At 43.3% G+C, this 110,452-nt stretch carries 93 protein-coding genes, 10 tRNA genes, 1 other RNA gene and 1 pseudogene (1 of these 105 running past the window's edge); 38 read left to right on the top strand and 67 right to left on the bottom strand.

Annotated features, from left to right (window positions below):
* The 3 genes from xseA to JMA39_RS21310 all read left to right on the top strand — a co-directional run.
* Positions 1–344, top strand: the end of a protein-coding gene (gene xseA, locus JMA39_RS13175; RefSeq protein ID WP_202722332.1) for an exodeoxyribonuclease VII large subunit. 994 nt of this gene lie to the left of the window's left edge; 344 of the gene's 1,338 nt are visible here — the last part of the coding sequence; its start codon lies beyond the left edge, outside the window; its stop codon occupies positions 342–344.
* A gap of 469 nt (positions 345–813) precedes the next feature.
* A complete protein-coding gene (locus JMA39_RS13180) occupies positions 814–2,439 on the top strand; it encodes a methyl-accepting chemotaxis protein (protein WP_202722333.1) in 1,626 nt (541 codons plus the stop codon).
* A 1,653-nt stretch (positions 2,440–4,092) separates the two neighbouring features.
* Positions 4,093–4,707, top strand: coding sequence for an acyltransferase (locus JMA39_RS21310; RefSeq protein WP_269154445.1), 615 nt, complete (start codon positions 4,093–4,095; stop codon positions 4,705–4,707).
* Positions 4,708–4,963: 256 nt separating this feature from the next.
* On the opposite strand, the gene der is transcribed toward JMA39_RS21310, so the two are convergent.
* The 8 genes from der to JMA39_RS13225 all read right to left on the bottom strand — a co-directional run bounded on the left by der (position 4,964) and on the right by JMA39_RS13225 (position 13,779).
* Positions 4,964–6,436 (bottom strand): ribosome biogenesis GTPase Der, encoded by a 1,473-nt coding sequence (gene der, locus JMA39_RS13190; protein WP_202722334.1) that lies wholly within the window; start codon positions 6,434–6,436, stop codon positions 4,964–4,966.
* Between the two features lie 86 nt (positions 6,437–6,522).
* A complete protein-coding gene (gene bamB / locus JMA39_RS13195) occupies positions 6,523–7,710 on the bottom strand; it encodes an outer membrane protein assembly factor BamB (protein WP_202722335.1) in 1,188 nt (395 codons plus the stop codon).
* Positions 7,711–7,721: 11 nt separating this feature from the next.
* Entirely contained in the window at positions 7,722–8,342 is a 621-nt protein-coding gene (locus JMA39_RS13200) for a YfgM family protein (RefSeq protein ID WP_202722336.1), read from the bottom strand.
* 14 nt (positions 8,343–8,356) lie between these two features.
* Positions 8,357–9,631, bottom strand: a complete 1,275-nt coding sequence (gene hisS, locus JMA39_RS13205; RefSeq protein WP_202722337.1) for a histidine--tRNA ligase — start codon at positions 9,629–9,631, stop codon at positions 8,357–8,359.
* A gap of 138 nt (positions 9,632–9,769) precedes the next feature.
* Entirely contained in the window at positions 9,770–10,885 is a 1,116-nt protein-coding gene (gene ispG, locus JMA39_RS13210; RefSeq protein WP_202722338.1) for a flavodoxin-dependent (E)-4-hydroxy-3-methylbut-2-enyl-diphosphate synthase, read from the bottom strand.
* Between the two features lie 22 nt (positions 10,886–10,907).
* Entirely contained in the window at positions 10,908–11,837 is a 930-nt protein-coding gene (locus JMA39_RS13215; protein WP_202722339.1) for a RodZ domain-containing protein, read from the bottom strand.
* On the bottom strand, positions 11,837–12,625 hold the full coding sequence (pilW, locus tag JMA39_RS13220; RefSeq protein ID WP_237732825.1) for a type IV pilus biogenesis/stability protein PilW: 789 nt from the start codon (positions 12,623–12,625) through the stop codon (positions 11,837–11,839). Before pilW ends, JMA39_RS13215 begins: the two co-directional genes overlap by 1 nt.
* A 32-nt stretch (positions 12,626–12,657) precedes the next feature.
* Entirely contained in the window at positions 12,658–13,779 is a 1,122-nt protein-coding gene (locus JMA39_RS13225) for a bifunctional tRNA (adenosine(37)-C2)-methyltransferase TrmG/ribosomal RNA large subunit methyltransferase RlmN (protein ID WP_202722341.1), read from the bottom strand.
* 159 nt (positions 13,780–13,938) lie between these two features.
* On the opposite strand from JMA39_RS13225, the gene JMA39_RS13230 reads away from it, so the two are divergent.
* Positions 13,939–15,009 (top strand): CNNM domain-containing protein, encoded by a 1,071-nt coding sequence (locus JMA39_RS13230; RefSeq protein ID WP_202722342.1) that lies wholly within the window; start codon positions 13,939–13,941, stop codon positions 15,007–15,009.
* A 214-nt stretch (positions 15,010–15,223) separates the two neighbouring features.
* On the top strand, positions 15,224–16,984 hold the full coding sequence (locus JMA39_RS13235) for a bifunctional metallophosphatase/5'-nucleotidase (protein WP_202722343.1): 1,761 nt from the start codon (positions 15,224–15,226) through the stop codon (positions 16,982–16,984).
* Between the two features lie 57 nt (positions 16,985–17,041).
* Here JMA39_RS13235 and JMA39_RS13240 read toward each other — a convergent pair whose 3' ends face one another.
* From JMA39_RS13240 to JMA39_RS13255, 4 genes are all read right to left on the bottom strand, one after another.
* Positions 17,042–17,578: a GNAT family N-acetyltransferase gene (locus tag JMA39_RS13240; protein WP_202722344.1), complete on the bottom strand. Its 537-nt coding sequence runs from the start codon at positions 17,576–17,578 to the stop codon at positions 17,042–17,044.
* A 12-nt stretch (positions 17,579–17,590) separates the two neighbouring features.
* Positions 17,591–18,097 carry a GNAT family N-acetyltransferase gene (locus JMA39_RS13245; RefSeq protein WP_202722345.1) on the bottom strand — a complete coding sequence of 169 codons (507 nt, stop codon included), beginning with the start codon at positions 18,095–18,097 and terminating at the stop codon, positions 17,591–17,593.
* A 130-nt stretch (positions 18,098–18,227) separates the two neighbouring features.
* Positions 18,228–18,530 carry an NrfJ gene (locus tag JMA39_RS13250; RefSeq protein ID WP_202722346.1) on the bottom strand — a complete coding sequence of 101 codons (303 nt, stop codon included), beginning with the start codon at positions 18,528–18,530 and terminating at the stop codon, positions 18,228–18,230.
* 195 nt (positions 18,531–18,725) lie between these two features.
* Positions 18,726–18,950 carry a DUF3820 family protein gene (locus JMA39_RS13255; protein ID WP_108944029.1) on the bottom strand — a complete coding sequence of 75 codons (225 nt, stop codon included), beginning with the start codon at positions 18,948–18,950 and terminating at the stop codon, positions 18,726–18,728.
* A 575-nt stretch (positions 18,951–19,525) separates the two neighbouring features.
* Between JMA39_RS13255 and JMA39_RS13260 the strand changes: the two genes are divergently transcribed.
* The 5 genes and pseudogenes from JMA39_RS13260 to JMA39_RS13280 all read left to right on the top strand — a co-directional run.
* Complete coding sequence (locus JMA39_RS13260; protein ID WP_202722347.1) at positions 19,526–20,269, top strand: AAA family ATPase; 744 nt, start codon at positions 19,526–19,528, stop codon at positions 20,267–20,269.
* On the top strand, positions 20,229–20,678 hold the full coding sequence (locus tag JMA39_RS13265; protein WP_202722348.1) for a CopG family transcriptional regulator: 450 nt from the start codon (positions 20,229–20,231) through the stop codon (positions 20,676–20,678). Before JMA39_RS13260 ends, JMA39_RS13265 begins: the two co-directional genes overlap by 41 nt.
* Before the next feature lie 223 nt (positions 20,679–20,901).
* Positions 20,902–21,726, top strand: coding sequence for a M90 family metallopeptidase (locus JMA39_RS13270; protein WP_202722349.1), 825 nt, complete (start codon positions 20,902–20,904; stop codon positions 21,724–21,726).
* 84 nt (positions 21,727–21,810) lie between these two features.
* The gene (locus JMA39_RS13275) at positions 21,811–21,948 is read left to right on the top strand and encodes a hypothetical protein (RefSeq protein WP_202722350.1); all 138 of its coding nucleotides are present in this window, start codon (positions 21,811–21,813) and stop codon (positions 21,946–21,948) included.
* Positions 21,949–22,194: 246 nt separating this feature from the next.
* A pseudogene (locus tag JMA39_RS13280) lies at positions 22,195–22,566 on the top strand (nuclear transport factor 2 family protein); the annotation flags it as partial.
* 99 nt (positions 22,567–22,665) lie between these two features.
* Here JMA39_RS13280 and JMA39_RS13285 read toward each other — a convergent pair.
* The 5 genes from JMA39_RS13285 to JMA39_RS13305 form a co-directional block, all read right to left on the bottom strand.
* On the bottom strand, positions 22,666–24,141 hold the full coding sequence (locus JMA39_RS13285) for an HDOD domain-containing protein (protein WP_202722352.1): 1,476 nt from the start codon (positions 24,139–24,141) through the stop codon (positions 22,666–22,668).
* A gap of 384 nt (positions 24,142–24,525) precedes the next feature.
* Positions 24,526–26,160, bottom strand: a complete 1,635-nt coding sequence (aceB, locus tag JMA39_RS13290; RefSeq protein WP_202722353.1) for a malate synthase A — start codon at positions 26,158–26,160, stop codon at positions 24,526–24,528.
* A 1,035-nt stretch (positions 26,161–27,195) separates the two neighbouring features.
* A complete protein-coding gene (locus JMA39_RS13295; protein WP_237732826.1) occupies positions 27,196–28,845 on the bottom strand; it encodes a tetratricopeptide repeat-containing diguanylate cyclase in 1,650 nt (549 codons plus the stop codon).
* A 145-nt stretch (positions 28,846–28,990) separates the two neighbouring features.
* On the bottom strand, positions 28,991–29,203 hold the full coding sequence (locus JMA39_RS13300; protein WP_202722355.1) for a hypothetical protein: 213 nt from the start codon (positions 29,201–29,203) through the stop codon (positions 28,991–28,993).
* Positions 29,204–29,271: 68 nt separating this feature from the next.
* A complete protein-coding gene (locus JMA39_RS13305; protein ID WP_202722356.1) occupies positions 29,272–30,075 on the bottom strand; it encodes an SAM-dependent methyltransferase in 804 nt (267 codons plus the stop codon).
* Positions 30,076–30,519: 444 nt separating this feature from the next.
* On the opposite strand from JMA39_RS13305, the gene JMA39_RS13310 reads away from it, so the two are divergent.
* Positions 30,520–31,014 (top strand): outer membrane protein assembly factor BamE, encoded by a 495-nt coding sequence (locus tag JMA39_RS13310; protein WP_202722357.1) that lies wholly within the window; start codon positions 30,520–30,522, stop codon positions 31,012–31,014.
* A 100-nt stretch (positions 31,015–31,114) separates the two neighbouring features.
* Here JMA39_RS13310 and JMA39_RS13315 read toward each other — a convergent pair whose 3' ends face one another.
* Both JMA39_RS13315 and JMA39_RS13320 read right to left on the bottom strand, forming a co-directional pair.
* A complete protein-coding gene (locus tag JMA39_RS13315) occupies positions 31,115–31,447 on the bottom strand; it encodes an RnfH family protein (RefSeq protein ID WP_202722358.1) in 333 nt (110 codons plus the stop codon).
* Positions 31,444–31,875 carry an SRPBCC family protein gene (locus JMA39_RS13320; RefSeq protein ID WP_202722359.1) on the bottom strand — a complete coding sequence of 144 codons (432 nt, stop codon included), beginning with the start codon at positions 31,873–31,875 and terminating at the stop codon, positions 31,444–31,446. Before JMA39_RS13320 ends, JMA39_RS13315 begins: the two co-directional genes overlap by 4 nt.
* A gap of 193 nt (positions 31,876–32,068) precedes the next feature.
* Between JMA39_RS13320 and smpB the strand changes: the two genes are divergently transcribed.
* The 5 genes from smpB to JMA39_RS13345 all read left to right on the top strand — a co-directional run bounded on the left by smpB (position 32,069) and on the right by JMA39_RS13345 (position 37,326).
* Positions 32,069–32,563 carry an SsrA-binding protein SmpB gene (smpB, locus tag JMA39_RS13325; protein WP_202722360.1) on the top strand — a complete coding sequence of 165 codons (495 nt, stop codon included), beginning with the start codon at positions 32,069–32,071 and terminating at the stop codon, positions 32,561–32,563.
* 101 nt (positions 32,564–32,664) lie between these two features.
* Positions 32,665–33,020, top strand: a transfer-messenger RNA (tmRNA) gene (ssrA, locus tag JMA39_RS13330).
* Positions 33,021–33,115: 95 nt separating this feature from the next.
* Positions 33,116–34,420 (top strand): site-specific integrase, encoded by a 1,305-nt coding sequence (locus JMA39_RS13335; RefSeq protein ID WP_202722361.1) that lies wholly within the window; start codon positions 33,116–33,118, stop codon positions 34,418–34,420.
* Positions 34,421–34,743: 323 nt separating this feature from the next.
* Positions 34,744–35,871, top strand: a complete 1,128-nt coding sequence (locus tag JMA39_RS13340) for a site-specific integrase (RefSeq protein ID WP_202722362.1) — start codon at positions 34,744–34,746, stop codon at positions 35,869–35,871.
* A 66-nt stretch (positions 35,872–35,937) separates the two neighbouring features.
* A complete protein-coding gene (locus tag JMA39_RS13345; protein WP_202722363.1) occupies positions 35,938–37,326 on the top strand; it encodes a YfjI family protein in 1,389 nt (462 codons plus the stop codon).
* A 75-nt stretch (positions 37,327–37,401) separates the two neighbouring features.
* Here the strand turns inward: JMA39_RS13345 and JMA39_RS13350 are convergent, their stop codons facing one another.
* Positions 37,402–37,749 carry a hypothetical protein gene (locus JMA39_RS13350; RefSeq protein ID WP_202722364.1) on the bottom strand — a complete coding sequence of 116 codons (348 nt, stop codon included), beginning with the start codon at positions 37,747–37,749 and terminating at the stop codon, positions 37,402–37,404.
* 218 nt (positions 37,750–37,967) lie between these two features.
* Between JMA39_RS13350 and JMA39_RS13355 the strand changes: the two genes are divergently transcribed.
* Positions 37,968–38,837, top strand: a complete 870-nt coding sequence (locus JMA39_RS13355; protein WP_237732827.1) for a hypothetical protein — start codon at positions 37,968–37,970, stop codon at positions 38,835–38,837.
* Between the two features lie 106 nt (positions 38,838–38,943).
* Here the strand turns inward: JMA39_RS13355 and JMA39_RS13360 are convergent, their stop codons facing one another.
* Positions 38,944–41,385: a S8 family peptidase gene (locus tag JMA39_RS13360; RefSeq protein ID WP_202722365.1), complete on the bottom strand. Its 2,442-nt coding sequence runs from the start codon at positions 41,383–41,385 to the stop codon at positions 38,944–38,946.
* Between the two features lie 21 nt (positions 41,386–41,406).
* Positions 41,407–42,399, bottom strand: a complete 993-nt coding sequence (locus tag JMA39_RS13365) for an AAA family ATPase (RefSeq protein WP_202722366.1) — start codon at positions 42,397–42,399, stop codon at positions 41,407–41,409.
* A gap of 1,105 nt (positions 42,400–43,504) precedes the next feature.
* Here JMA39_RS13365 and JMA39_RS13370 point away from each other — a divergent pair.
* On the top strand, positions 43,505–44,695 hold the full coding sequence (locus JMA39_RS13370) for a BRCT domain-containing protein (RefSeq protein ID WP_202722367.1): 1,191 nt from the start codon (positions 43,505–43,507) through the stop codon (positions 44,693–44,695).
* 250 nt (positions 44,696–44,945) lie between these two features.
* Here the strand turns inward: JMA39_RS13370 and JMA39_RS13375 are convergent, their stop codons facing one another.
* A complete protein-coding gene (locus JMA39_RS13375) occupies positions 44,946–46,724 on the bottom strand; it encodes a flavocytochrome c (RefSeq protein WP_202722368.1) in 1,779 nt (592 codons plus the stop codon).
* Positions 46,725–47,111: 387 nt separating this feature from the next.
* Between JMA39_RS13375 and JMA39_RS13380 the strand changes: the two genes are divergently transcribed.
* Complete coding sequence (locus JMA39_RS13380; protein WP_202722369.1) at positions 47,112–48,011, top strand: LysR substrate-binding domain-containing protein; 900 nt, start codon at positions 47,112–47,114, stop codon at positions 48,009–48,011.
* 93 nt (positions 48,012–48,104) lie between these two features.
* On the opposite strand, the gene JMA39_RS13385 is transcribed toward JMA39_RS13380, so the two are convergent.
* Both JMA39_RS13385 and JMA39_RS13390 read right to left on the bottom strand, forming a co-directional pair.
* Positions 48,105–48,539 carry a DUF417 family protein gene (locus tag JMA39_RS13385; protein WP_202722370.1) on the bottom strand — a complete coding sequence of 145 codons (435 nt, stop codon included), beginning with the start codon at positions 48,537–48,539 and terminating at the stop codon, positions 48,105–48,107.
* Positions 48,540–48,557: 18 nt separating this feature from the next.
* Positions 48,558–49,091 (bottom strand): carboxymuconolactone decarboxylase family protein, encoded by a 534-nt coding sequence (locus tag JMA39_RS13390; RefSeq protein WP_202722371.1) that lies wholly within the window; start codon positions 49,089–49,091, stop codon positions 48,558–48,560.
* A gap of 101 nt (positions 49,092–49,192) precedes the next feature.
* Here JMA39_RS13390 and JMA39_RS13395 point away from each other — a divergent pair, with 101 nt between their 5' ends.
* A complete protein-coding gene (locus JMA39_RS13395; protein WP_202722372.1) occupies positions 49,193–50,005 on the top strand; it encodes a cupin domain-containing protein in 813 nt (270 codons plus the stop codon).
* Positions 50,006–50,083: 78 nt separating this feature from the next.
* Here JMA39_RS13395 and JMA39_RS13400 read toward each other — a convergent pair whose 3' ends face one another.
* The 4 genes from JMA39_RS13400 to nfsA all read right to left on the bottom strand — a co-directional run bounded on the left by JMA39_RS13400 (position 50,084) and on the right by nfsA (position 53,645).
* Positions 50,084–50,425, bottom strand: a complete 342-nt coding sequence (locus JMA39_RS13400; RefSeq protein WP_202722373.1) for a zinc ribbon domain-containing protein YjdM — start codon at positions 50,423–50,425, stop codon at positions 50,084–50,086.
* 874 nt (positions 50,426–51,299) lie between these two features.
* Complete coding sequence (locus JMA39_RS13405) at positions 51,300–52,109, bottom strand: helix-turn-helix domain-containing protein (RefSeq protein ID WP_202722374.1); 810 nt, start codon at positions 52,107–52,109, stop codon at positions 51,300–51,302.
* Positions 52,110–52,194: 85 nt separating this feature from the next.
* Entirely contained in the window at positions 52,195–52,722 is a 528-nt protein-coding gene (locus tag JMA39_RS13410) for a YbhB/YbcL family Raf kinase inhibitor-like protein (RefSeq protein WP_202722375.1), read from the bottom strand.
* A gap of 263 nt (positions 52,723–52,985) precedes the next feature.
* On the bottom strand, positions 52,986–53,645 hold the full coding sequence (gene nfsA, locus JMA39_RS13415) for an oxygen-insensitive NADPH nitroreductase (protein WP_269154446.1): 660 nt from the start codon (positions 53,643–53,645) through the stop codon (positions 52,986–52,988).
* A gap of 304 nt (positions 53,646–53,949) precedes the next feature.
* Here nfsA and JMA39_RS13420 point away from each other — a divergent pair, with 304 nt between their 5' ends.
* Positions 53,950–54,510, top strand: a complete 561-nt coding sequence (locus JMA39_RS13420) for a CBS domain-containing protein (RefSeq protein WP_202722376.1) — start codon at positions 53,950–53,952, stop codon at positions 54,508–54,510.
* Between the two features lie 121 nt (positions 54,511–54,631).
* On the opposite strand, the gene JMA39_RS13425 is transcribed toward JMA39_RS13420, so the two are convergent.
* Both JMA39_RS13425 and JMA39_RS13430 read right to left on the bottom strand, forming a co-directional pair.
* A complete protein-coding gene (locus tag JMA39_RS13425) occupies positions 54,632–56,137 on the bottom strand; it encodes an EAL domain-containing protein (RefSeq protein WP_331253379.1) in 1,506 nt (501 codons plus the stop codon).
* A 15-nt stretch (positions 56,138–56,152) separates the two neighbouring features.
* Complete coding sequence (locus JMA39_RS13430) at positions 56,153–56,881, bottom strand: hypothetical protein (protein ID WP_202722378.1); 729 nt, start codon at positions 56,879–56,881, stop codon at positions 56,153–56,155.
* A 450-nt stretch (positions 56,882–57,331) separates the two neighbouring features.
* Here JMA39_RS13430 and JMA39_RS13435 point away from each other — a divergent pair, with 450 nt between their 5' ends.
* Positions 57,332–58,330 carry a lipid A deacylase LpxR family protein gene (locus JMA39_RS13435; RefSeq protein WP_202722379.1) on the top strand — a complete coding sequence of 333 codons (999 nt, stop codon included), beginning with the start codon at positions 57,332–57,334 and terminating at the stop codon, positions 58,328–58,330.
* Positions 58,331–58,359: 29 nt separating this feature from the next.
* On the opposite strand, the gene JMA39_RS13440 is transcribed toward JMA39_RS13435, so the two are convergent.
* Complete coding sequence (locus tag JMA39_RS13440) at positions 58,360–59,181, bottom strand: hypothetical protein (RefSeq protein WP_202722380.1); 822 nt, start codon at positions 59,179–59,181, stop codon at positions 58,360–58,362.
* A 339-nt stretch (positions 59,182–59,520) separates the two neighbouring features.
* On the opposite strand from JMA39_RS13440, the gene JMA39_RS13445 reads away from it, so the two are divergent.
* Positions 59,521–61,680, top strand: a complete 2,160-nt coding sequence (locus tag JMA39_RS13445) for an LruC domain-containing protein (protein ID WP_202722381.1) — start codon at positions 59,521–59,523, stop codon at positions 61,678–61,680.
* Between the two features lie 11 nt (positions 61,681–61,691).
* Positions 61,692–62,201 carry a hypothetical protein gene (locus JMA39_RS13450; RefSeq protein WP_202722382.1) on the top strand — a complete coding sequence of 170 codons (510 nt, stop codon included), beginning with the start codon at positions 61,692–61,694 and terminating at the stop codon, positions 62,199–62,201.
* A gap of 150 nt (positions 62,202–62,351) precedes the next feature.
* Here JMA39_RS13450 and JMA39_RS13455 read toward each other — a convergent pair whose 3' ends face one another.
* The 4 genes from JMA39_RS13455 to JMA39_RS13470 form a co-directional block, all read right to left on the bottom strand.
* Positions 62,352–62,588, bottom strand: a complete 237-nt coding sequence (locus tag JMA39_RS13455; RefSeq protein WP_202722383.1) for a putative hemolysin — start codon at positions 62,586–62,588, stop codon at positions 62,352–62,354.
* A gap of 67 nt (positions 62,589–62,655) precedes the next feature.
* Positions 62,656–63,354 carry an outer membrane beta-barrel protein gene (locus tag JMA39_RS13460; protein ID WP_202722384.1) on the bottom strand — a complete coding sequence of 233 codons (699 nt, stop codon included), beginning with the start codon at positions 63,352–63,354 and terminating at the stop codon, positions 62,656–62,658.
* A gap of 843 nt (positions 63,355–64,197) precedes the next feature.
* Positions 64,198–65,505, bottom strand: coding sequence for a serine hydrolase domain-containing protein (locus JMA39_RS13465; protein WP_202722385.1), 1,308 nt, complete (start codon positions 65,503–65,505; stop codon positions 64,198–64,200).
* 162 nt (positions 65,506–65,667) lie between these two features.
* Entirely contained in the window at positions 65,668–66,027 is a 360-nt protein-coding gene (locus JMA39_RS13470; protein ID WP_202722386.1) for a hypothetical protein, read from the bottom strand.
* Between the two features lie 149 nt (positions 66,028–66,176).
* Between JMA39_RS13470 and JMA39_RS13475 the strand changes: the two genes are divergently transcribed.
* From JMA39_RS13475 to JMA39_RS13485, 3 genes are all read left to right on the top strand, one after another.
* Positions 66,177–66,818: a hypothetical protein gene (locus JMA39_RS13475; RefSeq protein WP_202722387.1), complete on the top strand. Its 642-nt coding sequence runs from the start codon at positions 66,177–66,179 to the stop codon at positions 66,816–66,818.
* 491 nt (positions 66,819–67,309) lie between these two features.
* Positions 67,310–69,547 carry an acyl-CoA dehydrogenase gene (locus JMA39_RS13480; protein WP_202722388.1) on the top strand — a complete coding sequence of 746 codons (2,238 nt, stop codon included), beginning with the start codon at positions 67,310–67,312 and terminating at the stop codon, positions 69,545–69,547.
* Between the two features lie 918 nt (positions 69,548–70,465).
* Complete coding sequence (locus tag JMA39_RS13485; RefSeq protein ID WP_202722389.1) at positions 70,466–70,720, top strand: hypothetical protein; 255 nt, start codon at positions 70,466–70,468, stop codon at positions 70,718–70,720.
* 217 nt (positions 70,721–70,937) lie between these two features.
* Here JMA39_RS13485 and JMA39_RS21315 read toward each other — a convergent pair whose 3' ends face one another.
* The 6 genes from JMA39_RS21315 to JMA39_RS13510 all read right to left on the bottom strand — a co-directional run bounded on the left by JMA39_RS21315 (position 70,938) and on the right by JMA39_RS13510 (position 77,899).
* On the bottom strand, positions 70,938–71,066 hold the full coding sequence (locus JMA39_RS21315; protein ID WP_269154447.1) for a hypothetical protein: 129 nt from the start codon (positions 71,064–71,066) through the stop codon (positions 70,938–70,940).
* 171 nt (positions 71,067–71,237) lie between these two features.
* Positions 71,238–73,250 carry an alkyl/aryl-sulfatase gene (locus tag JMA39_RS13490; protein ID WP_202722390.1) on the bottom strand — a complete coding sequence of 671 codons (2,013 nt, stop codon included), beginning with the start codon at positions 73,248–73,250 and terminating at the stop codon, positions 71,238–71,240.
* Between the two features lie 127 nt (positions 73,251–73,377).
* Positions 73,378–74,433: an AraC family transcriptional regulator gene (locus JMA39_RS13495; protein WP_202722391.1), complete on the bottom strand. Its 1,056-nt coding sequence runs from the start codon at positions 74,431–74,433 to the stop codon at positions 73,378–73,380.
* Positions 74,434–74,475: 42 nt separating this feature from the next.
* On the bottom strand, positions 74,476–74,964 hold the full coding sequence (locus JMA39_RS13500) for a hypothetical protein (protein WP_202722392.1): 489 nt from the start codon (positions 74,962–74,964) through the stop codon (positions 74,476–74,478).
* 222 nt (positions 74,965–75,186) lie between these two features.
* A complete protein-coding gene (locus JMA39_RS13505; protein ID WP_202722393.1) occupies positions 75,187–76,596 on the bottom strand; it encodes an ammonia-forming cytochrome c nitrite reductase subunit c552 in 1,410 nt (469 codons plus the stop codon).
* A 91-nt stretch (positions 76,597–76,687) separates the two neighbouring features.
* Entirely contained in the window at positions 76,688–77,899 is a 1,212-nt protein-coding gene (locus tag JMA39_RS13510) for an NnrS family protein (protein WP_202722394.1), read from the bottom strand.
* A 408-nt stretch (positions 77,900–78,307) separates the two neighbouring features.
* Between JMA39_RS13510 and JMA39_RS13515 the strand changes: the two genes are divergently transcribed.
* Together JMA39_RS13515 and JMA39_RS13520 are read left to right on the top strand one after the other, a co-directional pair.
* The gene (locus tag JMA39_RS13515) at positions 78,308–78,928 is read left to right on the top strand and encodes an NAD(P)H-dependent oxidoreductase (protein WP_202722395.1); all 621 of its coding nucleotides are present in this window, start codon (positions 78,308–78,310) and stop codon (positions 78,926–78,928) included.
* Between the two features lie 2 nt (positions 78,929–78,930).
* Complete coding sequence (locus tag JMA39_RS13520; RefSeq protein ID WP_202722396.1) at positions 78,931–80,859, top strand: monovalent cation:proton antiporter-2 (CPA2) family protein; 1,929 nt, start codon at positions 78,931–78,933, stop codon at positions 80,857–80,859.
* A 188-nt stretch (positions 80,860–81,047) separates the two neighbouring features.
* On the opposite strand, the gene hpf is transcribed toward JMA39_RS13520, so the two are convergent.
* Positions 81,048–81,404, bottom strand: coding sequence for a ribosome hibernation-promoting factor, HPF/YfiA family (gene hpf / locus JMA39_RS13525; protein WP_202722397.1), 357 nt, complete (start codon positions 81,402–81,404; stop codon positions 81,048–81,050).
* A gap of 598 nt (positions 81,405–82,002) precedes the next feature.
* Here hpf and JMA39_RS13530 point away from each other — a divergent pair.
* From JMA39_RS13530 to JMA39_RS13550, 5 genes are all read left to right on the top strand, one after another.
* Positions 82,003–82,302: a hypothetical protein gene (locus JMA39_RS13530; protein ID WP_202722398.1), complete on the top strand. Its 300-nt coding sequence runs from the start codon at positions 82,003–82,005 to the stop codon at positions 82,300–82,302.
* Positions 82,303–82,305: 3 nt separating this feature from the next.
* A complete protein-coding gene (locus tag JMA39_RS13535) occupies positions 82,306–83,949 on the top strand; it encodes a PepSY-associated TM helix domain-containing protein (protein WP_202722399.1) in 1,644 nt (547 codons plus the stop codon).
* A gap of 3 nt (positions 83,950–83,952) precedes the next feature.
* The gene (locus JMA39_RS13540; protein ID WP_202722400.1) at positions 83,953–84,279 is read left to right on the top strand and encodes a DUF3325 domain-containing protein; all 327 of its coding nucleotides are present in this window, start codon (positions 83,953–83,955) and stop codon (positions 84,277–84,279) included.
* Positions 84,280–84,541: 262 nt separating this feature from the next.
* Positions 84,542–85,018, top strand: coding sequence for a hypothetical protein (locus JMA39_RS13545; protein WP_202722401.1), 477 nt, complete (start codon positions 84,542–84,544; stop codon positions 85,016–85,018).
* 271 nt (positions 85,019–85,289) lie between these two features.
* The gene (locus JMA39_RS13550; protein WP_202722402.1) at positions 85,290–85,736 is read left to right on the top strand and encodes an OsmC family protein; all 447 of its coding nucleotides are present in this window, start codon (positions 85,290–85,292) and stop codon (positions 85,734–85,736) included.
* Positions 85,737–85,876: 140 nt separating this feature from the next.
* On the opposite strand, the gene JMA39_RS13555 is transcribed toward JMA39_RS13550, so the two are convergent.
* From JMA39_RS13555 to JMA39_RS13570, 4 genes are all read right to left on the bottom strand, one after another.
* On the bottom strand, positions 85,877–86,461 hold the full coding sequence (locus JMA39_RS13555; protein WP_202722403.1) for a lipid-binding SYLF domain-containing protein: 585 nt from the start codon (positions 86,459–86,461) through the stop codon (positions 85,877–85,879).
* Positions 86,462–86,800: 339 nt separating this feature from the next.
* Complete coding sequence (locus JMA39_RS13560; RefSeq protein WP_202722404.1) at positions 86,801–87,874, bottom strand: DUF2955 domain-containing protein; 1,074 nt, start codon at positions 87,872–87,874, stop codon at positions 86,801–86,803.
* The gene (locus JMA39_RS13565) at positions 87,864–89,006 is read right to left on the bottom strand and encodes an HlyD family secretion protein (RefSeq protein ID WP_237732828.1); all 1,143 of its coding nucleotides are present in this window, start codon (positions 89,004–89,006) and stop codon (positions 87,864–87,866) included. The genes JMA39_RS13560 and JMA39_RS13565 overlap by 11 nt, the downstream gene beginning before the upstream one ends.
* A 320-nt stretch (positions 89,007–89,326) precedes the next feature.
* Positions 89,327–92,608, bottom strand: coding sequence for a S41 family peptidase (locus JMA39_RS13570; RefSeq protein ID WP_202722406.1), 3,282 nt, complete (start codon positions 92,606–92,608; stop codon positions 89,327–89,329).
* A gap of 203 nt (positions 92,609–92,811) precedes the next feature.
* Here JMA39_RS13570 and JMA39_RS13575 point away from each other — a divergent pair, with 203 nt between their 5' ends.
* The gene (locus tag JMA39_RS13575; RefSeq protein WP_202722407.1) at positions 92,812–93,228 is read left to right on the top strand and encodes a hypothetical protein; all 417 of its coding nucleotides are present in this window, start codon (positions 92,812–92,814) and stop codon (positions 93,226–93,228) included.
* Positions 93,229–93,344: 116 nt separating this feature from the next.
* Here the strand turns inward: JMA39_RS13575 and JMA39_RS13580 are convergent, their stop codons facing one another.
* The 3 genes from JMA39_RS13580 to purE all read right to left on the bottom strand — a co-directional run bounded on the left by JMA39_RS13580 (position 93,345) and on the right by purE (position 95,232).
* Positions 93,345–93,893 (bottom strand): hypothetical protein, encoded by a 549-nt coding sequence (locus JMA39_RS13580; RefSeq protein WP_202722408.1) that lies wholly within the window; start codon positions 93,891–93,893, stop codon positions 93,345–93,347.
* On the bottom strand, positions 93,883–94,440 hold the full coding sequence (locus tag JMA39_RS13585) for a sigma-70 family RNA polymerase sigma factor (protein WP_202722499.1): 558 nt from the start codon (positions 94,438–94,440) through the stop codon (positions 93,883–93,885). Before JMA39_RS13585 ends, JMA39_RS13580 begins: the two co-directional genes overlap by 11 nt.
* A gap of 288 nt (positions 94,441–94,728) precedes the next feature.
* On the bottom strand, positions 94,729–95,232 hold the full coding sequence (purE, locus tag JMA39_RS13590; protein WP_202722409.1) for a 5-(carboxyamino)imidazole ribonucleotide mutase: 504 nt from the start codon (positions 95,230–95,232) through the stop codon (positions 94,729–94,731).
* 474 nt (positions 95,233–95,706) lie between these two features.
* Between purE and JMA39_RS13595 the strand changes: the two genes are divergently transcribed.
* A complete protein-coding gene (locus tag JMA39_RS13595; protein WP_237732829.1) occupies positions 95,707–96,927 on the top strand; it encodes a sensor domain-containing diguanylate cyclase in 1,221 nt (406 codons plus the stop codon).
* A 57-nt stretch (positions 96,928–96,984) separates the two neighbouring features.
* Here the strand turns inward: JMA39_RS13595 and JMA39_RS13600 are convergent, their stop codons facing one another.
* From JMA39_RS13600 to JMA39_RS13615, 4 genes are all read right to left on the bottom strand, one after another.
* Positions 96,985–97,602 (bottom strand): transglycosylase SLT domain-containing protein, encoded by a 618-nt coding sequence (locus JMA39_RS13600; RefSeq protein WP_202722411.1) that lies wholly within the window; start codon positions 97,600–97,602, stop codon positions 96,985–96,987.
* Between the two features lie 122 nt (positions 97,603–97,724).
* Positions 97,725–98,162 carry a hypothetical protein gene (locus JMA39_RS13605; protein WP_202722412.1) on the bottom strand — a complete coding sequence of 146 codons (438 nt, stop codon included), beginning with the start codon at positions 98,160–98,162 and terminating at the stop codon, positions 97,725–97,727.
* A gap of 5 nt (positions 98,163–98,167) precedes the next feature.
* Entirely contained in the window at positions 98,168–99,736 is a 1,569-nt protein-coding gene (gshA, locus tag JMA39_RS13610) for a glutamate--cysteine ligase (protein ID WP_202722413.1), read from the bottom strand.
* A 170-nt stretch (positions 99,737–99,906) separates the two neighbouring features.
* A complete protein-coding gene (locus JMA39_RS13615; RefSeq protein ID WP_202722414.1) occupies positions 99,907–102,744 on the bottom strand; it encodes a M16 family metallopeptidase in 2,838 nt (945 codons plus the stop codon).
* A 472-nt stretch (positions 102,745–103,216) separates the two neighbouring features.
* On the opposite strand from JMA39_RS13615, the gene JMA39_RS13620 reads away from it, so the two are divergent.
* Together JMA39_RS13620 and JMA39_RS13625 are read left to right on the top strand one after the other, a co-directional pair.
* On the top strand, positions 103,217–104,470 hold the full coding sequence (locus JMA39_RS13620; RefSeq protein ID WP_202722500.1) for a dicarboxylate/amino acid:cation symporter: 1,254 nt from the start codon (positions 103,217–103,219) through the stop codon (positions 104,468–104,470).
* A gap of 102 nt (positions 104,471–104,572) precedes the next feature.
* Positions 104,573–104,758: a hypothetical protein gene (locus JMA39_RS13625; RefSeq protein WP_202722415.1), complete on the top strand. Its 186-nt coding sequence runs from the start codon at positions 104,573–104,575 to the stop codon at positions 104,756–104,758.
* A 123-nt stretch (positions 104,759–104,881) separates the two neighbouring features.
* Here the strand turns inward: JMA39_RS13625 and JMA39_RS13630 are convergent, their stop codons facing one another.
* The 13 genes from JMA39_RS13630 to JMA39_RS13690 form a co-directional block, all read right to left on the bottom strand.
* On the bottom strand, positions 104,882–106,012 hold the full coding sequence (locus tag JMA39_RS13630) for a sodium ion-translocating decarboxylase subunit beta (protein WP_202722416.1): 1,131 nt from the start codon (positions 106,010–106,012) through the stop codon (positions 104,882–104,884).
* 8 nt (positions 106,013–106,020) lie between these two features.
* A complete protein-coding gene (gene oadA / locus JMA39_RS13635) occupies positions 106,021–107,832 on the bottom strand; it encodes a sodium-extruding oxaloacetate decarboxylase subunit alpha (RefSeq protein ID WP_202722417.1) in 1,812 nt (603 codons plus the stop codon).
* A gap of 20 nt (positions 107,833–107,852) precedes the next feature.
* Positions 107,853–108,098 carry an OadG family protein gene (locus JMA39_RS13640; protein ID WP_202722418.1) on the bottom strand — a complete coding sequence of 82 codons (246 nt, stop codon included), beginning with the start codon at positions 108,096–108,098 and terminating at the stop codon, positions 107,853–107,855.
* A 621-nt stretch (positions 108,099–108,719) separates the two neighbouring features.
* A tRNA-Ser gene (locus tag JMA39_RS13645) sits at positions 108,720–108,811 on the bottom strand.
* A gap of 8 nt (positions 108,812–108,819) precedes the next feature.
* Positions 108,820–108,896, bottom strand: a tRNA-Arg gene (locus tag JMA39_RS13650).
* A gap of 35 nt (positions 108,897–108,931) precedes the next feature.
* Positions 108,932–109,008: transfer RNA gene (locus JMA39_RS13655), tRNA-Arg, on the bottom strand.
* Between the two features lie 71 nt (positions 109,009–109,079).
* A tRNA-Ser gene (locus JMA39_RS13660) sits at positions 109,080–109,171 on the bottom strand.
* Positions 109,172–109,180: 9 nt separating this feature from the next.
* Positions 109,181–109,257: transfer RNA gene (locus JMA39_RS13665), tRNA-Arg, on the bottom strand.
* A 21-nt stretch (positions 109,258–109,278) separates the two neighbouring features.
* Positions 109,279–109,355, bottom strand: a tRNA-Arg gene (locus JMA39_RS13670).
* 32 nt (positions 109,356–109,387) lie between these two features.
* Positions 109,388–109,464: transfer RNA gene (locus JMA39_RS13675), tRNA-Arg, on the bottom strand.
* A gap of 34 nt (positions 109,465–109,498) precedes the next feature.
* Positions 109,499–109,575, bottom strand: a tRNA-Arg gene (locus tag JMA39_RS13680).
* Between the two features lie 31 nt (positions 109,576–109,606).
* A tRNA-Arg gene (locus JMA39_RS13685) sits at positions 109,607–109,683 on the bottom strand.
* A gap of 21 nt (positions 109,684–109,704) precedes the next feature.
* A tRNA-Ser gene (locus JMA39_RS13690) sits at positions 109,705–109,796 on the bottom strand.
* Positions 109,797–110,452 lie beyond the last annotated feature (656 nt).

Genomic DNA, 110,452 nt, shown 5'->3' on the forward strand with positions numbered 1-110,452 from the left:
AGTTACATGCTTATACCTTAATGCAGCAAAACCTCAGTAACCGTTTGGCCAACCAATCACCGCAGCACCGCCTGACGCTTGAAGCGCAGCGTTTAAGTTATCTCAGTGCCAAACTCAATGATGCCATGGATGATAAATTAAAGATGAGTGAGCAGCGCCTTGCCCACCGTGCGCAGCAGCTAGAAACCGTGAGCCCATTAGCAACACTAAGCCGCGGTTACAGCATTACCTTAACAGGTGAAGGTAAAGTGGTGCAGTCACCAAGTGATACCTGTGTTGGTGATACGCTGACCACGCGTCTGCGTGATGGCAGTGTGACTTCCACTGTGGTTGAAGTGGGTTAACTTTACTTTGAAGTTAGATTCAAACTTCATTCGAAGATTTTTGTTCAAACTTCGTTTGGTAAAAGTTTGATAAAAAGTCATGGCGCTTCACCCCTTTATTTTGTTAAGAGTTGAGCTAAGGGGGAAAGCGCTTGCTCCCCGCTCATTATTTGATAAGGATAAATCCTCAGCGTACTAGACGACTTATTTCCCTCGGCTATTTTAAATATCGCTAGCGCCTCATATTCGAGAGTTAACATTGCGGATAAGAACTCCCCCTCCTCTATGGGCTCTCTCCTCACAACCTATCACTCAGATCATTCTAGCAGTGATTGATCTGCATCAATTAAATCACTCGACTCACTTGAGTTATCGCCATTGTGTACGACTCTTATAAGGCACCTGTGTAAAACAGCTATATACAGATATTTTAACCATTTACATTTAACTGCCTCTTAGCCTTTCCCAAGAGACATGCAAAAGGATTTGTATGAAAACTCAGCTCACTATTAGAAAGAAGATCATCTTCATGGTCTCAGCGATCCTGATGCTAATTACCGTATGCGGCAGTTACTCCTATTACTCAGTCTCCCCCCTCACTAAAAGCTGGAGCAACTTCCAAGAGCAAGCCGCCATGCGCCAACAGTTATTAATGAATATAAAGGCCGACTTTGGCTATGGCGGGATGATCCACAATTTCAAGAACTATGTTTTACGAGGACAAGATAAGCACCTGCAAAAGGTAGAGAACGACTTCAAGAATTTATTGGATAATATTGCAAAATATCAGCTACTCGAAGGTGTAACGCCGCAAGAGAGTAAGGCGCTAGACTCAATCACCGAGGTTGCCAGTAACTATTATTCAAACAGCAAGCGTATTAGCCACTTTTTCGCTGATGGAGAGTCCCCCCAATACGTTGACTCCGTGGTGAAGATTAGCGACAAGGCCGCATTAGAAGGTTTTGATGTGCTCGATAAACAGTATCAAACACTGACTCAGGAGTATGGCTCACACATTAACGGCGCGATTGCCTCTGCCACAACGGCCACCATATCAGGTCTGTTACTTGTAGCCATCGTTATTACTCTCGCATTTATCGGGCTATACCGTTCACTAATCCCACCTCTATTAACACTCAATCAAACAATGACAGAGATCTCTGAAGGAGAAGGCGATCTCAGCGTTAGACTTAAAGTCGACAACAATGATGAGCTAGGCGGCGTTGCGACGGCATTTAATCTATTCATTTCCAAACTAGAGGTGATTATTGTCGAACAGAAGCAGCTTATTGAGCAGATAAACTCCAGCGCCGAAGATCTACAAGTTGTAACCCAAAGCAGTAACAGTGCTATCGAATCTCAACTTAGCAATACCGAGATGCTCGCTACCGCAATCAATCAGATGACCGCAACTGTTCAAGACGTAGCCGAAAATGCGGTCATGGCGTCAGACGCCGCGGTAAACGTTAATACCAGTGCCCATGATGGACATAAAGCCGTCAACAATACCGTGGAGCAGATCCTTAATGTACACCAACATATCGACCAAGCATCTAGTGTTATTCATGAGGTCAACCGAGCTTCAGAGAATATCGATCAGGTTCTCAATGTCATTTCCGGTATTGCCCAGCAAACGAACCTGCTGGCATTGAACGCCGCTATCGAAGCCGCCCGCGCAGGTGAGTCAGGCCGAGGCTTCGCTGTTGTGGCGGATGAGGTAAGAGGATTAGCACAGCGAACCTCAACTTCACTTGAGGATATCAAACAGATAATCGAGCAGTTGCAAATCGGTGCCAATAGCGCTGTTGCGTCAATTGAGCTTGGTGTCAATGAGGCCTCCAACGCCTCTGAAATCGCTAAGGTTGCAGGCACCAGCATCGATGGTATCGTCGAGTCAATACAGGCCGTCGAAAGTATGAACTTACAAATTGCTACCGCAACAGAGGAGCAAAATACCGTTGCTGAAGATATGAATAAGAGTGTGCATGATATCTCCACCATGTCCTCATCGATTTATGATGGCTCACTGCAGATCTCGAAACAGAGCGATAATTTAGCGCAGACAACCAAGAGGTTAAAACAGCTGGTTGGGAATTTTAAGACCCAAGTTAGTTAGCCTTCGAACGAAGGCTGATTACATTTATTTTTTAGTTACGGCTACGGGAAAGTGTACTCTGCATTTTAGCTTCATAGTTATAAATCGCCTGCAGGGGGGCAGGACAGGATGTCCGAATGTCGTGATCACATAGTCAATGATGTTCCCTACATCATAATGATATCTCCCAAATCCCTATGGGTCAGATATGAAGGAACTACCTATGTGTAGACACTGCAGTGAGGCACTGCACTGCTTTATAAAAGAAAGGGTACCTATACGATCTACGGTGACATCTGATGTTTGGGGATTCACAAATGCCGCGGTGACATGGACGTCATAGAGCGGCCCTGAAACTAAAGCCCGCAGCCGTATTAACACTGGATAATTAGTGCCTTCATTTAGGCTGTAGCGATTAAAACTCTCCCTCAAAGGGTGCTCCCTGCATCTCGTTATTTGAAACATATCATTATCAGTTATCTAAACTATTACCTTTGACCTAACCAAAAGGCTTATTGTTCAACTAACTAATAGTGATAAGTTATTAAAATCATGAGCAATAAGTAACACTTGGGCTCAGGCTTAGCGATTTTATAGTCGTTTGCGCTAAAACAAGGTCATTTAAACATGGAGCGATTATAGAATATAACTACTAGGCAGCTTGTTTGGTTTAGCTTTGTTTTCTTATGCTCCTATTTAGCGACGCCACTCATAGGCTATCGCTCCCACAGTCTTGTTGGTTATTGAAGCTTTTTAATATTTGTTGTCGAGCTAGCTATTTGGGTCGTCGTAAGTAAGGATATTCGAACAGAGTTAAATCATTCTACTTCCGGCTCCAAAGCTTTACGAATGCGAGTAAGAATTATCGCAAGTTTGCCTTCTTTATATTCGATTTATTAGCTCTCGCTATAGGTTAAGCAATTACCCTTTGGGTTTATATAGCATCTTAATATAAATCCAGACAGAGTATTCAGTTTCAATCATTCCAAGCTGGGTATTACCTTATTATTAATTTATAGGGGCATTAAAATGTTCAAGAGCGTAATAGAAATTGAAAGTTAATAAGAAACACATAACAATACGAGCAAGAAGGGACTGGAAGCATAGAGATATTGATCAGACTAAAAGTTTAGATTGATTTCGTCACAGGAATAATAAGCGCTTATTGCATGCGTAAACCAGTAAATGTTTTTGCCCCCCCTAAAATGGGGAGCAGCAGTCTTTCTATTCTTCGATACATATATCTATAGCATCACTAAAGGTGATAGCACTCTCTTTTCAACCATAATTATTTTGTTTTAATAAAACTGATGACAAAGAATAAACCGACACAAGCCCAAAAAAATACCAAATATGAAAACAGCCCTCCAATAACAGTAGGCATGAAAGTCGCTTGCGAAAAGCGCACTAAACAAGGAGCTAAACTCACTTCACCACCACAGAGCCGGTGGGTATTTTTAAACTGATTACTGTACTTGACCACAATACTTTTAGGTGAAATAATCATCAAAATATAAGCTGAAGGTGTTCATAACCAAAAATCAAAAACTTAGCCCCTCAGCACAACGTTTTTTGTAAAATGGTTCAATTGATGACCCACTAACCTTTAATTCAATGTCTTTTCATTTTTTACAAATTAACTCAATCATTACTTTATGACTCAGGATATTTACATTGAGCAAACATCTCTTCATTAAATTTTTCTTTGACCTAAAAAAAATACAGACAAGCTATCTTTTATTTTTCAAAAAAATACCAATATATACATTTTACAAAATGAAATTCCTGATGCAAAGGAATGCAAAAGTCAGTGGTAATGGGCACCTTATATTAGGTAGGACATGGAGAAATGAGTTTTATAAACAATCACAATTCATAATGAGAAAAAACAGTAACCTTGTGTTAAATGGGGACTTTGCTATCTACACTGGGTGCAGTATTGTAGTACAAAGCAACGCCACTCTTACACTCGGTTCTGGCTACATCAATAATGATGCAAAAGTCAAATGCTACAATTCAATAACGATAGGACATAATGTAGTTATCTCAGAAGGTGTGGTAATAAGGGATTCGGATAATCATCACATAAACGGTGTTATGAATCAGAATCCAATAAACATCGGTAATAATGTTTGGATAGGATTAAACGTGACAATTCTCAACGGGGTGTCAATCGGAGAGGGGGCCGTTATCGCGGCTGGTTCAGTGGTAGTTTCAGATGTCCCCGCCTATACATTAGTTGCTGGTTGTCCGGCTAAAGTAAAAAAAACAAATGTTATGTGGCATTAGAGCTCATTGAACACTGAATCTTCAAGGCCAATAACCCGGCCCTCCTTGTGAATAGGTTGTAAATGTCTAAAGTAATCGACTCTTACTAAAGTTATATTTAACAACAAGTATGGGATGGTGAGCTAGTTACAAATAGTCAATCCAGTCAATAATCAAACCCAAGACAACAAAAAAGGAACCCTGAGGTTCCTTTTTTTAAATCATTTTGACCATTTTGCAGACTAGTAAAGCCTAAGTCTTTCTAACAAGAAAAGGATTAATCCTTATTCTTATCGCGAATATGACCAACCATACGCTTACGACGGCGCTCTTGGCTCACAGTCAGCTTCTTGGTGTTCATGCCCTCAAACGGGTTGCCACCCTCTTGGAAGCGTAGCTGGATTGGAGTACCAATCACCTTCAATGAACGACGGAAGTAGTTCATCATATAACGCTTGTAAGAATCTGGAAGCTTCTTAACCTGGTTACCGTGTACAACCACGATTGGTGGATTGTAACCACCGGCGTGTGCGTATTTAAGCTTAACGCGGCGACCGTTAACCAATGGTGGCTGGTGATCGTCTTGTGACATCTGCATGATACGAGTCAGCATAGAAGTACTTACGCGGCGCGTCGCACTGTCATAAGCTTCTTCGATTGACTCAAACAGATGACCAACACCCGTACCGTGTAGTGCTGAGATAAAGTGAATACGGGCGAAATCGATAAAGCCTAAACGGCGATCAAGTTCACTCTTCACTCTGTCTTTAACATCTTGGTCGATACCGTCCCACTTGTTGACGGCGATAACCAATGCACGGCCTGCGTTTAATACGAAACCTAATAGGCCTAGGTCTTGCTCGGCAATACCTTCACGGGCATCGATAACTAGCAATACCACGTTACTGTCTTCAACCGCTTTAAGAGTCTTAATAACAGAGAACTTCTCAACGGTTTCATGCACCTTGCTACGACGACGTACACCAGCAGTGTCGATCAATACATATTCACGGCCTTGACGCTCCATCGGAATATAAATACTGTCACGAGTCGTACCTGGCTCGTCATAAACCACGACACGCTCTTCACCTAAGATACGGTTAGTTAGCGTCGACTTACCAACGTTAGGCTTACCGATGATGGCAAGCTTAATTGGCAGGTCTTGCAGACGCTTCTGCTCCGCTTCCGCTTCCTCTTCGGTGTACTCGCGCTCTTCTTCGTCATCATCACCGTCTTCTTCTTTAGTGATCCCCATCGCTTCTGCGTATGGCGCTAAAGAATACTCGATCATGTTGGTCACACCACGGCCTTGCGCTGCAGCCATCTGGTAAACTTCACCTAGACCCAGTGACCAAAACTCAGCGCAAGCCGAGTCAGCATCGATACCGTCGACCTTGTTAGCAACAACGAAGGTTGTTTTTTCACGGCTACGTAAATGTTGAGCAATCGCAAGATCGGCAGCGGTTAAGCCAGCGCGAGCATCGGTCATGAATAACACAACATCAGCTTCTTCAATCGCCGCTAGAGATTGCTCGGCCATGCGAGTTTCAATCCCCTCTTCGGTGCCATCAATACCACCAGTATCGACTACGATGAACTCATAACCTGCAAGATGTGCTCGGCCGTATTTACGATCCCGAGTTAGCCCAGGAAAGTCAGCGACAAGCGCATCTCTGGTACGGGTAAGTCGGTTAAAAAGGGTCGACTTACCAACGTTTGGTCGCCCAACTAGGGCCACAACAGGAATCATTTAATTGCCTCTATTACTCAATTTCTAATAACTAAAAAGCCCCCGGCATACACGTCCAGGGGCCTTATCATCTCTAACGATTAGGCTTACGGAAGTGTGACTCGAACCACTTTTCCATCACGAGTCTGCACATATAGGTTATCGTTAACCACCAATGGCTGACTGTATAAACCTGAGCTATCTACCTGTACTCGTCCAACGATTTGACCGTCAGACTTATTTAAGAAGTGTAGATATCCCTCAAAATCACCCACAACCACGTAATCTTTAAACGCTACGGGTGCGGTTAAATTACGGTTAGCTAGTTCAGCATTATTCCATAACTCTAGACCATTTCGTCTATCAACAGAATAAATACGGCTGTGATCGTCGACCACAAACAGGCTGATGCCAGAATAAGCTAACTCATTGAAGCTCGAGTAACTGCGTGACCATACGATACGACCAGTGCGCATCTCCATCGACACTAAGTTACCGTTGTAGCTAACGGCATATAGGTTCTCGCCCACTAACAATGGCTTCATGTCCACATCGGCCATGCGCGAAAACTCATTACCGCCTTTAGGCGTGTAGATGGCTTGTTCCCATGCCGCCTGACCATTGTTTTTAATCACAACAGCAATTTTACCATCGGCGGTACCAACAAAGAAGCCACCAGCTTCATATGAAGCAGCACCTGTACCACGCAGGGTCAAAGTTGGTAGTTGGTTTTCATATACCCACTGCAGAGTACCGTCTTCCACGTCAAACGCTTCTAACGTACCCGCACCTGTATTAACCACAACCACATCTTCGCCAACAGTCGGTGCCGATAACAGCTCACCACCAGCAATAACATGCCAGACCGCTTCACCTGTTGCTTCATCAAAAGCCGCCAGTAGGCCACTTTCTCCACCCACAAATACCTTGTTACGTGAAGCTGTCACACCACCTGCTAAGCGTGCTCCCTTGTTTTTAGCTAAAGCATTATCTCTAAATGCAGAGCTAAAATCATTTTGCCAAACACGCTCACCTGTCGCTTCGTTGAACGCTTCAACCTTACCGTAACGGTCAGCAACAAACAGCTTGCCGTAATTGGCTGCAGGGCGCAGGCGAGAGTAGTAATCACCCACACCATCACCGATGTTAGCGCTCCATGTCACTTCAGGAAATACGCTAGCCTCTATCTCTGTAAGCGGTGTAACCGGCTCTTCCTCTACATCACTTGATGAGCAAGCAGACAACATGCCTATGCTTAACCCACATGCGAGTAGTGTTTTGCACCAAGACTTCATGGGCAGATTCCTTATGCCTTGTTCAGATTATCAAGCTTCATTTGTAATGTTGGACTAGTCATAGTGCCACCATTTTCTACTGCAGCTTGATAAGCAATCTTTGCCTTCTGAGTTTCACCTTGGCGTACTAAGAAATCACCTTTTAGCTCATCTCTTTGTGCCACAGATGCTGGATCTGTAATTTGCTCAAGGGTAGTGATCGCTGTTGCATATTGACCTTGCTCAGCCTGTACGCGTGCAAGACGCATAGTCGCAATCAGCACAATACTGTCGTCAACATTGGTCGCTATCACATTTTTTAATGTTGCTTGTGCTTTATCTAAGTCGCCAATTTCAACGGCTGACTTAGCTACGAGTAGCTCAAGCAGAGACTGGTAACCTTTTTGACCGTGCTCTTTAGCAAAGTTATCGGCAGCAGCTAACATCGCTGCATCGGCAGTGTTTTGGCTGCTCAAGGCTTGGAATGACTCAGAAGCAGCTTCTGCTTGTGCCACTTGGTGGTCAGAATAATAATTCCAACCAAATAATCCACCTAAACCGACAACGGCACCGACAACTACTGAGGTACCGTAATCTTTCCAGAACTGTTTGATAGCATCTACTTGTTGCTCTTCTGTGCTATAGATTTCCACTTACTCTTCCCCTTTTAAATCAGCTCTGCAATATATGTCGCCAATGCATCACGGGCAACTAATTCTTGTGCTTTATCTTCGCGAAGGTGTTTCACTGCAACTTGGTTATTGGCAACTTCATCTTCACCAATCACCAGTGCTACTGTGGCACCGCTCTTATCGGCTCGCTTCATCTGCTTCTTAAAGTTACCGCCACCACAATGGCTCATCACTTTAGCAGTAGGCAAGCTTGCTCTTAGCTCTTGTGCAATCTTAATTGCTTCGACACGGCTGCTATCTCCCATCGCCGTCACATATACGTCAACAGCTGGGCCGATATCTTTATCTAGTTCTAGAGTTTGCATTAGTAATACGATGCGCTCAAGGCCCATTGCAAAACCTACTGCAGGTGTTGGCTTACCACCTAATTGACCCACAAGACCATCGTAACGGCCACCAGCCAATACTGTACCTTGCGAACCTAGGCTCGATGTCACCCACTCAAAAACCGTGCGATTATAATAATCTAAACCGCGCACTAGGCGAGGATTGATTGTGTATTGGATGCCGACAGCCTCTAAGAGTTCACATAAATGTGAAAAATGTGAACGTGTGTCTTCGCCAAAGTAGTCCATCAACACTGGCGCATCGGCTAAAAGAGCCTGTACATCGGCATTCTTAGAGTCCAGTACACGCAGCGGATTGCTATACATGCGGCGCTGGCTATCTTCGTCTAACACCTCTTTATGCTGCTCTAGGAACGCAATCAAAGCGTCACGGTATGCCGCGCGCTCTTCAACGTCACCTAAGGTATTTAGCTCTAGGGTAACGTGCTCAGTAATACCGAGCTTTTCCCATAATTTGGCTGACAGCATTAAGACTTCTGCGTCGATGTCGGCCGTTGGAATACCGTAGACTTCAACACCAAACTGGTGGAATTGACGGTAACGACCTTTTTGAGGGCGTTCGTGGCGGAACATTGGCCCCATATACCAAAGGCGTTGTTCTTGGTTATATAGCAAACCATGCTCGTTACCCGCACGCACAGTTGAGGCTGTACCTTCAGGACGCAAGGTTAAGCTATCGCCATTTCTGTCGTCGAAGGTATACATCTCTTTTTCTACGATATCGGTTACTTCACCGATTGAACGCTTGAAAAGATCGGTACTTTCAACGATAGGAGTACGAATTTCGCTATAACCGTATGCACTCACAGTTTCTCTTAATACGGTTTCTAGTTTTTGCCATAAAGGACTTTGAGTAGGCAGAATGTCGTTCATTCCGCGAATCGCTTGGATCTGTTTTGCCACTATTCGACTCGTTAAATTTGCTATATAAAAATTAAAAAACGCCTCGCATTATAGGCGTTTCATCACTAAACGTACACTAGGGTGTCGCCACCCAAAAAATCACCGCGCAACTCAAGTGGTTTAGCGGCAACTCTGTTGTTACTTACTCAGATCTTTAGCTTGGATTCGGCCAGCAACGATTGACGCTTTAGCGCGGATCTTCGCTTCTAGTGAATCGACGATGTTGGTATTATCAAAACGCTCTTTTTGGCGCACACCATCATCATAATAACCACTCATGCGGTTACCACCAGTCAAGCCGATATCTGATACTAGCGCTTCGCCTGGACCATTTACCACACAGCCAATAATCGATACATCCATTGGGGTGACGATGTCTTCGAGACGTTGCTCTAGCTCATTAACCGTTGAAATTACATCAAACTCTTGACGCGAGCATGACGGGCAAGCAATAAAGTTAATACCGCGGGAACGAATACGTAGCGATTTTAGGATATCGAAACCCACTTTAATCTCTTCGACTGGATCGGCCGCCAGTGAAATACGTAAGGTGTCACCAATACCATCAGCAAGCAACATGCCTAAACCTACGGCTGACTTCACCGAACCCGCACGGGCGCCACCCGCCTCAGTAATGCCAAGATGAAGCGGCTGTACTATCTGCTTAGCCAATAAACGGTATGACTCAACAGCCAAGAATACGTCTGAGGCTTTCACGCTGACTTTGAACTGATCGAAGTTTAAACGATCTAGGATGTCCACATGACGCATCGCCGACTCTAGCAGAGCTTCAGGTGTTGGCTCTTTATACTTGTCCATTAGATCTTTCTCTAATGAACCGCCATTAACACCTATTCGAATTGGGATATTTTTATCGCGTGCGCATTCAACCACGCTACGGATACGCTCTTCGTTACCAATATTACCTGGATTGATACGCAGACAGTCGACGCCGTACTCAGCCACTTTAAGGGCGATACGGTAGTCAAAGTGAATGTCAGCGACTAAAGGCACACGAGTCTGCTGCTTAATCAGTTTAAATGCCTCTGCAGCATCCATGGTAGGCACTGAAACACGTACTATATCGGCACCCACTTTCTCTAACGCCTTAATTTGCGCAACGGTCGCTTCAACATCTGTTGTACGAGTATTGGTCATCGACTGAACCGCAATTGGGGCGCCGTCACCAATAGGGACATCACCAACATAAATTCGGCTAGATTTGCGTCTAATAATAGGAGATTCGTTATACATCGTCTTTGTGCTCTGTGATCCGTTATTGTGCTGCGCGTGGCAATGTCATTTTTGCCACCTTACCGTGTGGGTATTGCTCTAGGCTAATGGGCGTACCGTTTAGCGCTATGGTAACAACTTGTGGAGCGCCTAAGGTCACTGCAAAGGGCTCGGTTCCACTCAAGTTAATTTCGCTACCCGCTTTTTTAAGGTCGCTGACTAAGGTCTTGCCTGTCGCATCGGTGACCTTAATCCAACAGTCTCCACTTAGGCTTAACTTCAGCGTCGAGCCAGTGATAGCGTCTGTCGTTGTTGATTCAGATTGAACGCTTTGCGCTACAGGTACAGCCTCTGAAGACTCAGCTGCTTGTTGAGGGTTCGCGTCAGGGGCTTGCGGTGTTTCAACTGTTGACTCTAAAATCGGCTCAGTGACCAAACTTAGATCTTCTAGCAACAATGGCTCCGTACTCGAATCGGAAGTTTCAGCCGAGGCGGCTACCTCTTCCGCAGTCGGTTGTGAGTAATCTACCGCAGTGTTCAGCGATGACTTTTGGAACCACCACCAGACCATGAGTCCTAACAGTACGAATACTATCAGATAGGTCAGTGCCATCAAGCGGCCATCACGAGCCTGATGAGTAGTCTTGCGAGAAAAGCTCTGCATCGACGGTTTGTCGTCATTTGCTAGCTGCTTATCTAAACATTCTTGTACAGTAAATGGGTCAGCCTGCACCGCACGGGCGTAGTTTTTCACATAGCCGCGCACGTAGGTTGCAGCGCCAACTTCGGTTAAATTATCGGCCTCAATCTCTTGAACAATAGTAGGGCGCAAATGCAGTTGTGATGCTATCGCCTCTACCGACAGCCCTTTGCTTTCGCGGGCTGTTTTTAGCAAAACGCCCAGTGTGAGCGTAGGCTCATCCACTAGGCTTTCGTTGTCTAAGTTGGGCTCTTGATTATGTTCATTTTTCATTAATGCATGCTAGCCCGATATTCTTTGGCTTGAACAGACTGCGGAAACTTTGCCAGCAGTAAGATGCCGAACCGTTTTACCGCTTCATCGTCTTTCAAACCTTGCTCAATTTTAATCCCGAGTGCCAAACTGCCGGCAGATTCTGCCGCGACTCTATGAAAGCGAGAAAGCTGCTCTCTCGCTTCGATGAATCGACCCTGCTCATAATCGATCTCTGTTAGCTCGATAAGAGAGGTGCGCCTCCTAGGATCGTACTTTAGCGCCATCGCAAAATATTTTTGCGCTTTACTGACTTGCCCTGCTTTTCGACTACAAATTCCGAGGTTTTCATAAGTCGATGCCGAGCGGGTATATAGAGGTTGGTCAACGGCTTTTAAAAACATCTTCTCTGATTCAGCATATTTACCCTGCTGACACAGAAAAGCACCAAAGTTGTTATAAGAATCGCCCGTTGCATCACTGGCTCTAGTCGCCTCTCTATATGCTCGTTCTGTTTTTTCTAGCTCACCCACCGACTGGTAGTAATAGGCAAAGGCGATGTGAACTTCTTCCAAATTGGGGGCAAAAGCCAAGGCGCGATCGAGATTGGCTTTTGCTTGCTCACTATTGCCCTTTTGTAGATAGGTTAGCCCCAGTTGCACACGCTGGCGTGCGGCGGCCACTTTATCGATTTTTCGTTCAGAGACAGGCGTATCCGTACCCGCATAAGTATCTTGGGTAACACAGCCAGTAGTCATCATTGATGACAAGATTAACACCAGCGGCAGCACCACCTTTCTCTGATTCATTCTTAAGTCCATCTACCAGTAGATACAAAGAGTTAGTTTATTGTGACTGAAATCTGACTCTGTTGCATTTGTTTTTTCGCTAAACGCTTGGTTCTGTCGCGAATATCACCAGCTAGCTGACCACAAGCCGCGTCAATATCATCGCCACGAGTCTTACGTACGATAACGGTAAGACCATATTCCATCAATACTTTCGAGAACCTGTCGATACGAGAGTTAGATGAACGCCCGTAAGGAGACCCAGGATACGGGTTAAACGGAATAAGGTTAACCTTGCACGGTGTGTCTTTCATCAATTTAGCTAACTCATGAGCTTGGTCCGTGCTGTCATTAATATGATCCAGCATGACGTACTCAAGTGTTACTCGGCCACGGTTAGCATTTGACTTAGCAATATAGCGACGAATTCCAGCTAGAAACTCTTCTAGTGGATACTTTTTATTAATAGGTACCAGTACATCACGTAGCTCATCGTTTGGCGCATGAATACTCACCGCTAGCGCTACATCTAACGCATCACCCAGCTTGTCTAAAGCGGGAACCACGCCCGAAGTCGATACGGTTACACGGCGCTTTGATAGGCTGAAACCGAAATCATCTAGCATGATATCCATTGCAGGAATGACGTTCTTAAGGTTTAGTAGTGGTTCACCCATGCCCATCATCACGACGTTAGTGATAGGACGCTCACCGGTATCTTTTACGAAACCGATAAAATCGGCGACACGCCAAATTTGGCCAACTATTTCGGCAACGGTAAGGTTACGGTTAAATCCTTGCTGCGCGGTTGAGCAGAAAGTACATTCAAGAGCACAACCGACTTGAGACGATACACACAAGGTCGCGCGATCATCTTCAGGGATGTAAACTGTTTCAACTTCTTGGCCGTCACCCACGTTGATAGCAAACTTGATAGTCCCATCAGCTGACTTTTGGTAGCTTGAAATTTCAGGTGCGACAATTTCACATTTTGCTGCAAGTTTTGCACGCAATGCTTTGTTAATGTTCGTCATTTCTTCGAAGTCACTAACGCCAAAATGATAAATCCATTTCATCAATTGATCGGCACGGAATGGCTTCTCACCCATTTCGGTAAATAGCGCTCTTAATGCCTTACGATCAAGATCCAATAAATTGATCTTCTTTTCACTCATTTAGTCTAACCTCAAAAAACCTAAAACCTGCTTGCGGGCGGCGAATTATACAGATCTTACCAAATATTAGCCAGCAGGCTATCACCAAAGTTAAAAACCTGTGCTAGAATCCGCCCAGACTACTTTTGGTCTGCCATTTGGAGGTGTAATTTCACCTTTATGATAACCCTTATCATTATAATATTAGTCGCGATTACAGTCTCTTTTCTTTGTAGTGTGTTTGAAGCCGTTTTGCTATCTGTCACACCGAGCTACATAGCCTCATTATCTAAAACCAATCCTGGTGCAGCTAATCGGTTACGTAAACAGAAAGAGAACGTTGAATCTCCACTCGTGTCGATCCTTACACTGAACACTATCGCACACACCGTTGGTGCTGCTGTTGCTGGTGCGCAAGCAGCTAAGGTATTTGGCGATGAGATGTTAGGCGTATTTTCTGGTGTTCTTACCTTCTTAATTCTCTTCTTCTCAGAGATCATTCCTAAAACCTTAGGTGCAAACTACTGGCGCTCACTCGCTCCAACGGTTTCTATCGCATTGGTTTGGATGGAGCGTAGTACCTTACCGCTTATATGGATGTCTAATCAGGTTACTAAGCTGATGGGCAAAGGCGATGAAGGTCAATACATCCGTCAAGAGATGAGTGCTATGGCCGAGATAGGTCGTGCATCAGGTGAACTGGATGAGCAGGAGTCGAAGATTTTGACTCAAATGCTGTCGGTAAAAGAGATGCCTGTAACGGCTATCATGACGCCAAGAACGGTAATGTTTAGATTACCGACTGACTTGACGCAAGATGAGTTTGCGCAGCGATTCATGGCAAAGCCATTTACCCGAATTCCTGTCTATGACCAAGAGCCAGATAATATTATTGGTTACGTCAATAGAAACGATATTTTGCTTGCTGAGCGCTCGACACCAAAAGAATCGATCGCAGTGCTAAAAAGAAGTTTATTGGTGATCCCCGAGACCGCCAAAATCCTGCCTCTTTTTGAGCTCATGATTAAGCGAAATACCAAGATTGCAATGGTCGTTGATGAGTATGGTTCTAACGAAGGTATTGTTACCTTAGAAGATATCGTTGAATCACTACTAGGCCTTGAAATTGTTGATTCGAATGACCCTGTAGCCGATATGCAGCAATTTGCTCGTAAGTTGTGGAGTCGTCGAATGAAAGATAAAGGTATCGTGTTATCTGATGATGGCGATTTCGAAAAAGAAAAGAGCTAAAAATCAGAACAGAATTAAAAAGGGAGCTTAGCTCCCTTTTTTAATGCCTCACGTTAACGGATATGGCCTATCGGCTTCAGCACCGCCCTCCTCTAAAGAGTTAACTCCCATAGCGTTAGATTAAAACTTGTTAACCCAAGCCTAAGATACAAAGTCGGCGTATTAATAATCGTCCCCCTCATGCTATACTCCTTGTTTGGTCCAGAGGAATAAGATGACAACGCAACAAGCTAAATTAGAGCAGTACAAGTTAAAACTTGCCCACATCAATGACACTCACTCTCACTTCGATGCTAGCCGTATTCAATTTACGATTGATGCCCTGCAAAAAGAGCTGACTCTTTATAGCCACAGTGGTGGTTATGCCCGTATCGCCTATCAGCTCAAGCAGGCAAGAGCTGCCGCCAAAGACAATCAACAGAGCTTTCTATTTCTGCATGGTGGTGACAGTTTCCAAGGCACCCTTTATTTCAATGAATTTAAAGGTAAAGCCAACTCAGATCTGTTAAATATGCTCGAGCCCGATGCCATGGTACTCGGCAACCACGAGATTGATGCAGGTAGTGAACCAGTTGTCGACTTTCTTAACGATATTCGCTTTCCACTAATGGCGGGCAATATGGACTTGAGCCAAGAGTGCCAAAAGAAGAAGGTACGCCTGAGTGGTCATCCTAATCTGCTCGACTTCGATCCGAATTCTCAAACGGCCAAAGTGTTATTAAAGCCACTACAAGATAAGCAAGTGGCGATTATCGGCATCACCTTAGATCAGATGAAAGAGATAGCCAGCCCCGATGAAGACACCCACTTTGTCAGTGCAATCGAAACCACTCGCCGAACCGTCGCTCAGCTTAAGACTCAGGGTATTGACCACATTATCGTGCTAAGCCATCTTGGGCTGGATCAAGATAAGGTGCTAGCCGCAAAAGTCGACGGGATCAGTCTCATTGTTGGTGGTCACTCACATACGCTGCAGGGCGACTTTAGCGAGCTTGGCTTATCGAATATGCCCTATGGTGAGCGCGTTAACGATACAGCCATTGTGCACGCAGGAAAGTATGCCGAGACCTTAGGCATCGCCGACATCATCTTCGACGGCAAAGGCAAGATATTAGAGCTGACAGGCGGTAATTACTTCATGTTAGATCAGCAGTTTATTCTGCAGGCATCTGACGATGTAAGCCCTCAAGATTACCAAGACGTACGCTTAACGCTCGAATCTCATCCACTTATTCTGTGGGATGGTGAGGACAGCCGCGTTATGAACCAAATTCTACAAAAATATCGTCCTAGCCTAGATGAGCTAAAAAACAAGATATTGGGGTTTGTACCAAGAAGCTTAGTGCATACCAGACTCCCCAGCAAAGCTCTGCCTCACGGCAGTGAAATCGCACCTTGGGTGAGCCGCAGTATGTATCAAGAGACCCTAGAATTAGGCATAGAAGTCGACTTCGCTCTACATAACGCTGGCGGGGTGCGCCAATCATTAGATAAAGGCGAGCTTAGTTTAGCCGAGGTGATAGGCCGTATTCTGCCGTTTGATATTCCACTGGTGAGCTATGAGATCCAGGGGCAGTATCTATTTCAGATACTTGAATCTGCGATAAATGCCGCAACCAATAATAGTGTCATCGGCACAGGCGCAGGCAGCTTTCCCTACACCTATGGCTTAAAATACTTCTATGATGGTCGGCAAGCTGTTGGGCAACGTATCATTAAGCTTGAAGTATTACGTGAGGTTGCAGGAAAGCAATTGTGGCAAAGCGTCGATGCAGCCGCTTACTACACCGGGGTGTCATCGTCCTACACGGCCTCAGGTAAAGAGGGTTACTTTCCTATCTTACAAGCTAACTGGCAGCGAGATGTTAAGGGGTTAACTCTCCCAGGCGCCTTTACCCGCTTTATCAGCAAGGCGCAAACCTTAGATGAAGTGCTAGAGCCTCAGGTTCACTACACTAGCCATAATCAGCTGTGATAGGTAATAGCCATCTTTTATCGATTAAAAGGACAATTTGAATCTAACTTTTTGCCCTTATATCAACTCTTTGAACATGCTGAAGTTAACTAATTTCTGTCCATCACGCGGATGACTATTCTTACGCTTAACTTGAAACTCAAACTTCTCAAAAAAAGGCTTAGCTAAGTATGATGCTTCAACGGTGAGGCTGGTAAGCCTTAGCGCCCTAGCGTGCTTCTCTAGTGTGCGGTATAGCTCACTTGCTACCCCAATCCCTATATAATCTGGGAGGGTAAACAAACAGTCCACTTCCGCTATTTGCCGGCCCCTTTTTTTCAAGTCGCCAGCGATTAAGTCATCTGTTATCAAATCATCTGATTTCAAATTGATAAAGCCTACGACGCACAAATCGCATTCGGCAACCCAAGTCTTAGTTCCCGACAAGCGGGTTAACCAATACTCGTTGCTTCGAAGGTTTGGCGACCACACGGCTCTTTCGGCCTCACTGTAGTGGGAGCTTGCACCTTGATTGATACTAAGGTGGAACACTTTAGCGACTTGCTCAACATCGCCGCAGGTAAAGGGGCGTACAATAAAACACTTTCTTTCCATAGATAAAACCCTTTATACAGGTGCTAATGTCTTACTCATGTAATACCCCATGATCACCACGCCACGCTTCTCTTGATAACTTCGATGGTGAAGCTTAAATCCCATAGACTCGAACAACGGCTTAGACAGTTTAGAGGCATCGACAAAAAGCTCTGGCACAGCCATGCTAACCGCCCATTGTGCTAATGACTCATATAGACGTTTAGCCACTCCTTGTCGCTGATACTCTGGGTGAACATACAGGCTGTCGATATAGCCACGGCTATTGAAGTGAGTCTCTAGGTTGATAAAGCCACAGCAAAATGGTCGTCCAGATACTAAGCGTTGCTCATCAACCATTAACCATGTTTGAGATCGAGATAGGCGTTTATGCCAGTGATACCGCGATCGCGGTGCAAAAGACCAAGCTGACTTCTCTTGCTGTGTATAAACGTCATCGTTTATCTGATTGATGGCCATATGTGCCAATACAGAGACGTCGGCGGCATAACATTTTTGGTAAGGGATGATTTTTAACATGGGCAAAAAAGATTTAAATGACCATTGTGAGGCAGTTTGACGCAAAAGAAAATGGCGTAGACTCAGTCTACGCCATTTAATGTATATTCTTTCAAGCCAAGCTTATCAGCTTAGGGCATCAAAGTGATACTTACTTCTTATCGATGCGACCAACAAACAGTAACTCATCAAAAGTACGGTTTAGGGTTTTACTGCTAAAGTCGCTCATCCACATCTGCTCTTGAACAACAACCGTATCGCCTTTCTTCACTTCAATCTGTGGACCTGCAGCCCAAAATGTCTTGTCAGCTTCTTTGATCTGAACGTAGGTATAACCGCCGCCATTCATGGTATCCATGACAGTACCTTCATGCATAACACCTTGTGCCCATGCGCTTGAGATACCGAGTGCTAGAGTTGCTGCTGCAGCCAATTTCACTAATTTAGCTATCATCGGAAATTTCCTTTATATAAGTTATCAATTCATCAGTATTAAAGCATGCAATAGATTATAAATCTCTAATTAGTCACAACTATATTGTGTTAAAACTCAACTATTAGATCCAACTCTCATAACCAAATATTTTAGTCCCTATCACGGAACTTTATTAATTGCTGCCGATTTATCACGCAAATAGTTCAAAAAACTTTAAGAACGTTTAGCCTCATCTAATATAGGCTGTAGCATCCCTTCTAAGCCGTTGAGCTTTACCTCATACATTAAGGCTAACTGCTGACCTAATTTTCCCTCAGGAAAACCTTTTGAGTGGAACCATACCAGATATGGCTCTGGCAGTTCGAGCAAGCGCCTTCCCGCATATTTTCCGAAAGGCATCTTCTGAGTAATGGCTTCGAGTAAAAGCTTTTCATCCATCGCAAGTGAGTCTCTGTGTTCAATCATCGGAACGATTCTATTATCAAATAGTATTCTATCAAACCTCGACAAAAAAACAGCTTTATCGATACCGATAAAAATGAGTAATTTTTCGACCGCTTTTATACAAAAACAAATATATTATTTAGATATAAAAACGCATAAATCTATTACTTATAAAAAAATGGGTGACTCGACACCGCCCAGTTAGCGCTATAAATACTCCTATTAGCCCGCAAGTGTTAGTGGCCTACTTCCGCAAAAAACAGCTAAACAACTAATTAACTTAACAAATAGCCACAAATAGCAACACATCACGACTGACGCCAAAAAACCATCAAAAATAGCAGCAGCGTCAAAAAACAATCACAGGTCAATTAAAATAAATACGTCAAAAATCATACTGTTGACGAAACCAACTACACAACCTAGATTAATCTGACAAGTGATAGATAAAGTAAGTTGAATGTCGAGATTAACAACTTCAACACATTTAACCGTACGCACACGTTCAACACCTTTCATTTAATGAAAAGCTGTAAATTAAATTCATCGCGTACAAAGAGGATATAAATATGATCATACTCGTTGGTGGCGAAAAAGGCGGTAGCGGCAAGAGCTGCCTAGCCCAGAATATCGCTGTATTTCTAGCAGCAGAATGCCGAGCCTCAGTTATTATGGTCGATTGCGATCCTCAGCGCACAACCTCAGACTGGATCCATGCGCGCAATAACAACCCGGATCTCCCCAGCATCAACTGCGTACAGCTATACGGAAAAATACGTAACGACCTTCTGAGCTTAGAACAACATTACGACTATGTAATTGTCGACTGTGGTGGTCAAGATAACCTAGCATTACGTGCCACCATGTCAGTGGCTTCACATGTATTGATGCCACTACGCCCTAAGCGCCGCGATCTCAAGACCGTTAGCCACATGGATGATATCGTCGCCACCTGTATGATGATTAATCCCAAGATGCGCGCCACCTTTGTTATTACTCAATGCCCCAGCCTACCAAATCAAGCCAATCGAATCTTCGAAGCAAAAGATGTCTGTAAAACATACGACATCAATGTATTAGATGCCATCACCTATAGCCGTAATATCTACGACGACAGTGAAGAATCTGGCCTATCGGTTCTCGAGATCGAGCCTAAGGGTAAGGCTGCAGGAGAAATACGAGGTATTGCCTGTGAAATGCTCCAAGTTACAAACGCCACCGAAGTTCGTAATCAGCTTGCAGAAAAGCAAATGAATAAGATGAGAGGTAATTATGGGTCTGGCAGATCTCAAGAAAAACTCTACGCCGTCTAGTTCAACCCATAGGCAGATCCAAACGAGTCAATTAGCACTCGAAGATCTTATCGATGATTTCATCAACGATGCGAGTCGTTATGCTATTGGACAAGAAGAGCAGGCTCCCAAACTAAGTGAGTTAGTGGATTTAGAGTGCCATTCACAAGTGGAGCTACTTACTAATTTGAGAGGCGACAAGTATAAGGTTGAGCGACTAGCAGAAAAGGTATTAACGGTTAAAAAAGGCAAACTTCCTGTGAGAAAGGCAACCTTCACCTTAACTGAATCTGCTATTGCCCACTTAGCCGAATTAGCCGATGACTGTGATGTTGCGAAGTCTAAGCTCATCCGCTTTCTAATTGAGCACCACTTTAATTTAAGCCCTGAACAAAGGAGAGCAAAAGAGAAAAGTATCATTGTTGAATGATAGCCGTAGAATAATAACCAAGGATATAAGAGTAATCTCCCTTCCCTTAGCTGGCAGTAGATAAACAGTTTTGAAGTACTGCGCTGCCAGCATTTTTTTCTAATCGCTCCATATTAATATCTCCCATCTTCTGCCTAAAAAAATACCAAAGCTTGAATTTCAACCATAAGTGCCATATATCAGAAATAACGCAAGTTAATCTTACTCAATGGCTAGGAAGTCTATGTTAGCAATCTCAGTTATTATTGTACTTAGCATCACCGCTATAGGCTGGATTGCCAGTACCTCATGGCGTGATAACCGTCGCCGTATAGCCATCACGAAACAGCCCTTCCCAAAAGAATGGCGCGACATACTAAAAAGGCGTATTCCATTCTTTCGCGTCTTACCCACCGATCTGCAGTTACAGCTCAAGAAGCATATTCAGGTTTTTATCGCAGAGAAGCGTTTTGTCGGCTGTGATGGTCTCATCATTGATGATGACATTCGCGTCACCGTTGCAGCTCAAGCCTGCCTGTTACTGCTTAATCGCCAAACTGATTTTTATCCCACGCTCAAAGAGATCCTTATCTACCCGTCGGCATTCATTGTTGAGGGGGAGCAACAAAACGGTGATGGTGTAGTATCAAACCAGCGTCGAGTACTCTCTGGAGAATCATGGCAGCATGGTCGGGTGATCCTATCTTGGCAAACCACCAAGTTTGATGCAGCCGTTCCCGATGATGGAAGCAACGTTGTGATCCATGAGTTTGCGCATCAGCTAGATCAAGAAGATGGCAAGGCCAACGGTGCACCGCCACTCAAACACCGTCAAGATTACGCTTCTTGGTCTGAAGTGTTGATGCAAGAATATCAAGTATTAGTCAGAGCCAGTCAAACTGGCGAACAGTCACTGTTCAACTACTACGGCGCCACGAATCCTGCCGAGTTTTTTGCGGTAATAAGTGAAGTGTTTTTCGAACGTCCCCATGAATTCATTACCTTGCACCCAGCCCTCTACCGAGAACTCAGTAGTTTTTATCAGCTCGACCCTGTGAACTGGCACTAAAATCGTAACCAAGATAAAATTAACTGGCTACAAATAATCAAACGGCCATGCCTCTAAAATATAAGAAGCAGAACAAGGATGCCTATGCTAACTCTTACCTATCAAAAAGCATGGGGCTTAGCCCTACTGTTATTCATCTCCTTTTCAATGGACGCATCGGCTGAGGAGACGCCAAACAGCGATAAACAACAAGCAGCTGCGGTTTTATACCAATCAGTATAAGAAGTTGATCTACTCAGAGCGGTTTTTGGCAAACTAATTCAAGGCGAATAGCTGCAAGAATGGTTATTCCCTTGTAAAGCTGTTCAACGCAGAAGTAGGCAGCCAAAAACGCTCCAGAATGGCGAGTTTTAGCGCTTCTGACGCTTTGTTAACGAGCTTAACCGTAGAACAACTATGCTCTTCACTCGTTGCCTTGCCTCATAACCGCTAAACTCTCGCTGAGCGACCAAATCTTTATACTGATTGGTATTAGATGCGTTAAACCAATACTCCTCCAGTGCAGATTGGGACAATTACTTTGCCCTATATGATGAAAAGGGGATATTTATTGGAACTGATGTAAACGAACACTGGGGAAAAACCGAATTTGAACGCTATGCTAGGCCAACTCAAGGCTGGCGTTACGACTTAATCAATAGAAAAATGACCCAACACGGTGACGTCATTTGGTTTGATGAGATCTTATTAAGCCCCTCATATGGTGTAAGCCGTGGCACAGGAACCTTAATCAAAACGGTTAAATGCTGGAAGATTGCGCAATATCATTTAAGCTTTCCAATTCCTAACGCTATCGCTAAATCCATTACTGAGCAGATCAAAGCTGCTGACAAACAGTAAATGAAATCCAATTAGCTATTCACACAAGCTATCCACATAAGCTGCTCACACAAGCTTTGTCACATTGTGATAAGTAGCGTTTATACCATTATATAGGCGCTACTTTGCCACAGCAGAGAAGCAAACATTTGCCATATTAGCCACATGGGTAAAGTTAGCGAAATCCTCCGTCATTAAACGTCGGCCAGAGCTGTCTCTATCGGCATAGATTACCCCTATCACAGTATGATCCATGATAAGTGGCGCTAGCATAAAGCCGGTTGCGCCAGTAATAGTTTTAACATTATCATCCATATAAAAGCGCCATTTGGCAGAGTGTGGGTTATCTACAAACAAGGCTTCTTTCAAGGAAATACAGTCTTGAAAAACATTCTGGCAATTCTCTAACCTTATATTAAATGAAGCCTTTACCTTTTCTGCATCATCACCGAGTACAATCCTTGGCTGCAACGACTTACGATTAGGGCTCAGTAACATCACACAACAGCGATCGACTCCAACGCCTGTCAAAATACCTTTAAGGGCAATAGAGAGTACCTGATTAAAGTCCTCCCTGTTTAGCGCACACTGCGTTAACTCGCGCAGACACTCCAGCTGACGGTTAACATTGGGGGCATATATAACGGTTTCAGTTCCCTGCTCCACAAATTTTTCGTTCAAATGCTTAGGGCTAGGTAAATACTCCAGTAATATTCGAGCGCCGTAAGCATCGGCCATGGTTTTAGTCGCTTTGTGACAACGCAGCATACGCCCCTTTAGCACATCAACTTCGATACCTAACATATCTGAGGTTTGCTTTAACCGCTTAGACAACTCAGCCATATTAGGACTATCTTGGCATAATAGTTCACTGAGCTTATTGGCGAGGAAGATACTGCGTACCTCGGGTGTGCGTTCATCGGGTAAACTGAGGGATTTTATCAATAAACAGCCTAAGCCCCAGTTACGCGCTAGTCCCACAGATAACTGCTCAAAGCTTGCTCCGAGGACATCTCGAATCGCTTTGTTCGATTCTGCCACAGTGTCACACCGGCTTAGCTTGCTATCTAAGACTAAGGTTTCCGCACAACCTGTACTCCAAAATGCACTCTCACCTAAGTGATAGAGTAAAGAGGCAATAAACACCTCCTCTTGCAGCTCCTCATCATAATCTTTAAGCAATGTTTTAGTCAGCATTGCCGCCAAAAATGCTTGTGCCATCAGCTTAAGCATTCGTTTGTAGACATTCTCAGATAGCCCCTCAGCCTCGAGTAAACTGCTGAGTAGCTTAGCGGTAATACAGATATTCTTTATGGTATCAAAACCTAAAACCACAGCCGCTCGGCTCACCGTGGTGACTTGACTGATGCCTTTACTGTAGGTGACACTATTTGCCACCCGCAAAATTCTGGAGGTCAACGCATTATCATGCATCACACTCTTACCCAGAATCGATAGCGAGGACACATCATCTTTTGCAAGCTTTTCTAACGTTTTAACTGTCGAGCAAAGAGCAGGCATCTCTTGGTCGCTGATGCGATTGGTCCAATACTCAACCCCTTTGAACTTATTGTTTTCAAAATTAGTTGCTTTCACATCTCTCCCATCAAACTACAGCGACACCATCTAGCCTCAAACTAAAGTGAACTTAGGATTTCGCTTTATTCGTGTTGCTAAAAACACTGCATTATTTTGGCAAATACCCTAATAACAGGTAAAACCTATGTTCACAGTCTAGCGGTTAATAGATAACACCGAATAATTACACTCCATTAACCTTATACCTTTGCAAGGCCAAAGACGATAGAAGTTGAGTGAATATAGGCAAATTTTTGCAAAAAAAACGGCTCCAAAGAGCCGATAATCACAAGCAAAGATTACACAAAAAAAGGGTAACGAATAAAAACCCGCACAGCACGTAGGAATACTGTGCGGGGGACACAAGCTACAAAATGCAGCCAAACTTTTATAAAATCGATTTTACTCCACTAGCATTTGATACCCTGGCTCTGTTAAGAAATCGACCAGTTCATCTGAAGTGGTGATCTGCTCTAGCAGCACCGCAGCCTGAGTAAAGCGACCATGAGTAAAGCGGTCAGGCCCCACTTCATCTTTCACATTGGCCAGCTCTTCCACCAGCATCTCTTTAAATAGCGATTGAGTAACCACTGGCCCAGAAGTTAATTGCTGACGATGCTTAATCCACTGCCAGATTGAAGTACGAGATATTTCAGCCGTTGCCGCATCTTCCATCAATCCGTAAATAGGAACACAGCCGTTGCCACCAATCCAAGACTCGATATATTGCAGTGCAATTCGTATATTGAGGCGCATGCCCGCTTCAGTGCACTCCCCCTTTGCGACTTCGAGTAACTCTCTGGCATGAATAGGAGCGTCAACATCGCGAGTGATGTGCAATTGATTTATATGATCTTCACCTATGTACTCGTTAAATATGGCCATCGCAGTATCGGCAAGTCCAGGGTGAGCGACCCAAGTCCCATCATGACCATTACGCGCTTCTAACTGCTTATCTTGCTTAACCTTATCTAACACTTGCTGGTTAACCTCTGCATCCTTAGAGGGGATAAAGGCCGCCATTCCTCCCATAGCTAAGGCACCACGCTTATGGCAGGTTTTAATCAACAAGCGAGAGTAAGCACTTAAGAATGGCTTATCCATGGTCACTGACTGTCTATCGGGCAATACTCTATCATTATGGTTATTTAGGGTTTTAATATAGCTAAAGATATAGTCCCAACGACCACAGTTCAGTGCAACTATGTTGGAGCGCAGCTCATACAAGATCTCATCCATCTCAAACACGGCCGGAAGTGTTTCAATTAAACAGGTGCACTTAATTGTGCCCGGCTGCAAGCAGAAACGCTCTTCAACGAAGGCAAATACTTTAGCCCACCACCTTGCTTCAAGATGACTCTCTAGCTTAGGTATGTAAAAGTAAGGACCACTGCCTTTACTCAATAATTTACGGTAGTTATTGTAAAAATATACGCAAAAATCGAACAACCCCGCGGGAATGGCAACACCACCAAACTGTACGTGCTGCTCTTGCATGTGAAGGCCGCGCACACGACAGATGAGGACTGCAGGGTTGTCGTTCAGTGAATAATGTTTGCCTGTTTCTGCGGTATAGCTAATATCACCGTTTACCGCATCACGCAGATTAATTTGACCTTGTACCACTTTGTGCCAACTTGGGGCCAAGGAATCTTCAAAATCTGCCATAAACACTTTGGCATTAGCATTAAGCGCATTGATCACCATCTTGCGATCCACAGGACCTGTGATCTCTACACGCCTATCTTGCAAGTCTTTTGGAATGCCGCGGATCTGCCAACCTCGCTGGCGTAGCGCTTTAGTTTCTTCTAGAAAATCGGGTAACTCACCCGAATCGAAGCGCTTTTGCTTAACCTGTCTATTGGCAAGTAAATGAGGTACCTCAGGGGCAAACTGCTTACATAAAGCTTTAAGTAAACACAGTGTGCCTTCGGTTAGCACCTGCTGCTGACCTGCAACAGTTGGCCCGTTAACCTGTAACTCTTGGCTCGACACCAATGTGTCAGAGCTCTCTAGTGCAGTTAATTGCTCTGTCATCTTCTATATCTCCTAAAACTTTTCCATATCCTTGATGACACCTAGCATTGACAGCATTCGGTCGTCAGTGTTCAAGCTTAGAGGGCTCAAAATATTCACATTGGTAGCGTCATCACTTTGAGCCTTCAAACTTACGACTTAGTTTTTATTGCTTAGCCTATATGAATTGGCCATATAACTAAGCTTGTTGCTGCTAAGCAACCTAAGTCTGCATCTGTTGATTTACAACAAAACCTACTGACTAAAAGTTTCAGTTGCAAGCCTGCAGCGTCTCAACCAATCCCGCTAAAGAGCACCTTAAACTGTGCAAACCCACAATCCAAAAGCAAATACAAGATCGACAAACAATTGATTATCAACGATAAAATTCAACCGCAAAATAATAACCGGTGTAAGAGCTAAGACTTGTAAGACAAATTGACCAGAGAAAGAGGAATAAAACTAAATTCGTTATTATCTTTCATGATGTTAACCTATCTTTCCAGAAAAAAGGTTATGCTAACAACACATCGATTTAGCACAACGTTTACGACTCACCTTGTGGTCAACCCAATAAATCATATAAAAACAAAAACTTAAAGCATGGTGGCATCAAGGTAAATTTAAACAGGTGTTTTAACCTAACGTTTACGTTAACGAAAGGTTAACTGTTTTTGGTGATTATCGATTTCTACATGATAAATATTGACTAACATCAGGAAAAACATTGGTTCAATCCAAAAAAATTTAAATTTCCCCTTAAAACACGTTACAACAGACTGGTGCCGATTAACGTAATTGAACTCGCTTAAGTAACAGACTCAATTGAACTAACTTAATTGAGCTAAGAAAAAGTGGGAATGAGTAGAGAGGTGATCAGTAGAGTAGAGAAGCTAAGGAACTGTTTAGGGGCTTAATAATTAGAGATTGAGAACAGGAATACGCTTAACGCCTTAGGTGAAGTCGTTAGCTTAATATAATGGAATGACTAATATCGACTATTGTTAGCAGCTTAACTCTGGCTAGACTCTTACCTAACTTAAGCCTAGCTAAGTATTAATTAAATATCAGTGAGCGCTGAGTCTCATCGCTTTTGCACTGCAGCTCAAGCTCTGGAGTATATAATGTTACCCTGTTGCGACCCGAATGCTTCGATGCATAAAGTGCAATATCAGCGCGCTTTAACACAGGATCCAAACTAAGATCCTCTCGGTTATTACTCGATACACCAAAGCTCGCAGTAATATTAAATAGATGACCCGAGTACTTAGTATCGATTGCCTCTATCGCATCCTTACAGCGCTCTGCGATCTTTAGTGCTGTTTGCTCGCATGAATAGGGCAGAAATAGCGCAAACTCTTCCCCTCCCATGCGAGTCAGAATATCGCTGTCACGAATAAGTGGTTTAATCACCGACACCACATGTTTTAACGTCCAGTCACCTGTTGCATGACCAAAGCTATCATTGATGTTTTTAAATAGATCTAAGTCAAGCACGACCACAGAAAAATGTGCTTTACGCATGCAGACCTGTACGAACTCATTTTCGGCAAAATCCTGCCCAGCACCACGGTTATAAACACCTGTTAATCTGTCTGTTAATGCCAGTTTGCGGTAACGCAACTTCTGCCTATGGCTGTACAGCAAAAATAGCGACAGGAAGATCACGCTGCCCACTAACATGGTCATAATCATGACATCATTAGTACGATCGGCTTGGTCTAACTCTTTCTGAGCTTCAACTAACTGCCGTTCCTGATTGAGTAAGGCAATCTCGCGCGCCTGCTCTTGGTGCTTAAACTTGGCCATCTGATAGGCATTAGCCTTGGCTTTGGTGTCATCGTGGATCAAATTTGTATAGTACTGGTGTGATTCAAGGTAATCATAGGCAAGCTGATACTGTTTTAACTCAAAGTAACGCTGCGACAGCACTTTAGCGGCAATCGCTTTATATACGATGTGACTGGGGTCATCACTCAAGTCCATCACCTTATTGGCAAACTCTTCAGCTTGGGAATACTGACTTAATCGAAAGTTGGTCTTAGCTAATAAGGCATAAACACTTGTTATCTCGGTTTTATAACTAAATTTTTTGTATCCTGCTAGAGCATTATTTAGGAGTCTATTTGCATTTTCAAAATCATCTGTTTTTATGGCTATTTCAGCTAAACCTTTTTCAGCTACAAAACCGAATAGAGGGAGTTCATTGTTATCACAGAAATTCTTACTCTGATTAAATCCCTCTTTAGCATCCGAATACTTAAATTCACTATAATCAGCGTAAGCTGATAATATTAAAGAAAAACAGTAAAGTTTAGCATTGGTTCCCTTAGCGAATAAAAGTGCTTGAGAGCTATATTTCCTAAGCTCTTCATTAGCATCTAAATTTAAAGCTAGGTTACTCAACCGAACATATGCACCTGCTTTCGTTTCAATATCGTGAATACTGCTAATTTTTTCTAAATACTTAGCCATCAGATCAAACGCTTCAGTGTACTGGCGTAAAGCAATTAAATTTGCAGTTTGATACTGATAAATACTTATTAATAGTTCATCGGTAACCTTATACTTCTGAACCTGTAGTAATAATTCTTTAGAAGACCAATAATCTCCTTTATAACTCTTTTGTATAGCCTGATATACCATCAGGCTCGCTTGCTGTTGTTCAGTTAACTCCTCCCATGAAGAGAGCAGATTATCAATCAAGCTCTCAACCTTTTCCGGAGAAGAATTAAATGACTTGTCAATTATAGACAACTCGTCATCGTAGTTAGCCCTGCTCTCCAGCGCATAAACTGGATGCATTAAAGCAATAACAAAGCATAAAACTACGATTCGCTTCATACGATGATTACTTATCGAAAGAGTGAATCAAAACTAACGACCTATAATTCTTACTACCAGATAGTGAATGAATTTGCTTTTCATCACCCGACATCACCGCTTGGATTTCATCATCACTTAGACCATTGGCCTGCATCACACCTTGAGGATCTTGCTTATACTCCTCTAGCAATTTGGCATCTGAACCTAACTTCTCAAAAAACTCATTAAATTTTGACATTTTTATTCCCTTAAATTAAATGAAACACGTTATCGCTTTGTGAGCCTAGTTATATCAACCTAGTTATATCAACCTAGCTCTTCTGCGGTGATCCCAAGTTTAGCCAATATCTCATGGTTAAACTCAAGCTCCCGCGAAGGTGGAATGAGCAAAGTGGTGATAGCTGAAAGCTGCGCAAACGGCAGTTGCTTCAGGGCTATCCTCTCTATTCTTGGAGACTGAGTCGGCAAATTCGGCGCCTCATAGAGCACAATTTCATGTTCAAGCGGGTACCACTCACTAAGTTGCTCCACAAGCACCTGTAATCTGTCAGATGAGGTGTGAAATTCAGTTAAGGTGTGCTCACCGGCAATGCCTATTTGCCACAGTAAAAGGTGGGTTGTTGGATCAGGTGTATGCTTATAGAACATAAACTGGCTGGCTTCGAAGCTTTGATGACCAGAAGCACCTGGATCTATGCCAACATCGGCCCATAAACAGGCCTCGGCAGAAATCCCCGGTTCCATTTGTGCTTGGTAGCCCTCTTCTCTTGCTTGAGCAATAGCAAAATGCGAGACACAAGCAAACACCCCTGGGTGACCATATAACGCACAGACGACTTTTTTTCCTAGACGCACTTGCACCAAAATAGCGGCTACCATCTGCTCATAGGTCTCGCGGCGGTTTTTAACTTCGCCCTGTTGAGCATAATAGGGCTGAAGACTGCGCACATCGTCATTGAGTGACTCAAGCCAATGCTGGGCAAATCCATCTGGTACCAGTGAGAACACCACATCGGCATGCTCTATGTAGCTCTTACTCAATACGCTAATCTGCCCAGCCAAATTGAGCCCGGTGCCAACACAAACCAAAGTTCCCTTTTCTATTGCCATCTACTCTATGCCTATCTATGCAAATTGTATTGTTGCGATTAGTTCGCTACTTAATCAATACAAAATAATTGTTAAATTAGCACAACAATTACGCAACTTAAACTAAAAATAGACTGACACGTCTCATTAGCATGAGCCCCATAATTAGGTTTCAGTTAAAGCTGCTTTATCAGCAACATAAATTGCATGATTTGACGACTACGGCAAACTAGTTTTATCTAAAGGCAAACGATAAAACGGAGTGCTTAAGCGCTAGAATTACCATATAAAATGAACTTCTTAAGCATTTTTGACTCCATATACTCACAGATTGGGGTTTAAGCTTAAATCCACCATATAAAGTAAAGTACTCTGCCCAGAGCACGCCTTAATGCAATAGCCCTTGTCATAAGGGGGAGTGCTTGGGTATTATGACCGACAGATTTTTATGAAGTAGCGCATTCAATGACAATTAAAAAGAAAAGTCTTACCCTTTTGGGCGCTGCTGCGCTCTCGTTATCACTTAGTGGCTGTGGTGTTTTTGACTGGTTGATCTATAAACCAGATATCCCTCAGGGTAACTATATGGAAAAACAGCAAGTCGAAAAGTTGCGCATAGACATGACCAAAGAGCAGGTCGAATACGTGCTTGGACGTCCGGTTTTACGCGACAGTTTTTCTGACGACACCTGGTATTACGTCTACCACTATAAGAGTGGCCGTGATGCGAGTATCATCCATAAAGAACTTATTATTAACTTTAATGGCGATAAGCTGGTCGAAGTGAAAGGCGATTATGAGCTAAGCCCAGAGTTTAGTACGCCACTCGAAGAGAGTAAGTTACCCGAGATCAACACCCCAGAAGCGGATCCTTTGATCCCAGAGCAACGCCCTCAGGCTGAGCCATTAGTTGAAGAGAAAGAGACTCAACCTGAGACACTTTCTGAAAAGTTTGAATAACTTTAATCAACTAACACTGACATAAATACAAAAATGGCGACTCCCTCTTTTGGGCATCGCCATTTTTTATCACTGCTTTTATTAACGCTACTGAAGTTAATTAAAGCTTACTACCCGTCTTTTTATTGACCCGGCCTTCATCTTTGGCCTTTTCCGCCCGCTTACGGCGCACATCTTTAGGATCGGCAATCAATGGACGATAGATCTCGACTCTCTGCCCCGGTTGTAACACTTCATCATGTTTAACTAAGCGGCTAAAGATCCCTAACTTGACGTTATCGAGGTCAATCTCTGGGAAGTAAAGCTGCATATCACTTAATCTAACCGCCTCAATACAGGTGGTTCCCGGCGTGACATTCACCTTAATCAGCTTCTGCTGCTTGGGCAGTGCATAGATCACTTCAACTAAGAATGGGGTTAGTTCGTTACTCATTGATATATCACCTTCGCGCGGCTGGTAAATGCGGTCACCATTGACGCCATCAGCTCTTTGAATACTTTACCAAAGGCAAGATCTGCAATAGAGCTTGAGAACTCAAAACTCAGCTCAAACTCCACCTTGCAGGCATCTTCGGCCAGTTCGGTAAACGTCCACTCGCCAACTAGCTCTTTAAATGGGCCGTTCTCTAACTGTAACTGAATACTCTTACCAGGAATAACCTGATTACGTGTGGTAAAAGTTTTACTGATCCCCGCTTTTGCCACATCCACCGAGGCGACCATGGTTTTTCCATCAAATTCTAGGACCTTGCCCCCCACACAACCGGGCAAGAACTCTTTATAAGACTCAACATCGTTGACTAGGTCATACATCTGCATCGCGCTGAAGCGAACTAATACACTGCGAGAAATTTGCGGCATCTGACGATTGGTACTCAGTAATTAAACACGAAGCGTCGATTTTAACATGAACACAAAAAAACGCATCTTTGATACTGCAGCAGTCTCTTGAGCGCCTAAAAAGCAGACAAACTCTCTCAGCAAAGAGATAAAACTTGCAATAAATTGATTTGCCCAATTCCATATTTGTTTAGCGCGAGTATAATGGCTGCCTATGGCTAAGAATAATGCAAAGAAATCAAAGAACCCACCAGCGACGATAGCACGTAATAAACGCGCGACTTTCGACTACAAATTTGAAGAGAAATTTGAAGCTGGCTTGTCCTTAATGGGCTGGGAAGTAAAAGCAATTCGTGTGGGTAAAGTAAACCTATCTGAGAGCTATGTGTTCCTAAGAAATGGTGAAGCTTACCTATTTGGTTGCACTATCACTCCACTTAATACTGCATCAACACATGTGGTATGTGACCCTATGCGTGACCGTAAGTTACTACTTAACCGTCGCGAATTGGATAAGTTACAAGGCTTAGTGGATCGTCAAGGCTATTCTATCGTACCTATCTCTATGTACTGGCGAAAAGGTGCATGGGTCAAAATTGAAATTGGCCTAGGTAAAGGTAAGAAAGAGCACGATAAGCGCGATGACACCAAAGAGCGCGAATGGAAGATTGAAAAATCACGTACGATGAAAAAAGCCGTTCAACAATAAGTTACAACGGTTAAAACGTACGGATAACGAACAATCGATTTAACTTGTACTATTTATCCTTGTTTATAGGGGAATACACGGGTTACAATCAGTTTGTACTTGGGGGCGATTCTGGATTCGACAAGATTCACGAAACCCTAGGAGCATGCCGAGGGGCGGTTGGCCTCGTAAAAAGCCGCACAGTTATAGTTGCAAACGACGATAACTACGCTCTAGCAGCTTAGGCTAGCTAGCCATCTTGCTCACGTTTATCAAATGGGCAGAGTATATAGATGGTCACCTTTACATTTGATAGCGAGGGAACCTTGTTCAGGGGTGAACCGCGAAACAGTACTGGACTCGCCAATTGCAATCCTGTCTTTCGGAGTGTACTTGGTTAACCAAAAGAGAGACTAAGCATGTAGTGCCGAGGATGTAGGCTTTTTGGACGCGGGTTCGAGCCCCGCCGCCTCCACCAAATATAGAAAATGGCGGTAACTCATTGAGTTATCGCCATTTTTTTCATTTGCACATCAGTGGATAGGCTATTTGTACTAAAAAATGGTACTAAATATGCGCTATTTAACCCTTTCAAAATCTGGAACTTGGTACTTTAGATACCAATTACCATCACACTCCAGAGCACTCTTTGATGGACGTAGAGAGATTAAGCGCTCCCTAAAAACCTCATCAAGAGACCAAGCCAAAATCCTTGCTTTGCAACTAGAACTAGATATCCGAAAAACAATGGCGACAGGCATCGTCACCACGGCTAAGCTCCCTATTCTTCAACCAGAATACACTCCGATTAATATTGCAAGAGACACCAAGCTAACTTGTCCATACTCCGCTCTAGATAAATTTTATCACTATAAAATTGATCATATTTCACCAAAAACCGCTGATAGCCTTAAATCAAAGTGCAAAACAGTCCTTGATCTAATAGGCAAAACCTCAATTAGGCAAATCAGGCGAACAGAAGCTGAGACAGCAAAGCAGCAGCTTCATTACTACCCTACCAACGTAAAAAAGCATTTTGAGTTCCAATTATTAAATGTCACCGAAGTGATCGAGTTAAATGAAAAGCTTGGCAAAGAGACATTGAGTGAAGAGAGCATCAAAAATTACGTTCACGCAACTTCATCTTTTTTTGAATGGTGTTTACAGAACGAAATAACAGACGTAAATCCGTTCAAAGCGATCCGCTTTAGAAAAAACACAAGAGATTCAGATGCGAAAAATGCTTATACACCTGATGATTTGCTGAAAATTTTTTCACATCCAATTTTCGTAAACAACGCTCACCGTCATCCTCACTACTATTGGCTGCCTTTGCTAGCCAAATTCACTGGAGCTAGAATGAATGAGCTATGTCAGCTTTATACAGACAACATAGTCCACATTGATAACACCTGGTGTATTTCGATTGAAGCTACACGGGCAGATCAAAGACTCAAAAACCCCCACAGCCGCAGAATCGTTCCTATTCATGGTGAGCTGATCCGTCTTGGCTTTATTGACTATGTTGGCTCAATAGCCTCAGAACGTCTGTTTCCTGAATTGAAAAATAGTCGAGACGGCTATGGAACAGCAGCATCAAAATGGTATGGGCGGTTCAAATCAGCTTTAAATTTTGATAGAGGCCATGATTTCCACTCTTTTCGCCATACAGTTGCTACAGAATTAAAAAACTCATTAGTCAGTTCAGAGGTTGCATCAGCCATTTTAGGTCACTTATCAAACAGTATTTCTTACGATAGATATGGAAAGGGGTTTTCTATTGAAATTCTCAAAAATGCTATTGAAAAGATCCCTACAGGCGCCCTAGTGAGGGTAAAAACTTATAGCTCCCATCCCATAACCTCCCCTCTTCGTTGACGATTCCCGTCTATCAACGAAGAGCAAGACCCACAATGTGAAAACCAACCGATATACCATCTCCTTCTTACGAGACCACTATCACAAATTAAAATGAATTTAGAACTTTTAAAAATTATTTTTCGTTCGCTGAAAGGAGTACTAGAGCCGCCAGCAGCAATATAGAGCCTTAAATTCAACGCCTTACTAGAAGACAATGCAGATTTCGAGTAAAAAATATACAAGTAAAAATTACTTGCACCACGAATTTATATGTGGTAAAGGGGGTGAGATCTAGTGCTATGATTCAGCCACTCAACAACAGTATGAACATAATTAACTAAATGATTAAATATTTCATTTCCATATTTTCTTTGATTATCTCATGGATTTTTTTACAGAATGACCACAAAAAACTAATACCAAGAAGCAAAAAAAACAAAAGGAAAAAAAATTGCTATCAGCTACGAGATGAGTTTATAAAATCCAAAATATGCTTTGGTAAAATAACAAAAAAAACAGCAGATGATTATTACTACATAATAACTTTAATTTTAGATTTATTTGGTCATCCAGATCTTAATGAGATGGATAGAGAAAATGCAGAAATAATTAGAAATGCTTTACGACAATACCCAAAGAACAAGTCAAAATATAAAGAGTTTAACTCTTTAGTTGGTTTTGATGTTATATATAAAAACATTGAATTAAAAAAGGAAACATTAAGCCCTAGAAGCATTAGGAAAATAATTAATGCGTTCTCTGGTTTTTCTGAATGGTGTGTTAGTCACGAGCATATTAACAAAAACTACTTTTATAAATTACAGACTCTTCCCCCTAGGCATGATGATGTACGTTACGAGTTCAGCGATGAGCAATTATCATTAATATTTAAAATGGAACAATATATAAAGGAAGAGTTTAAACATCCATATTATTACTGGCTCCCTTTACTATTAAGGTTCACTGGTGCACGGCTAAATGAATTATGTCAACTCTTGAAGGGGGATATTGTATTAAAAGACGGGATTTACTGCATAGAAATTAGAGAACAACTTCAAGAACAGAGTGTTAAGAATAAGAGTTCCACGCGAACGGTTCCGCTTCACAAAGCGATAATTGAAAGAGGATTCATTAATTTTGTTGAGCAATGTAACTCAGATAGAGTTTTCCCAGAGCTTCCATTAGTCAGGGGGTACTACTCACATAATGCCTCAAAATGGTTTTCAAGGCGAAGAGAAAAACTTGGTCTTTCCAAAGGGCTTGATGCTCACTCTTTCAGGCATAGCTTTGTAAATGAACTTAAACAGAAAGGGATTAAAATTGAAATAATTAAATGCATTGTAGGACATTCAAATAACTGTATCACCCTTGATATTTATGGAAAACAGTATCCGCCAAAAACATTAATAAAAGTGATCAACAATATAAGTGATTCGCATGTAAAACATATAAAACCATACAATATCTAATAAGAAACAAAATAAGTTACAGTCAAAAAGACAAATAACATCACCAAACTGAGACAATATATAAATATGAATTATTTTAAAAATTTATTCCCGAATAGTAAAAAATCAAACAAAGATGAAGTAAATAAAAATGAAGCACCGGTTTTAAAAGACAAAATTTTTGAAATTAATCATGTTACAAAGATCCGCCCAGTATTAGACCCGCTTGGCTTACCGGGGTTGATTGGGGATATCTCTCACTTATTGAGTAGTGGTAGTGAAGCAAGCGAAGAGTTTATAGCAGCGCATTCATTAATCAGAATCTCTATTTCTATACCTCGTGGCTACATTACACTACCATACGGTGCAACCTTTACTGAACCACGCCTAAACGCAATTTTCGTCCAATCAACGGGCGGAGGAAAAGGGGTCAGTGAAAAACAAACCAATGCAATATTTAACCTAGCTGGGGAGCTAAACAATACTGAACAACCTATAGCACTCCATGCTCGTATCCATTCAGGCGGTCTATCAACAGGTGAGGGTATCTCGTACGAGTTGAGAGATGATAGTACTGATAGCAAGGGGAATTTCATTCAAGGTCAGAACGATAAAAGACTTATTGTCGTTGAGGCTGAGTTTGCTAATCTTCTAGCAAAATGTAACCAAAAAACTAGTATCCTTAGCGGTATCATAAGAAAATTATTTGATGGCGAATCACTCGAACCTCTGACTAAAACAGACAGAACTAGCTGTACAGATCCTCATGTAGGTATTCTGGGACATATTACAGCCACAGAACTAGTCTCTAGGTTAGATGACACATCTATATATAATGGGTTTCTTAATAGATTCACTATTTGTTGTGGTATGCCACAGGAATTACAACCGTTCCCTAAAATTCCTTGTCCAGATAAAATGGCTGAGCTGGCTAAAAAACTTAATGATGTACTAATTTGGGTAAATCAGGAAAAACGAGTTTTAGGTATGAGTGATTGTTACAGAGAGCTTTGGGAGGATAAATACGCATATCTAAAACAATTGGGAGCTAAAGATTCTATCGAACAGTCACTGTTAACAAGAGCACCGCATTATGCAACAATGTACGCAATGCTTTTTGCTGTGTTAGATAAATCTAATGTTATTAATTCTTCACATCTTACCTCAGCATTAGCTTGGATAGAATATTGGCATCAATCAATAATTTATATTTTTGATACTGAAAAAGATAAAATAAATGCTAATGAGAAATCTAAAATAGCTAATGATGTATTGCAATCAATAGAGAATCTAATCAAACAAAATAATGGCCAACCAACTGACAGAACGCCACTGCAAAAAGCAGTTGGAAAAAAATATAACTCTCAGCAGGTTTCTGATGCGCTTCAGTCATTACAAGAAATGCCAAAACCCCCAATAAAAATTACTGTTCACGCTCACAATCGACAAGTAATTTCATTAACCAAAAACATATAACTTCCAATCTGCTTAAACTACTCAAACTAACTAGTTTGAGTAGTTTACCCCTTGAGTATAAAACAATGCATCTAGCTATTCACAGTCATAATTTGGCATAGCCCTCACTACTTGCTTAGCTAATATACCAACTATAATTGCTGCCGTTTTTTTCTTGTTAACTACAATTTCATTTACTGTCTTAGTCGTTAATTCTAAATAGCACTTCCCTGTGGATGCATTTTCTAAAGCTTCAGCCTGAAGATATAACCCAACCATTTTCTTAACCCATATAGATTTTGATGATTTCCTTTCCGAATCAGTCTCATCAATAAATTTTGATTTAATACACAATTCAAAAACAAGGTCTTCTACCGTAGTAAACTGACAGTTCTCTATACTGTAAGCAAGTGAGATCAACGAATCATTATTAGTGTTATTCATAGTTTTTATTTAATGATACAAAATTACCTTGCAACAACAAAATATTACTTCTAATTTAAAATATTATCCTAATAAGCTAATTTCTTAATTGTTTTTTAGGGGTAGTCAAGAAGGGGGAACCCATTATTGCAAGTGGTCAAAATAAGAACGAAGTGGTTGACCTATCTTGAAATACAGGTAGATATGGTATGTTAAGTAGAGTTGTTTGCAATTTAAGCATGTTGTTTTTATTCTTAAATAAAAACAACATGCTTAAAAACTGGACGGTAACGACTCAAGCAGTAAAGAACGGTAGCGATGGCGTAATAACGCGTGAGCGTTATCTCCTATCGCACAAACATCCTAATCATAAACATACAGAAAAGCTGATTTCTATAATTGGGAACACTAGCACCTCTCAGCGCATAGCGATCACTGGAGAGCGATTTAGACTACTCCAGCAACTAAATAACACTCGTGGTGGACGACCATTATCGAGCTACGCAATGGAGTTTTGTCTAACACTGCCCAAAGGGCATCGCCCAACCCCAAAACAATGGCATTCAATTACTAGCGACTGTTGCCTACAGTTAGCTAAACTACTCAAACTGACATTAGAAGAGCGTGAGCAGTATAAAACTCAGATCCGAGCAGTATTACACCAACAGCCACAAACTGGTCGAACTGGTACTGGTGATCACTTACATCTAATTATTGGTAAAGTAGTTGGTAATCGAGTGCTAAAACAATTACAACAAAAACAGGCCACAAGGCTAATCAAGTCGGCATTTAACGCGGCAGTATTAAAACATATTGGTATAGACCATCGCGAGTACAAACCCTATGAATTAGAGCGAGGCAAACGGCTAGAAATGTGGAAATACCAGCACCAGAAAGCGCAAGACAGTCTTTGGATTCAAAAACTAATCACTAAGCTACAAAAGCAGGCTGATAAATGGTTTCAAGCATTGGATATTAATGATGATAGACAGCAAAAGCGACAATGGAACCGCATACTAAAATCTTTTGAAGAACTATCAAACTGCTCATTATCTGAAGAGCAACAAGGGCAAATAAGCAACTTGAAAGTTAAAGTAGGTATTCACTAGTATACTTAGCCATAGAGTACTCTGGAAACACATAGTTAATATGGTTTTGAGAAAAGCTAGTCCTCTAAATAGTTAAAGTCTAGAAAGCCTCTTTCGAGGCTTTTTATTAGATAGTTACTGTAGTTTCAATCGGTATTTCAAGTTCAATTAAATTTTCAATTTCATTATAAATATCGAGATTATTACTTGAGCTTTCGATAGACACTATTAAGCTATACTTCGCGACACTAGATTGTCGATTCTCTGTTCGCAGTTCTTTCCACCATCCCGCCACAGGGTATACTGCCAAAAATTTTTTCTCAGCAAGTTCCCTACCTGTCCCCTCCCATATATCGCTATGGATTGAGCCGTGGCTACGAAGTTTCTGTCCTAATAACCACTTTGATGAGTCACTATCAGTTCTTGGTGTATCAGGGTTATCTATACGGTATTGTTGGTTAATACGATACGAGAATTCATCCTGATCTTCTTCAGCTGAGTTGAGTTCAAATCTTAATCCATGCGAGCAATATTTATACTTATTACTCCATCCTCGTTCACCAGGGTTTGGCTCAATGAAATATGACAACGTAACTCTAAGTTTAACAACTTCATTCTCCAACTTGGAAAGTTCATTGGACGGCCAAGGTAAAGCATAAAGAGCCATTTCATTTAATTTTCCATCGGAAGTATATGGTTGGATACTATCCTCAATAACCAAGTTCACATTTCGGTCTCCACTACTTAACGCCTTTGTTAAATTTGGATAACCATATCCGCCTAGGCGCAAAAGAGACTCAACGTCCGGTTTAGTTCTTAGAGGAGCAAATCGAGATAGCAATTTCTCTGGCCACTCAGCACTATGAATTACGAGTCCTCGAATAGTTTCAGGAGAGTAATCTGGATACTTTGCCCAAACTTTGGATATAAAGTGGCTAGCAAGTGCAGTTGCCGCGGAGGTTTCTCCAAAATATGTAAGATAATCCCCATTCGAAAAATCATGTGATGTCGTTAGTATGCTTAAATCTTCAAATTCAGATGTAAATTCACTACCGGTATCATAACCGAAGTTCCCACCTTCGAAGATAACTTCGGGTTTTAAAGGTGAACCTCTATGCCATGAATGACTTGAGGTTGATGTTGGGCCAATATCAGTCAGCTCTGCAAATAATTCATAACCACTTTGATTCAGTAAACCCTCACTGCACCAGTAGCCAACAGTCAATGCATTATAAGCATTTGCAGGGTCTTGAACGCTTGAGTTCTGGTTAGTCGTTGGTATGTCACGCGCTGAGTTTAGTATAAAGTTACCAGCAGAAACAACAAAGAGACGAGTAGTTGGATCATCCGGCGTTTCTGATGCTAATTCATCTATAGTCGCTGACCAACTTGATGGTGCGCCTAAAAGAGTATAATCAGCAGTAACTGCTAATGTATAAATTCTCTTGTCAGATGGAGACATTGAATCTACAGAGTAAACAACATGGCTTGTAATTAAACCATAAAGTTCCGGATCATTTACATTTATACCAGAGATAATTTTACCTGATTCAACTTTACCTGTTATCTCAACTTCCATATTGGTCAACTGGTGTTTTAAATCTCCATAAATAGAGGTTCCAGCCATCCACGTTCCATGACCAAGTTGATCTCCAGCACTCCAGCTAGGGTCATATTGAACCTGAACTTCTGAGTCTGAAATTGGTGATAACAAAGGGTGTCCAATATTAACGCCACTATCAAGGATACAAATAGGGACAGCATTTGGTGAACGCGTTAGTGTTAACCCTTCGCTCCAAGCTCGTTGCTCTGAAGGTGACATATTAATATATTCAGAACAGACCGTTGTTGCAGGTCTTACTTCAACGATCAAATTTGTTAACACTTGAAAAGTGTTCAACTGTTCTAACGATGCCGAAACTAATTTTACCAAACGATCTTTAAATGTTATTCGACCATTCCTAATTGTTAAGTTTGAAATGTTTGCCGCGGTAGCTAACTTTACTTCAATGTCATCAAAGTCTAAGTTTTTAGATGTAAACCAAAGCTCATAGGTTCGTACTTCACTTTCATCAGGAATTGGATCATTACTGAACCAAAGATCTCTAATGGAAGTGCTCCTGATTTCTGATATAGATTCGATCAAAGGCTTATTTTTAGCGTTACCAGACGAAGTGTTCTCATGTCCGTATTGATTAATTGTATTGCTAAAACGTTCGATTCTCTCAAGTGGAATGGCTACATTTGCAGTGCAAAGGCCATCGACAGTGTTAACTGACAGTAACTCTATGTTGTTGTTATCTAAAGATTCAATCTTTAAACGATTTGGATTAGCAGCGCTCTCTGATATTGAGAGCAAGACAGTGTTGGGTACATCTCTAGCTTCAAGTCGTGATTGAGCGAACGCAATATTGTTTCGCCCAACAGATACGGCGCGATCAAATGAAGCTCTTATGCTACTAAAGTGTTCTGCTCTATCGATGTTTGTATCTCTGGTACGGACTACCATCGGAATGGAACGATAACTAAGTAGGGACTTAGAAGGGGAGATCTTAAAATGTTTCTTCATTTAACCTAGCCTAGGTAATTGTTAGTTTTGATATGACCTACGTTCCATCAATAAAGATACCAATAGCTCTTGTTCTACAGTTTTAACATTATTGATAAGCGAGTATTTTATTGCATCATCACAACTTTTTCTTATTTCTGCATAACTTAATCCTTGCGCGGCCTCTACAATAACCTCAGTGTTTACAACATTAAGTTTAAAAGATATAAATCTAGATTCTATCAATTCAATAATCGAAAGTTCTGTTGGTCTATCATATTCAATTACATCGTCGAACCGACGATAAAGAGCATGGTCTAAAATCTCTTTATGGTTCGTTGCAGATATGATTAAACTATCGGATTCATGCTCGTCTAAAAGCTGTAAAAATGTATTTAAGACCCTACGAATCTCACCAACATCATTAGTAACACTTCTTTTGGTACCTATTGAATCGAATTCATCAAACAGATAAACACCTTTATGTGAATTTATGTATTCAAAAATACTTCTTAGCTTTGCGGAAGTTTCACCCATAAACTTGGTCATAAGTGAATCCATTCGTACAGTAAAGAGCGGAAGGTGTAGTTCATGAGCAATGACACTTGCAGACATCGTCTTTCCAGTTCCCGGTGGGCCATATAACAACAGGTGTCTACGAGGAACTAAACCATACTGACGAATTTTAGTTGAATTTCGGTTTTCATCTAAAAAGCGGATCAACTTTCCTTCTATGTCACTAGAAAGAATCATGTTTTTAAATGTTAGCGTAGGATGACTTACCGAAAACAGCTCGTTAGCCCTAGCTAAATCGATTCTTGACGAGTTGGAAGATAACACTTCAGGGACTAAAGAAGCTGGAGAGCTAAAAGTTAATTTTGCATTATCCACCAGATTCCGTAACTCTTCAGCAACTTTGGTATGGCCTATTTTTGCTTCGTGCGCAGCTATTTGTAAAACAACCGATAAAAATCTCTTTTCATCTTTCTTTATAAAATGCCTTACGAGCTGTTTGATTTGATTTGCGCTTGCCATGATAATTCCCAAAGCTAGGTTTCATCGTATTATAAGCAACTCTAATCAAATTCTCTTCAACTAAACCAAAAATTTTTAAATAAGATGTTGAATCACTTTAAATAAACATGAACTTTAGCTGAACCATAGCGATTAATCACCTCTATTTTCCTCAAAAAGCACTTCTTAATCAAAAAATTAGAGCCACACAGCTCTAATTCAAAATACCGGAAAACAGATAGTTACTACGAACAGCTCACTTCGTAGTTCCTCTATTCTACTTAATTTGCCATTACCCCGTGGGTTCGGTTCCCGCTTAGGGTCTCGAACCCGAGTCGAGCTTTAATGAGTTCTCTGGCTGTTTTTCTTCTGTCTATATTGGTTCTAGCTCACTAAACAAATACAATAACTGGCTGTAAAAACAGCAGCTTAACCAAATACTAGAAATATCTCAAGAATCACCGTACCGTCTATTATGGAAACAATAAAACCAAGTTAGTAACCAGAGAACATCTGGTAAGCAAGTGTAATTTAAAGAACTTGTTAATGATATTTAGCTGTACTAAAATCTTGTACTAACAGAGCAAAACAACAATCTCAAGTAGCTTTAAGCTGTTGATGACAAATGATTTATATGAGTTTGGTGGTGTGCCCCGCCGCCTCCACCAACACAAGGTTAGCAATAACCTTCAAAGGCCGCTAAATCCTAACCAGGTGGATTTAGCGGCTTTTTTGTATCTGAAATTTTTGTATCTACAGTCTCGAACCTTTGTTTGCTCCTGTTCATCAGCATTTAGTTCTACAGTCAAAATCTCCCCTAACTTAATCAGCCACTAACCTTAAATAAGTTTATGTAGCGGATTTATCAAACTGCCATCCAACTAATACTTCTTAATTTTCAGTAACTAAAGATTGTACAAAATCAAAGAATAATGATATTCCTTATAAGCTTACTAAATTGTTATGGATAGCAATATTTACCTTAAATACAGTAACATAAAACTCCTTAACCGCAGGGGAGTCGTCAAGCCTCACTATTCGTCGTATTAATGTTAAAGACTTCTAAACAGATACGAACTTAAGTGTATATACCACATCAAGCGTTGAAAGAATTGGGAGACTAATTATGAAAGCTTTTGAGATTTGTTTTACTGGTTTTAATGCTGTTGAGCTAAACGAATTAGAGACATTAGGTGAATTAGTAGGTCTATCGGTCAAGAAAAAAATAACCACTGGCCTCCATATTTTATGTGCTGGTGATAACGCTGACCCCAGCAAAATAGATAAATCCCGCGAGTGTGGCTCGGTCATTATCGACAAACCCCAATTTGTGCACTTTGCTTATACTGGTGAACTTCCACAAACTACAGTCGAACAAATACTAGCTCTCGTTGAATCCAGAACTTCCATTAAACCTAAGCAGCAAAAAACTAATGCTCTCCTTTTAAACAAGGATGCCCAGCCATACGGTCACTTTAATCAAGCGGCTAATATCGAAAAAGCAATTTCTTCACTACAAGGCATTTTGTTGGGGATCACTGCTGATAGCAAACTTAAGCCAGCCGAATATGCCTTCCTCGATTTGTGGTTACGAACTCATTGGGAAGTTTCAGATGATCCAGATATAGTTGATATTGTCGATGTGCTAAATGATGTGTTAGAGGACGGCGTTATTGATGGAGATGAATATGAAGATTTGCTCTCTTTAATAAATGACGTAAATGATATTCACGGATTCATTGAACCAAATAGTCATAACCAAATAAACCAATTGCTTGGCATGCTTCAAGGCATATCTGCAGATGATGACGTCAACGAAAAAGAAATTGATGCGCTAGCCGTTTGGCTAGATGAAAACCATCAAATCCTAGATAAGTGGCCTGCGAGTGTCGTTACATCGAAGCTTTGTGATATTTTTGAAGATGGCATTATCACCGAGGATGAAAAGAAAGACTTGTTGCTAACAGTGCAAAAAATCACGGGCAGTCGTTTCTGTGAAACTGGTGATGTAACAGACAACACTACCGAGTGCTTTGACGATATAAGTGAAATCCCACACGATAATATTGGTTTTTGTTTCACTGGAAAGTTTAAATCTGGTAGCCGCAAAACAGTTGAATCTAAAGCTCAAAGCCTTGGAGCCATAACAAGTAAAGATGTCCTGCTCTCCACCCAGTTTTTGGTGATAGGTACCCTTGCTAGCCGCGATTGGAAATATCTAAGCCATGGCAGAAAAATTGAAAAGGCTATGTCACTGAAAGAGAAAGGGCATGAGATTTATATCATTTCAGAAGAACAATGGTTAGCGGCTATCTGAATAGTAAAAAAGTTAACTGGGAATCAAGAACATCAGCAGATGCTGTTATTGCAGCAGTGATAGCAAAAGAACCAAAAATATTTTAGTTGACCACCGCAATAACAGTGCCGGTAATTTTATCACTCTAAAAGTGTCCTAGGTTAGAGGGAAATACCCTTGCTAATGGCAAATATTATTACTTCTTAACAGCTGTAATTACCTCAAAAAGTAGAGCAAGCATAAAATGCTTGCTCTACTTGTGCAATTAAAACTAATTACCTTTATTAATGATGTAATGTGCAGCGGACTTACCTGCTTGGCGACCAAATACAACCGTATCAGCAATCGCATTTCCGCCTAAGCGGTTTGCTCCATGAACCCCGCCAGTAACCTCTCCAGCTGCGAACATGCCAGGAATAATCTGATCGTTTTCATCTCTAACTTGAGCTTCTGGCGTTATTCCCACACCTCCCATTGTGTGGTGAATCGCTGGCGCCGTATCAACTAAGTAAAGTGGGAACTTAAGTGAACGAGCCATAAATTTACGCCCGAAATCAGGATCAGCTCCATCCTTTTGATACATGTTATATTGCTCAAGAGACGCTTTTGCAACAGCAGGATCGATATTGACCTTCTTAAAATCATCATAGTTTTCAATCTTAGTTAGCATACCTAAAGGCTCAAGCCCCTTAACTTGGCTGACTTCATTCATAATTTCGTCATCCCAAACTAACCAGGCACTTCTCTCTTTTAACTTCCAAATACATTCAGAAACCTTATCTCTAGGTCCCATCTCATCACAGAAACGTTTTCCTTGATGGTTTAGTAAAATAGCCCCTGCTCCACGAATTGTCCCTGTAATAACCAACACGCCATTACCAGCCGTTGGGAACGTTTGGATCTCTTTAAGGTCGACCATCTTAGCGCCTATCTCCTTCGCTAGACCAATTCCATCTCCGGTATTACCAGGGGCATTGGTAGACGGTGTGCCAAGCAGGTCAGGTCTGTATTGTGCAACCAGCTTATTATTCCAACCAAAACCACCTGTTGCTAATACAACCGTTGGCGCAGCGATAAAACGAAGCCCTGAATGTTTACCTTGGACGACAACTCCAGCAATTTCACCACTCTTAGCGCGAACTATCTTCAATACTTTGTTATTAGTCTCGACTCTCACCCCTAATGCATCTGAATTTCTTTGAAGCACCGATATCAATTCAGGACCATTCTTCTTACCACCAGCTGGTCTATGAAGCCTATCAGCTGTATGCCCTCCTCCACGTCTAGCAGCAGAAAAGTCTCCTCCTAAAGCAATCAACCAGCTAATTCCATCAGCACTATCTTCCGTTAGTTTTTTAACTAACTTAGGATCATTAATATTATGACCGCCTTTCATTGTGTCGTTATAAAACTGTTCTACACCATCTTTATACCCTAAGCGTGCCTGAGTAATTGTTTCGGCAGCAGAGTAACCACCCGCAGATAACTGAGAATTACCACCTATGTATGGTTGTTTCTCATAGATCACAATATCATCTAAACCAGACATACTTGCCTGAACCGCAGCAGAGTATCCCGCTGACCCAGCACCAATGATAATCATCTGATGTGTTTCAACAGGTCCTGCCATGATCGTTTCAGTTAATTGCGCTTGCTCGATCTCATCAAATTTATAAGACGCTTCTAACTTACCATGCAAGAAAGGCATGTCGAACTTTTCCGAGAAGCTCTGATGACAAGTGATACAGTTCATTACAGGTTCTGCGTGACCTGAATGACAAGATGTACAGCCAATATCAACTAAATGATTATGATGAATGGATAAATTTTGCCCCTTTAACTCCTGCGTAGCCATGGCATTCAGATCTCCGTGACAAGAAACACACGCTTGATCTTGTTCAAGCTGGCTATCTTGAATGTTAGCCACTCCCGTCGCATGGCAATCTTTACACTCAATTCCAGACTCATTATGAAACTCTGCAAGATTATCTGCTGCATGAGCAGAAAAACTTGCAAAAATAACTAATGATAACAATGTTAATTTTTTCATCAACTTACCCTATAAATTGTTTTTTATTAATATGCTTATAAACAAACTTTTTGTTCATCTAAGTAAAAGTAGTAATCAATAATTAAGAAGCTATTATTAGTATCGACTACTACTTTTGAGTTATAACGCTAAAAGAATATTAAATAAAAAAGAAGTTGATAATGAGATCTGAATAACATTTTAGCCACACAGTTAAACATTAATATACATCAGAGCAATTAAAATAAACTGACAAACAAACGATTTAATTTAGCTATCCTGTCAACTTAGTTATTTTGCAATAAGCAAAAAAAACTAAACTGACAGAACAACAAAGATAAATAATAAATGTAAGCTGACAATTTAATTTAATTGATCACATCATTTATTTATAAGGGATTGTATAAAATGAGAACACTACCACCAATAAAATCTATTATTTACTTTGAGTCTGTCGCACGTTTTCAAAGTTTTAAATTAGCGGCTGTTGAACAAAATGTGACACCTGGAGCGGTAAGTCACCAAATCAACAAATTAGAAGATTTTATAGGTAAGTCCCTATTCAGTAGAGGAAATAGACAGATACAGCTAACTAGTTATGGACTTAGATATTACTCTCGGATCTCCATAATTTTAAAAAATATAGAGGAGGCAACTATTGATCTTGGAATTGAAGGGAAAAGACCAAATATTAGACTCGCTGTGCCGCCATCTTTACTAAAGAATTGGTTACTACCGGTATTAATGGATGATGCTAAGTCAAATATCAGCAGCAACATCGAATTTGTTGACACACTAGATTATTTAGATTTCTCTAAATCAGACTTAGATCTCGCTATTAGATATGGTTACGATACATGGGAAAATATGTACTCTGTTCATTTATTTGATGAGATCATGATACCTGTTTGTCATCCTGACTATCTGAAAGATAAAGGTCATCACTTTGATCAGGAAACAATCGATAATAGCACACTTATCTATACCAATAATCGACTAGTACAATGGGATATCGTATTGCAAAGACTAAATCTATTAAGTAATAATTTGACACAACAAAAACTTACTTTTCAGAATTCTATCCAATCGATTGAAGCTGCTATGCAAGGTGGAGGAATAGCCTACGTAAATAGTATACTTGTACAAAAAGAATTGAATAATGGACGGTTAATAAAACCTTTCGATATAAAGATCCCTGATCATAAATCTCCTTCTTATCACTTAGTTACAACCTATGAAAAAATGAAAAATGAATCAACAGCCAAGATGTACTATACGATTTTAGAACATTGTAAAAAAAACACTTAAGCAAACTGGGCTTCACTACTATTATTAGAGTAATCTTCTCAGGCTATCTAGATAAATTTATCTTTGAATTTATCCAGATAGCAGGGAAAACAATTAACTTGAGAGTGTCATTGAAATTTTACTTTTCTCGACACTAAGCCAAGCAATACCTAAGAAAACGATATCTTTAAATATAAAGAACTCAGTTACAGGTACACCATCAACTAACTTCCAGACTCCAGGCAAAGTGAATAGGAAGCTCAATGTAGTAATGAAGATAATTATTGCAGCGAGGCCACTCCAGTAACCAATTTTTGGCTTCCAAATACCAACAATCATACCAATAGCAACAATAATTTCAGTAATTCCAATTAGATTCGACACTCCTTGTACGCTTAAAATACTGAACATCCAATTCATCAAAGGGTGGCTTTCAACTAATGGTCTAATTGCCTCAGCCTCTGTTGGAGTAAACTTAAATACGCCAATCCATAATAACGTAAGCACAACACCAGCTAGACCAACTAAGTAACCTTTTTCTTGCTGCATAAATAGCTCCTTTCAATATCAAACAGTAAGACTAACTTCCGGGAAATCTATATCTGTTTGCGCTAAATGGTTTGCATAATTGGTAAAGATATTAGCCGTCACCAGGGCTAGCACCTCAAAGATCAACTCACTATCAACTCCATTTTGAGCAGCTGTATCTAATTGTTCTGTAGTCAGTTCACCACGCTGCTCAACCAAATCTATGGCTAATATAATCAGTGCTTGATCCAGCGCATTATCAGCCTTACCTTCTCTTGCTTCCTTAATATTTTTCTCACCTAACCCAGTACTACCAGCAATAAGGGTGTGAGCAGATAAGCAATACTGACACTGATTTATCTGAGCTATAGCCAAAGCTATTAACTCTCGTTGTTTCGTGCTTAAACGTCCTTTGGATAAAGCATCACTAAATGTAAGATACGCATTAAGCACCGTTGATGAGTGACCAACTGTCGCATAAAGGTTAGGTACCATTCCTAACTTACTTTTGATTGCTGAAAGCGTCGTAGCTACATCACCTTTTGGATTTGAAACTGGAAGAATACGGCTCATGGTGAGCTCCTTTGATTAAGTGAATTTACGGTATTGATATTGACACCATCAACAATACGATTTATCACTATTAATCTAGATATACATACCTAGAGTCTCAAATGGATACCTTATCAGCATTAATCTCTCATGCAGAACCAAAAGCGAACTTATTCTTCTCAGGCAATTTATGTGGAAGTTCTTCAAGTACAGATCACCCTGCAGGTGGAATATTGCACTTAGTTAAAACTGGTGAAATGTTTTTATTCGAAGATCCTGGCTTAACACATAAAATCAACGAACCAACACTCATCATTTATCCCAAAGGTAAAGCGCATCGCCTCCAACCACAAACTCTAGAAGGCTGCGATGTGGTATGTGCTAACTTGAGTTTTAAAGACTCACCACTTTACCGAGCCCTTCCCGATGCAATAGTCCTCCCTCTCAGCAAGTTAGATAGTCTATCGAATATAATCAACATGCTATTTGTTGAAGCTTTTACATCGCGTTTTGCTCAAACTGCTATCATCTCAACGCTACTTGATCTTCTGTTGTTATTAGTACTCCGTCATTTAGTTGAAAATAAAATATGCCAAGAAGGGGTCTTATCCGCTTTATCAGATCCTAAACTCGCCAAAGCCATCGAAATAATCCACAAACAGATAGATTACCCATGGACCATTGAAGAGTTAGCAAGCCAAGTCGGCATGTCACGTGCTAGGTTTGCAGCATTATTTAATCAAACCATTGGACAACCACCACTTAGTTACGTAACTGAGGCTCGGTTACTGTTAGCTAAGAAATTGCTGCAGAAGGGAGAACCTATCAAGTCGGTAAGCTTAGAGGTAGGGTATAGTGGAAGCGTTGCATTTTCTCGTGCATTTCAACGCCAATTCGGTGTAACTCCGCGAGTCTGGCATAAAGAACACAGCTAAGCAGGCACAAAAAAACCTGCACTTGGCAGGTCTTTTCATATCAGCTTATGTTTCAAAGCTGCTTATATTTCAAAGCAATTAGTTTTGCTTTCTAACAAACTTAGACTTAAGCATCATCTGGCCGTGACCATCAACTTTACAATCGATATCGTGGTCAGCATCAACGAAACGCTTAATAACCGCTTTAGTACCGACTTTAAGGATTAGCGATGAACCTTTTACTTTAAGGTCTTTGATTAGCGTAACCTTGTCTTCTTCAGCCAATAGGTTGCCAACAGCATCTTTTAAGATGATTGCATCAGGATCAACGATAACTTCGTTCGGGTTCCATTCATGAGCACATTCTGGACATACTAGGTTTGAGCCGTCTTCGTATACATATTCAGACTCACATTTTGGGCATGGTGGCATTGCGCTCATGGTATATTCTCTTTAATAAGTAATCTACTGAGCCATACTTGATACGCCATTTGTAAAAACGACCATCAATACGACTCGCATTTCAAAGACATATTATAATCAATATTTTGAATATCAGCTAGGTTCAAACCGCCATCCTGTGAGCACTCCTCAATTTGCATTTTACCCGACATGATCTAGGTATCAGTTTTCCCATCTCGGACTCGCTCATGCATACAAATTAATTACAAATGATACGCGACGTTTAAGTTCAGCTACCCTCTGTTTTCGCATTTAACAAATCCGCACCAGAATTGCTCGGCGACTTTATTTCAGCCTTCCCCCTTAATAGGCCGCATCAAGTCCTGCCTAAACAGTACCAAGGTAATAAGTGAGAGAAGAAGTTTACCGAGACAGAGTCACGCTTTATGAACCACACCCAAGCTTGCTTATAGAGGTTATTCGGGATATTGGGAACATTGATTTTGTAGCTTGCTTTGCAATCTATCTAGACGGGGTAATAAAAAAGGCTCGCTAAAAAGCGAGCCTCAGAGATGAGTGAAAAGCGCGTCGGGGTAGCGATACTGTCACACAGGGTTATGCTATATCCCTCGTTGACCGCGCTGTAAGCCCAGAAACTTACGCGGTTGCTGCTCTTAGAGCCATGACCTATTGCCTACACAGCCGCTAGCTTATACCTACTAACACTTACACATCCACTAGCCGACTTTTCTACTTACTACCTACTACTTGCAATCGTAGTCACTGTCTAAAATACGCTTTTCAATGTTAAGTATAGTTGATATTTTCAATGCAGCTACGTTCTAGAGCCAATATTAATAGATCAAAATTGCCTTTAATTTCGATCCAATATAACCAATATCGGTATCATGACTTAGCCCCTGATCGTCTTCATATATTGCTTTAGCGAGATCCCGAACTGTGCCTTAAATCGTTGGCTAAAGCGAGCTTCTGACTGATAACCACAGCGTATCGCTAACTCAAGCTGCGATAGCATTGCGCCGTTTTGAGCACTAATCGATTGCATGATACCGATGGCATATAACATTCTCACTTCGGCCAAGATCAATCGAAATGAGCTTCCCTCTTTGCTTAAATGGCGCATAAAAGTCGCCTGGCTCATCGCAAAATGGTAACAGGTGCTATCAATCGTGTGGTTGGCAGCGGGCTCTGTCGACAAATAATGGCTAACTTGCTCCCTGAGCGTCAGCACATCACTTTCAAACAGCTGAGATAACATACCAAACTCATTAAGTTGCAAGTAAAAAGCATCCAAATAACATTGCTGCACCTCTCGGCTTAAGTTCTGCTCCGCCATGGCGATAAGCTGTGAGAAGGCAAAGTTTAGGCTAGTGTTAACGCTTAAAATGGGTGCCGCGGCCAAGCTTGTCGAAGAGGATTCTCTGTTAGCTATCTGTTTTAAAATCCTCTCTGAGGGCAAAGATAAAAAAGAGAGCTGAACAGATTGAAACTTATTCTGATGGGGCTCATTAACAAAGGTGAGCGCTCTATTAGAAGAAGCAAGCAGCCAATGGTTACGATCGAATGTTAGCGATTCCCCCTGCCAAAGCAGGGTCTTGACCCCCGTGGTCACCGCAATAATACTCGGCGAATAAACGGGGACGTTTCGTAAGGCCTGAGGTTTCTGGCCATAGAAGCGCTCTATCTGAACCAAAGATGCCAATCTTGCTCTCCTCTAACGGTCATATTTAGCTTAATAGATTAATAGATTAATAGATTAATAGATTAATAGATTAATAGATTAATAACTAACGAACATAAGTGGCAGTCAATACCGCCTTATCTAGTGCCATTTTATTGAGGGTGAATCCCACTACTGCTGGAGAAATATCCGTTGGCAGATCAATTTTAGCCTCAGGAAGTGCCCAAATAGTAAATTGGTAGCGATGCATTCCATCTCCCTCTGGCGGACATACTCCACCATAACCCGGCTTACCGTAATCGGTTCTGGTTTCGTGGCCCACTGTTAACTTTCCAGAAGCGCCTTGGGCTAACGATGTAGTTGTTGCAGGAATATTGAGTACAGTCCAATGCCACCAACCACTTCCAGTTGGTGCATCGGGGTCAAATGCGGTGATAGCAAAACTTTTAGTCCCTTTAGGCGCATCACTCCAACTCAACTGAGGAGAAAGGTTCCCCCCGTTGCAGCCCATGCCATTGTACTCAAATTTTGACGACATCAACTGCCCCTCATTGATATCACTACTGGTTAACTCTAAAGCGTAACTATGTGCAGAGAAGGCTATTAAGGCGATAGATAAAGCAAGACGTTTCATTTTGTTATCCTAGATTACATGTTGAATATGCATCTAGTTTAGCCAAAACACAGGCATAAAATTCACATTAACAATCATTAAGCACTATAAAGCAAGATTAGATGATAGTTTCTGTAGTAAACCCATTCAATACCATCAAAGCAGCACTATCTAATAATAATGTGCTCATCAAAGCCTTATCCTTTGACTCCTGCAACTGACTTACTTAAGGCTGAATCCTTGCCCTTCAATATAATCTTGCATAAAGGGTCTAGATTCCTTATTTAAGGTGCCGTAATTTGCTCAGACCAAGATGTCTGTCTGTTGTTACTGCTTCTGCTGGAATAATACATTTTTATATGCTGATCGTACTTCTCAAGCTCTTGCTTATCGAGACTTTGATAACGTTCTCGATGCACCACGATACTCAATGGTAAACGGGGTTTAACTTCGGAGACTTGAGCGCTATAGCCTAAACACATACCAAATAGCGGTAACACATGCTTTGGCAAGCCAAGCAGCTCGGTGACTTGCTGTGGGTTATTACGGATCCCGCCAATATAGACGCCACCTAAACCAAGGGATTCTGCGGCGAGTAGCGCATTTTGCCCCATGATACCGGTATCAATCGCCCCTATCAGGGTCTGTTCGGTAAATCCGAGTTGGGCATCTGGATGGATCTGTTGATGGCGATTGAAGTCGGCACAAAACACCAAAAACTCAGCGGCAGATCCCACATAGGTTTGCCCTCCAGCCAGTTCCGCAAGCTTGGCTCTTACCTCGGGCAAAGTGACTCTGATAATGCTTGTGCATTGCATAAAGCTAGAACTCGATGCGGCATTGGCGCAGCGCAAGATCAGCTCTAGCTTTTGGTCTTCGATTTTTTGCTCAGTAAAGTGCCTGATCGAACGGTGCTGTAAAATAGCTTCGATAGTAGAATTCATGCTCTATTCACTTCCTTTTTGCCGATAAATTTAACTGGATTGTCCAAACATCCCATAAACAATAGACAGTCTAAAGCGAGTTAGAATTCAAAAACAAATATAAAAAGAGGGGGCGCGAATATGAAATTCGAGACAATATAATCGAAGCAAGCTCCTAAATTATACTAAAACCTCAAAGCTTAACTAAAAATTAAATGTAATTCATACTTATTGACCTACCTTCACATCAGGACTAGCTTATAAACATGGTATCAAGATCACATTCTGTCATCTCGTTCAGCCATTACATTTATGGAGTATTCTAATGAGAAATCTTGAGTTATTTAGTACTGCTTCTATCGATCACCTTATGTGGTCAAGTAGCGGCTATGCCGCTAAGCTAGACTCGCCAGCCCTATCCATCTTTACTGATTTTGATCACTCCCAGCCAATGGCAGTGGATTCATCGACTGGCGCTATGGATACTGCCGACATCATGGAGAAAACTCACGCCTTTATGCGTCTTGTTGTCGATAAATCAAATCGATTTCTTGGAGTCGTAACCAAGTACGAGTTATCCGATAGCAAAATGATGAAGCTAGCAAACCAACGTTCAACCACTATTAAAGACTTACAAGTCACCGATGTGATGGTTCCCCGTGAGGCTTTGATGGCGTTAGACTACCATCAAGTTTCGACGGCGAAAGTCAGTGATGTTATTCGTGCCTTGCAAGAAAATGGCCTACACCATATCTTAGTTATCGACCATGAGTTGCACCATATCCGCGGGCTGATCTCGGCCAACGACGTAGCAAGAAAGCTCAATGTTCCGATTGATATCCAGCAGCCACCATCATTTATGCAGATTTTCAAGGCAACGAAGTGATCTTGAATCAACTTCAAAACTAACGATTCCTTATCTTTAGTCACGCTAACGATACAGGGATAAAAAGCAAAAAGCCTTAGTGCGATAACACTAAGGCTTTTTGTATAGTGGGAGTGTTAAATCACTTTAAGTAAGCCTTAAGCTCCTTAATAGGCATTGCCTTTGAATAAAGCCAGCCCTGATGTAAGTTAACCCCGAGTGTTTTCAAGATCTCTGCCTGCTCTTGGGTTTCTACGCCCTCAGCAATGACCTTAATATTTAACTCTTTCGCAATCGCAATATATGACTCGATTAGAGACAGCTTGCTTTCAGGCGTCCCTAAGTAACCAACAAATTGTTGATCGATTTTCAGGTAGTCAAACTCTAAATGTTGTAAACACAGACTACCACCATATCCAGTACCGACATCATCGAGCTTAACCTTACAACCTAACTCTTGGCATAATAAAATGAACTGTTCGAGTTGCTGCCAATTACTGATCGGTACCCTCTCGGTTAATTCGAAACTCAAGTACTCAACTGGGCAGCCTTGGTTCACTAACTCCGTCAAAAACTGATGCATCTGCCCCTGCTCAATTTCCATTGCACTGACATTAATACTGCACCAGCGAATAACATTCGCATCCAGCAAGCCTCTAAGCTCTGTCAGGGCCGTTTTAACAACCCAGCGAGTGACCTCTGGCATAATAGGATCTCGTTCGAGTGCCCCAATAAAGTCACAGGTACTCCGAGTGGTGCCATCTCGAAGCGACCACCTTAATAGTACCTCAACACCTAAACTGTCTAAATTTTCAGTATCGACAATAGGTTGATAAGCTAAATAAAACTCCTTTTTGCTCAGTGCAGCAGTGAACAACCTATGCCAATAATATTGCCCTAGGCCCCCTTTTAACAGCTGCCATCCGACAAAGAACATACTAAAAAAAGCGATGACAGCGATAAAGTAGCCAAACCACAATAACGCCTTTGTATATAAATTAAGAGAGAATCGATATATTAGCCCAGTCGTTTCAGATCGGTATTCTAAGACCCCCCAATATAGATCACTGCTTTTAATTCTGAACAGTTCATATTGATTTTCAAGATGAATACTGAACATACCGCAATCTGAGCAGTTCTCTAATGTATCCTCTATGTAAGGTAAGAGCTCTATTGCGATAAACAACTTATACTGCTCTGTATGTCGTCCCACGTAGATAGGTTTCTTTGCATTAAGGTTACGACTATCCACCTCTTGATAAATATGTAGTCCATTTTCCATTGAACCAATCACATTATAATATTGTGGCTGTGGCAGCTGAGAAACGCCAAGGGCCGAACAGATACACTGCCCACCAGTAAACCTAACCCAAACAATAAGTTGGTTATCCGAAGTTAACAGCTGACTTTTAAGTGCATCAACAACCTCTTGCGAACAGGTATTAACAGTTAAGTCTTGCAGCTCTTGCTCGATAACCACTAAGCTCCGATTAGCACTCTCTAGGCGCTGGCTGTAAAAGCTATCAAAATCATAAACCCTAGTTGCGAGCCTTGTGTAGATCTCATGAAGAGTCAAAATGTAAGAGATGACGGCACACAACATTAAAATAGCAGTAACCAGCCAAGGGAGATTCTTTGTATTCAACACACGGTTGAGCATCCCTTACGCCTTTACAGATTGAAAGCAACTGAACGGTAATGCGAGCCCCAAACTGTAGTCTGCAGCATCTGCTATCCCCGATAGTATAAGAGTGAACCCTCTCTCTCTCATGGTAAACAGAGAATCAACGATCTCATTATCTTGTTGTTTCTCTATCGCGACTTCGAGGTTTTTACTGTCGAACATCAAAAAATCAAACGGATAGACGGTCTTTAAATTGTCATCAAATTTACAGACTAAGCAAAACTTAACCCCAGCGTCTCTCAATAGATACTTAATATGAGAGGTATATTGGCTCAGTTCTTCACCATCATTATTGAGTATTATCACCAGCGTCATTTCGAGACGGCGTAACGCCGTGGCCAATGCTAGCAAGGCTTTAATAACTTCTGAGTCTAATAAGAAAATTCGCTCAACGGCTAAGAACAGCTGTTTATTATGCTTACTAATATTGCTGTCCTGCTCTAATCGAACGCTAAGCGTCGCTAGCATTCTCTTATATTCATTAATATGAGCGAGATAATATTGCGGTAATGGACGAGACGCTAATTGTAACTCTAACCAACTAGACTTAATCTCTACGCCACAAAGTGTTCCCTTTCGCTCAACGATATTGCTAACACTGAAATGGTATAAGCATGTTTGACTGACATCACTTTTTCTATCTAAAGAACAGCTCTGTTTTAACATTTCATTTTGCTGCGTGCAGCAGTGCTTAAAAAAACAATTCATCTAAAAAGCTTCTGATTTCATATACAAATATAGAGCGACTAGCTCAAAGGGAGCGCGAATTTACGCCTATTCAAGCAAGAATTCAACAACTATTTTGTATATAAACCAGACAACCCCACAAAACTTTTCAATAGAAAAACTAATGCATTTGAAATTTCCTATATCTTACGGGAGATGCAGGCTTGTGACCCTATCTTGCTATTAAATCAAGCTGGCCAATATCATCAGCAAACTGCCCCCCTAAAATAAAGAGGAATAAATTGAGTGGACGCGTGGCTAGATAGTTACGCCTAGGGCTGATTCGACACAACAGGGTTATCACCAAGGGCTTATTCAAACCTGTACTAATAGATTTGCACCTAAAGACTGTTTAGGGCTATGCTGGGCTCGTTAGTGTTATGTAGCTCTTAGCCTGAAATCATACATTCCTGACCTTTGAGGAGTCGCCCATTGACCTTCTTATCGAATCTCCAGTCGCTCAGCAGAGCAAGCTTGGCGAGCCTGCTTATCTGTGCCTCCTTCCCAGCCTTGGCCGATCAATGGCACTTTAGCTTTGATAACGATGTGGTCATTGGCCAAGATGGCGACTACTCCAATGGTTTCGTCTTTGGTTGGCAAGTCCTCCCTCAAGCTGATTTTACTCAAGCACCTTGGCCATTTCGCTGGCAAAAAGGGTTACGCTTCTCAGACCAAAGTAAGACAGTGCAATGGGGAGCGAAGGTTTACCAAAGAATGTGGACTCCAAGTGAGATTGAGCATGATTATGCCCAGCCCTATGATCGCCCCTACGCAGGCTTACTCGAGTTAGAAAGCTTTACTGGTAGCTATAGCCCCTCCTTAGCGCAAAAAAATTGGTTCAGTGTCGGCGTAATTGGGCCTGCATCAGGCGCTCAAACCATGCAGGAACTGGTGCATAAAATAACCCCATCGACACCTCCAAAAGGCTGGCAATATCAAGTGGAAAATCAGCTAACAGTTCAGCTTGCCTATGAGGTGGATGCATTGGCGTTTCGTCGAGATGCGACCGATGATAGTCAGTGGGAGCTAAGTGGCTACGGTCATACCATGTTGGGAAACTTTCGCTCTGAAGCTAACTTAGGTTTTACCCTTCGCTGGGGGGAGGATTTAGCCGACTCATTTGGTCAACTCAGTAGCCATGCAGGGCATTTCGGTCAATACAGCACAACGGCACGCAAAAATGGCAGCTGGACGGTATATGCTCGCGCCCAAGCTGGGTATCGTTTTAATGATCTCAGCATAGATGGAGATCTGCCCTATGACTCCTATGTCCAGATGAAACACCAACAAGCGAAGGCGAGTGCTGGGGTCATTTGGGCATTTCCCACTTGGTCTGTGAGCTGGAGTTTTGAAGTTTACACGCCTGAATATGAGCCAGATCCTAACCAGTGGCACGGCTATGGTGTGCTTAGCTACAGCTTTGTGTTGTAGCTAACCGTTAAGCCCAATCTTGTTAATTGTTAAAAGCTGAAGGCCCAACCTATCTGCGGGCCTTTCTCAATAAAGTCCATCTCATACTTAACCCCATCGACCTCACTATCATTGCCAATTTGCAGATAACGATAACCTATCCAAACGTTATGCAGATCGCCAAAACGGTATAATGCCGACGCATTAAAACCATAGTCTCTGTCATTATCGCCATAGATTTTTGTATCGGCCCCCACAGAAAGCCCCCAAGACTCCGAAACCCAGTATCGGTAGGTCATGCCAACAAGCCAATCAAAAAGATGCTCATCGGCAATGGGGACTTGAGCATTAATGTTAATCAAGCCATCGTCGCTCAGTGGCTTAATATTCAGATCAATTTTACTAAATACATGGCGAACGCCGGTAAATAAACGTAAACCTGGCGCAACCTCATAACCCGCGAGAAAGTCATTAACCGCGAGATGCATATCGGTTTCGATATTGTGACCCGGTGAGATAATACCGCCTGTAATGGGTCCAGTTAGTCCCTCCGTTTGAGTGTCACTTTTAATCCTTAAGTAATTAACCCTAAGACTATAGAGCCAATCGCCTTTTTGAGCATAAAGCTCCCCAATAACACCAAAGTTAAGGTTATCGATGATATTTTTAAACGGCACATCAATATCAACTCGTTGACTATCAGCAGAAATAGAGCCAGAAATATCCGGTGCCCAAACCATCGGAAAGGCAATCAAGTAGCTCCACTCGTCTTTACTCTCACCATAAGAGTCAGGTCCAATCTCATACTCTTCACTTGCAAAGGCCGCAGAGTGAGCAATCAACGTAAGCAGTCCCACAGTAAGCTTTTTCACCAACTATACTCCGTGTCCTATACGACTATTTGTTTGTTACTCTTACTCTACTCAATGTAACACATCTTTAATCACTGACCAGCGAGGCTGCACAGGTTTAGCATTGTCACGGATCATCTAGATTACCCAAGCTTTAATAGCTTCCGGATTAACTTAGTTTACTATCCAACGGAAACTCACGACTGAAATATATCGCTAATCATGCTTTGCAAAATGCAAAATCATTCTAGCTCCTCCACAAAAAAAACATTTAATTGACTGAAAATAAACAAAAATACCTTATGGCACAGCTTATGCTTTATCTCATCACATAGATAACATGACAATGAGAGATGCATTATGAGAATATCCAAGCCGACTCCATTTAGCTGCCGTTCTGCCTTATTTTTACCTTTGCTACTTTCAGCGAGTGTTAATGCATCAGCCCCCTTTGATGCCTGCCCGACAGAAGCCTTCGTTATCCAAAAACAATCCAACATCCCTAAAAGCTATGGTGTGAACCTAGCGACAGGTAGCTACATCATCTTGTCTGATGATATGGGGACAGGTAACGGTTATAACGGTGTTGGCTTTAACTACCACGATAATTATCTCTACGGTTGGGATTATGCTAGTGGATCACTGGGACGCACTGGTAATGACTACCAGATAACGGCACTGACAATCAGTAAAGACTCCGCTTCTGCAACAGCCGGTAACTTCTTTGTGGGTGATATCGCCATCGATGAAAACGTTTGGTATGGCTACAGAAAAGGAAAAGGCTTATTTAAAATCCCACTGGATGATCCCGATAGCTACAGCATGACGGTGGTACCAGGGAGTATCAATTATGCCACCTACAATATCACCGACTTTGCCTTTCACCCCACCGATGGCTATATGTACAGTATCAGTAACGGCGCTTCGGGAAAGTTATTGCGCATCGATCCCGCCACTGGTGAAGCCTCAAACCTAGGTACCGTTATTACATCATCTTCAGGCAACTTTACCTTTGGCGCTCAGTTCTTCGATCCCGATGGCAATCTATATGTTAGCAACAACAGTAATGGCTATATCTATAAACTCAATGTGAATGCCTCTTCACCCAGTCCCGTGTTATTCGCCTATGGCCCAGCCTCCTCGAGTAATGATGGTGCCCGATGCGCTCTGGCCGAAGTCGTTCTCGGCGATGACGTCGACTTCGGTGATGCGCCCGATAGCTATGGCACGCTCCTGGATTCAAATGGTGCCAGACACACCATCAGCGAGAATCTATATTTAGGTGCCCTCGTCGACAATGAGTCCAACGGCTATCCATCACCACTGAGTGATGACAGTAGTGATAATTCTGATGATGATGATGGTGTATCTATGCCGACAGGGTTTGAACTAGGAGAGAGCGCCATTTTACTCATTACAGCAACAGGCGGTGACGGCTACCTAAATGCCTGGTTCGACTGGGACAAGGATGGCAACTTTAGCGCTGAAGAGCAGGTCATTAGCGGTGAAAGCCTCAATGATGGCCAAAATACCCTTAGCATCGATGTGCCAAGTTGGGCCAAGGCAGGCTCAACTTGGGCGCGCTTTCGTCTAAGCACTCAACAAGTGATTAACCCGACGGGGGGCGTCGGCGACGGCGAAGTGGAGGATTATGCGGTGACCCTAACCGAAACAGGCGTCACAATTAATTACTACCCCTCTTCTTCAACCTATACCACCCTCGCCTACGAAGATCTCTATCCAGATCAAGGTGACTTCGATATGAACGATGTGGTGATTCAGCTACGTCTTATTGAATATGTCAAAAATAACCAAGTTAGACGCATTGGCTTTGAAGCCCAGCTAGCCGCAATGGGCGCCGCCTACCATAATGGCTTTGCCGTTCACCTACCGGGTGTCGAACGCAGCAAAGTAAAAGAGTCTGTCATTAGCTGGTCGATAGATGGCGTTGAGCAAACAAGTTCGCCCCTCGAAACAGGGCAATCTAATGCGGTATTCGTGTTCACTCAAGATCTACAGCAGTACGTCACACTAGAGCAAGGCTGCCAATACCTTAGAACCGAAACGGGTTGTGAGACCGCCTATCGAACCACTTGGTCATTCGAGATCCCCTTTGAAAGCCCAGTGGATGAGAACCTTGTACCTGCATTTCCCTATGATCCATTTATCTTCGCTACGCCCAACACCGATCATGGTTTAGCCGCGAAAAATGTCGTGGGTGCCAATCCAGGTCGTCAATTAGAGATCCACCTGAAGAATCAGGAGCCTACAGACAAGTTTTCGACTAACTACTTTGGTGCCCGAGATGATGCATCTAACCCAGGTGCATCACAGTATTTTCAAGATGAAAACGGCATGGCTTGGGCCATCGAGATCCCTGTAACTTGGAAGCACCCGAAGGAGAAGGTACGTCTAGACGACGCTTATAGCGACTTTGTTGATTTTGCAGCAGATAGTAGCGGTAGTACCAAACCAACATGGTACGAAAATGCTAATCAATCATTAACCTTTAACGACTAATGGAGCATGCCATGAACATCCGATTCGAAAAATTCATCAACCTCCCATATAGCCTGATGGTATGTTGCGCGCTAGTTATCACGGCTTGTGGCGGAGGAGGCGATGATGCCGCGCCCGAGACGCCTGCTCCAGTTGCAACGACAACAACAGATCCCACAACTACTCCGACTCCAGATCCCACTCCGGATCCGACATCACTGGACGATCTCATTGTTGATGCCGATAACAAGCTAGAGTCTGCCTACGTGTTGACGATTAATGTCGATAAAGACAGCACTCAAAGAGGTTACTTCTCCCTGTGTGATGATTACCAAGTGCAAGGTAATGGCTACTCGGTTAACTTTGACTCCTGTCTGTTTAGAGGTCCACTAAATGAAGGTAAGCTCAACAAGGAGGTAAAAGTAGCCAATCATGAAAGCCAACTCATCGCTGTTATTTGGTTCTATGAGGGGCAAGCACCTCAATACTCCGAGTGGCAATATAAACAAGATACTGACTCTCAAGTACTTTCCATGAACTAGCCTAACCTTTAAAGTTCCTTATAACGGGGAGCAACTCAACCCAACTTTGCAGCGATGCGTCTCCACTCATCGCTGCTTTTTTGTAGCAAAGCAAAGGCCAACTAAAAGTTTAAAGGCGAACATCTGTTGTTTTCTAAATTAGAGCAGAGCCTAATGATCACGCCGATACAGTAGCCACTCTTCGATAATTTCGCCATCGGGTAACCTGCAGACTCCTATCTGCCCCTCTTTACCTTTCTTTATCGCTAAATCACCACCTAACGACACACAATACTCAGATGCGGGATTGGACATACTCGCCCCTGAATTCATGCTTTGCTGACTGCAGCCAAAAATCAAAATTAATAACACAACTAGAACAACCGAAACACCAAGGTGTTTGTTCATCTGTTAACTCCTATTTAGCAAAAGAGCGCCCTTAGGCGCTCTTACAAACAAATATTTAAAAATTCGATTAGAAGCGGTAACCAACCGTGAACATCCAAGTGCCGAAGTCTTTATTTTCTAAGTCATTTCGTCCTAACGAGATAGACTTAGGCTTACTATTGTTATAACCGCTTGCCGAGTACTTCATATCTCTTGAGCCATTTTGGAAGGTGTAATGCACATTAAAGTTAAGGCCGTTATCTAAGTAATAGCCCACCCCAACCATTGGACGGACTTCTGTATTGCTTTGGGCTTCCAATCCTATGCCGGCTTTATTTAAAGTTCCGCCTTGGCTGTATTCCGTAATACCAAACCCAGTTGACGCACTGTACTTAGAAAAATCGGCACCCGCTTTAACGGCTAGGTGTCCCGCACCTACGGCAAACTGATAACCCACATAGAGAGTGTGCGCTTTATACTTTTCTGAAGTGTGTACAGATGCATCAAAACTGCGCCACACTGGTTTCTCATTTTCGTCATTATCATCAAAACCAAAACTCTCAGTATTGCTACGATTATCTGTTTCGCCTGTGTAGGTGTAACCTAAGATAAAATCTTTATAACCAGCCTCTAGACCTGCAGCGACATTGGTACCCATCGCCTTGTTTTTTGACGCACCAATCATTGGGTTGATAGTAAAATCACTAGCGCTTGCAGTGTGTGAAACCGCCATTGCAGAAACAGCTAAAACCGAAGATAACACGCTAGTTAGTAAAACTTTTTTCATGATTCATTCTCTCTATGTAAATAAACTGAGGCTTCTTGCCTGAGTTACCACCTCATCCGTTGTCAGTGGCGATTAATGTCAGTTGAAATTGATGAAGTTATCTCCGTCAAACTGACTTTAAAGTCACTTAACAAACCTGTGATAATCTCGTTTGTAATCACCGATGTCGTTAAGATGAGTACATGGTAAAGAACGACGATTTACCAAACATCACTAAGAAAACTGGTAAAAACTAGAAATCTAAATTGATCAAAGAGTGACACGATAGAAAGCTGCTTTTGAGAGCATAAGTTAGCGCACGTAAATTAGAGTGCATCAGCTAAAAGGCTAAGTAAAAGCCGCTGCAACGGTTAATACAATCTCCTAAGATGTGAAAAATCTAGGCATGCAAAATCAGGGATAATAAGAGGTGGCACCATTGCATCGAGCTATTCACGCAAGTATTAACCCACCGACTTTACGCATCGAGAACAAGTTGAGCTTTGAGGCGTGAGGCCTAAGACTTAACAGTCGGGAGTTAGAAGTTAGAAGTTAAGAATAACGTATTAGTCATTATCAATTTTGTTGCTTTAAAGCTCGCATACCGTACTCATATCATCAAACTGGGTAGAAAACGCATAAACAGTGATAGCCATGGCTTATTGACTCGCGAGCTACGGCAGCAACATTTGTTTCAGAACTAAAAAAGCCGCTAATTAATAGCAGCTCCTGTGTCTCAGTCTAGTTAGTACTGAGAAAACCAAATAACAACAGCACTCACAAAAAAATAGGGGGCCATCCTTGGCTAGAGAGTCCATGAAACACCTATCTAATTAACTTATGCCAGTAAGGCTCATACCGACTCTAATCAACATCAGCACCTGTGACTGGCATGGCATCTAGAATCGCTGGAATAATCTGCTTAAAGACCATCAAGGCCATTCTTGGCGGCTCCATATCACCAAAACCTGAGTTCATCGCAATCACGGTTTGACTCTCTAAATCCAGTGCGAGAATTTGCCCATGAATGCCGACCATAGCCAAGACTTTATAGGTTTCTCCTTTACCGTTAGCGATATGCAGCACTCTAAACTGATCTTGATACCAGCCTTTAGCAAGCTTGAACTCCTTGCCCTGTCGCCATGCATGACGTACCTTGTCGTTGCCTTGTATCAGTGACTCGATGAAAGCGACTGGGAGAACTTGCTCACCCGCAAAGTTCTTCCCTCCATTAACAATCACTTGTCCGATTCTGGCGAGATCTCGGGTAGTGATATTTAAACCACCTGATGCCACCACTTCACCATTTCGATTGGCCATCCACCGCGCTGGATTTTCAGCATCGATTTTATGCCATAATTTTTCAGCAAAAACGGCAGCTAATGGCTTACCCTGCACCTTTTCAACAACCTTACCCAGCAGTTCAGTATTGATATCTAAATAATCATAAACTTTACCGATTGGGCGATGATTATCTAAGAGCTTGGCATAATCCATAATGCTGCGCATATTGGGATATTTGCTATCACCATTCCAGTCCTGTGCTTCGGTCATGCGATCGTCCCAAAGCTTACCTTGGGTAAATTTAACCCCAATTCCCGAACGCATATCGGCAACCTCTTGCACCGTCGCGTCTTCAAAGCCACTATCGATAAGCTCTGGTAGATAACTCACTATCGGCTGGCTCATATCTAGCTTTCCCTCTGCTACCGATATTGCAGCCAGCATCGCGGTAAATGACTTAGTCACCGACATCTGAAGATGTGTTTGATTTAAGTCGTAACCATTGAAGAAATGTTGATGTACCAACTTGCCTCTATTTAGCACCACCATAGAGTGGTTCTTTAACCGATCTCTGAGTAAAACCTCTAGTCGATGCTCACCGTCCAGATCGCTGGCACTCAGCTCGAGCAGATTAATCGGTGCATAGTTCCACTCCTGCTTCCAAGACTTTATAGTCGGGACTATCTGCATATGAGAGGTAAACTGGTACGCATTTGGAAAGGTCGCAGCGGCATTAGCTGCATCATCCCAATTGTCTTGCGTTACACCAAATGTTGCCGCTTGATTGATAAAGTCTGCATTTGTAGACTTAAACTCCACAGCATGAGTTGTACTGCATAACCCTGCAAAGAATAAACCTATTACCGAGTGACTAATCGATTTCTTCATATAACCTCTGACTTTAATAACTTAATTTCAATACCTAGCTTTGACAGCTTAGCTTTACTTAGAGCTAAAGGCTTGGTTCTAAACATTTAATCCTAAAGACCCACTCCTAAAGGCTTGGTCATAATGGCTTGGCTCTAATGAACTATCTCTAATGACCTATCCCTAATGACTAACCACGGTTTCAAACTCAAAACAAACATGACCGTTATGCTCGAAAAACGCTGAAGAGGTGGTGATCCTGTGAGGTAACTTGGTCTTTAGATATACGTTAGCGACCTTTCTTGCAGAGTTCTCACTGGTATCGGCAAATAGCCCCGTTGTCGTGAAGCAGCTAAGCAGTTCTGTCCTATCCGCCGAGCGCGGCTTAGGAAAAGTCATACGCATCTCTTCGAAGGTAAATTCAGGAGGTGTCGTCCCCACCACCTCATAATTTGTCATCGCTTTAGCCGCTCTATAAGCATGCCCCATTGAGCAACCGCTCATCAGAGCAATGAGTAAAATGACCGAAAATTTCTTTCGCACAACCTGCCTCCTTTTAATTTGATAAGCGCAATGTGCCAAGCTATCGATCACTAAAAAACTACTCAGCTCTTAGTATCGCTTAGTAGTCCTTGGAAATTAGTCTGAAATCGGTAATATGGAGCCACCGATTAGCCAAGAATGGATCCCACATGGAAGTAAAACTTTCACAAAAGGCGCAAGCAGAACTTGGAACTTTAATGGTCAACACACCAGACCTCATCCACCTTCTTTCCCTGTTGCCTAAAGAGAACTTAAGCGAATATCCGTTGTTGCAAAAAGAGCTAACAAGCAAGCACCCCAACAGCCGTAGTTACAATAAAGCTATAAAAGATAAAGCTTTTACTAAAGAGGAATTTAGAGACCGTATCTTTGCAAGACTGGATGTTTTTGCCTATGAAATGGCAATTAACCTCAATACAGACTATTTGATTGAACGGGTGAGCTTAATCGTGGGGGATGATATTAACCGCATCGACGAGCTCGAGATCAATGAGATCGGCGCTGATGTACTACAACGAATTTTGACTGACTTAAGCACCGATGTTTGTAAGCAGATTCAGCCCAAAGGGGACCATCCTTTTCTGGCTGAGCGGGGACGGATCGACCATGGCTTTTGGCGTCATGCAGACAAAACCTATAGCGCATACATTGATGGATATAATACCCAAGCTTCATTAGATGCCTGGTGCCAACTTAACTTACATACACGCTGCCCTCAGAGTTTTATTCGCTGGTTGAAGACCTATGGCAACCCTAAAGAGATTGCCGAATGGATGAGCTATGTAGCCTAACCTAGGCTCTGTTTTGCAAGCCTTTTAAAGGCCATTTTGGGGCTAAATTTAGCCCCAAACATCTCCAAAAACATCTTAACTATTTCCCCTCTATTCAATACATAATTCATATACGTAACCCATTGCGTAAGTCATTATGTAAGTCATTACGTAAGTCATTACATAAGCCATTACCTGATAAATTGCCGTCGAAATCTAGATCTTGAGCCACAACTCTTAGCGACTACCTTAACGACTAGTTGGCTACTACTAGATGACAGCTGACCTTTAATTAAAGCCAAAACTTTATCTATAAATTCATATAACTAAAAAATAATTTCATTCCAGCGTACAACCGTAAGCTCATGAAATTTTTACCGTAAACAATCAAATCCGAACAAAGCTCGTACAAAAATCCAAACAAGCGTTTAAATTTATCGTTTGAAAATTTGATCTATCGCTCATTTTATGACGTAATGTGAACCATACTTCTGGTCGGACGAGCACTTAATATGAGCATAAGAACACAATTTAGAAAAATATTGCCAACCATTTCCACCACAGAACAAGAAGCACTCGATGCCGGAGATGTGTGGTTAGAAGGTTCAATTTATCAAGGCGTTCCTGACTTTACCGCCCTTCGCGAGATCCCAGTAGCAAGCCTATCAAGTGATGAACAGGCCTTCCTCGATGGCCCTGTTGCCACCTTACTTGAGATGGTGGATGACTTTGAGATCCAGCAAAGTAAGCACCTTCCAGATAACATTCTTAATTACCTAAAAGAGAATAAATTCTTCTCGCTTATTATCCCAAAATCTTTCGGTGGCCTAGAGTTTAGCCCTTATGCCAACTCCACCATTGTGGCGACCATCGCCGCTAAAAGCTCCGCCGTTGCGGTAACCGTCATGGTGCCTAACTCACTTGGACCTGGTGAGCTTCTGATGCATTACGGCACCGCCGAACAGCAAGATTACTGGCTACCGCGTCTGGCTAACGGTCGTGAGATCCCCTGTTTTGCCCTCACAAGTCCTGAAGCTGGCTCTGACGCAGGCAGCATTCCAGATATCGGTATCGTCACCATGGGGGAATACCAAGGTGAGCAGGTGCTAGGGATGAATGTCACTTGGGATAAGCGTTACATCACGCTATCTTCTATCGCAACAGTATTGGGCCTCGCATTTAAAGTCGAAGATCCAAATGGTCTACTCGGTAGTAAAGAAGATTTAGGGATCACCTGTGCGCTCATTCCAAGATCGCACCCAGGCGTTCAGCTAGGTAATCGTCACGATCCTATGGGGATTCGTTTCTACAACGGTACCACTCGTGGTGAAAATGTGTTTATCCCTATGGACTTCATCATAGGCGGACAGAAAAATATTGGTCGCGGCTGGTCAATGCTCGTTGCCTGTCTCGGTGCTGGACGAGGGATCTCACTGCCCGCCCTAGGCGCATCGGTCAGTCAGGCCTCTTTCAAGTCTTCAGCTGAGTATGCCGCGGTACGTGAGCAGTTTGGTTTATCAATTGGTAAATTTGAAGGTATTCAAGAAAAGCTCGCCGATATTGCCGGTAAAACTTACCTACAAGAAGCGATGCGTGTACTGACCACTGAAGGTTTAGGTCTAGGCTTAAAGCCATCGGTGGTTACCGCTATCGCAAAATACCATATGACCGAGCTTGGCCGTAACATCCTCGAATCGGCGATGGATATTCAAGCGGGTAAGGCGATTCAGTGTGGCCCCCAAAATACCTTAGCCTCTGCTTATGTGGCGCAGCCGATTGCCATCACGGTTGAAGGCGCAAACATTCTCACCCGTAACCTGATGATTTTTGGTCAAGGTGTGATGCGTTGTCATCCACACTTGCAGAATATGGTTGAGACCATTCACTCAGACGACAAAGGTGCCGATAAAAAGTTTAACAGTATCTTGAGTAAAACCATCGGCTATAGCGTGGCTAATAGTCTACGTGGGTTTAAGCTTGGGCTACTGCCTTTTACCGCTGCGGCCAACTCAAATCTTGCAGAGGTTAAACCTTATGAGCAATCGGTGAATAAGCTTGCCTCAAAGCTTGCAGTCTATGCCGACTTCTCTCTATTAGTATTGGGTGGCAAGCTCAAGCAAGCAGAGATGCTCTCAGCCCGTTTAGGTGATGTCATGAGTTACCTGTATGCGGCAATGGCGTCTATCCGCTACTATGAGCAGAAGCTTAACACTGCCGAACGAGCAGAGGCCGCGCCCTACTTCCACTACGCCACGCGCTGGTCGTTATGTCAGGCAGAGAAAGCCTTATTGGAGTTCTTAGAAAACTTCCCATCGTCGGCAACACGCAAGTTTATGCGTCTAATCACAGTGACTTACTCACCGAAGATGCCAAAAATTAATGATGATCTCGTTCGTGAACTCGCTGAGCAAGCGCAGCTCAATACTGAGTTTAAGCAGAATCTGACTCACCTTGTTAAGCCTATTGCTGGCGACGGTAATGACATTAACGAGCAAGCTTATCTTGCTAAAATGGTGTGTTTACCCCTGCTTGCTAAGGTTAGAAAAGCCCTAAGAGCACGCACCTTTAAGGCGGGAGTGAAATTCTCGCTGACCTTAGATGCGGCGCTCGAAGCTAAGGTGATTAGCAGTGATGAGCACAAGCAGCTACAAGACTACAACCTTAAGCGCGAGCGTGCTATTCGAGTCGATGAGTTCGATTTTGACTTAAACCTAATTAGCGATAAGCCAGATTTAAAGATCGCTAACTAACTAGCCTTTTTCAGTCCCCAAAAGCCACCTCAGGGTGGCTTTTTTAGCTTCGAATGAAGCTGATTACATTTTTTGTTGGTGCTACCAAGTGGCCAGTTTGAACTTGTTACTTCATGGCTATCAATCGCCTCCAGCGAGTGCTGGACAGGATGTCCGAATGTCGTGATCACATGGTCAATGATGTTCCCTACATCATAATGACATTTCCCATATCCCTATGGGTCAGATGTGAAGGAACGGCGTATGTGCAGACACTGAATAATTGGCGTGCTCATTTAGATTGGCGTGTTTGATGCCTAACACGGAAATGCCCCAAAGTTGGTTAGCCTTCGAATGAAGGCTCATTACATTTACTCTTGAATTGGTGTTACCAAGTAGCGAGATCTGAATTGTCACTTCATGGTTATCAATCGCCTCCAGCGGGGTATGTGCGGACACTGCTGAAGCACGCCTCAAGTACGTCCGTGTAGGCTCAACGAAAACATCCCTGTTTTCGATGGCTTCAGCCGTATCTGCACTGGATAATTGGTGTACTTATTAGGTCATAGTGGTTTTCAATCAAGCTTAGATGAACTGTGTTTTTGCACGGTTATATCGTAATGGCTAGGGCTTTATTGCTTACTTTGTCCGGTGTAATGCGCGTTTTGCCGTTGGGTTATGTAGAAATAATGGTGAAAAACCATAAAGATGTAAGTGTGCATGATCATTTATCAGGGATAACAGGCAAGCAAAGTGCGCGAGCGCACTTTTACCAAAGGCGTATTGGATACAATTATTAATAATGACGTTTAATGCATTGTTATTATTTGAGTTTTATTGAATAATGCAGTGCGCGCTTTTCCAGCAATCATCGACAAAACGCGCGAGCGTCATATTAAAATGTTATAAGCCACTTAAATTTGGGAGTTTAATAAAAATATGGAAGTTATATTAATGATTGTAGGTGCAATTATTGGCGCCGTAATATCTTGGTCAATTGCACATAAATATCATAAAAAAGCTAGTGATGAGTTTCAAGTTCAGATTGATGCAATAACCTTACTTAATAAAGATTTAGCAAAGTCAGTGAGTGAGTTAATTGATGTTTCAAACTTCACAGCTGAGAAAGCTGAAATGATAGAAAAGCATGCAGTTGTTGGTACGACAGACGATCCTGATTATCCATATAAGTAGCATGTGGCTTATAACAAGCTAATAAATAAGGACAAATTACAGTTGGTTTTTGCTCCTTCGTCGCGTATTTTAACCAACTGAAATTTGCCCATTATTAGGGCGTTACCACATACCTGATTGCCATACTTTCCCTAATAAGAGTCATAACTTTAAGAGCTTTAACTCTAACAAGCTTTTGCCCAAAAACGAGCTAGGGCTATAGTCATAACTCTAAATTTTAAAGGTTGTGCTGCTCTAACCTAGTGCAGATACGGCCGTGACCGTCCATGACATGGACGTCATGGCCGAGCTTCCAAGGATGGACTTGCTGCGTGTCACGGCAGTGTCTGCACATACGGTCGTTCATTCACATCCTTGTGAACACGACATTTGCACATCCATATACTGCACCGGCCGCAGGCCATTGGAACCACTTTTGTTGCAAGACAACTCTTAGCGTAAATACCATCGAGGACTCCAATACTAGGGCGCCCGCTATGACGCCCAATCATCATAGCTATAACTATTATGTGACAAACTAGGGGGTGACAATATTAAACACCCCTTTTGGCTTATCGAGCGAAGAGAAGAAGCTGACCAGAGCCAACTTGCTTCCGTCAATCTCAAGTTCATCCGAAAACAACACCTCCTTCACTCCGGCTTTGCCTATGATGAGATCGACAAACAGCTCATGGCTGATGTTAAGCGTTGCGTTAGCACTAGCGGACTTAGGTGCAAGCTTATGGTGTAGCACTGCATTTTTAAGGCTTAATACGTAGTTTTTATCGAGATCGATAAAGTTAATATTAAGCTCAAACTCCTCACCAAAAACCTCTGGGCCAATCACCCGCGTTGCCATCGACTGCATAAAGTTATCGAGGGGTGATTGCAGTAAAATCTGTTTCATAGAGGCTAAATCAATCCCCACCTCAGGACTGCCGTGTCGCAGCTCATAGGCTGCAGTGAGGTATACATCTCGCCATGGCGCCGATTCGGCTTGATAGCCTAACTGATCATAGATCCTTGCCAGCAAGGCTTTTGCCTTATCGTTATCATCATCGCTAACCACCAGATGATTAATCAGCTCAGCAGCCCAGCGGTACTCCCCAGAGTCCACGGCCACTTGCGTTGCCGCCATAACCTTATCTGCGCCCCCCATGAGCTCTACATATTTAATAGCTGTGGCCGTGGCCGGCAGCGGGTCTAAGTTAACGGGGTTGGCGTCATACCAACCTAGATAGGCTTGATACACTGCCTTGGCATTGTGCTTGGCCGTTCCGTAATAGCCGCGCGATGCAAATGTGTTAGATAGCGCAGGTGGCATCTGGATCTGCTCGGCAATTTCTTCCGGCGTCAGACCTGCATTGAGCATTCGCACAGCTTGGTCGTGAATATATTTATAGGTGTCACGCTGCTTCTCCAAGAACTCATTGACTCTCTCTTGCCCCCAAATGGGCCAATGGTGGCTACCAAAATAGACTTTGGTATCTCGCTGGGCCGTTAGCGCCTCATCGATAGCCCGGCTCCAAGTCAAAGCATCTCTCACCTTCGCGCCTCGCAAGGTATAGAGATTGTGCATATTCTTCGAGACTAACTCGGCGCCGCAATAAGCTTGCTGCTCAGGCAGATAGAAGGTAAATTCTGCTGGCGCTTCTGAGCCTGACACGATTTGGAACTCGAATGGCACGCCATCTATTGTCATCTCAGTGTCTTGCTCGACTATCAAGGTCGGATTCAAGATCCCAAATTGACCAAATGCAGGTTCTTTACCTAGGCCCGAATCGATATGTCCCCGCTTTGATCGCGGTAACTGTTTACCATACATATACATGGCGCGGCGACTCATGGCAGTACCAGCCATCACGTTCTCGCTAGTCGCCTCATGCATAAAGCCTGCAGGGGCGATGATATCGACCTCCTCAGTGGGGGTCTCCCCCTCTGGAAACAAACCGAGTGCGCCGCCAAAGTGATCCATATGGCTGTGGGTGAAAACGATGGCAGAGATAGGCCTTGCTCCTAATCTCTTATTGAGAAAATCAAAGGCAACCTTTGCCGTTTCGGCTGTGGTAAGTGGGTCAACAATTATCCAACCGCTATCGCCCTCTATCACTGTCATATTGGCCAAATCAAAGCCACGTAGCTGATAGACACCCTTTGTCACTTCAAATAAGCCATCAATATTATTAAGGCTCGCTTGGCGCCAAAGGCTTGGATTGACACTGACTGGCGCATCCCCCTCAATAAAATCATAAGCGCTTCTATCCCAGACAATGCTGCCGTTTGCATCGAATACCTTCAATTCTGGCATTCTCGCGATAAAGCCGCGCTTGGCATCATCAAAGTCCTCAATATCATCGAAAGGAAGCTGAGATAATAGCCGTTGATTAGCTTCTATCGTGTGGGAGCTCGCGGCAGTGAAACCTGCGCTATCAGGCTTGTCTTTATAATTGGCCGACGCCTTAAACTCAGGTTGGCAGCCAGCCAGTAAAAGTGTCGTTAATCCCGCAAGCAGATAGGGTTGCAAAGCCTGTTTTGTCGTTATTGTTAGCATATGACCAGATCCGTTGGTTAATCCATACGGACAAGCTATTACATTAACGCAACATGGCGGTTATCATTTTTCGCCAACTATCCCCCTAAATTTTTGGCAAATCTCATTAGTTGAACTCTAGTGGTTTTTACGAACAGAACTGTTCACGATGCTTTTCACGGTACAGTGAAGGACTGCATCCCTGCCAAGAACGGAAAGATCGAGTGAAATTACTCAGGTTGCTATAGCCCAAAGTGTCGGACAGTAAGCTAATGGGCATATCGGTGTTAATGAGATAATGCAGCGCCAGCTCTTGGCGCTTAAGTTTGAGTAGCTCTCTAAAACCAGTCCCTTCATGTTGTAGGTAGCGACCTAAACTACGTTCGCTAATATTGTACATCTGAGCGATTTTCGCCGCCGTAGGCTCTTGGTTAAGCAAGGCCGCATGGATCCCTTGACTGGTTTTCTGCCGCCAACTCAATGCCTGCATATCAAGCAGATATTGGCGCACGGCCAGTTCATTGGACTCGGCCAATTGAGGATTTTTGGTCAGCGCAGTCCGCTCCAGCACACTTCTGTCCATCCACATACAGTTGTCAGTTGCATTCATCACCACAGGGCAGCCAAAACAGTCTTGCCATGCTTGATTTGATTTAGGCGCACTACGCATTAATTCAACCCTGCGCACAAAGTGTCGATGGCCAACCATCTGCTTACCCTGCTGCATCAAACTACTAAAGAAAGCATCGATTGCTAATTCGCTGATCTCGACCCCTTTTAGAGGGCTAATTGTAAACCCAAGCCATTGTGGCGTACGTTGCAAGCGGATCTGACCGCTGTTACTCACTAAGGCTGAATAATCGGGAAGTGCTTCAAAGGCTTGCGCTAATGAGTCGCTACTCATCAAAAGTTTTCCCAAAGAGTGAAAGTGCATAGGGAAAGCATACTGACCAACGGTTAGACCAAAGGCATCCGATGCTGACGCCTGCTCAGCCGCTTGCCAAAGCCGAGTCATTTTATCGATTTCGACTCTCTCCCCTGGCTGGGCCTGCAATGCATCAAGATCTAATCCAACTTGCTCAAATAACGCCTTAGGATCTATTTTACTAACACTTAATGCTCTTGCAATCGCCAGGGACCAAGCCGCAATCGTGGTGTAGCTAGTTGAGCTCAAGTTAGCTGGATCTATGTTAGCCGAGCTCAAACTAGCCGCCCAGCCGTAAAAGTAAAGGGGGAAAAATCAAGATCACAACGACTCACCATGACGACGGATATGACTGATAAGCCCATTTTGATTAAACTCTAAGCTAATCACGCTGAGGCGATCGATATCCAATGCCTGACTTTGACCTGCGGGTTTAATTTTGCCTTTTTCTAGCAGCTTTAATACTACGAGGTTAGGCCCGACCATCATCTGCTGTAGCTGCACCTGATTTTCTAAGCTTTGCAGTTTCATTTTCTCAATCAAGCGGGCACGTAACTTGGTTTTGTCGGCAGAAAAAGTCACCTTATAGTGGACATATTCATCGATAAAACTCTCTGATAATAGGCTAAGATAATACTCGATATCCTCAACGCTACTATCGAGCCTCTGCCTAGCATTCTTCGCCGCAACAAACTCCAGTCCTTTCTGCTTAAGCTCCGCCTCGCTCAAATGATCTAAAGCAAAGCTAGGCGCTGATAAAAAGAGACTGAAAAAGCAAACCGGTAACACCAAAATCAACAGGTTGCGCATACAATGTCCTTGTCGTTAGCGGCAGTTATTTGAACTGCACCTCTACGCCTGTATAAATTTAATACAGATTATCAGCTTTAATAGATAGCTGTCATCTGTAGCTGTCATCTGTAGCTGTTATCTGTAGCTGTTATCTAGGAATGGTGATGATAAAAAAGGCTCAAAGGAGATCCTTTGAGCCTTTAAAACGAGTCACGAACTTAAGTCATGTTAATAAAGCGATTAGTAACCGTAACGAGTCACTTCTGACCAGTTCTTATCGACCTCTTGTTTAATAAACTGCTGCTTATCTTCAGTCAGCTTATCAAGCTTAATTCCGACAGCGGCTTGGGCTGACTCTTTACTGCTAATATCAGGATAATCAACCTTAGTCACAGCGAACATCTTCAAGATTTCGGCTAACGATTCTCGAGCATAGTTAACCTGTTTAATCGACATATCGAGCAGTGCATGGCCCTCTTTCGGGTTGTGAGCATATAAACCATGGGACGCCATGGCAAAGTCCCAGCGCCACTGTGAGTGACGAATAGCCATAATGGCATCATTCATCAATGGCCAAGTAGCGCCCGCCTTCCACGCCGCAGCGGCCTCGTAATGAGCTTTAACTAACAAGCCTTCTACTTCTCGAGCCTTGGCATCAATTGCCGCCTTACTGTTTTCAAGAGACTTGATAATGGTTTTTTCGCTCTTATGGCAGTTTTGGCAAACCGAATCAAAATGATCCAGCGCTTTGCTCACCTTGTGGCTGGTAAAAGTATTGCCTTTATCGTCTGTCTCTTCAGGCATGTGGCAAGTAATACAGGTTACTCCTGCCTCGGCATGTTCGCTTTTCACCCAATGTTCAAACTCAGGGTGACGCGCCTTTAGGATCGGGGTTTTCGAGATAGGGTGGATCCACTCGTAGAAACGACGGGTATCATAGTACTTCTCGATATCGTCAACATTGTTACCAAAGATCCAAGGGATATTGACCTTATCACTGCGTTCCGGCTGGAAGTAGTAAGTCACATGGCACTGACCACAAACCTGCGCGCCTTGCATACTGGCGTCTTGCTTATCGAAAGGTAGGTGCACTTTGGCCATCGCATCTTGGGCGTGAGGGCGCGGTAAAGCCAGCTCCGCCTTACCATCCACATGACAGTCGGTGCAGTACACGACACTGTTTATCTCCGTCCCTAGGTCGGTAAAGTTCTTCCCAGAGAAGCCCTCTACACCTAGCTCTTTCATCAGCCTTGTAGCATCTGGGGTCTTACAGGTCCAGCAACTGGCCGATAACCCCTTTTCTCCCGCAGCTGGCGGCACACCTGTACGTAACGTGTGGGTCACATCAGCTACTGCAAAGTGGTGACCACGAGGACTGTTGTACTCTTTTGCAAATGACGAACCTGCCCATAAAATAATGGCCGCAGGGTAACTGGCAAGCATATCTTCACGCTCGGCTTGCTCTGAGGTCTCCTGCCAGCTCTCATACTGCACTGGAAACTTAGCCCTTAGCGCTTTATCGCGTTGCTGCTGCGCTTGGGCGCCTGCAGTCTGTGCATTGGCGTTTTCCTCTGCTTGCACACTCGTTATCGGCATTAGCAAGGCTAAAGATATCGACCCGGCAATTTTTATCAGATTTTTTACTGTCATTTATTTCTCTATCAACCTTATGTTCTTTTTACTGAGCTATTTCTTATCAACCCGTTTTCTTATCAATCAATTTTTCGTTTAAGCATGAAACCTATCCAGGTCTACCGTCGATACGCGGTTTAGAAAGTATCGAGGCGTAATTGAATACAAACATAGCAAAAGCTAACGACCAAAATCCCCCCGCGAGCCATAACCATAATTGGTACTGCTCTGGTGCGACAATCGGCATCACAGCGCGTAATATTGCCGCTATTGGTAGACAAGCAAAGGCTAACGCCATATTAGGGCCTTCATAAATATTGCGACTCGTATGGCCAAGGGAAACTCTGGAGATCATTGATAAGCATATCCCGGCTAACGAGCCTATGGCGAACAGGTGCAATAGATGGCGATAGGCCATGGCATCATCAATGCTCCAAGCCATAGCTAATAATGTTATTGGTAACAGCAAATATGAGACTTGCAGCGACCAAAGCATCGGCTCTTTTAGTGTCTTAAGAGGGTGCCACCGCGACCAACGCAGCAAATGTAATCCACCAGCAAGGTACAGTAACCCTTGCTCCACCTCTTTAGGCATCACCTGAGTAATCGCCTGCACAACTAAGGCCACCATAATAACGATTAAGCTTCTATCAAGCAGTGCGATAGGCTCAGGTTTAGTCTCCTTTATGCGAATGGCGGTAAAGAAGGGAATAACACGTCCACCGACTATAGTGATCAGCAGCCCTAACCACCATAACATCGACTGCCAAATTTGCTGACTCAGAGAAAAGTCTCTCTCACTCAAGGCGTAATAGCTTAAAAGATTAATCAGCATCGCCACAAATAACATGATGGGAAAGCCGATATTGTGCCACTGCTTAACCTTATAGATGCAGCGCCAAAGCTTAATGGCAGTCAAGCCTAAAAATAACGAGTCCAGCAGCGCGGGTAGCCACAGCGGAATAGACACTGGCAGCAATAGGGTCAATCTAGCCAATAACCAGCAAGCAAACGTCAGCGCCAAGGCCCAGCCTTTCATACCTGGCTGGTTCGTCCAGTTTTGAACCGCCGTGAGCAAAAAGCCACAGACGATTGCCAGCGCAAAGCCAAATAACATCTCATGGGGATGCCACCACAGCGGAACGACTTTTACCCAAAAGTCAGTCTGGAATAAACTGTATTGAGGATAGAACCAGGTGAGTAACCATAAAGGCACGAAGAGCATAGCAACACTTGCACCGCCTAAGAAGAAAGGCCTGAACCCTAAGCGAAAAATAGCGGGGATTTTTTCACTTGCAGCAGGATCGTCAATATTTAGCATAATTTTACCCCAACAAAACAAACATCTTAAATACAGCTTTAACTTTACGCTAGTTTATCTGCGCCCACTCGCGATAACAATCACTATCTGCTCTGATTATAGCTTCTGTGACTCATGTAGCTATCTAACTGTTTTAAAACTATATCTTTTTGAGTAGGTTCTTCTGATAACAGCATACATCTACTGGCACTAAGTGCAAACAATCATGCTAGATTGGGTTAGTCCGCCTCGTTCCCCCTGTCCCAGATGGCACTGGATAAATCTAGAAGAATTCTAACTCAAGTGGTGTATATAAGTCTGTCATGGCTAGTAAAACCAAGCCATCTAAATTCCCAAAAACAGTTAGCGCATCTTGCTGTCTATGCTAGATTAAATAGTAATCTGTTATGTCAACTGGCTGGATGAAAAATGACACTCGCTGCAAAAAAAATCCTCGTGCTCTATGCACATCCCTCCCAAGAACGCTCCGAAATCAATACCCCTCTATTTAAAGCGACCCAATTACAGCCAAACGTGACCGCGGTTGATCTCTATGGTGAATATCCCACCTTTAGGATCAACATAGACAAAGAACAACAAAGGCTCAGAGACCACGACATCGTGGTCTTTATGTTTCCACTGTATTGGTACTCCACTCCTGCCATTTTAAAGGAGTGGCAAGATCTCGTTTTAGAGTACAACTTCGCTTACGGGACTAAGGGTAAAACCCTATGCGGAAAGACCTTTCTGTGCGCCCTTAGCGCCGGAGGCAGTGAGTCTGCTTACCAACATGATGGCTATAATCACTTCACTTTAAGAGAGCTACTACGGCCCCTTGAGCAGATGGCCAACTTAACAGGCATGAGCTTCTTAGCTCCCTTTGCGCTATTTTGCGCCCGAAGCGCCTCCGAAGAGAATCGTGTGGACACTCATGTTCAAAAGTGGGTGAGAACACTCCGAGCACTCAGTGAAGACAGGTTGGATATCGAACTGGCGCAATCACTCGAAAAACTCAATGGCCACCTTGACCAGCTGATCCAGGATCACTAATTATGACAGCTTACTTTATTCAAGCTTTTATCTATTTATGCGCAGCCGTAATTGCGGTGCCCATCGCCAAACGACTCGGTCTGGGTTCAGTGCTGGGCTACTTAATGGCGGGGGTTGTGATAGGACCGATTATTGGTCTTGTGGGCGCTGAAACCAACACTTTGCAGCACTTTGCTGAATTTGGTGTGGTGATGATGCTATTTCTCGTAGGCCTCGAACTTGAGCCTAGAATGCTGTGGGATATGCGTAATAAGCTTATCGGCTTAGGTGGCCTGCAGGTGGGTCTATCTACCTTAGTCGTGATGGGCATCGCCCTAAGTTTCGACTACGGCTGGACTATTGCCCTGACAGTGGGGATGATTTTTTCGCTATCGTCGACCGCAATCGTATTGCAGACCTTTAATGAGAAAAACTTAACCAAGACAGAGGGAGGGAAAAATGCCTTCTCGGTGCTGCTGTTTCAAGATATCGCCGTGATCCCAATGCTGGCGTTTATTCCTTTGCTGGCTCTGCCTGAATTAGTTGAAAAAGCGCAATCTGTTGCCAGTAGTGCAGCCGAGCACCATGAGGAGCTGTCGTTAGTAGCGGGACTGCCGGGCTGGGCTTACGGTATTGTGGTCTTGATGGCTATTGCCAGCGTTGTGGTTGGCGGCCATTACTTAAGTCGCCCGCTATTTCGCTATGTTGCCAGCTCAGGGCTGAGAGAAATCTTCACCGCTACGGCACTGATGCTCGTTATCGGCATTGCTGCGCTTATGAGCCTTGTCGGCCTGTCTCCAGCACTAGGCACCTTCCTTGCGGGCGTTGTGCTCGCTAACAGTGAGTTTAGGCATGAACTTGAGTCCAATATCGAACCATTCAAGGGGCTATTACTCGGGCTATTTTTTATCACAGTGGGCGCAGGCATAAACTTTGATGTGCTTATCAGCAATATTGGCCCTGTAATGGCGATGACCGCAGGGATTATTCTGATCAAAGCCTTAGTATTACTGGCACTGGCCTTTATATTTAAGATCAGGGGCAGTGACCGCTGGCTATTTGCCTTGAGCCTAGCGCAAGCCGGTGAATTTGGCTTTGTACTACTTAGCTATACCGTGCAAAACCATGTTATCAGCACCGAACTCGCGCAGTTGCTGTCACTGGTTGTAGCCATCTCCATGTTCCTCACTCCAGGGCTATTTATCCTGTTTGATAAGGTGATATTACCTCGATATGAAAAAACAGAAAATACTCGCGAGCCTGATGATATCGATGAAAAAGGCACGGTGATTATTGCCGGGGTGGGCCGTTTTGGACAGATAGTTAACCGTCTGTTGGTAACCAATGGCGTGAAAACCGTGGTTCTTGACCATGAAGTTCAGCAGATCGAAAACCTAAGGAAAATTAACACTAAGAGCTATTACGGTGATGCCACCCAACCGGATCTACTCCATACCGCAGGTATTGAGCAGGCTAAGATGTTAGTGGTGGCGATCGATAACCCTGAGCGCGCCGTAGCCTTAGTCGAATATATCAAGCATACCCACCCCCATGTGATTGTGATGGCACGTGCATTTGACCGAAGACACCTCTATCGCCTACGTAATGCTGGAGCTGATTTTATGGTAAGTGAAACCTTCCATTCGGCGCTCAATCTAGGAAAGCATGCGCTGATAAGATTAGGTGTACATCCGTTCAAGGCAGAGCAGCAGCGGGCAACCTTTTATGAGACAGAAACAACCCATAAAGACACCCTATATGAAGCATGGAAACAGTTTACTGAAGACGATAAATACCTAGTGCATTACCGTGACATGTTTATTCAGCTTGAAGAAACTCTGAGTGCGGCAATGAAAGATGAGCGCTATCGTAGCTACTCGAAAGCGGAGCGAAGTTGGACCCCGCCACCCAAGGAAAATCATACCGAGTTTTCCAAGGCGGAAAGCGATTAGCGTTGCGAGTCATTGCAACGGCATAGCTATCAAACTATGCCGTTTTAAAGCCGAACATCTGCAATCTCAAACAGCAGGTTATAGGAAACAGTAATTAGAAATCTTTCATTCAAAAAAAGCCCTCGTTACCGCTTGGTAACGAGGGCTTATATCTATATGTCTGGTGACAAAAATTTTAGCTTTGGAGATTAGACTAAGTTCATCTCTTGAACTTTCTCATGTGCAATCTCAGGTGTCGTCACAACTGGCTTGGCATGTAAGTCTGCCTTCAGTTGGCCTTTACGATGCTTTAGTGCCGCATCGAGTTTTTTGGCTGCGTTGGTAATCGCTGGATACATAACGGGATCATTACCAGACGCGGAAATACGGCTTCCTTCATAATTGGTTCTAATTTCAACCTGGAATTCGCCATGCTCTTTAGAAATGATAATATCTAGGGCGATCAGGGTTGGAAAATGACTCTCTATCTTCGAAAACTTCTCTTGGACATGCTGTCTTACTACGTCTGTAACATCAACGTGGTGACCAGAAAGATTTATTTTCATAGGTTTTCCTTTTTACAATGACTTCTTACCTATTACATTTGAGGCTTTCGCTTTAAATTACAAGCTTTATTAAAAATAATTTATACAAAAACTTGAGGAAATCATTCTTAAAAATCGCTGCAGCCCAGTCTGTATAGGGGAAAGACATATTTTGTTATATTAATAGTTTTAATCAAGCAAACACTTAACCATGGTTAAAACATAAGCTAATAGTGGCATTCATAAGGATACGGTGCATTAGTAAACAGCAATCTAATCTCGTTGTTCCTCTACTAATTTAGACAAAAAAATTTGCTTTAGCTTGATTTTTATCACTCTTTGCTCAAATAAATTTAATTTTATTTTGATGTCTACTTCTAATCAGACACTTACAAGCAAAAATCATTACATTCACCAGGATGAAAATCACTCAGATTTAAGCAATCCTTACTTCCCTAGCACTCCTTGAGTAAACAACACATTTGAGAGCTATATCGCAGTTTGTTATCCAAACAACTAAACACGAATGAAAACAGTTCTCAATTGCATTTTTTAATGTAGAATGCCGTTATCTTTTTAGCTGCTTCAAACTTACAAGTTAAATTAGGTGTACCTAGAAGTGCAAACAACAAAAATAACCTTACCTAAAACACTGGACTCAAACAGACTAAAGATAGGCTTTCGCGTATTTTCCGCTATTTTTGCAGGTTACCTTTTAGCCGCCACAGTATCAGGTTTGCTTGCCGTAACCCTTCCCTTCTCGGCGATAGACAATGTATTAACGGCAATGATGCTATCGTTTGCAGTTTACGCTACAGCTGGGATATGGGCATTTAGTGTACGCAACCATTGGCGCGCATTGAGCGACCTACTTTTACTTAGTGGCCTTTTTTATCTGCTTGTTGTAGCGATAGGTTAAACAATGAAAGAGACATTTTTTCGCAGCATGACTTGGCTGCACACCTGGGTTGGCTTGCTCGTTTGCTGGGTATTATTGCTGGTATTTTTCGCGGGTACCCTGAGTTACTACCGTTATGAAATAACGCTATGGAGTAAACCTGAACTCCATAAAAACGTGATCCAGCCATATGATGCTAGCCAAGTTGCTAATGAACTTGAGCGTGCTCAACACTATTTAACTGAACATGCCCCCGATGCACGTGACTGGCGAGTCAACTTCCCTACAGATCGTAAACCCTATATGAGCTACGGCTGGCAAACACAGCCAGAAGAGGGGCAACGTCGCGGTAAGTTTATTGAACATATCGCGCCAATTGAAGGTGATAAGTTAATCAGTGAGGTGCGTGAGTCTAAAGGTGGGCACTTCTTCTATCGTCTGCATTTCGACCTCCATTACATGCCGGCAAAAGCTGCACGCTGGATTATTGGTTTCTGTACCATGTTTATGCTTGTAGCGCTGATCAGTGGCATCGTTATTCATAAACGGATCTTCAAGGACTTCTTCAGTTTTAGACGTAACAAAGGCAGTCGCTCATGGCTAGACGCCCATAACGTAAGCTCGGTAATAGCCCTGCCTTATCATCTAATGATCACCTACACAGGCCTTGTAACACTGATGGTGATGTATATGCCATGGAGCGTGTTCACTGCCTACGATGGTGATTTTAAGGCGTTTAGTAAGGAGCTTAGGCCGAGTAGAGTACTCGTAAAGCCTATAGGCGTTGAGGCACAAACTGTATCTCTGATCGCATTACTTCCCCAAGTTAAGAGCATCTGGGGGGAGGCACAGCTAAAACAAGTGGTAATCAATAACCCAAGCGATCAAAACAGCCGAGTTAACTTTTACAAAGAGACTGGTGAAGCCGTTACCGATAGAAGAACTGCGATTATCTTTAATGGCACCAACGGCGAATTACTCAGCCCAGGTATAGAACCTGACTCAGGTGTGCGTAATACCCACGACACGCTTATCGCCCTGCATACTGGACGCTTTGCCGAGCCAATACTGCGTGCACTGTTTTTCATCTGCGGACTCTTAGGCTGCGCCATGATCACAACAGGGACATTGCTCTGGGCGGTGAAAATTCGCCAGAAACAGCAAAAGCAGATCAAGCAAGGCGCTAAAGCGAGCCTTGGTTTACGCCTAGTAGAGGGGCTCAACCTGACATTTATTACAGGTCTACCACTTGCGACAGCCGCTTTCTTTTATGCTAACAGACTATTACCTGTGGATATGGTTAACCGTGCACAATGGGAAGTGAATACTTTCTTTATCGCCCTCGCCTGTGTGGCACTATTAGCCTGTATAAACCGAACACTAGCCGCTTGGCGCCTTGTCATAACAGTAACGGCAACAAGTTTAGTCGCAATCCCAGTTTTAAATGCGCTGACCTCCAGCAGTCACCTATTAAGCAATATAACTCAAAGCCAATGGCCATTAGTGGGCTTTGATCTAATGTGTGTATTTATCGGGATGTCGCTCTTTTTCGCTCGTAGGAAACTAGTTACCAAACAAGCTGTCACACCAAAAAGAAAAGTACGTACAGCCACTAAAAGCTGTCAAGTTAATGTCGATGCCTCATCAGCGACAAAAGAAGGAATATAAGCGGTGATCATAAGTCTTTTAGGATTTAGCTACCTCGCATTTGGGTTACTAGCTCTAGCCATGTTCTCCCACTATCGGGACACTTTTGGCAGCGCACCAAGCCCTGTACAGGCTAAAGTGTTATATATCGCCGGTTGGCTAGCCATCGCAGGCACTTATTGGGGATGTATAGCAAACCTCGGCGCCGCTTACGGCAGCATTTTATTCTTTGGTTTACTCTCTTTTGCAGGGCTATTGGTCATTCTAATGCTGAGCTATCGAGCTAAGTTCTTACCGTACTCTATGGCATTGAGTACCCTATTTAGCTCTATTTTGATCGGATTAAATTAACGATAACTGGACGTTCACTAAAACATAGTCAGTAAGCATATTGCCAATCTGATTAGCGTTAACCACAGAACAGCTAAATAAGCGGTTCTGGGTTCTCAAAGCCACATCATCAAAAAGCCTTTTGCGTTACTGTTAAGTTAGTGCGAAAGGCTTTTTTCACTCTCTATACCCTTAATGAACCTAACAAAAATTACATGATTCAGCTTACATACAGCAAGTAAGCGCTAAGGTGAACCTCATAAAAGACTGACTTGGAGACTTCATGCTTGATTCAAATCCGCCGATATCAAATCCCCTTGTTTCAAATGGCCTTGTTTCAAATAGCCAAGCACAAGTCAGTCCAAGTTCACCACACAGGCAGCAAGCGCCCAAACCAAACAATGCTGCAGTGTTGCAAACCGATACCGTCACCCTTAGTGCCAAGTCTATTGCGCTATGTAACCAAGCCCTTGAATCCAATCCTTCACAAACGCTCCCTGCACAGCCAAAGCGACCTAACGAAGGGGAAAAGATTGAAGGTTACGTAGAATTTAAAAAAGCGAAGATGCAGTACCAGATCTATGCTGACATGGCGAATATTGCCACAGGCCGTGACAATAACGTCTCCCCTGCAACGGTTTACTACCTATCAAACAATGACGATGCTCGCGCTGCAACACTGAACGCTAAGGCTCAGCAACAGCAGATAGCAAGTATGCAAACTTATGTAGAGACTAACCAAGAAAGCAACAACACCTAGTAATTTCAGATATTTTATAACAACTTAAGTGGACGATAAGCATAAGCAGAGCTGGAATTCGCTATGTCACTAAGCAGCTATTCCCCAAAGAACACCCCAAAGTAAACTCATGCAGTTGATTAAAATCAAGCTGCAGCCTCCTTTCTAAGAGTACACTCCGCTTTAGTTATTTGCAGTTGCAACGTATTGACTTAAAGAGTTAGCTTAAACCACTTCCCCCCTAGTCATTAGCCATGTATTTGCATATTCATCTATTAGAAGAGTTAACAGTATGACTTTTAATATCAACCTCAGTTGGAGCGCCTCTGAGGAGCCTATTACCGATCCCCAAAACTTTTGCCGTGACCACCAGATTAGTTTTGGTAGCGGTCAGCAGATCCAAGCCTCATCTGCACCAGAATACAGTGGCAATGCGGCCAATGTTAACCCAGAGGAAAGTCTACTCGCAGCGCTAAGCTCCTGCCACATGCTAACCTTTCTGACAATTGCACACTTAAAACGCCTCCCCATCATCTCTTATCAAGATAATGCTTATGCAGAACTCGGCAAGAATGAGGCGGGCAAAATCTTTGTGAGTAAGATAGTCCTACGTCCGGAGATCGAGTTCGCCACAGAAGTTGAGCAAGAAGTGCTTACTAAGATCCACGAAAAATCCCACAGCAACTGCTTTATCGCTAATAGCTTAAGCCCTGAAACTCAGTTTGAAATTAAATACTAAATCTACTTTTCATTAAGTAGTTCATATTAAATGTAATGGGTATCTCTCAGAGAAGCGTCAAGCACATCTGCGAATGAGGCTAGTTCAAATATAAAAAAGCTAGGTTATAACCTAGCTTTTTTATTGAGATAACTTATGTGCTAACCGTCATTTTCTACGAAGTCATCGGTAAAATCGGTTTCCCAGTACTTGTATCCTTGTACAGTGGCTTGAGCTGCAGCGCCCATCAAGTTCACTTGATAAGTCTTCACACCAGACACATCAACCGACTGGTTTGCCGAAGCTTGCTCGCCGCTGCCCTCATATTCGGCACTCGCCTCTGCTTGCGCTTGACCTTCATACCCCGACTCTTTAAAACGAGTCAATGCATCACGCTGAGTAAAGGCTTGTACAAACGCCATCTGCTTCCAGCCAATTCCCGCGCCGACACCGCCAGTTGCGAAACGATAATAAGAGAGCTTGCTACCTTCGTGTAGTACACAGATCCCGCCACCCGTCGATAAGGCAAACAGATAACTATTACTGCCTGTACACACCACATAACCTACGGAGTTAGCCACTGCAGTTCTAGCTGCAGGATGCTCCGTATAGATCTCCTGTAGTGCAGCCTGAGTCTCTTCTCTAGCATGCATTTTCTTAGCTTCAGGGGTATCACCTGTCGCACAACCCACAAGTAGTACAGGTAGGGCTACTGCTGCTAGTTTTAGTTTGCTTAGTCGAAACATAGTTTCATCCTTATCGATAAATAATGAGTGCCAATGCACTCTCTGTCACAGCTATTCATTAATATTTCGCGCCATTAAACATATAGCATATGAACCAAGTTATTGATTCAGTTATATATCACAATGTTGCTTAACCAATCCTTTATCAAGCTTTATCTCTGAGGCGCATAGTCAATTAATCAAGATTGTTTATAAACAACCTAGTTATCGACAGCCTCATACTGTAAGTAATGGCCTCCATGTTATTGCTTATCACGACCTATTGATTGCCATCTGGTGACATCATTATTAAACGAGTTGTTTTTTACCTATAAAAAGGGGTTACCCCACGGCTTTGCTTTATAAGCTATTGCGCTTTTTTAGAAACTTCCAATCTCTGGACTCTAAAAAGAAAGAGGCAAAAATCATATAAACGCCCACTAAAAATAGCTGTAAGATCCTAAGATAAAAATTCACTGCAACATCTTTATCCGTTGACGATGCCGTAGAACCGACAACCACCAATAGTGCCGATAAAATACCGGCATACAAAGGCGCTTTAGCTGGGTCGGCGTAGATCTTCTGTCCAAAGAACAAAGCCGCTAACATCGACATGCCGATATAAAATTGGACCTCAGGTACTATGGTGAGTAAGTTATAAAACACGACCGCTAAGGCGCCACCAATACCATTGGTGACCAGCAGAAACAGACTCACCTTTACGCTTTTTGCTCCAGCTGCCTGCAAAGACAGGATCGCGATGAAGATCATGGTCAACAGCGCGCCTGAGATCTCTAAGAAGTAGAAAAAACAGATCACAGGAAAAGCGATGATTAATGCGCGAAATGCCTCATGAGTTCGCTCATCATGGCTCTGTTGAGCATCCGCTAATTGCTCTTTTTTAGGTGAGAGATCAGGTAACAAGGCGTGAAGTAACGCAAAGATAACCACAGCGACGACACCTGAAAAACTTAAGCCCACGCCAACTAATATCGCGGCTCCCGGTTGCAGTAAACTCAAATAAGGCAGTAACAGCGTTGCCACAATGAAAATAGTGGCGAAGAAGTTCCATTTAGGGTCGCTAAACAGGTAGTAGCCCCACAACATCATCATGGCGAGCAATGGCAGCAGCACCATAGGATAATGAGTCGGACCAAAGCTCACCAACCAAGCTAAGCCGATGGTACAGATCATAGAGATAAGCAGCTCATACACAGTCTGCATTGTGGGCTCTTGCCTATCAACCAAAAACTTCGCCACAAACACAGGTACAATAAACGCAAGCGGCCAAGCCCAAATAGCAGACACGGCAACCGCGAGACCAATTCCAAGGGTGAAGCGCAGTACCCTACGAGTATAAATCGTCTCTTGTGTTACATCTTCTGCTGCATTAGAAGCAGAAAGTGAACTATCAGCTCGTTTGCTATCTGACATAGGAGAACCAGCTCACTATGCGGATCCAGAACTTACCAAATAAATTGATGATACTGTTGTCGCTGGTGTAGACAATCACATCGGCTTGGCCACCGACACGCCTTAGCCCTACAGCTTCATCGGCAGGCAGTACAATAGTAACGGGGAAGCGCTGAGATTGACGTAACCAGCCAGTTTGACCCGATACCTGTGCCAATTTGCCTGTTTGTTCGCTCTGGCCCCAGTCAATGCCGTAATCAATACTGCCAACCTTAGCCTTAAAGACCTTTCCAGGTGCATAATCGAGGGCAAACTCAACGTCATCGCCTGGCTTCATATTGCCTAAGCTGTTTTCTCTAAAGTAAGCCTCAATCCACACATCTTCCGAGGAGATAAAGGTCATCACAGGCTGCCCTGCACTGGCGTATATACCCTCTTTTAGCCTGAAGTTTGACGCTACCCCATCAGTTGGTGCTGTGATTGATGTACGAGCTAAGTCCAGCTGCGCTTTCTCTAAGCTTAATAGGGCAGACTTAACATTAGTATTATTCTCCCCTTCAGCCCCTAAACGCTCCTGCGCCTTCGCAAGATCGGCTTTGGCACTCGCGACGCCCGCTTCAGCCTTAGTCAATTCGGCTCTAGCATTATCGGCATCGGCCTGTGACATCACGGCTCTGTCGACCATAGCAAAAATACGCTTAGACTGAACTTGTGCATTTTTCAGGTTTGCTTGAGCATTGGTGACTTTTGCCTGAGCGGCTGCGACATTGGCGGTCTGGGCACCGACATTCTGTCCAGCTTTCTTGAGTGATTGTTCTGCTTGATGCAGCGCGATTTCATAATCTTGTGGGTTAATTTTGGCAAGTACATCCCCCTGCTCTATGAGGGTGTTCGGCTCCACCAAGATATCGATTATCTCACCGGATACTTGAGGGCTAATAGGGACGACATAGCCGCGAATACGGCCAAGATCGGTTGAGGGAATAAATCTATCTGCGATAAGGTGAAACACAAATAAAAAGCTGACTACGATTAAGATGATATTGGTCGCTTTGCGAATTTTTGTGTTTTTCTTGTTTTCAGTCTGCTCGGCCTCTTTACTCTGCTCGCTACTAGCTGCTTCACTCGAGCTCACACCCTTTTCTTCCGTCATACTCATCCCTTTAGTCGCCGATAAGCCTGTACCGAATTGCCATTAGTACAAGCGTTCAATATTAGTGTCGATAAACACACTATCATTGAACTATTTTTAGTCAGTTTAGTGCCTTAAACAGTTAACATTCAATACTTTTATTGACATATTTAGCAAACCTTTTATCAACAAAAGCACTTAAGAGAATAGACTAATAATGATGAGTGAACATTAACAAGGTTGACAGCATAAATAAGAAAATGGGCGTTAGTAGCCTAATGACTAATAACGCCCATACAATGAAGCTACACTGATTTCAATATAATAGAGATCAGTTTAACTTATATTTTAAATGCCTTATGAACGTCTTCAGCCATGCCCTTGGCCGGCATCGGCTTTGGCATTAACTCCTGAACAGGTTGCGCTTGCAGAGCATCCTTTAAGTAGCTAATCGCTTTATTCAACTGCGCATCATGGCCAGTAAATGTTGCATAGGGTAAGTTATCGACCTCAATGTCAGGGCTCACACCGCGCCCTTCGATGATCCAACTGCCGTCCATCGCATATTGCGGGTACTCGGCAACTCTGGCCATACCTTTGTCCGTTAGTGAGTTGCGACCAGATAACCACACTCCTGCACCTGCTGTTTGCTTACCAATTAAAGGCGCGATGCCAAGCGCCTTAACTCCTGCCGAGAAGGTCTCGCCGTCTGAGTAAGTCAGCTGGTCGGTCAACACCACCAGCTGGCCTCTAAAGGTCTGCTGCATGTTACCCGATGGCGTGCCATGGGTCGGTGCCCAGAATGCCCAAGTTCGGCGCAGTAGCTTTTCGATGATCCAGCTATCAATATTGCCACCACGATTGCGGCGCACATCAATAATCAAACCATCCTTATCGACATTAGCGTAAAACTCTCGGGCAAAACTGGCGATATCACCGCTGCCCATAGCATACAGATGCAGATAACCTATCTTGCCGTCACTATTTTTAGCCACCTCATCGCTATTATGACGCACCCAGTCAATATATCGGAGCTTGGCGTTTTTAGATGCCGTAACTGGTTTAACTATGGTCTGGTGAGCCTTACTGCCACGCTTAAGCGTTAGCAATACCTGCTTTCCATCTTGGTTACGTAAAAGCCTTGTCACATCGGCAATATTGCTTAGCTTCTTGCCATTGATAGCCACAATCACATCACCCACTTTTGCGTTAACCCCCATCTGCATCAATGGCGCAGCTTGTGCGGGTAATTCGGGATCGCCCAGATAGATATGCTCAATCACAACGCCCGCTTTAGTTTGCTCCAGTCGTGCCCCTAAGCTTGCAGATTTGGCTTTACTAAGATCTTTAGGGCTATCGCCACCACGTACCTGAGAGTGCAGAGAGTCGAGCTCCCCCATCATCTGCATAAAGATATCGTTGAGTTCATGACGGTCTGTGAGTCTATTAACCAAAGGCTGATACTTAGCCTTAGTGGCTTGCCAGTCTAAACCACGCATGCTCTTGTCATAGAAGGAGTCTCTATGCATTAACCATGCATCTTCAAACATCTGCTGCCACTCTGCCGCGGGCTCGATGGCGAGTTGCCATAGATTAGTTTGCACTTGGGCATGGTTAAGCTCTTTAGGTAGCTTATCACCCGCATCGACAATCAGCATTTCACTGCCCTGCTTAGACTGCTTACGGATAAACAATTTTTTGCCATCTTGAGACAATTGATACTCGCCAACATCTTTAGAGAACGTCTCAACCTTAGGGCTGAGCGCATCGAACTTAACCACTTTCAGTGTCGACTTACCACTGCTTGATGTATCCAGTAGATAGAACTTATCTTTTGCCATCTGCAGCGAGTCATAGTTACCTGCAGCAATAGGCACTTGCCATAACCGACTCGGTAGGCCATCCCACTCGACCTCTGTTTCAGTCTCATCGCCATTCTTCTGTGGCTCAGATAGCAGTTCATTGGGCTTTTGAAAGGCAAAGCGTGCATCTTCATTTAGCGCAATTGCGAATACTTGCGTGCGCTTATCAAACATCGGACCTAAGTTTCTATCTCCCCATGGTGAGCTAGGAGTGGAGACAAACTCTCGATTAGACAGGAAGTATAACCAATCACCATCGGCGCTAAAGCTAGGGGAGAAAGACTCATATTTATCACTCGTTAATGATTCAGCGCGATTCTTCTTTAGCGAGTACAGCACGATTTGTGGCCTAGCCTTTCCCATCTCAGCCTTGGTTAAAGCGATAAAATGGCTGTCTGCAGACCAGACGATATCCGCATAGGGACCGAGGCCTTCGCCTTGGGTGATAATTTTTTTATTACTGCCCTTTTTAAGATCGAATAACCAAACGTTGCCATCGTAGTCGTCATGGGCAAGGTAGCGGCCATCGGGGGACAGATGCAGATTAAGCCTTAGGCTTTTGCCATCTTTAGTCAATTGCTTAGCGTTATCACTACCATCGGCAGCAAATTGCCATAGCTCCTGTTCACCAGAGGCATCGCTTATACCATAGACCCAAGCGCCATCTTGGCTCATTACCGCGCTGCGAACTCGACTATGCTTCGGCAATGCAATTTCAACTAAACGTTGGCCATCCGTGCCCGCTATCGCCACATGACTGCGAGCGGTGATCACCACTTTATCGCCTTGAGGGGCTAACAGTGTCGAGGTAGCATACTTCATCGGCTCTTTGACCCAATGCTCCCGCTTTTGAGCAAAGTCAGAGACGAGCTCAATATCGAGAGTCTGATCTTGGCCTGACGCGATATCGAACAACTTGATATCCGCACCTTGCTGAAACACGATACGGCCTTGATTCAAACGAGCCGCACGAACTTGCCACTCTTTATAATGAGTGTGCTGCTTAATATCACTGCCGTCAGTCGCCATCGACCAGATGTTGTCATTACCATCACTGTCACTAATAAAGTAGAGGCGCGACTGCCATAGCATAGGCTGTCTAACAGAGCCTCGGTGAGCCTGAGTCAGCGATATCGCCTCTTGCTCACTACCTAATTTAAATTTCCACAACTCACCTTTAGCGCCGCCGCGATAAACCTTGGCATTATCACCGGTTGTCTGTAGTCCAAATCGTGTAAAGTAGAGGTACTCACCTTGCTCATCGATCGCACCTTCAATCGCATCCGCTAAGGGGAGATCGTTTGTTATCAAGCTTGCCGGATCGACCGTTCTTAATACCCAATAGTTAGCAGGGCCGAAAGCATTATCAGTTGAATAAAGCACCTTACCATCGGCAGTCCAACCTTGGACTCGCACACGACTATTTTCAAAGCTCACCCTCTTTGCTTGACCACCAGCGATAGGAATAACGTAAACCTCGGTCGAGCCTTCGTAATTGGCAGTATAAGCCACAAATTTACCATCGGGGGAGATGGTCGCTCCTAACTCCTGCGCGGGTAAGCTTGTTAGACGCATCGCTTTATCGTCTGCTAAAGATTGCGTCCAGAGATCGCCTTCGGCGGTAAATACCAAGGTTTGCTGGTTTAATGCTGGCGCACGAAAGTATCCAGGCTTGACAGCAGATTGTGCGGCAAAAGCGGGAGAGATACTAATCGTGCCGAGGGCAAGCATACAGCACGCAAGAGAATGACGGAGTTTCATCTGTTCTACCAATCCTATTGTTTTTGTTCTTAATTGAGGCAACAAGGTAGCAAACTTTTCATAATACAGCAGCAAAATACTACCAAATAAGTATTAGCGAATGTGTTTATCTCTCTGAGTAAAGTTAAGCTAAAACTTGCTTAGCTTCCGCTAATCAATCACTGCTAAGCTTAAGGTTAGCGCCGTTAATATATGGAGCATTAATGCCAACAGAGTATCTTCGTCCATCGCTAAAAGATGATATTGGGGTCAATCGAGCATTGGGGAATATGCCAAAGGTCCACGCCGATAGTTTTTCTGAACCACAGTTACTCTACCTAAGACGAGCATTAATCAACAACCGATGGCAGAAGCATATGATAGATAGTCGTGGCAGTTTCTATCTTCCCTTCATTGGCTGGCGCTTTTTCTATGTGTTTTTGTTTGGACGTAATAAACGTGCATACAGTCGCAAAGAGAAGCAGCTTTCGTTAGCCCTTTTCCTGCTTAGCATAGTTGCATTTATCTTGATCTCTATTGCCTTTGGCTTGCTACTGCTCTACTTGTTGAAATCTATGTTAGGTATCGACCTTTTTGAGGGGACTTCACTTGAGATTTGGGACTGGTTCAAAACGCTTTAACAAAGGTTATAAATCGAGTCCTATATCTGAAGCATTCACCTAAAACCAAGCCCGCAATCGCGGGCTTGATTATTCTGAGGCTCATTAATAGCAGTCAGTATAAATGCTAACGCCAGTTAATGGCCTGACATCACCACTTTTTGCAACTTAAGATACCTCTCGTTAAACGGGTGGGTCGCCTGTAGCAACTGCGGTGCCTGCTCAGCCAACTGCTGAAGCAAGTCATAAGCTTCTGCTATCTTTTTATCTCGGATCAGCTGCTCGATATTGTCCAGTTGCGCCGTTAAATCAGCACCTACAGGAGCACTGTCCTGCACAGCCTGAGTAACGTTGTTATCCATTTGCTTAGGCGTGTCCATCGAGCGCATCATCTGTGGCTTAGGTGGAGATGACATCATCACAGGCTCGCCTTGCTCTAAATTATCGCCACTTTTCATCGCTGGATTTATCACAAAAAGCGTCACTACCACCAACACAGAGGCTGCTGAAGATAGTGGCCAGCGATATTTACGCCAAAAAGATTGACTCTGAACAGGCTTAGCAACTCGGCTACGCGCCATTGTTAAGATCTGCTCATCAAGCTCAGTTGGGGGCTGCTCTTTATCAATTTTTTGATAAAGCGACTTAATTTCTGCTTCAACAACTTCATGCTCTTTATCTGTCATGTTCAGCCCCTTGCCATTTCAAGTCTACGCAGTCCTTAAGTCCCTTATAAGCATAGCGAATACGGCTTTTTGTCGCTTCTAGGGTTGCCCCTGCAATATCGGCGATAATCGCTGCGGTAAAGCCCATCTCAACATTGAGCAAAAATGCCTCTTTTTGCACTTGTGGCAAATTTGCCACACAAGCTTTCAGCAGCGTTGATTTTTGTCTATCTAACATCTGCTCTTCTGGATTAAAGTCATCATTACTGAGTTGAGTATCTGCTTCTTGCTCCGGCTCAAACACCTCACTAAAACTATTCACTGGCTTAACGGCTCTTACGTGATCGATTATCAGGTTATGGGCGATACGATACAGCCAAGTGGTAAATTTGGCGCTGGTTTCATAGCCGCTAGCGGCCTTTATCACTCGACTCCAAGTTTCCTGATAGAGGTCTTCTGCTAGCTGTTGATCGTAAATTTGCCGAACGAAGTATCGGTATAGCGGACCTTTGTGCTTACGATAAAGTAACTCAAACGCTCGAGCACTGCCGGCTGCATATTGCAACATCAAGGCTTGATCTGAATCAACCTCATTGGTCGGTTCGACTGAGGGCAAGGGTTGCTCCACGGTATCTTCCTTAGCTAATAAATTTTTACAGATTATCGACCGCTAAGCTTTGTCTAGTTTAACTTAGATTGCAAGTGCTTAGGTCACGAGCAGAATAATAGATAGGGTAATGAGTATTTGCAGTAAGGAAACAACTGAAAGATAGATAGAACAAACTCCCTTATAAAAAATGCCACCTAGAAATTAACTAGGCGGCATTTGATATTGACAGGCCAAGAGCCTGTTAGATTAAGCTAGCTTAGCTTGCAGAGCAGCATCTTTAGCTTGAACGGCTTCAGCAGACTTAGCACGTTCTTCTTTAACTGCTACAGCAAGTGCATCATCACCCACAGCTAACATTTGTGCTGCAAGGTAACCCGCATTTTTAGCGCCAGCACTACCGATAGCAACCGTTGCTACTGGAACGCCGCCTGGCATCATGACTGTAGATAAGAGTGCATCGTGACCCTGTAGTGGACCACAATCAACAGGCACACCGATTACAGGGCGAGTAGTAATACCCGCAACAGCGCCAGCGAGGTGCGCAGCAAGACCTGCTGCACAAATAAAGACTTTACAACCACGCTCTTCAGCATCTGTTACGTAGGCATGCGTAGCAGCAGGCGTACGGTGCGCTGAAGTGACCTTTGCTTCAAAGTTGATTTCGAAAGTTTTAAGCACATCGAGGGTGGCTTGCATTGTAGGCAGATCTGAATCAGATCCCATTAATACTGCAACAAATGGTTTGCTCATTTTAAGTCCTTGAGTAGGGCGGTACATTATTATATTTGCGCGCATTATAATGAAATTTAGCGCGTTTGTTAACAGGCTTCCCCCAAGCCTGCGACGCAATTATCCCTAAGGTTGTCCTCAACTGCAAATAACTTATTCATACATATGTATAACAAACCAGTAAAACTTAACATGCATAATTAAATACATAAAAATGCTTAATTGTTAGGCCAGCTATGCTAGGGGGATCCGACAAACGTAATCCAGCTCTCATAATAAAGAACCGCTACAGAAACTAAGCTCTCAAGGGACTTAAGTTTTGATATAGTGAGCGACTTTGCTAGGCATTTTTATCACTAAAATTAACATGATAAGTTTTCAAGCAGGCAATAAATACAAATCACAGATTTCTTTTGGGCTGCCCTATCAAGCAGATGCCTTACTAAACGAATAAGGATATTCATGCTCTCTATCAAAGATACTTTAAAGAGAAAGATGATTGACTCTCTGAGTCTGAAAACCCATCTAATTCTTTTAGGCATCCCCATGCTATTACTGCTTGTCTGCTGGGAAAGCCTCCTAAATATCAGTGCTCCACTCAATCTTATCGTTACAGTCTGTATCTATCTTATCGGTTACGGTCTGAGCCATTACTTTCATCAACGTCGCCTAAACCGACTCTGGAATCACCTTCAGCAAGTGATCCACCTCAATAATACGACCTTCGAGCTGGTTAACACTGCCAACCAATACCAAGATGAGTCCGAATTTTTAAATGCCTTGCTAAGCAAAGCCGTTAACGGGGTAAAGGCTGCTGAAATGGGCTCAATTATCAGAGTCGTCCCCGACAGCGATGCACTTTATTTTGAGTCAACTATCGGCATCGACATCGAAAAGCTTAGAAAAATAAAGTTTAATCTCAGACAATCCTTCGAGTACCGGTTTTCCAAGGGTAGCTGCGACAGAGTCGTACTGATTAATAATATGGCCAGTATTAATGGCCACAGCACGCTCACGCCTGAGGATCAGGAGGCACTATTAACCGCACCACGAGCCCCTATTCAATCGACATTATCAAGCCCTATTCATATCGATGGTAAGCTTTACGGCATGCTTAACCTAGACAGTTCAAAGATGGATGCCTTTAGCCATTATGATAGAAATCTTGCCGCAGTCTTGACCCATGAGGCAGCCAATGCCATCGCCCTTTATCAGAAATCACGCCAAATTTATCAACTGGCAAATTTCGACAGCCTAACCCAGCTGTATAATCGTCAGCATTTTGAGTCCGCAAAGACAGAGTGGCAAATCGATAATGCTCAAGGCAGCTACTTAGTCATTTTGGACCTAGATAACTTAAAGGCTATCAATGATAACACCGGGCATCAAGCGGGAGATAAGGCGTTAAAGCGTCTTGCCGCAGCGCTAAAACAGCAATGGCACCTAAAGCATCTAGTCGCACGTTATGGGGGGGATGAATTTATCGCTCTGTGTCATGGCCCCTTAAGCCAAATAGAGGATGAGCTTAACCAGATCCAGCAAGCTCTCGCTACGCAGTACTCACTAGAGAAAGCTGCAGGAAAGCAGGCTATTGAAGTTAAGTTTAGCTTTGGAATTGCCAGCTACAGTCATAAATGGAGTCAATGCTTTAAAGCCGCCGATGACAACATGTACCAACAGAAACGGCGTAAGCAGCAACAAAGCCTAGCGAGTTAAAAAGCCCCTACATTTGTAGAGGCTTTAGTCTGTGTGTCTTCTCAAAAATATCTGACGCTAACCAAAAAAGAGTCGCCATAGCCAAGAGGAGTCAAGATCTTCCTGACACTGCCTGTACTGAGCGGCATAGCGTTTAGAGCGAGCATCGACCCTACCAGCGACCTTAATCAACCAAGCTTTCTGGTTGTAGGTTTTACGTTGGTAGCCCCCCCACCCTTCATGGTAATTGAGGTATTGATTACGGGCATCCCACTTAGATACCCCATTAATCTTGTGCGTCTTATAGATAAACCAACCCATAAAATCCATGGCATCATCGAAATTGCTGCGACTCGACCAAGAGTTACCTGTTTCTCTTACGTAATCGTCCCATGTCATGGTCTTGGCCTGAGCGTAGCCATAGGCATCACTGGCACGTCCGATAGGAATAAAACCTAAAAAGTATTCCATTGGCGGCGCAGCATTATGCTTAAAGGAGCTTTCTTGGTACATCATGGCCAAAGGCACATGAACTGGGACCCCCCACTTCTCTCGGGTATTTTTAGCGGCACTATACCAAGAACGATTTTCGGTGTAGATCGAGCAAAGGTTCTCAGGATCTTTTGGCGGAGGAGTCGCGCATCCAGTCAACAGAGTAGCCAAAATAATAGTCGCAAATAATGCAGGCCATTTCATAAAAAACAGTACCAATAGACAGTAATAGCAAAGCGACAGTGTCACATTGATAGACTAAAGATGCAATTAAGCGTTTGGGGAATTGTGTTATAAATCAACTAGAGGAAGATAAAAGAAAATGACTATTGCGCTGGTGTAAATTCACAATCGTGGGCTTCTTGTTGCCATACTTCTGGTAGCCAAAAGTCACTATCATTGCCGCGATACACCTTGTCAGTTTTAAATTTTGCGCCTATGTGATATCGCTGATTATGTGCAACATTAATCGTAAGTTGTTTAGGTGTGCGGGCTGAAAGCTTAACTTTCAAACTCGGTGCATCGATTAACTCAGCAAGCGTAAAAGTATGCTCTCCTATCGCCAAACGGTAATTAGGCTGAGAAATAACCGGTTTACCATCTAGATGGGTCACCACAACTTGGTAAATATCGGCCTCTCGATTGGGCTCCATATAGGTCGCAACAATGCCACACTGATTGGCAGTATCGGGTTGTGAAGCACAGCCCGATACCATCAATAACAATGCGGTAATGCCTAGTACACTTTTGAAGCCCTGCGTCATCGCAACTAAACCTTAAAGTAATCTGCTAAGAACTGATCGAAGCTCACGCTAGGTTGTGCCTCAAGATTTTTCTGTTTCTCAAGCGACGCAACGGCATCCTGTTGGTATCGCTTATCGATATGCTCTGCTAGCGGATAAGCTTTCAACTGCTGGTGATACTGCTCGGCTAACTCCAATACCCATTGGCTATGATCGATTTGCTCATCTTTCAAGCCTTGCATAATTCTACCCGACAGGGTTTCATTAGGATTTTCGACCGCCTTATGCCACTTAGCCAGTGCAACTTGATAATCATCACTACCTTCATCATCAAGCAGTTGAGCAATGGTTTTTAAGTCAGCAAATAAGCTCTCTAACCAGCTTGCAAGAGCGACCTGCTCACCGCCTCGAGTCAACATTAGCCCAGGTTTACGTCCCTCTAACACCACTGATTTTAGATTAGCGGCAATTTCAATCTCTTCATCAGCATCAGATGCGAGTGAAGGCTGCAGTAAACAATTCAATAGGAAGAGATCTAAGAAGCGGATCTGTGACTTTTCGATGCCAACCGCACTGTAAGGGTTAACGTCTAACGCCCTAACTTCGATATATTCGACACCGGCACGAGCCAGAGATTCCGATGGTTTCTCATTGCCTTTTGCCACTCGCTTAGCGCGAATAGGAGAGTAAAATTCATTTTCTATCTGTAAAATATTGTCGTTCAGCTGACGGTATTCACCATCCACTTTAACGCCAATTTTGGCAAAGTTTGCCGACGGCATATTTATCGCCGCTTGCATGCCCGTTAAATAATCACTAAGGCTGTTGTAGCTGATATTTAGGTTATCTTGCTCTTGATTAGTATAACCTAAATCACTCATGCGTAACGAGGTTGCGTAAGGCAGGTACAAGGTACCATCGCCAATTACCTCAAAAGGAAAATTGCTGGTTTTTGGATCCTGAATAAAGGTGCTACACAATGCAGGAGAAGCACCAAACAGGTAAGGCAACACCCAAACTAAGCGGCGGTAGTTACGAATAAGGCCAAAATAAGACTCTGAGATAAAGTCTTCTAAGCTTAATGAGCTATCCGATAGCTCATACAGTCTGTCCCAGAGTTGATCCGACACAGAAAAATTAAAATGCACGCCAGAGATGATCTGCATCTGTGCGCCATATCGATAAGTTAAGCCTTTTCGATATAAACGCTTCATTTGACCTGAGTTAGAGCTACCATAGTCAGCAATAGGAATATCGGCCCCGTCACCTAAATAGCAGGGCATACTCACTGGCCATAAACGCTGGCCATTGAGATGACGCACACTGTAGGCATGGGTCTGAGTAAGATCGTCAACGAGTTCATCGATATCGTTAAAAACTGGCGTAATAAACTCAAGCAAGGATTCACTGTAATCAGTGGTGATCCGCGAATGTGTTAATGCAGAGCCCAGTGCTTTAGGATGTTTATCCAACGCCAAATGACCCGACTTATCAATTCTTAACGCTTCACGCTCAATGCCTCGTTGCATCGATTTTAGCGCTTGTCGACTTGACGGATCCGACAACTTCCCAACTAATTCATTGAAAGATTTCAATATATTATTCTCTAGTGCGTGACTCTAAATAACGGGTCTATTAGACCAGTTATAGCTTGCTAAAATTTCAAGTCGTACCAAGTTCGCGTTTATTAACTCCAGCCTAATAAACGATGAATTGTGCCATAACCATGGCACCATCTTTCGGATATATGGCCTAGCTTAACCTTTTACAACTGTAAAATTTCAATTGGATAACCAAGTGTTGATAATTCAGACTCAATTTTAGCGCGATCGCCTACTACTAAGATCACCATGTCTTCAATGTTCAACTGCTCTTTAGCCAACTTATTCAATTCATTACGACTAATATTCTTGGTGATAGCACTCTGCTGCTCACTAAAGTCTTCATCTAAATTATAGCGCTGAATATTACGCATTAAGCCTGCTTTTTGATATGGCGTTTCATAATCGAGTGCTTTTGACTGTGAAATCGAGCTTTTCATGAAGTCTAGCTCTTTATCTGTCATACCCGATTCTTGGAATGCATTAATCTCTTTGATAAATTCGATTAACGCCTCTTTCGTCACATCGCTACGTACGCTTGCCGTTGCTTGATAAAAACCTTGCTCCGGGCCACCTGAGAAATAGCTTCTCGCGCCATAGGTATAGCCTTTATCTTCACGCAGATTAAGATTGATCCGGCTATTGAACGCACCACCTAGTGGGTAGTTCATCAAGTAAGACTTAAAAAACTCGCCTGTTGCATCAAACGGCAATGCACGCTTACCTATCTTGATCACCGACTGCGCCGCGTCAGGTTTATCAAGGATAAAGATCTTACCGCTTTGAATCTTTGGTAGCTGGGCAAGTTCAGGCAGTGGGGTGGCAGCCCCTTTCCAACTCGCAAGACTCGAAAGTTTACTCAGCATCTGTGATTCATTCAGATTACCCACCGCGACAATTTGCGCATTACCGGCAGTGTATTGCTGTTTATAGAAAGCTTTAATATCATCGAGCGTCATTGCCGATACCGTTTCTAGCGAACCTCCACTGCTAACGCCAAATGGACTCTTTTCACCATATAGCAAGCCACTAAATGCGGTATTTGCCAAGTAGTTCGGCTCTGTTAGCTCACGCTGCAAATGTTGCAGTTTTTGCTGTTTGACTCGCTCAAAGTCAGCCGCCTTGAAGCCTGGCTCAAATAGCTTTTCCTGCACAATCGCCATCGTCTTATCAAGGTTCGCCGTTAGCGACGAAATCTTCACTTGGCTTTGATAACCACTGGCACTAAAGTTCACGTTACTGCCCAGCATCTCTAACGCTTGAGTGAGCTCTTCGGCGCTGCGCTTTTGGCTCGACTCATTCATCATAGCCGCAGTCATACCCGCAAGCCCAGCTTGATTAACACCCAGTAGTCGATGACCACCATTGAGATAAATCACTATCTCTACCGTTGGCGTCTCACTGGTTTGAGTTCCTATCACCTCGATATCATTAGCAAGTTTACCTTGCCAAAGCTCAGGCATCGTCAGCACAGGAGCAGGACCTGCTGCCGGGATAACACTTCTATCGAATGATGAAACAATCTGCGGCGCTGGCGCTAACTCCTCAACGGCAACGGCAGCGATTTTTTCTGCTGGTGCTACGAAGTTATCGGCCTTTGCAATAAGCGCTGTTTGTCCTTGAGGCACTACACTCATCACCACCATAGGCTTATCTTTGATGTACTTATTAAATACCCGCATTACATCTTCTTTAGTGACATTGGCGTAACGAGCCAAGTCGAACCCAATCATATTGGGGTTATCTGAGAAGGTCTCATTGAAGGCTAAACTGGCAACCTTACCTTGAACGCTTTGTAGACCAAAGATGGTTCCCGCCTCGAAGTTAACTTTCACTTTTTCAAGATCGTCATCGGTCACACCGCGTTTTTCAAACTCTTTAATCGAGTCACGCATCGCCTGCTCAAGCTCGGCTAAATTACCGCCTCGTGCAGGGTTCGCTAATGCATACATGGAAAACTGACAGGCTAACTCTTGGCAAGGGTGATTCACGCCGGCTTGTACTGCGAGGCCATCTTTGACTAAGTTTTTATAAAATAACGAGGTTTTTCCACCACCTAAAATATTAGACAGTAGATCCAGTGCGGCTTCATCTTCATGACGGGCATAAACTGTTGGCATTCCGATTCGAAGTAGCGGTAGGTGAACTCTATCTTCCATCGACAAATAACGCGTCTCATCGAGCGTCACTAACTCTTTTTTCGGTGCATCGACTTTAGGCCCAGATGGGATCTCGCCAAAATATTTGTTCACCCACGCGAGCGTTTGCATCTCATCGAAATCGCCACCTATGGTTAAGGTCGCATTATTAGGGCCATACCAACGCTGGAAGAAATGTTTCACATCTTCAACATCGGCGCGGTTCAGATCTTCAGGCCAGCCGATAACGGGCCAAGAGTATGGATGCCCCTGAGGATAAAATGCCTGATTAAAACGTTCCCCCATACGGCCATAAGGGCGGTTATCAACCCTTTGTGCACGCTCATTCTTAACCGTCTCACGCTGGACTTCGAACTTCTCTTCGGTCAATGCAGGCAGAAAGAAGCCCATACGGTCAGATTCTAGCCAGAGCATTTTCTCAAGCTGGTTATTGGGTACCGTTTCAAAATAATTGGTTCGGTCGGTATTGGTGGTGCCGTTTAATGTGCCACCGGCTTCGGTGACCATCTTAAAGTGTTGCTCGTCACCAACGTTTTCTGACCCTTGAAACATCATATGCTCAAAAAGGTGAGCAAAACCGCTGCGGCCTTCGAGTTCTCGACCAGAACCGACATGATAGGTGACATCAACATGGACTAAAGGATCGGAGTGATCTTCATGCAAGATGACCGTTAAGCCATTAGCCAATTGGTATTTCCGATAAGGGATCCCAACCTGCTCACCACTGAAGCTAACCGTTTCTAATAGAGTGACTCCTTGTGGTAAAACGGTTTCGCTCTGTTGCTGTCCCGCACAACCCATTAATGCAGCACTAATAGCCGCCGCTAATATCCATTTTTTCAATGACTCTCTCCTTTTCCAACTGGCTGTTTTTTCAAACATTGGCCATGTTGTTTGTTAATCCAGCTAGTATTACCTACTACAGATAAAACAACCAGCATAGAAACTTGAATTAATTTGCCATTAAACCTGTGATTTTTTATAACAAAAAATGGCAAAAAACCTATGACTTATCGACTATGACATCTAACGGTAAGTTCCTTAGCTTATGAATTAACACTTTTTTTCACACGTCACACTCAAACAAGCCTACAATGTTGCAACATGGTTAATATTTAAAGTTATTAAAACAAACTCATTTATCACGATAAGTTATAACGAAATCGGTTTGTGATGCCAGTATCGCTATCTATAGAATGAGCTGCAACTGGGTAACTAAATGTAAATATTAATAGCGATTGCCTAAAACTAGCACTGGAGTGAACAAAGATTCACCCGTAAAGTAACTTGATAAAAATTAAATAATTGGAATTCGATAATGTGGCAAACGATTAAGAACATCCCATTTTGGCAGAAAGTTTTAGCCGCCTTTATATTAGGCGCCGGTGTCGGTGTCGTTTTCGGTGAATCTGCAACAGTATTAAAGCCTCTTGGCGATCTGTTTATCAGTGCAATTAAGATGTTAGTTGCGCCACTTATTTTCTGCGCCATCGTTGTCAGCATCACCTCGTTAGGCTCTGAAGTGAGTTTAAAGAGGCTGAGCTTTAAAACCTTGGCCATGTTTATGCTTACAGGCACCATTGCCTCACTCATTGGCTTAACCATTGGTTCGCTGATCGATATGGGCGGCTCGATGGAGCTAGTCGCAACAGAGGTGCGTGAGCGTAATGTACCAGGCTTCGCTCAAGTCTTACTCGATATGATCCCTGTCAATCCATTTGCTTCTCTTGCAGAAGGCAAGGTATTGCAGATCATCGTTTTCGCCGCATTAATCGGTATTGCGATTAACAAAGTCGGTGAGAAAGCAGAGCCTCTTAAACGCACTATCGAGGCTGGCGCAGAGGTGATGTTCCAGCTCACTCGCATGGTGCTGCAACTGACTCCAATCGGTGTATTTGGCTTAATGGCTTGGGTTGTTGGTGAATATGGCTTATCGACGCTACTGCCACTGGGGAAATTTATCGGTGCTATTTATCTTGCTGCACTCATCCACATTATCTTCGTTTATGGTGGCTTAATTAAGTTTGCAGCTAAGCTAAGTCCTGTTCAATTTTTCCGTAAGGCAATACCTGCACAGATAGTAGCATTTACCACAGCATCAAGCTTTGGCACCTTGCCAGCAAGTACGCGCTGTACAGAGTCAATGGGCGTCTCTAAGCGTTATGGCTCTTTCGTATTGCCTCTTGGCGCCACAATGAACATGGATGGCTGTGGTGGTATTTACCCTGCGATTGCAGCTATCTTCATTGCGCAGATCTACGGTATATCACTGGATATGACTGACTACCTGCTAATTGCTGTGACGGCTACGGTAGCGTCAGTCGGCACCGCAGGTGTGCCAGGTAGTGCCATGGTGATGCTAACGGTAACTTTAGGCGTAGTCGGCTTACCTCTTGAAGGTATCGCCTTTATCGCAGCAGTTGATCGTATTATCGATATGATCCGCACCGCCACTAACGTCACCGGCGATATGATGACAGCAGTTGTCATAGGTAAATCAGAGGGGCAACTCGATGAAGCGCAGTTTTATGCACAAGAAAATGCCCCGCTAGAGCAGGCCAGTAGCTAAACAGAGTGATTCATCGAATAAAAAGGCCGCAATTGCGGCCTTTTTAATTTATACTTTTCAATATTCTACTGCTTTAAACCAATAATTCAGGAGTGGCTGGATATGACAAAACTCTTCATTCTTCCCATACTGCTTTCACTGGCGTGGGCTCTGTTTCTTAACTATAACGGTGTGCCTTTAAAGCAAGGTAAGACAGGGTTTCTCTATATCATCGGCATCAGCCTAACCATTGTTTTTTCCCTCGCCTTTCTGCTCTGGCTCACTGCGGGACAAAACCTTAAGTCTTAGTACTTTTTCATCACTAAATAGTAAAATAACGACAAAGAAAATGCGCCCGAGCTATTTAGCCACAGTTTCAGCATAAAAAAGTCCTGCTAAAGAGCAGGACTTTTTTCGTTTGAGAGAGCTTGGCTAACCCAGTACGGCTAACAAGACACCCGCTGCGACAGCACTGCCTAATACCCCGGCTACGTTTGGCCCCATGGCATGCATCAATAAGAAGTTCTGGTTGTTGGCCTCTAAACCAACCTTATTCACCACCCTTGCCGCCATAGGTACAGCTGATACACCAGCAGCACCAAGCAGTGGATTAATCTTACCGCCAGAAAGCTTACTCATGAGCTTCGCCATTAACACGCCTGCTGCTGTACCGATAGAGAAAGCAACAGCGCCAAGTACTAAGATCCCTAGGGTTTCCATCTGCAAGAACTGTTCGGCAGAAAGTTTTGAACCTACAGCTAAGCCTAAGAAAATAGTCACTATGTTGATAAGCTCGTTCTGAGCCGTACTTGATAATCTATCGACCACACCCGACTCTTTCATCAAGTTACCTAGACAGAACATGCCCACCAGTGGTGTGGCGGCTGGCAGGAACAAAATCGTTAAGCCCAGTACCATCATAGGGAAGATTATCTTCTCCTTCTTGCTCACCTCCCGAAGCTGCTCCATCTTGATTTTGCGCTCAGACTCAGTAGTCAGCAAACGCATAATCGGTGGCTGGATCAGTGGTACCAACGCCATATAGGAATAGGCTGCGACCGCAATCGCTCCGAGCAAGTCAGGCGCTAACTTAGACGCCAAGAAGATAGCCGTTGGTCCATCCGCACCACCAATAATGGCGATCGCCGCCGCATCGGTCATTGAGAACTCAAAGCCTGGTACCCAGTTAAGTGCAATCGCACCAATTAGGGTTGCGAAAATACCGAACTGAGCCGCAGCGCCAAGCAATAGCATCTTAGGGTTTGCGATAAGCGCACCGAAATCTGTTAACGCGCCAACCCCCATAAAGATGAGCAGCGGGAATACACCCGTTTCAATACCAACGTGGTAGGCAAAATAGAGCAGCCCTCCCTCTTCGGTAAATCCACCATTAGGGATGTTAGCCAATATCGCACCAAATCCAATCGGTAACAGCAGTAATGGTTCAAACTTCTTAGCGATTGCTAAATATAGCAATAGGCAACCGACACCCATCATTAGCAGTTGGCCTGAGGTAAAATTAGCAATACCCGACTCAGACCAAAACGCGATTAATCCTTCCATGATGACCCCTAAGCTAATGCCAACAGTTGGCTACCAGCTGCTACAGCGTCACCTTCTTTCACCCAAACCTTAGAGATGACCCCGTCGGCCTCTGCGCGTACCTCGGTTTCCATCTTCATCGCCTCGAGGATAATCACGACATCGCCCTCTTTCACGCTATCACCTGGTGACACATGCACTTTGAAGATGTTGCCCGATAAAGGCGCATTCTGCTCATGCTTTACCGCAGATAGATCGACAACCGGTGCTGCGTGTACAGGAGGTGTAAAAGGCACCACATTTTCGGTAGGCGTGATCTGGCTGATATCCCCGCCTTCGGCGACCTCAACCACAAAACTCTGCCCCTGCACAGTAACCGTATAGGTTTCTGGCCCTTGTTTGCTAGCCGCTGCAATCTCAGCCTGCTTGGCTTGCTCAAGTGCTTTAGCCGCTAGCTCAGGCTTTGGCTCAAATGCATCGGGGTTATTACGGTTACTCAAGAATTTAAGGCCTATCTGCGGGAACAGCGCATAAGTCAGCACATCGTCATCTAGCTCTTGAGCGAGCTCGATTCCTTCAGCCGCTGCCTTCTCTTTTAGCTCTAATCGTAATTTATCTAACTCCGATGCAAGCAGATCTGCAGGGCGACAGGTTATTGCTTCGCTGCCCGCTAATACACGCTGCTGTAGCTCAGCATTAACAGGAGCTGGAGTCGCACCATATTCGCCTTTGAGTACGCCCTCAGTTTCTTTAGTAAGTGACTTATAGCGCTCGCCAGTAAGAACGTTAATCACCGATTGGGTTCCGACGATTTGAGAGGTTGGTGTAACTAAAGGCAAGAAGCCTAAGTCTTCACGCACACGAGGGATCTCTTCAAGTACCAGATCTAACTTATCTGCGGCGCCCTGCTCTTTTAGTTGACTCTCCATGTTAGTCAACATGCCACCGGGGACTTGAGCACGAAGAATGCGTGAATCAATGCCTTTTAGTTCGCCTTCAAATGCTGCATATTTCTTACGTACGACTCTAAAGTAGGCTGCGATCTCTTCTAGCAACGCCATATCGTAACCCGTTGCTCTATCGGTGCCTTCAACCATGGCGACTAAGGTTTCTGTAGCACTGTGACCATAAGTTTGGCTCATTGAAGAGATAGCCGTATCGAGCACATCAATACCCGCTTCAATCGCTTTTTGATAAGTTGCCGTGCTTAGACCGGTAGTCGCGTGGCAATGCAGTGACAAAACTAGATCGGTTTGCGACTTGATTTTGCTAATGAGTTCGAATGCTTCGAAAGGCTTTAATAGTCCAGCCATATCCTTAATACATAGCGAGTGGCAGCCCATATCTTCTATGCGCTTAGCCATGTCAATCCAAGTATCTAAGTTATGCACAGGGCTTGTGGTGTAAGACAGCGTGCCCTGGGCGTGGCCACCGACTTGGACAACCGATTTGACAGCAGTTTCGAGATTACGCACATCATTCATCGCATCGAACACACGAAATACATCAACACCGTTGGTATGGGCACGCTCGACAAAACGATGTACCAAGTCATCGGCATAGTGGCGATAACCAAGCAGGTTTTGTCCCCGCAGCAACATCTGCTGTGGCGTATTTGGCATCACCTTCTTCAGTTCGCGGATCCGCTCCCACGGATCTTCTCCAAGATAACGAATACAAGAGTCAAATGTGGCTCCGCCCCATGACTCAAGTGACCAGAAACCGACTTTATCCAGTAACGGTGCAATAGGTAACATATCTTCGGTACGCAAACGAGTAGCGAGAATAGATTGGTGTGCATCTCTTAAGGCAACATCAGTTAAAGCCAATGGCTTGCTCATACAAAAACTCCCTACTTTTATTATGCTTTTTTACGGTGCTGATGAATTGCAGCAGTAATTACCGCAGCCATTAATGGGCTCACGGCGGATTGACTCGATTGCGGTTGCCTCTCGGTAACGGGACTACCACACTTAGGCGCAGGTCCAAACTTTAGAGCAACCAGTTTCATCGCAACAATAAGAATACTCAGAAAAACAAATACCAGTGACATACCTAGTATCATGATCCCCAATGCGTCATATAACTGCTCAGATATTGAAGCCATCTCTTCCTCTCATTGATATGAAGTTGTGAATACAATTGGATTCCCAAAAATAAATATTCACCACTCATTCACATGTTATGCAAATTATTCTATTCAGTTCAGGTACAGATTTACTGCTAAAGGGCTAAAGCCGATTAAAACAATAACCAATCTATAACAAAATAGCGAGTCAGTTGTAAATTGGTCATACCATAAAAACGATAATTATCCGGAATGAAGTGATAAATTCTCATTAAATCAACAGCAAAATTATACATCCGATAATGTACAAGCTTTTGCAGAGACTTTTTCTAATTTAACAGTGTATTTACGGAAAAATGAATTCAGGAAAAAGAACAGATAGCCGTCAGAAAAACAGAAATGAAATTTTATGCAGTTTGATTTAACTCGATTTCAATTTGTTCAATTCAGCGTTGATTTGGCGTATGGACAGCTTGGTGACAGGGTTTTGAAAGTTAGGTTTTATCGTTAAGATAGGGAAGCTTACAGTAGCAATGTAATTGTAATACCAAAGCAACAGCATTATTAGAGCGAAGGTTAGAGCGGAAATAGCAAGCGAGTCGATTTTAGGCAAATTTCAGATACAAAAAAACCGCACTAGGTGCGGTTTTCTTGTATGAATGGCGGAGAAGGAGGGATTCGAACCCTCGATGGGAGTTAAAGCCCATACTCCCTTAGCAGGGGAGCGCCTTCGGCCACTCGGCCACCTCTCCGCAAAACATGGTGCGCGTGGGAGGATTCGAACCTCCGACCGCCTGGTTCGTAGCCAGGTACTCTATCCAGCTGAGCTACACGCGCAAACTCGGTACTATCTAAAACTCATTTGTTTTATATGGTGCGGATGGGAGGATTCGAACCTCCGACCGCCTGGTTCGTAGCCAGGTACTCTATCCAGCTGAGCTACATCCGCTCATATAAAACTTTCACAATCATTCTTAGGACAAAAAACCGCAACAGAGTTGCGGTTTTTTGTACGAATGATGGCGGAGAAGGAGGGATTCGAACCCTCGATGGGAGTTAAAGCCCATACTCCCTTAGCAGGGGAGCGCCTTCGGCCACTCGGCCACCTCTCCGTCAAAACATGGTGCGCGTGGGAGGATTCGAACCTCCGACCGCCTGGTTCGTAGCCAGGTACTCTATCCAGCTGAGCTACACGCGCAAAATTCGGTACTATTTTATATGGTGCGGATGGGAGGATTCGAACCTCCGACCGCCTGGTTCGTAGCCAGGTACTCTATCCAGCTGAGCTACATCCGCTCATATAAAATATCTGCGGTAAACTTATTCTATGGTGCGGATGGGAGGATTCGAACCTCCGACCGCCTGGTTCGTAGCCAGGTACTCTATCCAGCTGAGCTACATCCGCGCATATAGAATGTTTACTGCTATAAATGATTTAATGGTGCGGATGGGAGGATTCGAACCTCCGACCGCCTGGTTCGTAGCCAGGTACTCTATCCAGCTGAGCTACATCCGCTCATTAAAAACATTTATCACATCAATAGAAATGGTGCGGATGGGAGGATTCGAACCTCCGACCGCCTGGTTCGTAGCCAGGTACTCTATCCAGCTGAGCTACATCCGCATCGTTGTCTATTGTAAGAAATGGCGGAGAAGGAGGGATTCGAACCCTCGATGGGAGTTAAAGCCCATACTCCCTTAGCAGGGGAGCGCCTTCGGCCACTCGGCCACCTCTCCGTTTCTTGGCGCACATATTACTGTCTGCCGAAAATAAGTCAAACCCTTTTTAAGAAACCATTTCCATTTGAGCTGTTTTTAAGCATCTTGTCTGTATAACACTCTAACCTACGGCTTCAAGGCGTTTATTTCGGCATATTATTTAGAATTAAATAACCTCTAATAATAGAAAAGCCAGTTATTAACCAGCTTCTATTGCAGGCTAATAACGTAAAAATGATCTCATTCAGATCAAAATCAACGTCATCGAGCGGCGCAGCCGACTTGTCGGACTGAATGCGCGGGTCAATCAGTTCAGCAACTATAAAGATAAACTCTTTGGAAGTGGATGCTTTTACGCAAACTAAAACCAAGTTAGTGCAAAAGCCAGAAGTTAACGCGAAAGCCTAAAAACAGCCAGAAATAAAAAAAGCCAGTTAAAAACTGGCTTCTACTATTTTTAAATAAGTCTTAAGTGATCCATTCAGAGCAAAATCAGCGTCATCGAGTGGCTCAGATGACTTGTCAGACTGAATGTGCGGTCAATCCGTTCAACAACTACAGGTTCTTGGAGAGTCGATGCAATTACGCAAATCTAAACTCTGTTAGCGCAAAACCTAAAACTCAGAAATAAAAAAGCCAGTTAAAAACTGGCTTCTACTATTTTTAAATAAGTC

This window comes from Shewanella schlegeliana (genome assembly GCF_016765635.1).
GTDB lineage: Bacteria > Pseudomonadota > Gammaproteobacteria > Enterobacterales > Shewanellaceae > Shewanella > Shewanella schlegeliana.

What these genes read in the sequence shown, in the direction of transcription:
- JMA39_RS13180 (WP_202722333.1), top strand. Translation starts at nt 814, where the DNA reads ATGAAAACTCAGCTCACTATTAGAAAGAAGATCATCTTCATGGTCTCA.
- der (WP_202722334.1), bottom strand. Translation starts at nt 6,436, where the DNA reads ATGATTCCTGTTGTGGCCCTAGTTGGGCGACCAAACGTTGGTAAGTCG.
- bamB (WP_202722335.1), bottom strand. Translation starts at nt 7,710, where the DNA reads ATGAAGTCTTGGTGCAAAACACTACTCGCATGTGGGTTAAGCATAGGC.
- ispG (WP_202722338.1), bottom strand. Translation starts at nt 10,885, where the DNA reads ATGTATAACGAATCTCCTATTATTAGACGCAAATCTAGCCGAATTTAT.
- JMA39_RS13215 (WP_202722339.1), bottom strand. Translation starts at nt 11,837, where the DNA reads ATGAAAAATGAACATAATCAAGAGCCCAACTTAGACAACGAAAGCCTA.
- pilW (WP_237732825.1), bottom strand. Translation starts at nt 12,625, where the DNA reads ATGAATCAGAGAAAGGTGGTGCTGCCGCTGGTGTTAATCTTGTCATCA.
- JMA39_RS13225 (WP_202722341.1), bottom strand. Translation starts at nt 13,779, where the DNA reads ATGAGTGAAAAGAAGATCAATTTATTGGATCTTGATCGTAAGGCATTA.
- JMA39_RS13230 (WP_202722342.1), top strand. Translation starts at nt 13,939, where the DNA reads ATGATAACCCTTATCATTATAATATTAGTCGCGATTACAGTCTCTTTT.
- JMA39_RS13235 (WP_202722343.1), top strand. Translation starts at nt 15,224, where the DNA reads ATGACAACGCAACAAGCTAAATTAGAGCAGTACAAGTTAAAACTTGCC.
- JMA39_RS13240 (WP_202722344.1), bottom strand. Translation starts at nt 17,578, where the DNA reads ATGGAAAGAAAGTGTTTTATTGTACGCCCCTTTACCTGCGGCGATGTT.
- JMA39_RS13245 (WP_202722345.1), bottom strand. Translation starts at nt 18,097, where the DNA reads ATGTTAAAAATCATCCCTTACCAAAAATGTTATGCCGCCGACGTCTCT.
- JMA39_RS13250 (WP_202722346.1), bottom strand. Translation starts at nt 18,530, where the DNA reads ATGATAGCTAAATTAGTGAAATTGGCTGCAGCAGCAACTCTAGCACTC.
- JMA39_RS13255 (WP_108944029.1), bottom strand. Translation starts at nt 18,950, where the DNA reads ATGGATGAAAAGCTTTTACTCGAAGCCATTACTCAGAAGATGCCTTTC.
- JMA39_RS13260 (WP_202722347.1), top strand. Translation starts at nt 19,526, where the DNA reads ATGATCATACTCGTTGGTGGCGAAAAAGGCGGTAGCGGCAAGAGCTGC.
- JMA39_RS13265 (WP_202722348.1), top strand. Translation starts at nt 20,229, where the DNA reads ATGGGTCTGGCAGATCTCAAGAAAAACTCTACGCCGTCTAGTTCAACC.
- JMA39_RS13270 (WP_202722349.1), top strand. Translation starts at nt 20,902, where the DNA reads ATGTTAGCAATCTCAGTTATTATTGTACTTAGCATCACCGCTATAGGC.
- JMA39_RS13275 (WP_202722350.1), top strand. Translation starts at nt 21,811, where the DNA reads ATGCTAACTCTTACCTATCAAAAAGCATGGGGCTTAGCCCTACTGTTA.
- aceB (WP_202722353.1), bottom strand. Translation starts at nt 26,160, where the DNA reads ATGACAGAGCAATTAACTGCACTAGAGAGCTCTGACACATTGGTGTCG.
- JMA39_RS13300 (WP_202722355.1), bottom strand. Translation starts at nt 29,203, where the DNA reads ATGTCAAAATTTAATGAGTTTTTTGAGAAGTTAGGTTCAGATGCCAAA.
- JMA39_RS13305 (WP_202722356.1), bottom strand. Translation starts at nt 30,075, where the DNA reads ATGGCAATAGAAAAGGGAACTTTGGTTTGTGTTGGCACCGGGCTCAAT.
- JMA39_RS13310 (WP_202722357.1), top strand. Translation starts at nt 30,520, where the DNA reads ATGACAATTAAAAAGAAAAGTCTTACCCTTTTGGGCGCTGCTGCGCTC.
- JMA39_RS13315 (WP_202722358.1), bottom strand. Translation starts at nt 31,447, where the DNA reads ATGAGTAACGAACTAACCCCATTCTTAGTTGAAGTGATCTATGCACTG.
- JMA39_RS13320 (WP_202722359.1), bottom strand. Translation starts at nt 31,875, where the DNA reads ATGCCGCAAATTTCTCGCAGTGTATTAGTTCGCTTCAGCGCGATGCAG.
- smpB (WP_202722360.1), top strand. Translation starts at nt 32,069, where the DNA reads ATGGCTAAGAATAATGCAAAGAAATCAAAGAACCCACCAGCGACGATA.
- JMA39_RS13335 (WP_202722361.1), top strand. Translation starts at nt 33,116, where the DNA reads ATGCGCTATTTAACCCTTTCAAAATCTGGAACTTGGTACTTTAGATAC.
- JMA39_RS13340 (WP_202722362.1), top strand. Translation starts at nt 34,744, where the DNA reads ATGATTAAATATTTCATTTCCATATTTTCTTTGATTATCTCATGGATT.
- JMA39_RS13345 (WP_202722363.1), top strand. Translation starts at nt 35,938, where the DNA reads ATGAATTATTTTAAAAATTTATTCCCGAATAGTAAAAAATCAAACAAA.
- JMA39_RS13350 (WP_202722364.1), bottom strand. Translation starts at nt 37,749, where the DNA reads ATGAATAACACTAATAATGATTCGTTGATCTCACTTGCTTACAGTATA.
- JMA39_RS13355 (WP_237732827.1), top strand. Translation starts at nt 37,968, where the DNA reads ATGTTGTTTTTATTCTTAAATAAAAACAACATGCTTAAAAACTGGACG.
- JMA39_RS13360 (WP_202722365.1), bottom strand. Translation starts at nt 41,385, where the DNA reads ATGAAGAAACATTTTAAGATCTCCCCTTCTAAGTCCCTACTTAGTTAT.
- JMA39_RS13365 (WP_202722366.1), bottom strand. Translation starts at nt 42,399, where the DNA reads ATGGCAAGCGCAAATCAAATCAAACAGCTCGTAAGGCATTTTATAAAG.
- JMA39_RS13370 (WP_202722367.1), top strand. Translation starts at nt 43,505, where the DNA reads ATGAAAGCTTTTGAGATTTGTTTTACTGGTTTTAATGCTGTTGAGCTA.
- JMA39_RS13375 (WP_202722368.1), bottom strand. Translation starts at nt 46,724, where the DNA reads ATGAAAAAATTAACATTGTTATCATTAGTTATTTTTGCAAGTTTTTCT.
- JMA39_RS13380 (WP_202722369.1), top strand. Translation starts at nt 47,112, where the DNA reads ATGAGAACACTACCACCAATAAAATCTATTATTTACTTTGAGTCTGTC.
- JMA39_RS13385 (WP_202722370.1), bottom strand. Translation starts at nt 48,539, where the DNA reads ATGCAGCAAGAAAAAGGTTACTTAGTTGGTCTAGCTGGTGTTGTGCTT.
- JMA39_RS13390 (WP_202722371.1), bottom strand. Translation starts at nt 49,091, where the DNA reads ATGAGCCGTATTCTTCCAGTTTCAAATCCAAAAGGTGATGTAGCTACG.
- JMA39_RS13395 (WP_202722372.1), top strand. Translation starts at nt 49,193, where the DNA reads ATGGATACCTTATCAGCATTAATCTCTCATGCAGAACCAAAAGCGAAC.
- JMA39_RS13400 (WP_202722373.1), bottom strand. Translation starts at nt 50,425, where the DNA reads ATGAGCGCAATGCCACCATGCCCAAAATGTGAGTCTGAATATGTATAC.
- JMA39_RS13410 (WP_202722375.1), bottom strand. Translation starts at nt 52,722, where the DNA reads ATGAAACGTCTTGCTTTATCTATCGCCTTAATAGCCTTCTCTGCACAT.
- nfsA (WP_269154446.1), bottom strand. Translation starts at nt 53,645, where the DNA reads ATGAATTCTACTATCGAAGCTATTTTACAGCACCGTTCGATCAGGCAC.
- JMA39_RS13420 (WP_202722376.1), top strand. Translation starts at nt 53,950, where the DNA reads ATGAGAAATCTTGAGTTATTTAGTACTGCTTCTATCGATCACCTTATG.
- JMA39_RS13430 (WP_202722378.1), bottom strand. Translation starts at nt 56,881, where the DNA reads ATGAATTGTTTTTTTAAGCACTGCTGCACGCAGCAAAATGAAATGTTA.
- JMA39_RS13445 (WP_202722381.1), top strand. Translation starts at nt 59,521, where the DNA reads ATGAGAATATCCAAGCCGACTCCATTTAGCTGCCGTTCTGCCTTATTT.
- JMA39_RS13450 (WP_202722382.1), top strand. Translation starts at nt 61,692, where the DNA reads ATGAACATCCGATTCGAAAAATTCATCAACCTCCCATATAGCCTGATG.
- JMA39_RS13455 (WP_202722383.1), bottom strand. Translation starts at nt 62,588, where the DNA reads ATGAACAAACACCTTGGTGTTTCGGTTGTTCTAGTTGTGTTATTAATT.
- JMA39_RS13460 (WP_202722384.1), bottom strand. Translation starts at nt 63,354, where the DNA reads ATGAAAAAAGTTTTACTAACTAGCGTGTTATCTTCGGTTTTAGCTGTT.
- JMA39_RS13465 (WP_202722385.1), bottom strand. Translation starts at nt 65,505, where the DNA reads ATGAAGAAATCGATTAGTCACTCGGTAATAGGTTTATTCTTTGCAGGG.
- JMA39_RS13475 (WP_202722387.1), top strand. Translation starts at nt 66,177, where the DNA reads ATGGAAGTAAAACTTTCACAAAAGGCGCAAGCAGAACTTGGAACTTTA.
- JMA39_RS13480 (WP_202722388.1), top strand. Translation starts at nt 67,310, where the DNA reads ATGAGCATAAGAACACAATTTAGAAAAATATTGCCAACCATTTCCACC.
- JMA39_RS13485 (WP_202722389.1), top strand. Translation starts at nt 70,466, where the DNA reads ATGGAAGTTATATTAATGATTGTAGGTGCAATTATTGGCGCCGTAATA.
- JMA39_RS21315 (WP_269154447.1), bottom strand. Translation starts at nt 71,066, where the DNA reads ATGAACGACCGTATGTGCAGACACTGCCGTGACACGCAGCAAGTCCAT.
- JMA39_RS13490 (WP_202722390.1), bottom strand. Translation starts at nt 73,250, where the DNA reads ATGCTAACAATAACGACAAAACAGGCTTTGCAACCCTATCTGCTTGCG.
- JMA39_RS13500 (WP_202722392.1), bottom strand. Translation starts at nt 74,964, where the DNA reads ATGCGCAACCTGTTGATTTTGGTGTTACCGGTTTGCTTTTTCAGTCTC.
- JMA39_RS13505 (WP_202722393.1), bottom strand. Translation starts at nt 76,596, where the DNA reads ATGACAGTAAAAAATCTGATAAAAATTGCCGGGTCGATATCTTTAGCC.
- JMA39_RS13510 (WP_202722394.1), bottom strand. Translation starts at nt 77,899, where the DNA reads ATGCTAAATATTGACGATCCTGCTGCAAGTGAAAAAATCCCCGCTATT.
- JMA39_RS13515 (WP_202722395.1), top strand. Translation starts at nt 78,308, where the DNA reads ATGACACTCGCTGCAAAAAAAATCCTCGTGCTCTATGCACATCCCTCC.
- JMA39_RS13520 (WP_202722396.1), top strand. Translation starts at nt 78,931, where the DNA reads ATGACAGCTTACTTTATTCAAGCTTTTATCTATTTATGCGCAGCCGTA.
- hpf (WP_202722397.1), bottom strand. Translation starts at nt 81,404, where the DNA reads ATGAAAATAAATCTTTCTGGTCACCACGTTGATGTTACAGACGTAGTA.
- JMA39_RS13535 (WP_202722399.1), top strand. Translation starts at nt 82,306, where the DNA reads ATGAAAGAGACATTTTTTCGCAGCATGACTTGGCTGCACACCTGGGTT.
- JMA39_RS13545 (WP_202722401.1), top strand. Translation starts at nt 84,542, where the DNA reads ATGCTTGATTCAAATCCGCCGATATCAAATCCCCTTGTTTCAAATGGC.
- JMA39_RS13550 (WP_202722402.1), top strand. Translation starts at nt 85,290, where the DNA reads ATGACTTTTAATATCAACCTCAGTTGGAGCGCCTCTGAGGAGCCTATT.
- JMA39_RS13555 (WP_202722403.1), bottom strand. Translation starts at nt 86,461, where the DNA reads ATGTTTCGACTAAGCAAACTAAAACTAGCAGCAGTAGCCCTACCTGTA.
- JMA39_RS13560 (WP_202722404.1), bottom strand. Translation starts at nt 87,874, where the DNA reads ATGTCAGATAGCAAACGAGCTGATAGTTCACTTTCTGCTTCTAATGCA.
- JMA39_RS13565 (WP_237732828.1), bottom strand. Translation starts at nt 89,006, where the DNA reads ATGACGGAAGAAAAGGGTGTGAGCTCGAGTGAAGCAGCTAGTAGCGAG.
- JMA39_RS13570 (WP_202722406.1), bottom strand. Translation starts at nt 92,608, where the DNA reads ATGAAACTCCGTCATTCTCTTGCGTGCTGTATGCTTGCCCTCGGCACG.
- JMA39_RS13575 (WP_202722407.1), top strand. Translation starts at nt 92,812, where the DNA reads ATGCCAACAGAGTATCTTCGTCCATCGCTAAAAGATGATATTGGGGTC.
- JMA39_RS13580 (WP_202722408.1), bottom strand. Translation starts at nt 93,893, where the DNA reads ATGACAGATAAAGAGCATGAAGTTGTTGAAGCAGAAATTAAGTCGCTT.
- JMA39_RS13585 (WP_202722499.1), bottom strand. Translation starts at nt 94,440, where the DNA reads ATGTTGCAATATGCAGCCGGCAGTGCTCGAGCGTTTGAGTTACTTTAT.
- purE (WP_202722409.1), bottom strand. Translation starts at nt 95,232, where the DNA reads ATGAGCAAACCATTTGTTGCAGTATTAATGGGATCTGATTCAGATCTG.
- JMA39_RS13595 (WP_237732829.1), top strand. Translation starts at nt 95,707, where the DNA reads ATGATTGACTCTCTGAGTCTGAAAACCCATCTAATTCTTTTAGGCATC.
- JMA39_RS13600 (WP_202722411.1), bottom strand. Translation starts at nt 97,602, where the DNA reads ATGAAATGGCCTGCATTATTTGCGACTATTATTTTGGCTACTCTGTTG.
- JMA39_RS13605 (WP_202722412.1), bottom strand. Translation starts at nt 98,162, where the DNA reads ATGACGCAGGGCTTCAAAAGTGTACTAGGCATTACCGCATTGTTATTG.
- JMA39_RS13625 (WP_202722415.1), top strand. Translation starts at nt 104,573, where the DNA reads ATGACAAAACTCTTCATTCTTCCCATACTGCTTTCACTGGCGTGGGCT.
- JMA39_RS13630 (WP_202722416.1), bottom strand. Translation starts at nt 106,012, where the DNA reads ATGGAAGGATTAATCGCGTTTTGGTCTGAGTCGGGTATTGCTAATTTT.
- oadA (WP_202722417.1), bottom strand. Translation starts at nt 107,832, where the DNA reads ATGAGCAAGCCATTGGCTTTAACTGATGTTGCCTTAAGAGATGCACAC.
- JMA39_RS13640 (WP_202722418.1), bottom strand. Translation starts at nt 108,098, where the DNA reads ATGGCTTCAATATCTGAGCAGTTATATGACGCATTGGGGATCATGATA.